This is a genomic window from Streptomyces cinnamoneus, from assembly GCF_014650495.1.
In the GTDB taxonomy this organism is placed as follows: domain Bacteria; phylum Actinomycetota; class Actinomycetes; order Streptomycetales; family Streptomycetaceae; genus Streptomyces; species Streptomyces cinnamoneus.
This window is the reverse complement of record NZ_BMVB01000020.1, coordinates 1-112,396: the sequence shown is the minus strand read 5'-3', so window position 1 is coordinate 112,396 and position 112,396 is coordinate 1. Positions and strand designations below refer to the sequence as shown.

Below are 112,396 nucleotides of genomic sequence, written 5' to 3'. Positions count from 1 at the left end.
CGGGCCCGGCGGGCGGCACGGACTCCTGGGGTCCGCTGGCGGCGCCCGGTACGGGCTACACGCCGCCGGCCTATCCGCCCCCCGCTCACACCGCGCCCGCGGCGGACCCGTGGCAGCAGCACGTGCCCGCCACCGCGCCGGAGCCCGTCGCCGAGCCGGTCCCGGCCCCGGCGGGGGCGAGCCCGTGGGACGCCTACGACACGTCCTACGGCCAGCACCTACCGGGCACCGGCGACGGCACCGTTGCCGACCCGTACGGCACGAACGGCCTGCACGGCATGGACGTGCACGGTACGGACGGGCACGGCATGGACCTGCACGGCATGGATGCTGCCCCGGGTCCGGACGCGCACGGCATGGGCGGCCACGGTACGAACGGCCACGGCCACGGCATGGACGTGCACGGCACGAACGGTCACGGCACGGATCTGCACCACGGAATGGATCCGCATCACGGCACGGATCTGAGCCACGGAACGGATCCGCACGGCGTCGACGCGCAGGGCGTGGGCGGCATGGCCGACACCGCGGAGTGGGCCATGCCCTTCGCCGTGGAGCCCGGCGACGGCGTTGCGGAAGCGGTGCCCGCCGCGGTGCCGGGAGCCGGTCCCACCGGACCGTGGACGGTCCCGGCCGCCGGGGACGACGCGGTGGACGAGTCCGGGGAGTACGCCCTGGGCGGCCCGGACGTGCAGCGCGGCTACGGCCTCGGACCGGTCGACGCCGTCACCGGTACGGGCGAACATCCCGTCGCCGAGTGGACGGGCGAAGCAGAGGCCGGGGACGAGCCCGGCCCGCCGGCCCCGGCCGACGGCGCGGGCGCCGAGGCACCCGCCCTCGACGCGGAGCCGCAGCCGGCACCCGAGCCGGAGCCCGCCCCCCTGTCCGTACCCGTGCCCGAACCCCGCGCGGAGGCGGAGCCGGACGTACGACCGGAAGCCCAGCCGGAACCGGCAGCGGAAGCGGAGTCCGGCGCCCCGGCATACGCCGACGCCGGGCACGGGCCCGACACGTACCTGCCGGTGGACGACCACGGCCACGAACAGGGCCACGAAGAGGGCCACGGCCACGGCCACGGTCTCGACCAGGCCCACGCGCTGCCCCTCGCGCACAACGAGCACCCCTGCGCCTCGTACGTCCTCAGCGTCAACGGCACCGAACGTCCGGTGACCGACGCCTGGATCGGCGAGTCGCTCCTGTACGTCCTGCGCGAGCGCCTCGGCCTCGCCGGGGCCAAGGACGGCTGTTCGCAGGGCGAGTGCGGCGCCTGCTCCGTGCAGGTCGACGGCCGGCTCGTCGCCTCCTGCCTCGTACCCGCCGCGACCACCGCCGGCTCGGAGATCCGCACCGTCGAGGGCCTGGCCACGGGCGGGCAGCCGTCCGACGTGCAGCGGGCGCTCGCCGAGTGCGGCGCCGTGCAGTGCGGCTTCTGCGTGCCCGGCCTCGCCATGACCGTGCACGACCTCCTAGAGGGCAACCACGCGCCCAGCGAGCTGGAGACCCGGCAGGCCATCTGCGGCAACCTCTGCCGCTGCTCCGGCTACCGGGGCGTGCTCGACGCCGTGCGCCAGGTCGCCGACGAACGCGCCGCCGCGGCCGCGGCCCTGGAAGAGGCCCAGGCGGAGCAGCAGCCGGAGACGGAAGCGGCACACATCCCGCACCAGGCGGGTCCCTACGGCGACGGCAGCGGCGGCGACAGCGGCACTGGAAGGGCAATGGCATGACGGGAATGGGCGGGACGGCCGGAATGGGCGGGACGGGGGGCACGACGGGCGCGGGCGACATCCCCGCCTCCGTCCTCACAGCCTCCGCCGTGCCCCCCGCCGCCACCGAGGCGCCGCTGCGCGGCCTCGGCGTGTCCCTCCCGGCCGCCGACGCGGCCGCCAAGACCCAGGGCACCTTCCCCTACGCGGCCGACCTGTGGGCCGAGGGCCTGCTGTGGGCGGCCGTGCTGCGCTCCCCGCACCCGCACGCCCGCATCGTCTCGCTCGACACGTCGGCCGCCGCGTCGATGCCGGGCGTACGGGTCGTGGTGACGCACGCGGACGTGCCCGGCGACGCGGCCCACGGCCGGCGCATCGCCGACCGGCCCGTCTTCGCCTCCGACCTCGTCCGCTACCACGGCGAGCCGATCGCCGCCGTCGCGGCCGACCACCCCGACACCGCCCGGCTCGCGGCCGCCGCCATCGCGGTCAAGTACGACGTGCTGGAGCCGGTCACCGACCCGGAGCAGGCGTTCGCCGCCGAGCCGCTGCACCCCGACGGCAACCTGATCCGCCACATCCCGCTGCGCTTCGGCGACCCGGACGTGGTCGGCGAGGTGATCGTCGAGGGCCTGTACCGCATCGGCCGTCAGGACCCGGCACCCATCGGCGCCGAGGCCGGCCTGGCCGTACCCCGCCCCGACGGCGGCGTCGAGATCTACACCGCGTCCACCGACCCGCACGCCGACCGCGACCTGGCCGCCGCCTGCTTCGGCCTGGAGCCCGAGCGCGTCAAGGTCGTCGTCACCGGCGTGCCCGGCGCGATGGGCGACCGCGAGGACGCCGGCATCCAGCTGGCGCTGGGCCTGCTGGCGCTGCGCACGGGCCACCCCGTGAAGCTGGCGGCGACCCGCGAGGAGTCCTTCCTCAGCCACGCCCACCGCCACCCGACGCTGCTGCGCTACCGCCACCACGCCGACGCGGACGGCAAGCTGCTGAAGGTCGAGGCGCAGATCCTGCTCGACGCCGGCGCCTACGCCGACTCCTCGTCGGAGGCGCTGGCCGCGGCCGTCGCCTTCGCCTGCGGCCCGTACGTCGTTCCGCACGCCTTCGTCGAGGGCTGGGCCGTCCGCACGAACAACCCGCCCTCCGGCCACGTGCGCGGCGAGGGCGCGATGCAGGTGTGCGCCGCGTACGAGGGCCAGATGGACAAGCTTGCGGCGAAGCTCGGCCTGGACCCGGCCGAACTGCGCATGCGCAACATCATGGCGACGGGCGACCTGCTGCCGACGGGCCAGACGGTGACCTGCCCGGCCCCCGTCGCGGAACTCCTGCGCGCGGTGCGCGACTACCCGCTGCCGCCGCTGCCGGTGGACGACCCCGAGGACGACTGGCTGCTGCCCGGCGGCCCCGACGGCGCGGGCGAGCCCGGCGCGGTGCGGCGCGGCGTCGGCTACGGCGTGGGCATGGTGCACATGCTGGGCGCGGAGGGCACGGACGAGGTCTCGACGGCCACGGTCAAGGTCAGCGGTTCGGTGGCCACGGTCATCTGCGCCGCCGTGGAGACGGGCCAGGGCTTCGCGACCCTCGCCCGGCAGATCGTCCAGGAGGTCCTGGGCATCGACGAGGTGTACGTCGCCCCCGTCGACACCGACCAGCCCCCGTGCGGCCCGGCGGCCCACAGCCGCCACACCTGGGTCTCGGGCGGCGCGGTCGAGCGGGCGGCGAGGATGGTCCGTACGCAACTCCTGCAGCCGCTCGCCCACCAGTTCGGCATGTCGACGGAGCTGCTGACGATCGCCGACGGCAGGATCACCTCCTACGACGGCGTGCTGAGCACGACGGTCGCCGAGGCCCTCGACGGCAAGGAACTGTGGGCCACGGCCCAGTGCCGCCCGCACCCGACGGAGCCGCTCGACGACACGGGCCAGGGCGACGCGTTCGTGGGCATCGCCTTCTGCGCGGTGCGCGCGGTGGTGGACGTCGACGTCGAGCTGGGCTCGGTGCGCGTGGTGGAGATGGCGGTGGCTCAGGACGTGGGCCGCGTCCTCAACCCGGCGCAGGCCAGGGCGCGCATCGAAGCCGGCATCACCCAGGGCATCGGCGCGGCGCTGACGGAGAACCTCCGCACCAACGCCGGCCAGGTCCGCCGCCCCGACCTCACCTCGTACGCCCTCCCGACGGCGCTGGACGTACCGGACATCCACATCGTCAAGCTGGTCGAGGAACGGGACGTGGTCGCCCCCTTCGGCGCGAAGGCCATCAGCGCGGTGCCGGTCGTCACGTCCCCGGCGGCGGTGGCGGGCGCGGTCCGCGCGGCGACGGGCCGCCCGGTCAACCGCCTGCCGATCCGCCCGCAGACGGCGGCGGCCGCGCCGGAGGCATGAGTACCCATACTCAGGTGAGTGTCACCGCCCGTCAGTAGTCTTGTCCGCGACCAAGATTCGTACGGACAGGGGAATGGGGCGGACGTGGGCTCGGGCTCGGGTGGGGACGCGAGACTGCTGAAGACGGAGCTGGACTCGCTCAAGGGCTTCAAGGCCCAGGTGGACGAACTCCTGACGTTCCTCCAGGGGTCCTGGGCGGCCCCGCAGCGCATAGCCGAGGGCCACCTGGTCCCGGCCCAACTGGGCAGCGGATTCGCCGAGGTCGACTCCCTCTCCAGCGCCTACAGCGAGGTCCACGGCCAGCTGAAGACCCTCTCCCAGCTCCTGAACGACCAGATCGAGGCCCTGGGCACGGCAGTCCACGCGGCCCGCGTCGGCTACGCCAACGTGGACGCCGACCTGCGCAGCCGCATGTGGGCCATCCAGGCCCGCACGAAGGAGCTGTACGAGCCGGGGCTGGACCCGAACGCGCGGGCGGCGAAGTCACGCGCGGCCTCGCACGCCCCGACCCCGCCCCCGGCAGCGCACAGCAGCAGCGAAGGCGGAATCTGATGACGACTCCTCCGCCCCCGTCCGGCGGCGTCAGCCCCCTCATCCACCGCCCGAGCAGCGGCCTGTTCACGACGTCGGACTTCGAGTCGATGACGCACGAGCAGCTGCGCGCGATGGTGGAGCACGCCCGCCCGGCCGAGACGGCCCAGCTGGGCGCCAAGCTGACGGTGGCCGCCGTGGCCATCACGAAGCTCGGCGAGCAGCTCAAGGAGCACATGGCGGCGGTGAAGTGGGAGAGCCTAGGTGGCGACGCCTTCCGCGAGTGGGGCGCCGACATGGCCAACGCGACGCTGCGCCTGGGCGAGTTCAGCCAGAACGCGGGCACGTGGATGACGCACGCGGCGGAGACGCTGTCGAGCGTCAAGTCCTCGATGCCGGCGGTATCGGCAGCGTCCAAGACCACGCTCGACTCGTACCGCAGCAACAACCCCGGCCAGGTGGGCGCGGTCCCGCCCCCGTCGGTGACGGACCAGAGCGGGGGCCTGCAGAAGGCGGGCCCGTCGCAGAAGGAGGCGTACGCGGCCCAGCAGCGGCTGGACGCGGACCGCGCGGAGGCGGCCCAGCTGATGCGGAAGCTGGCGGAGTCTTATGCGTGGTCGGCGCGGAACATGGCGGGGGCGGAGCGGCCTACGTTTCCGCCGATGCCGTTGGGGGATCCAGGGAACGTCGACGGCTGGGCGTACATGGGACCAACAGGTGGCGGTGGTTCACAGGGCGTTCCTGCCCATGGAGCTGGGGACAGGCCAGCTGGCTCTCAAATTGGCGGAGGCGGGAGCGCGGGATATCTGCCGGTGACGGCAACTGATCCCTCCGGTGTGGGTGCACGCGACGGTAGTCGCCTGTCAGCAGGCCACTACCCGAGAACGGTACCGGCATCTATGGAAGTCGACGGTGGCGTCGCAGTGCCTCATATCCCGGTCCGGCCCGCCACTGAGCCAGCGGCGCCCTCGCCCACTAACAGCGTGCCGGGCAACAGCCTTCCCCTGCCACTGGCCCCGGGCGCATCCCCCGCGGAGGCAATCGGTCGCGTGACGGCAGGGCTGGGCGGAACACCGAGCAAGGTCGGACCGTACCGAACGGGTGTCCCGGGTGCCCCGGGTCGCGGCCTCGTTGGTGGAGGCATCCCAGCCGTCCCGGGAGTGCCTACGGACGGCGTGGTTGGTGGCCGGCCGACACCTCGCATGCCAGGAGCAGTAGCCCCGACTCAGGTACCGCGGGGAACGGTCATCGGATCTGAGCCAGGTCAAGGCCGGGCTCAGATGGGCTACGGCGGAGCACATGCAGTGCCTCCTGCCGGCGCCGCCGGTAGCGGCAGGGGAAGCGGCGTCTATGGGCGGCGGCTAGCGACTGAGCCCGGAGGGGTCGTTGGAGGTCGTGGGCGACAGCCGGCTGGGACGTCGGGAGAGCGCGTGTTTACGCAAGGCGGCTCCGGCCTGGTAAGGGCTCCCGGCGGGAGCAGCCCCAGCCAGGAGCGTAGCGCCTCTCGCCAAGGACAACGCCCCGACTACCTGACTGAGGACGAGGAGACGTGGTCGCAAGTGAACCGTCGCGTCGTTCCTCCCGTTGTTGACTGAGGCCGGAACGGATATGCATCGAAACTTCCCCGTAGGTGGGCGTAGTTGGAGAAATGCGCTGTGCGCTGGGGCTGCGTTTCTCATGCTCGTCATCTGTATCGAACCGGCCCAGGCAGACACTGTCCGCTCTCAGCAGTGGCATCTGGATGCGATGCATGCTGAGGAGATGTGGAACAGAACAACTGGCGCTGGCGTGACAGTGGCTGTTGTTGACAGTGGCGTTGACTCGAAACTTCCGGACCTCGAAGGGCAAGTCCTTCCCGGAAAGGACTTCTCGGGCATGGAAGGCGATGCTCAATCGGACTACGACGGTCACGGATCGGCGATGGCTACTCTCATCGCAGGAACAGGGAAGGGCAATGGCGGCGATGGTTCATTCGGACTCGCCCCGGGCGTCAAGATCCTTCCTTTGCGAGTGGCAACCGATAAGGCCGTCGGGCTGGAGGTGCTAGCCGGTACATCCGTGACTTCGGCGATCCGCTACGCGGCAGATTCCGATGCCAAGGTCATCAACATTTCACTGGCAGGCCGGGTGGAGAGCGCAGAGGAAGCCAAGGCCGTTGAATATGCCATCTCAAAGGGCAAGCTGATTTTTGCTGGTGTCGGCAACTCGGGCGAGAAGGGCAACCCAGTTGTCTACCCAGCAGGGCACCCAGGGGTGGTGGGCGTAGCCGCAGTTGATCAGGACATCCGGGCCACAGCGGAGTCCGAACATGGTCCGCAGGTAGACCTTGCCGCCCCCGGCGAAAACATCATCGCCACCTGCAGGGGTGGCACCGGCCTCTGCCGAAGGCACGGCACCAGCGACGCTACCGCCCTGGCCTCCGCCTCCGCCGCTCTCATCTGGTCCGCCCACCCCGACTGGACCGCCAACCAAGTTCTCCGCGTGCTCATCAACACCGCCGGCGGCCCCAAAAGCGGCGAGAAGCGCAGTGACTTCATCGGCTACGGCGTCGTCCGCCCCCGCATCGCCCTGAAAGACCCCGGCGACCCGGGGCCCGCGAACGTGAGCCCGCTCCCGGAACTGGCTACCGCCTCACCGACCCCGGCCCCCACCACCGGAGGCACCGGCGCTCCCCAAGCCGCCGCCGGCAAGAGCGACGGCAGCACCAAGCGCAACGTCCTGATTGCTGGCATCGCCCTGGCCGCCGTGGCGGTGATCGGCGTTCCTCTGCTCATCTTCGCCACACGCCGCCGCACACACCCATCCCGGTAGACGTCACCGAGACTCTGCCAGCCACTGCCCCCACCTACCCATCACCGAGGCCACGATGACGGATGCCCAAATCCCCCAGCAGAGCAAGGAGGCCCACATACTCCTGGCCTCCGCCGGCTCCGGAGGCGGTGGAGGTGGGGACGTTCACAAGGCGAGTGTTTGGCCCTGGACCACCGCCGGCGGCGTCGCCGGTGAGCTGAACCAAGGCATGGACACGGCCCTCAGGGACCTGAGCCATGCCCACGACGGGATCAAGTCGGGAACCGCGGGCTTCGCGAGTGCGGCCGCTCTGAGCGCCATTCTCGGGGGCTGGGAAGCCCGCCTCAGCGCTGTTCGCGACGAGTGCAAGCGTCTCGACGGCGACCTGAAAAAGGCAGGTACGGCTTTCGGTGAGAACGAAGTGCAGGTCAAGGCGTCGTTCCAAGCGACTGGTTCCAGGATCAACGACTACAACAAGCCCTGGACGCCCAGCGTGTCGAAGGCGGGGAAGTGACGCCGATGGTCACCATCGAAGAGCTCGCTAACCTCGATACCGTCAAGTTCACGAAGGCGGCCGCCGGTTGGAGTGCGGTGAGCCATCGTGCCCAAGCATATCGGGAGCGCGTAGACCACGACATGCTCAGCAAGCTGCGCGCCACACAGCAAGGCTCTGCTGCGTCCGCGGTCTTGCGTGATCTTGACAGGTTGAGCAAGAACTACCAGTACATCCATGCTGAGGGCGGATTGATCCGTACGGCTCTCAGCGGACTTGCCGAGGAACTGGCAGGTCCGCAGCGAAAGCTCAAGCAGGCACTTGAAGAAGCGCAGGGACTGAAGTTCACGGTCAGGCCTGACGGTTCAGTCGAATACCCGAAACCCCAGGGGACTCCGTCTCCGCTTCTCCCGACACCGGCTGCCTCCGGTGCCATGCCCTCGCTGATGAAGCCGGACAGTGCCCCGGACCCCAACCAGGCCAAGGCTCAGGATATCGCCAACCGAATCGGCGATGCGCTCAAGGAAGCGAACGAGATTGACGGTCGCTTCGCCAGAGCCCTGGCCAAGCTGAGGACGGACGCCGACCTCAAAAACACCGACTGGGCGGATGTCGCGCGGGACCTGAGTGATGTCCAAGCGGCTACGGCCAGGCATCCATCCGATCTGAAGAGTCGAAAGGGGAAGTCCCCCAAAGAGAACGCTGAGTGGTGGAGCAAGCAGTCGGGGGAAAGAAAAGAAGAGCTTATTACGCTATTCCCTGACCAGGTCGGCAATCTTGATGGGATCCCCTCCGCAGTACGTGACAGGGCGAATCGAGAATACCTGCCCATTCTGATGGGGAAGTTGGAAGGGCGGTCGGATGGCAAGTCCACTGAGCAACTTGAAGGCCTCAAGGTAATTGATGAGAAGCTGAGATCCGGGTCCCAGCCTCCCATGTTCCTCTTGGGTATCAGCGATCAGGGGAATGGTCGCGCAATTATTTCTTATGGCGACCCTGACACGTCAAAGAACGTCTCTGCCTATGTGCCAGGCCTAGGTACGAAGCTGGATAAAGACTTCGCTGACGGGTGCGTGGAGCGTGCGCAGCAGACTGCCCTTGAGGCCCAAAAGTACAACAAGTCGAGTGCGTCCATTGTGTGGCTCGGATACGACGCGCCACTCATGGGTACCGATAGAGGATTCTCTAATGCCGACGTTGCCATGGACGGGAAGGCAAAGGACGGGGCGCGGGATTATGACCGGTTCCTCGACGGTGTTCACGCTACGAGTCAGAACAGAGACTTGCACGTGACAGCTATCGGGCACTCTTACGGTTCCCTTACTGTCGGGATGGCCTCTCAGCGTCCGGGTGGCATTCCGGCAGATGACGTTATTATTCTCGGTAGTCCAGGCACTGGTGTTGACAAGGCATCGGACCTCGGCGTCGGCAAGGATCATGTCTTTGTGGGCGCTGCGGAAAATGATCCAGTGTCCAAGGCTCCTTCCTGGAAGGATGTAACTGCTACTGGCGTCGCTACGTATCTCTTTGGCCCGTGGGGAGGTCGCCTTGCCCACGAGGCGGCGGGGGCGGCGGGCGAGGACGACGAGAACTGGTTCGGCAAGGATCCGGCGAGCAAGGCATTTGGCGCCCGTAGATTCAAAGTGGACGACGGTCCCGTGCCGGTGATGGGAGGTCATGGATTTATGCCCGGCCATTCCCAGTACTTCGATCCAGGGAGGGATCCGCAATCAGCGCGCAATATCGGCGTCATAGTTGCTGGTCGCTCAGACCTCATTACCCCGGAGAAGCCGCGATGAAGTTCCGCACGGCTGTTATGCTGATCACTGCTTTGGCGTTGTCCGGTTGCGGGGCTGATGGCTCCGGAAGCGAGCGTGAAGGGAAAGCTGGCATGGATATGCGGCAGGGTGCTGACCGGGCCGACAGGATCCTCGACGAGACGCTGACTGCCATCGATCCTTCGATTAAATGGACGCATGGTGAATCGACGCAGGGAGGCTGCGGCGGCTCAACCAGTGGCTCTGTCACCCGTCGGCGCGCGGTCATGACCATAATCTCCGAAGAGCGGCGTGGCAGTTTCCTCGGGGTCGTCGAGCGTCACTGGCGCAAGAGCGGCTACAGCATTACCGGGGCGAGCGCCCACAAGGAGAACCCGGCGATATTCGCTTCGACTCCGGACGATTTTCGGATGAGCCTGGAGTTCGGCGACAAGGGGCAAGCATTTTTCGACCTCGTGACGCCCTGCCTCGAAAAGAGTGATGTGTCCCCGCCCAAGACAGAGCCAAACGGTCCAAATTATGCAGGTTCCGACATTCCGTATCCGGACCAGCGGTCGGACTTCTGGTCGGCGAAGGCTCCGGTGGCACCTCCTGCCGGGTAGCAGGCATCGACTCATGCCTTGAGTGGGGCTGCGACGCCTAGCGCTTCGCGTAGTCGGCGAAGCCTTACCGGTCGACGAAGAGGTACGGGTCGTCGCCGAAGCCCCAGGCGTCGTGGCCGGGCGGGCAGATATGGAACCAGAGGGCTGTGGGGGGGCAAGGATGTCGGCTTCTAGGGTCAGTTCAGCCACGGGAAGAGAGAGAGTGGCACTGGAAGACCGGCGTGGACTTCGTCGTGCCGTCGGACCGATGATTCGGTGCCCATTAAACGGTCGAAATGGCGTGAGGTCGTTTTCCATGCGTACGCGAACCATTGCTGCTTTGCTGCTGACTCTTACCTGTGTGACGGGGTGCAGTTCTATGGGTGTCGAGCCGGATAAGTCTGAATCGAGCTCACGCTCACGTGACCTGAAAACGGTTCACCCCAAGGAGGCCATGAAAGTAGTGGGCAGCCTGTCGAGTGGGGTGTTGGACAGCACGGGCCTGCAGGGTGAGGCCACAGCCGGCGGTCCGGCGATACAGACCGTCGACAAGCGGGAGGGCGACTACTCGGTCCAGCACGACTGGTCGATCTGGAAGATGTCGCCAGATGCCTTGACGAGCGGCTTCGAGCGGCTTCGTCAGGAACTTCCTAAGCGCGGCTGGAAGATCACACACTACGGGCCTGCAAACTCCAGAGCGCAGCAGCTTCAGATCAAGGCGCGCCATGAGAAGGACGGCTCCTTCCTCGCCGCCGAGCTTCTGATCAGGAGCACGAGGCAGGGCGCCGACGCCACATCATCCAAGACGGATCTCATTAACTTCACAGTCTCTTCCCCCACCTATAGGGCGCCCGAGGGCGTCGACCCCAATGGCTACTGACGCCTTCACGACAACAGCCCACCGCACCCCCAGGCTCCCCACGATGACCGACTCGCCGCCCAGCCACTCGCCCCTTACGCATCAGATAGCCGCCGTCCACGCCCACCAAGGCCACCCCGCCGCCCTCGTCGGTGAGTTCCGGCGTGCCGCCGTGCTCGTGCCGTTCGACGAGGCGGGCGGGCTCTGGTCGGTGGAGTTCGGCGGCATCCGCTGGGTCTGCGCGTTCACGGACGAAGCGGCTCTGGCCCGGTTCGCGGTGGTGCGCGGTCTGGCCGAGGACGGGGAGTGGCGGTATCGGTCCGTGCTCGGGGCGCGGTTGTTGGATGTTGTCGTCCCGCAGGTCGGTGGGCCTGCCGGAGTGGCCCTGGACGTCGGGAGTGAGCGGCCGATGATGTTCCCGCCGGTGCGGGGGATCGTGCCGGACGAGGTCGCGTTGGACGTCCCGGAGAATCGTTTCGTCAACAGCGTCAACAGCGTCAACAGCGTCAACAGCGTCAACAGCGTCAACAGCGTCAACAGCGTCAACAGCATCAACAACGTCGAGGGGGCGGGAGCACAGTGAGCGGTGGCGGTGGCGGCGACGGCATAGAGGCGAGCAAGGCCGCCCTCAGGGACGTGGCCAAAAGCATCAACGCCGCGATCGGCGAGATGAAGACGGTGTCGGGGCCGGGCGCGGCCGCCGTGGGGCGCGGCTTCGACGAGCTCGCCCTGTCCGGCCTGGTGGCGGGGCACGAGGGCCTGGCGGCCTCGCTCAAGACCTTCTGCAACCGGTGGGACTGGGGAGTCCGTGCCCTGGTCCAGGACGCGAGCGAGTTCGCGCACCGCGTGGGGCTGGCGGCGGGCTACTACCAGGAGGTCGACCAGTACTTGAAGGACACCTTCAAGGTCACCGTCAACGCCGCCATGGGCAACCCGCACCTGACGGAGGACCAGGTAGAGGCCATGTCCGTCAAGGACGTGCTCGCCGACAACCCCGTCACGGCCATCCGTGACGCCGACTACAGCGACGAGTCCTTCGCCACGGCGGGCAAGAACGCCAAGGAATCGTGGTCGAGGACGGTGGACGACCTCAAGAGCAGCACCGTCGTGCCCGGCAGCCCGCAGTCCGGCTACAAGCTGGCCCGGGACGTGGCGAGCAAGATCGAGGACTACCGGTGAGCGGCCCCTGGGACCTGGCCGAGCAGGGCTTCAACAAGGCCGGAGAGCTCGTCGAGAAGGGTTTCGACAACACCAAGAAGGCGGCCGGCAAGGTCGTCGACAAGGGCACCGACTTCGTCGCCGACGGCCTGGACATGGTCGGTGCGCACGGGACGGCGGACAAGGTCGAGCGCTGGGGCGACGAGACCGCCTCGGACCTCGGTGCCGTCGTCGGTGAGCATCAGCTCGGCCAGAGCGAGGACCCCAAGGAGCTGCTGCACGGCGACGTCGGGCAGATCGAGGCCACCGTCACCCACCTGCGTAACTTCCACTCTTCCTTCAATGGCACCCACGACGCCTTGCAGCAGGTCCGTGCGACGGGCTGGAAGGGCGAGGGCGCCGATGCCTTCACCACCGCCTTCGTCGAGCAGCCGAAGAGGTGGGCTCAGGCCGCCGACGCCTTCGAGGCGGCAGCCCGGGCCCTGGAGTCGTACGCCCACACCGTCACCTGGGCGCAGACCCAGGCGAGGGAGGCGGTACAGCTGTGGAAGAGGGGCCAGGAAGCCAACAAGAAGGTGGTAGACGACTACAACGCCAAGGCGATCGCCTACAACCTGAAGCTCAGCCACGCCCAGGACCCCGGCCCCCGGCCCGAGAAGCCCGGCCAGCCCGGTAAGGCCGACATGGAGGAAGCCCAGCGGCTGCTGGCCGATGCCCGCAGGCAGCGTGACGCGGCCGCGGACACCGCGAAGTCGACGATCGAAGGCGCGGTCGCGAACGCGCCCCGGACCCCGAAGTTCTCCGACCGGATGAAGGCCGACGCCCTCGACCTGCGCGACGGCGGCATGGTGGAGGGGATGCACTACGCCGGCGGCGCATTGCGCGCGGGTACGGACATGGTGCGGACCGCCCGCAGCGTGAACCCGTTCGACATACACAACCTCACTCACCCCGCGGAGTACGCCACCGGCCTTTCCAACACCGCGACGGGCATTCTGTCCATCGCATCGCACCCCGAACGGCTGCCCGGCGCGTTGCTCGGCGACGGCTGGGGCACGGACCCCCGCGAGGCGGAGGGCCGGCTCGGCGGCAACATCGCGTTGGCCCTGGCCACGGGCGGCGGCAGCGCCGGTGCGCGGGCAGGGGTGGCGGCGGGGACGAGGAGGGCGACACAGCAGGCAGCCGAGGCCGCGGCCACCAGGAGTGAGCAGGCGGCGGCCGGGAGCGGAGCACGCGCGGCCGGACGGGGCGCGGCCGAGAGCGGCACCCGCACGGCTGGGCGGGAGGCCACCGAGGGCGAAGCGCGCGCAGCGACGCAAGAGGCGGCCGAGAGCACCACCCGTATCGCCGGACAGGATGCTGCCGAGAGCGAGGCCCGTGTGGCGGGTGCGACGCAGGAGGCAGCCGAGTCCGGCGCGTCGAAGGCCGGCCCGCACGACGGAGCGGGAGCGGGGCCGGGAGCGGAAACCGGCGCCGAGAAGGGCGCGGCACGGGCGCACGCCGACGAGAACCCGGAGGCCACGGGGCAGGCGGACGGACAGAAGGCCGTCGGCAATACGGACCCGGTCGACCTCGCCACGGGGTACATGTTCCTGCCCCAGACCGATGTCTCCTTGCCGTCGGCCCTGCCGCTCCTCTTCACCCGCCGCGTGCATTCGCACTACCGGGCGGGCCGCTGGCTGGGACGTTCGTGGGCGAGCACGGCGGACCAGCGCCTGGAGATCGACTCCCCGGGCGTGGTGTTCGTCTGCGAGGACGGCAAGCTGCTCAGCTACCCGCATCCGGCGCCGGGCGTTCCGACACTGCCGACGAACGGCCCGCGCTGGCCGCTGAGCTGCGCCGAGGACGGCCGCGGCTACGTCGTCACCGACCCGGGGAGCGGGCGCACGTCGCATTTCGCACCGTACGGCGGCGAAGAGATGTGCCTGCTGGAGCAGGTGACGGACCGGAACGGCCACTGGATCACCTTCGAGTACGAGGCCGACGGCACCCCGATCGCGATCGCCCACAGCGCCGGCTACCGCATCCGCATCACCACCGAAGCCGGCCGCATCACCGCGCTCCACCTCGCGGGCGGCGGTCCCGACGGCTCCGACGCGGAGCTGATCCGCTACGGCTACACCGACGGCAACCTCACCGACGTCGTCAACTCCACCGGCCGCCCGCTGCGCTTCGGCTACGACGACCGGCGCCGGGTCACGTCGTGGACCGACCGTAATGGCAGCCATTACACGTACGAGTACGACGAGCGCGACCGCTGCGTCTTCGAGACCGGGGCCGAGGGCCACATGGCGGCCCGCATCGAGTACGGCGAACCGGATCCGCGGACGGGTCTGCGGACGACGACGCTCGTCGACGCGACGGGGCAAACCCACCAGCACGTCTTCAACGACGCGATGCAGCTCGTCGCCGAGGTCGACCCCAACGGCGCGGTCACGCGCATGCAGTGGGACCGCCGCGACCGGCTGCTGTCGCACACCGATCCGCTGGGCCGCACCACCGCGTACCGCTACGACGCCGACGGCCGCCTGACGGCCGTCGTACGTCCGGACGGGCGCGAGGCCACGGCGACGTACACCGAGTACGGCCGACCGGAGACGGTGACCGGCGCGGACGGGACCGTCTGGCGCCACACCTACGACGCGGCGGGCAACCGCACGTCGACGACCGGCCCGACGGGTGCGGTCACGCGCTTTGGCTACGACGAGGCGGGCCATCCGGCGTCGGTCACCGACGCCCAGGGCAACACGACGCACCTGCGGTGCGACCGCGCCGGCCTGCCGGTCGAGGTGACCGACCCGCTGGGCGGGGTGACCACGTACCGGCGTGATGCCTTCGGCCGGGTGACGGCCGTCATCGACCCGCTCGGTGCCATGACGCGCATGCAGTGGTCCGTGGAGGGCCATCTCGTCCGCCGTGTCGAACCGGACGGGGCGTCGCAGTCGTGGACGTACGACGGTGAAGGCAACTGCATCACGCACACGGATGCGGTGGGCGGCGTCACGACGTACGAGTACACGCACTTCGACAAGATGTGCGCCCGGACCGGGCCGGACGGCGTGCGGTACGAGTTCGAGCATGACGCGCTGCTGCAGCTGACGCAGGTCAGGAACCCGCAGGGCCTGACGTGGTCGTACGCCTACGACCCGGCCGGACGGCTCGTGTCCGAGACGGACTTCGACGGCCGGACCCTGACGTACGCCCATGACGCGGCCGGGCAGCTCATCGCCCGTACGAACGGGCTGGGGCAGGAGATCACGTACGAGCATGATGTGCTCGGCCGGACGGTGGCGAAGAACGCGGACGGTGCGGTCACGACGTACGCGCATGATGCGGCAGGGCGGCTGCTGGAGGCGGCGGGGCCGGACGCGACGCTGGTCTACGGCCGGGACCGGTTGGGCCGCGTCAAGTCGGAGACGACGAACGGGCGGACGCTGACGTTCGGGTACGACGAGCTGGGCCGGCGGACCCGTCGCGTCACCCCGGGCGGGGCGGTCAGCACGTGGACGTACGACGCGGGCGGGCGCCGGGCGTCGCTGACGGCGTCGGGGCGTACGTTCGACATCGAGCACGACGCGGTGGGGCGGGAGATCGCCCGGCACTTCGGCGAGGACGTCACGCTGGCCCGGGAGTGGGATGCGGCGGGCCGGCTGCGGTCGCAGGCGGTGACGGCGGGCGGGACGTCGGTGCAGCGGCGGAACTACCGGTACCGCCGGGACGGCTACCTCGCGGGCATCGACGACCGCACCTTCGACCTGGACGCGGCGGGCCGCGTGACGGCGGTGACCGCGCCGGACTGGCAGGAACGGTACGCCTACGACGAGGCCGGCAATCAGACGGCCGCGTCGTGGCCGGCGGACCATCCGGGCGCGGAGGCACAGGGCACGCGCGAGTACGCGGGCACGCGCATCGTGCGGGCGGGGCGCATCCGCTACGAGCACGACGCGCAGGGCCGGGTGGTCCTGCGGCAGAAGACCCGCCTGTCGCGGAAGCCGGACACGTGGCGCTACGAGTGGGACGCGGAGGACCGCCTGACGGCGGTGGTGACGCCGGACGGTACGCGGTGGCGGTACCTGTACGACCCGCTGGGGCGCCGCGTGGCGAAGGAGCGGCTTTCGGAGTCGGGCGAGGTCACGGAACGGGTGGACTTCACCTGGGACGGCCCGACGCTGGCCGAGCAGACGACGACGTCGAGGGAGCTTCCGAACCCCGTCACCCTGACGTGGGACCACGACGGCCTGCGCCCGGTGTCCCAGACGGAACGAATATCGGCGGCGGATGCGCCGCAGCACGAGATCGACAGCCGCTTCTTCGCGATCGTCACGGACCTGGTCGGCACGCCGACTGAGCTGGTGGACGAGTCGGGCACGGTGGCGTGGCGCACGCGCGCGACGCTGTGGGGCACGACGACGTGGCCGCGTGACAGTGCGACGTACACGCCGCTGCGTTTCCCGGGCCAGTACTTCGACCCGGAGACGGGGCTCCACTACAACTTCCATCGGCACTACGACCCGGAGACGGGGCGGTATGTGTCGGTGGATCCGTTGGGGCTGGCGCCGGCGCCGAATGCGGCGACTTATATCCACAACCCTCATGTGTGGGCGGATCCTCTCGGGCTTGCACCGTACGCTGAAGACGAAGTGCCCATTTTCAAGGCTCCAGCCAGAGGGAAGGGGGAGTATCACAATCAAAATGGCTATCTGGAGGAGGACTTCCCCGGAGGGCCTCATGATCCTTATCAGAACGGGATGGCCTACTTTGCTCAAAAGCGAGAACTTGCCGAGAAGTATGCTGCTCACTACGGGGAGGGAGTGATCGAAGTGCGAATCCCGGCGGGCGAATATGAAGAGCACTTCCGGAAGTTCGAGCACCCTTACGAGGGTGGGCCCTTGGTCGAGCTCGAAATCCCGAACACGCATGTGGAAAGACTTAATCAGTACCCGAGGGAGTGGCATCGATGATCGATGAAGAAATTTGGATTGCAGCCAAGGAGTGCTTTCCGGTCGGGGCGAATGTCCACGGAACGGTGGAGAAATGCCTGCCATTCGGCTTCTTCGTCAAGCTTCCTGGGTTTCCGGGTGGCATGGCGGTCGTGGATGCAATTGCCTATCTTCCGCACGGGGTCGTCGTCGATCCGTCGCTTTGGCCGTCACCTGGTCAAAGCATTGATGTCGAGGTTGTTTACCATGTGGATCGCCACCGCCAGATCAAACTACGTGTAGGTGGCGAAGAAGTCGATTAATGCGACCGTGGTCACAGTGAGTGGACTGTGGAATCGCGGGTGAGGGCGGGTGGTGCTCCCGAGGGAGTCAGGGCAGCCTTGAGTGAGACGGACGCGCTCGACGGCGATGTGAGCTGATCTTTCAGGAACATCTAGCGCTTCGCGTAGTCGGCGAAGCCCTGCCAGTCGATGAAGACGCACGGGTCGTCGCCGACGACCCAGGCGTCGTGGCCGGGTGGGCAGATCATGTAGTCGCCCGGGCCGAACTCCGCCTCTTCGCCGTCGTTCATCACGACCTTCATGCGGCCCGCGATGACATAGCCCGTGTGCGAAGCCTCGCAGCTGTCCGTTCCCGCGATGGGCTTGACGTGCTTCGACCACTTCCAGCCCGGCTCGAACGTCGCCCGGCCCACCGGGACTGTGCCCACATTCACCAGTTCCAGGCGTCCCTTCCCTTCCTCGAAGGGGCGGACCTCCTCCGGCGAGTCGAAGCTCTTGCGTACGAGACCGGCCACGGCGACTCCTTCTTGAGCAGCGGGCAGCAGTTACCTGTGGCTGCTGGGCGACTCTGTCGAAGCTAGTCGTGGGTGTGGCCGGCTGCGAGGTGTGAGGGCCGGGCGAGTGACGGGGCGGTCAGAGCAGGTGGTCCAGTTCGCCGCGTTTCGCCGCCTCTATCAGGTTGCGGAGGCCCTGCGGGGTGGTGCGGATCAGTTCGTCCGGGTGCGTTGTCTCGCGGAGTATCGGGGTGCCGTCTGCTGTGTGGCCGATCTGGAGGCAGGCATTGCCTCCGCCTGCGCAGAACGGCTCCTGCCACTTGATCTCGGACATCATCTTCCCTTCGGGTTCAAAGTTCTTTGGCGATGCTGTGGATCAGGTCCCGGGTCTTCTCGGGGGAGAGGCACTTGGCCTCGGTGCGTTCCAGCAGGCCGCGGTAGTTCTCCAGCTGGAGGTCCGCGCTGAGGAAGACTGTCGTGTGTGCGGCGTCGAGCTGCACCGTGTCGAGTTGCGGTACCGGCCCGTGGGCGTAGAACACCGTCTGTCCGGCGCCCGGGAAACTGCCGGCGGCGAAGGGGACGGACCGCACCTCGATGTGCTCGCGTTCGCTGACCGCCAGGAGATGTTGCAGCTGGGCGCGTGCGACCTCGCGGCCACCGAACTGCATGCGCAGCGCGGCTTCGTGGATGATTGCAGTGAACTGCGCGGGATGCTTCCTGTCGAGCACTGACTGTCTGCGCATCCGGTGTTCGATGCGGATGTCCAGCTCGTGGGCGGGCAGCGGCGAAACGGCCTCTTCGAAGATGACGCGTGCGTGGTCCGCTGTCTGCAATAGCCCGGGAATGTGCACGCTGGAACAGGTTCGCATCGTCCGGGAGTTGTGCTCCAGTTCGGCGATGTCGAGGTAGCCGGGTGGCAGCGAGCCCCGGTATTCCTCCCACCAGTTCTTGTCGCGTTCGTCCGCCATCGCGACCAGTGCTTCTACGAGCCCTTCGTCCGCGCAGCCGTAGTTACAGGCCAGAGTGCGGAGGCGGTTGGGGGTGATGCCGACCCGACCCGCTTCCAGGTGGCTGACCTGGTACGCCTTGATGTCGACCACCGCGCCGGCCTCTTCCGCGGTCATGCCAGCGGCTTCGCGCAGCTTCCGCAGCTCGGCACCCAGGCGGCGCTGACGCTGGGTCGGATGGCTCCTCGACGGCATGTGCCCTCCTCGCGATCTACGTGCAGCATGCCGTGTGGGCCGCCGTTGGTCCACCGACAGGGTTGTCTAGTCGGACAAGGTTGTCTGGCTCTGCTGTTGGCGCTACCTTCGGTACCGCTTCGCTCACACGCCGTGGCGCCGGAAGTGCACCGCGTGGGCATGCCCTCCTTCCCTGGGTGGGGTGTGCCCGCGCCCAGGGAGGCAGGCCACCGGTCCGCTGTCCGCGTGCGAGAACTCCCTTCTGTCCTCTGGAGTCCGCGCATGAGCAACAACGAAACCTGCCCCGCCGCCAGTTCGCCCCGTATCGAAGCACCACCCTCAGGCCCCACCCGCAGCAACCTCAACTACTCCCTCGGGCTGCCCGGCGGCGCCTACACGCTCGGCATGGCCCGCAGCGTCGTCGCCCGGTTGCTGGGCGAGCACGGGCTGGGCGACATGGCCGAGCTCGGGGTGCTCGCCGCGTCCGAGTTGCTGGGGAACGCCTTCGTCTTCACGCCCGGGCGGGACGTCAGCCTCGCCGTGCGCTGGCGGTTCGGGGTGCTGCGGGTGACCGTTTTCGACGAGCATCCCGAGCATGCCGAGAGCAGCGGGGCCGGGCGGGCCTGTCGGGCGTACCGGCGCGAGGCGCTCGGGCCGTTGGAGGCCGTCGTCGACGAGTGCGGGGGCGTTCTCGGGCTGGCGGCGGCCGACAAGCCCGTCGGGGGCAGCAAGCTGTGGGTCGTCGTGCCCCGTGAGGCGGGGGCGCGCTATGCCGCGTTGTGAGCCGTGCGCGCACCGGGCCGGCTGGGGCGAAGGCGCCCGGCCCGGGGAAGTGCGGTGTCTCGCGTGCGGGGTGCGGCGGTTCCGGGACTACGGGGCCGTACGGCCGCCGGGGCTGGCGCACGTCCTCGTACCGTCCGCACGAGCGAGGGGCGTCGCCGATCGGGCCGCCGCCCGGAGCATCGCCCTCGCCATGGGCCGCCCGGTACGGCGGTCCGCCCTCAGTGCCCCGCGTAGAGGTACAGCGCCAGCGCCACCGGCCCCGGGCAGGCCAGGGCCCCCGTGACGGCCGAGCGGGCGGCGGGGGAGAGGCCCGCGCGCTTCAGGGCGTACCAGACCCCCGTCAGGACCGCTGCCGCCGCTGCCAGGATCCCCAGCACCTGGAGGAGGAATCCGCCCGCCTCCGCGGGGTGTTCCGCCGCGGCGCCCCACACGGCGATCATCAGCACCACTACCAGGCAGAGGCCCACGGCGTGGAGCGTGATCACCCACAGGGTCGCTGCCAGGACGGTCAGGAAGCGGTTGTTCTTGGTCTGCACGGCAGGCGTCCTTCCGGCTGCTAGCGGAGCGACAGCACCCAGTGGGCGTCGTCGCGGTAGTCCGTCGGGGAGCAGGTGAAGTCGAGGTCGGTCGAGCCCGGGGGGACGTTGACGTGCAACTTCACCGTCACCTTCTGGTGGGGTGCGAGGTCGTCCGGGAACCAGGGGTTCTTGCGGTCGAACGTCGGGCTCATCGGGCCGGCCGGCGTGAGGTTGCCCGGCAGGACCTTCTGTTCCATGTCGATCCCGTTCGAGGCCAGCCGGACGGACTTCTTCTGGTCGTTGACGTACGTCACCGCGAACTCGTACGTCAGCTCGTCCTTCCCCAGGGCGACGTCCCCGGGGAGGTTCGGTACGCGGCGGGCCTTGCCCACCGTCACCCTCAGGCCGTCCCGGTAGCGGGCCGTCTGACCCGCCGCCAGCGGGGTGCCCCCGTACTTCGCGCCCTTCGAGACCAGGTCCTCGGGCCTGTCGTGGAGGTGGGAGAGGCCGTTGACGAACCACGCCGTCAGGCCGAGGCAGACCACCGCCACTGTCGTGCCCACGATCAGCCCGGCGAGCGCCGGCCCGCCCTCGTCCGTCTCGCCGCGCTTGACCCTCCCCCGCCCGATCAGACCGCAGATCGCGGCGGCCAGACCGATGAGGATGGCGAAGGGGATGCCGATGACCGTCAGGGAGGCCAGGACCGCCATGACGGCCAGCCCCAGCGCCGCCATGCCCACGCCGTTCGGCTGCTTCGGCGTGAGATCGGGGAGGCGGTCCGGCCGCGGCTTCGTCGTCATGCAGTGATCACACACGCCGGCGGGTGCTTCCCGGCAGCGGTCGCCCACTCAAACCGGACTGAGTAGCCGTACCCATGCCGGCCCTCCGTAAGGTACGCAGGCACGGGGGCACGCCCCGTGGCACGGGTGGATCGAGATGAGTGGGTTGAGCAAGAACACGGCGGTCGACGCCGAGCAGATGATCGCCGAGGCGCGGAAGGCGTTCTTCGTGATGTTCGGCTTCCTGGCCGTCGTCTGGGCGCTGCAGCTGGCCAACTGGGGGAGCGACTACGATCTCGCCCGCCGCTACGCCGTGGTCGCCGGCGATGCCGAGCGGCTCCCCGGCATGCTCACCGCACCCTTCCTCCACCTGAGCTGGGCGCACATCGAGAGCAACTCCGGGCCGCTCTTCGTCTTCGGCTTCCTGGCCGCCTACCGCGGGGTGGCGCGCTTCTTCGGGCTCACGGCGCTGGTCGCGGTCGCCAGCGGGCTCGCGATCTGGTTCTTCGAGCACGACGGCGTCGGCACGGTCGGCGCCAGCGGGCTGGTCTTCGGGTACTTCGGGTACGTGGTCGTGCGCGGGTTCTTCGACCGGCACCTCATCGACAGCCTCGTCGGGATCGTCATGGGCGCCTCGTACGCCTACACCCTCACCCTCACGGTGCCCGGCACCCCCGGCATCAGCTGGCTCGCCCACCTCGGCGGGCTCGTCGGGGGCGTCATCGGGGCGTGGGTCTTCCGCGACCGGGGGACGACGCGGACGGCCACCCCGCGGGCCACCGCCCCGGCCGTCACCGGTGGGTCCGCGGAGAACCCCCGCGCCGACCTGCACAAGGAACTGCGCGACCTCGGGCTGCTCTGAGCGGGGGCGGGCGAGCCCGGGGCGGGTGAGCCGGGACGGGCATGGAGGCCGTGGCGGGAATCGAACCCACGTAACTCGCTTTGCAGGTTTGTCCGTGCTGATCAGGACGGTATTCAGGGGCGTTCGACGGCGTTCATCGCTGTGCCCGTGCCGTGAATCTCAAGGGTGGACGGACGGTTCTGGACGGTCGCGTACGGCGATGAATGAGACGGAAACTGAGACGGGCCGCACCCCCGGTAGGATCACGGCCCGCCATCGTCCGTGCTGGTCAGGAATGACGCGACGATACGGCTGCTGACCATTCGCAGAAGGCCACGGCAGCGTCGTCGCCCGACTTGTAGCGAGGCCACCGAACCCCCGTGGGGTCCGTTGCCTCGACCTTGCGTACCGTCTCAATGAGCTCCGTCGGTCCGCCTGAACGGAGCGACGCGAAGACCTCGTCCCAGGTAGCCATCTGGTACTCGGTCACGAGCCGGGACGCCCCGTCCGACATTACTGCCGCCGCCTGTACCCCCGTGAGCGGGGTAGCCCCAGTCAGGGCGTGGACGGCTGCCTCCGGGGTTGCCGCGGCGACCCAGTACCCCTCTGCGGTGTTCCGCACCTTCCGCTGTTCGGTCACGAGGTGTCGTAGCGCGTCCTTGTGCTCCGGCGTGTGGGTTTCGTACTGCTCGACAGCCGTCCGCAGCTCCGGAAGCACGTCATCAACCCGCAGGTCAGTGATCGCCGAGTACCCCTCGCGAGTCTCGAAAATAACTGGTGAGTCTGCGAGAACAAGGTGGTCAAGCACATCGTCTCGTTCTCGCAGGATTGCGACGGTGGCGGACGGTGTGCCTGGATTGGCAAGGTCGCATTGGGGGTGCATGGCTGCGACCTGTTCAAGGGCTGAGCCCAATGCGTCCGTGAGTGAGCGGGTGGGATCGGCAAGAGCGGTGATGAGTGCGCCGCCCAAGTGGCTGACGTACCACGGGACGCCGTGGCGGCAGCCGGTGTCCAGCCCGGCCGTGCTCAAGCCGTCCAGCACGATAGCCATCGTCGGCGTGCCGGCTACCCAGTCCTCATTGGGGCCGGACCCGCCCGGACGGGTGTCGATGGATACGCGCATGATCAGCCCTCGTGTCGGTACAGCGGAGTAACGCGGCGGCTTTCCTGCACCTCAAGCGTCTTCGGGTCGTAGCGACATGAGATGAGCGTGGAGAAGCGCTTGGTGCGCACCTCGCGGTACAGCTCTGCAAGATTGTTCTCAAGGTAGTGAACAACCCCGTTCGCTCCGATGGCGTGGATCCCGGCGATGTACAGGAAGGTGCCCTTGCCGTCCAACCTGGGCAGTCTGCCCAGGTAGCCGACGTCTCCGGCGGAACCGTCTTCATCCGACGGTGACCGGTACTCCTTCCCGGCTCTCTGGTCTATCAGGTGCCAAGCGCGATCCTTGGCAAACCGTAGGTTGTCGTCCCCTTCAAGGACCTGGGCGATGATCGGCGACAGTCGCGGACCGCAGATGACCACGTGGTTGTCACGGTTCAGGTTGACAATGCCGGTTGGCGGGATGACCTCGTAATCGGCATCCAGCTTCATGCCACCGAGCAGCTTTCGCAGGTTCTCGAAGTTGTTCAGGTCCTCGCGAGTGATGACCTCGCTGGGGCTCTGGTCTGCTCCCTTGCCTGCCTCGTACTTGCCACCGAGGGATACCGTCACTCGATCCGTGCCGAAGAATGCCCGTTCTGGCGGCGGGCCGGCGGATGCCAGCTGCCCGACTCGTCCGCGACTCACCCCGAGACGGGACGCAATCTCGGCCTGCGTCATGCCGGAAGCCTGAGCTTCCTCGATGGCCTCGCGGCGGACCCGGGAGAGCTCCAGGACCCATCCCTGATACGTCGCCATCAGGTCGATTGCTGCTTTGGCTCGGTCGACGGGGTCCGGGGTCTCGGTGACCCGCTTCATGTCGTCGTGCACGGTTCTCCAATCGCCGCCTAGGGGGGCTAGCGAACCATATCGCGAGAGGGGGTTGCGCGCACGCCTCGGGTTGCCTACCGTACCTATCAAGCAAGGCCGCAACCCCCCCTAAGCAACGAGGGGATGCGTCGTTGCAGCTGTTTGACCTGCACAAATAGCGTCCGGAGGAGAGCCCGCAGGGGTGCGTACGAAGGAAGCGCTCGTGCCTTGAGAACTCAACAGTGTGCTGAGGGAAGCCCGTCCCACCTCCGCGAGCAAGAGGACGGGCGCGCGCGGTTCTGCCCCGTGCGTGGCACAGAGCAATCCCTTCTGAGCAACCGCCTCGATGGTCGTAGGCCGGGTTCGACTCCCGGCCGGGGCGTTGGCCCTCATCTCCGGATGCGGCGGCACTCCCGGACAGGACAGCCTGCCGCTTCCGGTCTTCCACCCGACAAAGTCAAGGAGTTCATCCATGACCGAGCGCGTCTTCGACTCCGCCACCTCCGGCCCGATCGTGCTGGGCATCTCGCTGCCGGTCGGCAGCATTCGCGTCCGGGTCATCGACAACCTGACGACCGCCCGCCTCGTGCTGCGCACAGACGATCCCACGGGACCGGCTGCCGACGCTGTGAACCGCGCCCGCAGCACGCAGGACGGCCAGGCGTTCGGCATCGAGGTTCCGGAGATGCCCGGCAACGTGATGGTGCAGAGCCATCGCGGCAACCGCATCGTGCAGACCTTCGGCACCGTCTACGGCTCGATGACCGGCGTGACCATCATCAACGGCCGCGTCGTCTCCGGAGGCACGAACGCCATGCAGCCCGTCAGCCCGATCGAGGCCACGGTGTTCCTGCCCCCGAACTCCTCGATCGCGATCGTCTCGCAGTCCGCCGATGCGGCGGTCTTCGGCTACGTCGATCGAATGGAGTTCCGTTCGATCTCCGGCGGCTTGGACGCCAAGGGCGCCCGGGAGCTGCGGTCCAACACCACCTCTGGCGACATCCGCGTCGGCCGCGTGACCGAGCAGATCGCCGCACAGTCGGTCTCCGGTGACATCGAGGTGGTCTTGTACGACGGTCGCGGCGCCACCCTGAGCACCACTTCCGGTGACATCACGGTGCAGGCCACCAACGATGCCGACGGGCACGTCAGCGCGAACAGCGTCTCCGGCGACGTCCGCATCTCCGGTGCCCGGCACCTGAACGTGTCTGCCAACACCGTCTCCGGCCGCGTTCGCAACCGCTGACCAGCACCACAACCCCTCGATTCCCGCACGTCGCGGGGCGGTCGCACTCCCGGACAAGGACAGCCGACCGCCCCGCGCCCTTCCCGACGTAGCAAGAGGAGAGATCCATCATGCGTATGCGCAACTTCGTCGCCGGCCAGGAAGCGCACGGCGACATGGAGTTCGCGGAACTGGCGCTCGGTATCGACACCGACCTCTTCCGGGGCCCGCTGGAGGGCGAGACGGACGAGGAACGCGCGGCTCGCCGGGACGCGGCCGGTGACATCCTCGCCGACCTGCGGCGTGAGGCGGTGGCCGGTGACGAGATCGCCGCCTGGGATGCGCTCTACGCCGACGCGCTGACCCGGACGCTGCCGTTCCTGCGCGGTGCCCGGGGTCGCCAGCAGGGGACGGGGGCCGCGGCGTGAGCGAGACGCGGGCGTCCCTAACGAAGGTGCAGGGCGCTGTTCTGTCGGCCGCGTTCGTGCCCATGCTCGCGACGGGAGTGGTCGGCGCGATCGGCACGTACAGCAACATCGGGCACGCCTACGGCAAGGGCACCGCGCTCGGTGCGCTCGGTGCCGGCGAGGGCGCCACGGCCGTTCTCGCCCTGGTGCTGCTGGGGCTGACCATGCTGGGCCAGTCCTCGCCGCACGTCGTGCGTCTGGGTCTGTGGGTGCTGCCGGCCGCAGCCGCCGTCATGGGGGCTATGGCCGCGCCGGACCCGGGCCGGACCGTCGTCTACGCACTGACCCCGATGGGCATGTCCGTCTCGGCGGAAGGCATGGCGTTCCTCGCCCGCCGGATCGTCGTCCACACCGACGGGCGCGACGCGGAGAACGAGCGGCGCACGGCGGACATCGTGCAGGCCCTGGCCTATCACCGGGCCCGCGCCGCCCATCACCCGGCCAAGTGGGTGAGGAAGCGATCCGATCGAGCATCGTGGCGTCTCGCCCGCAAGGTGGGAGTCGGGGACGCGGCGTTGGGATCGAGGTTGCTGGGCGTCCAGCGCGACCGGATCACCACTGGTGCGGATGCCGCACTCGCGTCGATGTTCGGCACCACCACCCCGATTCCTGCCGCACTCACGAATGCGAAGAAATCTACCGAGACCGAGAGGAATCGGTCTACGGCTGGCCTGCACGAATCGACCCCGCCGCCCCGGGTCACGCTGACCCGATTGAGCGTGCCGGAACCGGTCGCGGTCGACCTGGGTAAGTCGACTTTTCCGCTCAAGTCGGTGGGGACGATCCCCGCACCGGTCCCGATCCCGGCACCGGTCGCGCGGGTGGTCCCGGCGGTGTCGAGTCGGCCGCGGCGGGCGACGGGACGGGTTCCGCAGGTCGCTCGATCGAGTCGCCCCAAGCGCACTCCGGATCAGTTGCTTGCCGAAGCGCGGTCGGCCACGGCCGGCTGGGCGGACGCGCAGATCACCGCTGAGGGAATCCGCCGCGAGGTGCACACCTCGCCGGAGAACGCCCGCAAGCTGCGTGACGCTCTGCGTGCCGAGCGCGCCACCGGGGTGGTGACGTCGTGAATACCCTGGCCGCGCTCTTACCCGCCGTTCCGCCAGTCATCGGGTGGGCGGTACATGCCCGGTGGTTGTACGGACGGCTGACCACCGCCCGCCGCGACCCGCTCACCGGGCTGTGGACGCGGGACGCGTTCGCCCATCGGGCCCGCCACCTGGTGCGCGACCCCCGCGCCACGGTCGTGCTGGCGGACATCGACCACTTCAAGCAGATCAACGACACCCACGGCCACGCGGCCGGTGACGCACTCCTTGCCACGGTCGCCGCCCGACTCGCCCACGGCACCACACCCGGCGGTGTCGCGGGACGGCTTGGCGGGGACGAGTTCGCCGCCGTCGTCATCGACCGCGACGGCACCGTCGCCGACCAGCTGGACACCCTCACCCGCGTCCTGGCCCGACCGGTGGACACCGCCCCCGAGGTGCACACCACGGTGTCGCTGGGGTGGGTACGGGCCGCTGACCACCCGGGCGAGGACCTGTCCGCGCTGCTGCGCCGCGCCGATGAGGCTATGTACGTGGCCAAGCGGTCCGGCCGGTCCGGTCCTCGCCGGGCCCGCCTCGGGCGCCTGCTCGGGTCGGTGGCCGGTCGCCGTCCGGGACGGCGCGGCGCGGCATGAGCACGCTGCCTGTCTTCCGGTGGCGTCTGGCCCCGGACGGCTACGCCACCCGCCGTCAGCTCAGGGCGGCTGGTCTGCGCCCGGGTGGGCAGGGCGTGGCCGCTCAGCTCGAACGGCCACGCCGCCGTCGGCCGCCGTTGGTGGCCTACCTCTACCGCATCGAGCACGCCAGGCCGGTGCGCCCCATGACGCCCGCGAAATGGGCGGCCCTAGCCAAGGCCAACGCCGCCCGCCGCACCTGCCCGCACTGCCGCCACGACGCCGGATACGTGATCCCGGCCACGCTCGGCATGTGCGTGGCCTGCGCCTTCCCCGAGCCCGCCGAATCCTTGAGGAGTGCCTGATGGGCAAGCCTGACACTCGCGGTATCGACCGCGAGATCCAGAAGACGATGCGCAAGCTGGAAGCGGTCCGGCGGGGCGAGATGTGGCCCCTGAACACGGCGGAGCGTCGCGCCATGCTGGGCGCGCTCGCCGGAGGCTCGTACCGGGTTCTGCGCGGCAGGAGTACCACCCGTGCGGACAACCGGCTGGAATCCGTGTCGGACGCCGCGATCACCCGGCTGACGGCTGAGATCACCGCGCTGCACATCGAACGTCAGCGGATCGTGCGCGAGGCCGCCGCCGACAAGGCTGCCAAGAAGTCCTCCCGGTGGTGGTAACGCCCCCGGCGCGCACTGCATGAGCCACCTGCCGGGACGGCCCCCGCCCGTCCCGGCCCCCCTTCCCGTATGCCCTTTTCTGCCTCCGGTCGTGGGGCGTTGAGGAGACGTCGCGCATGTCCGAGAACGTCATTCACCTGCATAAAGACACCACCCCCAGCGAACCGACGGTGCTTACCGTCGTCCCGGACCCTGCGCCAGCCCCACCTGTGCCGCTGTGGGTCCGCTCCGGCCGCGCGGTGAAGACCGCCGTCACACACGAGAGCACGCGCACTGCCGCCCGCGCGGTTGTCCGGCACAGCCTGTATGTGGCGGGCGGCGCGCGGATCGTGGCCCGCCGCACCTGGGACGGCCGTACCGCTGCCCGCTACGAGCGCAACCTCCGGGCGGCGGAAGCCGCGGGGAACTACGAGGCGGCGATGGAGTGGGAGGAGCGCGGTCAGCGCTTCCGGGAGGCGCGTCACCGCCGCCGTATGGACCTGCTGCACTCGCCCGTGGACGCCGCGAGGGGTGCCCTGGTCGGCACTGGCATGGGCATCGGCTCCCTGGTCGCTCTTGGGGTCGTCCTGGCCATCGCGAACAAGGACGTCACCGATGTCGTCACCCCCATCATGGCGGTCATCGAGTTCATCCGCCTGATGATCGTGATCGTTCAGATGGTGTGGGGCCCGCTGGTCACCCTGGGGCCGTTCCTGGTCTTGTTGGGGCTGTGGGCAGTCGGGAGCAAGCAGCAGGCTGCCCCGCAGTGGGCTCTTCCGGCGCACGTCCGCAACGGCGAAGGGGAGCCGATCACCCCGTCCATCGTGGTCAAGGCCCTGCGTGACCTAGGCGTACCCGCACTGCGTAACGCGATCAAGGAAATGGGAGACGCCGGTGCCTCGATGCTGTCCCCGATCGTGATTGCCGGATGCGGCGTTGAAGTCGACGTCACCTTGCCTTCGGGCGTGTCGACGAACGAGGTTCAGCAGCGGCGCAGGAAGCTTGCCGAGAACCTGAGCAGGCACGAGCACGAAGTGTTCATCACTATCCCGACTGCAGCGCGCACGGTGCGGCTGTGGGTGGCTGACTCCGGCGCACTGGACGAACCGATCGGCCCGTCCCCGCTGACCACGGACGAGACACTGACCGCCGACTACGCCAAGGGTCGCGCCCCGTGGGGTCAGGACCTGCGCGGCGACGCGGCATCGCTGAGCCTGTACCAGCGGCACCTTCTGATCACGGGGTTGTCCAACCAGGGCAAGACCGCCGCGCTGCGCGCGCTCGCCTTGTGGCTGGCCCTCGATCGGTCGGTTCAGTTCTTCCTTGGGGATCTCAAGGGCGCGGGCGACTGGGCCATGTTCGACGGGCTCGCCCGGGTGCTCATTCAGGGCCCGACGGATGAGCACGTGATCGAGGTGACCGAGATGGTTGAAGGCGCGGTGGACGAGATGAATCGCCGCCTGCAGGCGCCTCCCGGGACGCAGTTCCCGCCGCTGATCGTGCTGGTCGAGGAGGCGCAGGTGGCGTTCATGTGCCCGGCCGTCGACGAGGAGAAGCGCCCTTACGGCGGTTCGAAGGCCAAGTCTCGGTACTTCACCGCCGTCCGCAAGATCCACAACCAGGGCCGTGCCGTGAACGTCCTGATGTGGCAAGGCACGCAGGACCCCACCGACCAGAACCTGCCCAAGCTGGTCCGCGAGGGGGCACACACCCGAGCTTCCCTCGCGCTTGGTACGGAATCGCAGGCGCGGATGGCGCTCGGAGACAAAGCCGTCGACGGCGGCGCGGCGCCGAACCTGCTGCGGCCTGGTCTGGACAAGGGCACGGTCGTCGTCGCCTCCGACGGGATCGAGATCCCGGCCGGCCAAGCGTCCATCACCGTTCGCACCCACTACATCGACACCGAGCAGGCGCACGGGATCGCTGACCGGGCGAAGGCGCTGCGAGACGGAGTCGCCACCCTGCACGCGATCGAGCGGGGCGAGGAACGTGACCCGCTCGCCGACATCGCAGCCGCCCTTGGCGACGCGGCCCGGGTGCCGACCACGGACGTTCTCAAGCGGCTCGCCTCCCTGAACGAGGACGCCTACGGCACGTGGACGAATGGTGACCTTAAGCGCGTCCTGGAGGCCCACGGGGCGGAGCCGTACAAGTCCGACGGTCGCATGGTCGTCGCCCGCGAACGCGTCCTGCGCGCCCTCGCCAACCGCGGCGACGACGGTTCCGTTTCCGCCTCCGGGTAGAGGGAGGCGCACCCCCGCGGGTCAGGGAGACAGGGAGAACTCCCTGAACCTCTCCCTGCCCCGCTTCCCTGGCCCTGACCTGCGCGAATGATCACTCAGGGAGGCAGGGAGGCGCGCAGGCCAGCACCCTCGAAACCCCCTCCACACGCCCCCGGTTAGGGGGTGGTTCCGCCTCCCTGCCCGTCCACCGGAAGGGATTCCGCATGTACCCCGACCACACCGACCGGACGCCCGCCGTACGGGCCCCGGAGGTACACCAGCCCACCCCCATCACCCCAGCCGCGGCCCCGTACGCGGCACCCCTCGCCGCGGTTCAGCCGCACGGCGTGCCGACGGTCGCGAGCGTCGTGCTTCCGGACGGCCGTGTCGTCACCGGCTACGCCATCGAGCCCGTCAAGCCGGAACCGGTCGCGGTCAAGCCGGTCGTCTCCCGCGCGGCGGTGAACGTCGCCCTCGGGGGTGTCGGCTTCCTCGCCGTCGCCGGCGGGCTGCTCCTGCTGACCACGTTCATCACCGCCCTGACCGCGCTCATCACTCAACTGGTCATCCTCGCTGCCGTCATCTTCGGCGGATGGATCGCCGTGCAGCTCTTCGGTGGCCGCGGCCACGGCGAGGGCGGGGCGACGGTCAACATCCGCAAGGCCGTCTTCAAGCGCAACCACTTCCACAGCTGACGCCTGAAGGAGACCCCTCGTGATCCCTGACCCCACCAGCTTCGACGACTACTTCGACGCCTTCGACTGCGAGGTGTGCTACCCCTCCGACGGCTCCGACCCGTTCGACTACCCGCACTGCTGTCTGTGCGGCGCGGACGGCAGCAGTGAACGCCCCGACTGCGTCTGCGACCGGTAGCAACGCCCGAGGGCGGCGGCACTCCCGGACAAGGACAGCCCGCCGCCCCCGGTCTCCCCATCCCGACGTAGCAGAACAGGAGACATCCAGCATGACACCTGACTGCAAGGCCCGGTGCCCCCGCACCGAGAATCGCCCGGACGAGAATCACCTGCATACGGCCCTGGAGCTCGCGGCGGCCGGTGTCCCGACGCTGCCTCTGAGGAAGGGCAAGGTGCCGTTCGGGAACTGCCGTGCATGCAAGGGGAACGCGTGCGGCGGACGGCCGAACATGAAAAATTCCGGTCCCTGCGAGTGCGCCAGCGTCTGCCACGCCTGGGCCGCAGCCACCACCAACCCCCGCGTCCTCACCTCGCCGGCGTGGGCGTCCGCGTGGCGCGAGGCGGCGGCCGTCGCCTATCACCCTGGCGGGGCGGGGCTGACGGTGGTCGACCTGGACGACGCGGCAGCCGTCACATGGGCCTGCGAGACCCTGCCCGCCACCCGGACCGTGCAGACGACCCGCGGCGAGCACTGGATCTACCGGGGCACCATGCAGTCGTCCAACGCGGTTCGGCCGGGCGTCGACATCAAGTCGCTCATGTCCTATGTGCGGTGGCTCGGCCCCAGCACCGGCACTGTCACCGATCTGCCCGGCACCGTGTGCGCGCTGGCCGTGAAGAAGCCCCCCACGGCCCGGCCTGTAGTCACCGTGCCCGTCCTCGCCGACGGCGGGGCGTGCCGTCACCGCACGCCCGCCTATCTGGACCGGGGCATCGCCATGGCCGAACAGAGCATCACCGAAGCTCGCAGCGCCGTCCACACCACCGTCTACCGCACGTTTCTCGCCGTACTGTCCGCCCATGGTCGGTGCGGCTGCCTGACCGACGCCCACATCACACGGCTGTTCACTGCCGCGCAGGCCAAGGGTGAATCCCTGTGGCACTGCATCGCCGCGTGGAACAACGCCCGCACCAGGCTCGGACTGTGACCATGGTCGACGACGACAAGAGTCCGGCACGCGAGGTCATCACCGACTACGCGCAAGCGCACTTCCGGTACTTCCGCACCGCCGACGGGACCGTGTACGCGCAGAAGAATGGCCACCCTGTGGCTCGCCCGATTCGCTCGCAGGGCACGACGGGAAGCCACCGGCAGGAACTCATGGTCGGTCTCTTCCGCGACGGGCACGGCGTGTTCAACGGGACTGCGCTCAAGGAGGCGTTGGACTTGATCGAAGCACTCGCGCTGACCGAAGACGTTCAGCCCGTCCACATCCGGGTCGCCCCCGGATTCGACGGCGCGACGTGGCTGGACCTGGGCCGTAACGACGGGCAGTCCGTGCGCATCCACCCCTCTGGCTGGGACCTCGCCGTCCCTGACCCGCGCGAGGTGTGCTGGCGGCGCACCCAGCTCACCGGGGAACTTCCCCTGCCGGTCAAGGACACCGACGGCAAGGGCATTGATCTGCTGCTGAGGCTGTGCAACTTCGCCACTGCGCAGACCGAGTGCCTGGCCGTCGCCTGGCTCATCGGCTGTCTCGGCCCGTCGGTGCCCGTCCCCGCCCCCTTCCTCACCGGCCCCCAGGGAGCGGGCAAGTCCACCGGCGGGCGGATGCTCGTGCGGATCATCGAGGGCATGAGCGGAGACCTGCGCCGGGCTCCGAAGGATGAGGAGAACCTGATCGCGGCGGTGGCTGCCGGATGGGTCACCGCCCTGGACAACCTCTCCCACATGACGCCGGACCTGTCGGATGCGATGTGCTGCATCGTCACCGGCGCCGAGAACGTCAAGCGCGCCCTGTACACCGACGGGGACGTGGTCCGTGCCCGCTACCGCCGCCCGATGCTGCTGACTGGCATCGACGTGGGCGTCATCCGGCCCGACCTCGCCGAACGCCTCTTGCCCCTGCGCTTGGAACGCCCGCGCGTGCGGCGCACCGAGGCGGAGCTGTGGGCGGAGTACGCCGAGGCTCTGCCGGTCGTTCTCGGCTCCTTGCTCGATCTGGCGGTCAAGGTCCGCGCGGCACAGGCGGAGACCCCTACCGACCTGCGGATGGCGGACTTCGCGCACCTGTGCGCGCAGCTCGACGCGGCAACCGGCTGGGGAACGCTCGCCGCCTATCGGGCGAGCCTGGACGACCTTAACGACGACGTGATCGAGGGCGACTTACTCGCGCAGACCGTCCTGCGTCACGCCGACACGATCGAAGCGGGCGCAGCGCAGCGGATGACCTCTACCGAGTGGCTGCACTGCCTCAGTCGCCTCTACAGCGGCGACGATCTGCGTCCCCTGCCCAAAGGCTGGCCGACCACGGGAAAGGTCCTTTCCGACCGTCTCAAGCGCCTCCAGCCGACCCTTGCCGCTCGGGGCGTGCTCATCGACTCGGGCCGCACCAGCGAGGGCCGCTACCTCGAAATGACCCGCGCGCAAGCCCCGCCGCCACACGAGGCGAAGCGGATGTTCTGACCGCGTCGCACGATCGTGGAGACAAGCAAGAAGAGCACCACGCGCCACGACCAGGCTGCTCTTCTTGCTGTTCGGCGGCAGCGCCGCCGCTCGATGGTCGTGCCGCGAAGCGGCTCCTTCTTCACGCTTGAAGCGGCACCGCACCACAACAGATACCACCCCTCTTTGTCCGAAGGGGAAAGACGCTGCGTCATCTGCGTCATGCGCTCGGAGAGAACGGCCCCTGACCTGCGGCTGGAGGGATGACGTAGACGCCGGGTGTCTGCGTCATGCTGCGTCATCCGCGTCACTGGATGACGCAGCCCACGACGCGCCAGTGACGCACGCCCAAACCGCTGTGTCACGCAAAGGTGCAGGTCAGAAGCCCGAATGACGCTGATGACGCAATGACGCGGGAATCCGCACTTCGGACAGCGCGCCCCAGTCGAAGGGAATCTCCGCATGGACACGGCCGACATCGCCGCTGTTGATTCCACCCTCGTCCTACTCACTGTCGAAGAGGCCGCCCGCCGACTCCGCATCGGCCGGACCACGTGCTACGGGCTCATCCGCTCCGGAGAGCTGGAGTCCGTACCCGTCGGCCGTCTCCGCCGCGTGCCGGCCGACGCGCCGGCTGCGTACGTCGCCCGCCTCCGCACCGCACACCGAGCCGCCTGACGACGCCCGGGGCGGCGGCACTCCCGGACAGGACAGCCCGCCGCCCCGGTTCCATCCCGACACGCACGAAACAGGAGCCTGCCAGTGGCAGAGGAAAAGAAGAAGCGCACTCGACAGCCGAACGGCCGTAGCACGATCTACTTCGGCAAGGACGGCAAATGGCACGGCCGCGTCACTGTCGGCGTCCGCGACGATGGCACGCCGGACCGCCGCCATGTCGAACGCAAGACGAAGACCGAGGTAGCAGAGGCTGTCCGAGAGCTGGAGAAGCAGCGTGACGCCAAGGCCGTGCGGAAGCCCGGCAAGGCGTTGACGGTCAAGGCGTGGTTGACCCACTGGATTGAGAACGTCGCGCCCCTCGCCGTGAACGACAACACGATGGTCGGGTACGGCGTGGCCGTCCGCAAGCACCTCATTCCCGGCTTGGGGGCTCACCGTCTCGACAGGCTCAAGCCAGAGCACATCGAGGTGTTCTACGCCAAGATGCAGGCCAACGGCAGCAAGCCCGCGACCGCTCACCAGGTGCACCGGACCTTTCGCACCGCGCTCAATGAGGCTGTACGGCGCGGCCACCTCGGGAAGAACCCCGTTCAGTTGGCCAAGGCCCCGAAGGTGGGCGAGTACGAGGTGGAGCCTTACACCGTCCAAGAGGTACAGCGTCTACTGAAAGCCGCTGACCAGCACCGTAGCTCCGCACGTTGGGCCGTGGCCCTCGCACTCGGACTACGACAGGGCGAGGTGCTGGGCCTGAAATGGGAGGATATAGACCTCGACAGTGGATTTCTGGTGGTCCGCCGTAGTCGCCACCGGCCGCAGTACGCGCACGGGTGCGACGAACCCTGCGGACGCAAGGCCGCGGGGTACTGTCCGCAGAAGAGGCGCACCAACCCGGAGACGTCCACCACTAAGTCGCGCGCTGGCCGTCGCGCGGTCGGTCTGCCGGAACAGCTCGTTGATCTGCTGCGAGCGCACCGTTCGGCGCAGGATGCGGAGCGGCAGGCGGCCGGGGAGCGTTGGACGGAAGGCGGTTGGGTGTTCCCCGATGCTCACGGCCGCATCCCTTCCCACCGCGAGGACTGGACTCAGTGGAAGGCTCTACTGGTTGCGGCGAAGGTTCGGAACGGGCGTCTGCACGATGCCCGCCACACGGCCGCCACGGTTCTGCTCATCCTCGGTGTACCCGAGCGTGCCGTGATGGGTCTCATGGGGTGGTCGACGACCGCCATGGCGGCTCGGTATCAGCACATGGTGGACGCGGTGCGGGCTGACGTGGCGAGGCAGGTGGACGGTCTGATCTGGAAGTCCGTGACGGACGGCCCGGACAATGACGGGGTAGCGGCCGACTAACTGATGCCATAGGTAAAGCGAGCGGGTGGGCGCGACGGTCTTCCACCCGGAGGATCGTCCTGCCCGCAGCTGAGTCCACGGCGGCCAGACACTGTGTGAGCGAAGCCCGGGCCGGAGTAAGAGCCCCGCGCACGGGAGTCGCCCGAGCCCGAGCGAAGGTCGGCTTGTGTGAAGGAATCGTCCCTGAGAACTGCTGCGAATGGCCTTGCCGGACGTTTCTACGCGCATCCACCTGGGGCTTTCAATGTCCATGCCTGACTGCAAGCCAACTTCCGTTCGAATTGCAGTTATTAGTGCGATTATTGGGTCGATGCTTGCCGCCGTGAGTAACGCCACAAAAGCCCATCCGGATTGGGACTTTCGGTGAGACCTGAGTCAATATCCATTCCACGACAAGCCCTCGCCACAGGCGACGGGGCGGTCCGGTCGTAAGCCGAGTCCTGCCGGCGTCCGGATGACACCGTCGTGTCCATGGAGCGGTAGGAGTGGAGGATCCAAGCATGGCGGGTCGCCGGAATGGTCAAGTCCTGGCCGGACCGAGTAGCCCTTGGGGTGAAGCCGCAGCAGCGGCCGGACAACTTCGCAGGTCCGAACCCGACAGGTCACCCTTCATAGGCGGCTGACGAAGGCAGAGCCAGCCATGACGGCAATGCAGAACGGCCCGGAGGTCTCGGGGCCTGATTCCGGTAGCGGAAGCGGCAGCAACGAGGCCAAGAAGATCCGGAAGTTCGAAGCCGTGATCATCATCCTGGTGGGGATCATCGGTGGAGGCTTTGCGGGCGTCGTCCGGCGGACGATGGATCATGCTTCGTACTACGAGGCGATCAGTACGGGGGTTGTGGCAGCGATCGTGCTGCCCGGCTTCATCTTTGGGGTTATGCGGTACATCAGGGGACAGTCCTGACCTAGCGGTAGGTGTGTAACTTCACCTGGCCTCCCACCACCATCCGGGTCGGCTGGGCAATCATGCGGTGATCCCGTATGCGAAATATCGGCGGACACGCGAGAGGCTCTGGCTTACAAGCCAGAGCCGCTTTTTGTGGTTGTTCTCCGCTGTGGTCGCCAGCGTCGTCGGCCAACTGAGACGGGAACTGAGACGGATGGGCCGAGAGGTATCCACTTGTGGGGGGCGCTACTCTCGGTCTCGCCTGGTCAAAGCACTGGAGGCCGTGGCGGGAATCGAACCCACGTAACTCGCTTTGCAGGCGAGCCCCTAAGCCACTCGGGCACACGGCCATACCGAATACATCGAAAACGCCGAACGTCATCGAACGTCTCGGCGACGACTTCGACCATACGGCCCTCCCCGCCCCGCATCAATGGCGCCTCCGGCCCCGTCACATGACCGACATGTCCCGTTCACGAGGCTTCACGAGGCGGCTTCACGAGGCCCCGCCTCACACCGCCAGGAACGACTCCACCAGCGGGCGGAACATGTCCGGCTCGTCGATCCACGGGTAGTGGCCCACCTCGTGCAGCGGGCGCAGGACGGCGCGCGGGAAGGACGCCGCCACCGCCTCGCCCGCGCGCAGGCCGGTGACGGCGTCGCGGTCGCCCGTCACCACGAGGACGGGGCAGTGGACGTCGCGCAGGCGGCGCAGCAGGTTCAGGCGGGCGGTCTCGTCGACGCCCTGCCAGAAGCCGGCGCGGGGGACGGGGTTGAGCTGGTCGGGTTCGCGGGCGGCGTGGGCGCGTTGGGTGCGGGTCCAGCGGGCGTAGGCCATGGGGGCCGCGCGGAGGAGGAGGGAGCGGACCTCGGCGAGGTCCGTGGCGCCGGGCAGGGAGTGCACGGCCACGTAGGCGTCGACCCACCACTCCTCCGTCGCGCGGGACTCGAAGATGTCCTCGGCGTCCGTGGGCAGTTCGCCCTGGAGGCGGGAGCCGGGGGCGACCAGGACCAGGTGGGTCAGGTGGTCGCCGTGCGCGGCCGCGTACGCCTGGGCCGTCGCGCAGGCCGCGTCGTGGGCCAGCAGGGCGAAGCGGTCCAGCTCCAGGTGGTCGCGGAGCGACTCCAGGTCGTCGGCCAGGGCCGGGAAGGCGTAGGCCGCGGGGTTCGCGGGTGAGGGAGAGGCGCCCGTGCCGCGGCTGTCGGGGACGATCAGGGGGCGGCGGGCGTCGAGGCCGGCGAGGTTCTCCAGGTACGCGGCGTCCCGGCCGGGGCCTCCGGCGAGGCAGACCAGCGGCGGGCCGCCCTCGCCGTTGTCCTCTCCCAGCACCCGGTAGTGCAGTTCGGCCGCGTCGTACGAGACGTAGTGTGGCATAAGTCCACCATGGCGGATATGTCCCTTGATCCAGAAGTAAGCCACCCGCACCCGCCCCCGGATCCCAAATTCCGCTTATGATTCCGGCGTGTTCGACTCCCGGCACATCAAGACGTTCCACGCGGTCGTCACCGCGGGGTCCTATTCGGCTGCCGCCCGCGCGCTCGGCTACACCCAGCCCGCGATCACCCAGCAGATGAAGGCCCTGGAACGGGTCGTGGGCACCCCGCTGTTCACCCGGGTCGGACGGCGCATGCGGCTGACCGAGGCCGGCGAGGCGCTCGCCCGGCACGCGGAGGTCATCCTCGACAGCCTCACCGCTGCGCAACGGCAAATGAGCTCGCTGACCCGGCTGCGCGCGGGCCGGGTGCGGGTGTGCGCGTTCCCCAGCGCGGGGGCCACGCTCATACCCGAGGCGCTGGCCCGGCTCGCCGCGGACCACCCGGGCGTGCGCGTCGAGCTGCAGGAGGGCGAACCGCCCGACTCGCTGCGCCGGCTCGTGCGCGGCGAGTGCGACATCACCCTGGCCTTCACCTATCCCGGCCTGCACGAACAGGTCCCCGAGGAGCTCGTCGAGATACCGCTCTTCGAGGATCAGCTGACCGTCCTGCTGCCCATAGGGCACCCGCTGGCCCGCCGCCGCGCCGTCAAGCTCGCGGACCTGGCCGAGGAGCGCTGGATCGCCGGGTGCCTGCGCTGCCGCACCAATTTCCTGCACGAATGCGCCGAGCAGGGCTTCGCACCCGACATCGCGTTCACAACGGACGACAACCTCGTCGTGCAGTCCCTCGTCGCCGAGGGGCTGGGAGTGGCGATGATGCCGGGGCTGGTGTTGTCCTTCCTCCGGCACGACAAGATCACCGGACGGGCCCTCGACCCGGCCTGCCGCCGCCAGGTATCGGCCTACGTCCTGCGCGAGCACCTCCGGATCCCGGCCACGGCCCTCGTCCTTGACGAACTGAAGGCCGTCGCCGCCCGCCGGGTCGGTTGCTGAGAGTGCCGACGCGTCCATAAGCCCACGTTGGGAACCCGGCAAAAGACTGTCGTTGGACGTGATGGATCAGTGGCCCGACGCTGCGGGTATGACCACACCTACCGCAGCCCCGACGACCGCGCGCCTCGACCAGCTCGTCGGTGACGTCCGGGAGGCCGTAGGCCGCGGCCTGCCGCCCGACACGACGGCGTACCTCGTCGGTGAGCGGCTCGCGGCCCACCTCGGCGCCCCCGACCTGCTCACCCCCGAACAGCGCGAGGGCGACCCCGAGCGCTACCGGCAGCACATCCTGCACGCCGAGACCGACGGCAGTTTCTCCCTCGTCGCGCTCGTGTGGATGCCCGGCCAGCAGACCTCCGTCCACGACCACGTCTCCTGGTGCGTGACCGGCGTCCACGAGGGCACCGAGAGCGAGCGCCGCTACCGGCTCGTGCCCGACGGCACGACCGCCCGCCTCGTCGCGACCGAGGACGTGGTCAACCACCAGGGCGACGTCTGCGGCTTCGCGCCGCCCGGTGACATCCACCGGGTGCGCAACGCCTGCTCGTCCGTCGCCATCTCGATCCACGTCTACGGTGCCGACGTCGCCCGCCTGGGCTCCAGCGTCCGGCGCGTCTACGACCTGCCCGCCGACGAGCTCTGATGGCACTCCTCAGCTCGCACAAACCCACCGGCAAGCCGGCCGGAGCCCCCGCCGCCTCCGCCCTCGGGGCGAAGGCGGCGCCCGGCAAGCTCCCCGGCCTCGCCATGGCCGCCGCCGGCGTGGGCCTGGCATGGTCGGTGCACCGGCTCGTCCCCGCCGTGCCCATGCTCACCGCGGCCGTCGTCCTCGGCATCGCCGCCGCGCACCTGCCGGTCGTGAGGCCCCGGGTGCGCGGCATCGGCAAGCCCGGGCTCACGCTGGCCGGCAAGCGGCTCATGCGGATCGGCATCGTGCTGCTCGGGCTCAAGCTCAGCCTGGACGACGTGCTCGGGCTGGGCTGGGCCACCGTGGCGATGGTGTTCGCGGTGGTCGCCGCGACCTTCTTCGGAACGCTCTGGCTCGGCCGCAGGCTCGGGCTGCGCGGTGACCAGCCGCTGCTGATCGCCACCGGCTACTCCATATGCGGCGCCTCCGCGATCGGCGCCGTCAGCGAGGTGTCGGGCAGCGACGAGGAGGACGTGGCCACGTCGGTGGCGCTGGTGACGCTCTGCGGCACCCTCGCCATCGCGGTCCTGCCGCTGCTGCACCACCCGCTCGGCCTCGACGACGCGCAGTTCGGCCGCTGGGTGGGGGCCGGCGTGCACGACGTGGGACAGGTGGTGGCCACCGCGCAGACCGCAGGTCCCGCCGCCCTCGGCGACGCGGTGCTCGTCAAGCTCATGCGCGTGGCCCTGCTCGCGCCGCTCGTCGCGGCGGTGGCCGTCTCCGTGCGCAACCGCCGCCGGGCCGCCGACGCCGTCGAGGCCGCCGGTGCCGGTGCGGCCGGCGGGGGCGTCCCCGCTCGGACGGCCGGCAAGCGGCCGCCGCTCGTGCCGCTCTTCGTGCTCGGGTTCCTCGCCATGGTGGCCGTACGGACCACCGGCCTGGTGCCGGGCAGCGCGCTCGACGTCGCCCAGCACGCCCAGGAACTGCTGCTCGCCGCCGCCCTGTTCGGCCTCGGCAGCGCGGTGCACCTGCCGACCCTCACCCGCACCGGCGGACGGGTCGCGGCGCTCGGGCTGTGCTCGTGGGTGGTCATCGCCGGGGCGTCGTACGGGGGCGTGCTGCTCACCACCTGAGCTCTGCGACCCAGAGCTCCGCAGGACGTGGGGGGAACCCAGGAGGGGACGGGGCCCGGCCGTGTGCCGGGCCCCGCCGGGTTCACTGCGCGTAGACCTCGGTCATCTCAGTGATCTTGTTGCCGGAGCCGACGGTGACGTCGTAGAAGTTCGCTCCCCAGCAGAACTCGTCGCCCTTCGTCTTCTGCGCCTGCCCGCCGTCGTACTGCTTGCTGTCCGGGTCGGCGCACGTCTTCACGTGCGCGATGCCGGTCTTCGGGCCTTCCTTGTCGGTGCGGGCCTGCTGGCCCTGGTCCTTCGTGATCACCGTGACCTTGGCGTCGGGGGAGAACGAGTAGGTCTTCAGTGCCCCCTCCGGACGGTAGGCGGCCCCGCTCGCCGTCGGGTTGCACTTGGCGTCCTTGGCGACGACGTTGTTCATCGCGCCTTCGACGTTGCTGACCCAGACGACCTTGTGGCCCTGGGCGAGGGTCGGGCAGTTGCCCCTGCTGCCGTTGCCGCCCCGGTCGTTCCGGCGGCCGCCGGGACGCGCGCCCTGGTCGGGCTGCTGGGGTGCCTCGGCGACCTGCGAGGGCTCGGAACCGGACTCGGCGCTTTTGTCGTCCTCGGGTCCGCAGGCGGTCAGCCCCAGTGCGGCCGAGACGAACAGAGCGGTGGCGAAAACGTGCCGGATGGAAATGATGTTCCCCAAATAATCATGCTGCACGGCCCGATGGGCGTGCGACGTGCGTAAGTTGACCGGCCGTCAGCGCAGAGCACGCCGCCGGAAAGTGGTCTAGTCCAGTCTAAGTCATGGGCATGGCAAGGTTGTCCAGCGTGGTCTCCGGCACAGGGCCTTTGACCTAGGGCCTACGGACGACAAGAGTCCGTTCCCGGGCCAGGCGCGCACCGCCTCCCGGCTCCCTACGCTGACTCCATGACCGCCCCCGACGCAGACGCCGCCCCGTCCGTCCCCGTCCCCGGCCTCGGCGCAGCCGCCGAACACACCGACTCCACCGACACCACCGGCGGGGTCCTCGGCCGCCGCCACCGGGCCCTGACCCTCGGCATCATCTCCGTCGTCTCCCTCATCGCCTTCGAAGCCAGCGCGGTCAACACCGCGATGCCGGTCGCCGCCCGCGCCCTCGACGGCATCGGGCTGTACGCCTTCTCCTTCTCCGCGTTCTTCACCGCGAGCCTGTTCGCGATGGCCCTGTCCGGGGAGTGGTGCGACCGCTCCGGACCGCTCGCACCGCTCTTCACCGGCATCGCCGCCTTCGGGGCCGGCCTGGTGGGCGCGGGCACGGCGCAGCAGATGTGGACGTTCGTGGGCGCCCGCGGCCTGCAGGGCACAGGCGCCGGGCTCGTGGTCGTCGCGCTGTACGTCGTCGTCGGCCGGGCCTATCCGGAGCGGCTGCGGCCCGCGGTCATGGCCTGCTTCTCCGCCGCCTGGGTCCTGCCCGTCATCGTCGGGCCGCTGGTGGCCGGGACCGTGACCGAGCGGATCGGGTGGCGGTGGGTGTTCCTGGCCATCCCCGTCCTGGTCCTGCCGCCCGTCGCCGTGATGCTGCCCGCCCTGCGCGCGCTGCCGGCCGACGACCGCCCCGGCTCGATGGACCGGCGCCGGATCCTGCTGGCGCTCGGCGTGGCCGCCGGGGCCGGGCTGCTGCAGTACGCCGGGCAGGACCTGCACCCCCTCGCGGCCCTGCCCGCCGCGGCCGGGCTCGCCCTGCTCGCCCCGTGCGCCCTGCGGCTGCTGCCGACCCGGACGTTCCGGGCCGGGCGGGGACTGCCCTCGGTCGTGCTGCTGCGCGGCATCGCCCAGGGGGCGTTCCTGGCCGCCGAGACCTTCGTACCGCTGATGCTGGTGACCGAGCGCGGGCTGTCGGCCACCCTCGCCGGGCTCTCGCTCACCGGCGGCGGCCTGACGTGGGCCCTCGGCTCGTACACCCAGAGCCGGCCCCGCATGGAGCCCCACCGCGAGCGGCTGATGAGCCTGGGCATGCTGCTGATGGCGCTCGCCGTCGCGCTGGCGCCCCTCGTCCTGATCGGAGCGGTCCCGGTGTGGGTGGTGGCCCTCGCGTGGATCATCGGCGGCTACGGGATGGGCGTGACGCTCTCCAGCGGCACGGTGCTCACGCTGCGGCTGTCGCGCCCGGGCGAGGAGGGTACGAACTCGGCGTCGCTGCAGGTGTCGGACGCCCTGGGAAGCATCGTCATGGTGGGGCTCGCGGGTGTGCTCTTCGTCTCGTGCGGGGGCGGCGCGGTCACCGCCGCGGAGGGCGCGCAGGCCGCTCCCCGGGGTGCGTTCGTCGCCGTGTTCGCGCTCGCGGCGGCCTGCGCGGTGGCCGGCGCGTACGTCGCGACGAGGGTGCGCCCGCGGGCCTGGAGCGGGTCCGACGGGCCCTCCGGGGCCCGCCCGCGGCCGCCCGCCCGGGACGGCCGGGCGGCCGGGGAAGCGGGTGTGTGAGCTCCGTCCCACACCCGGGTGAGGGCGGGTCGTCCCACCCGGGTGCCGGCGCGGACGCGGGTAGGCTTGCGCGCTGTTGCCGATCGCCGACCCTCCCCCAGCCACCGCCGGGGGTACCCACAGACGGAGACCGTGACTACCACCACAGCGAACCACCACCTCTCGCCCGCCTTCCCCGGCAGGGCCCCTTGGGGTACCGCCAACAAGCTGCGCGCCTGGCAGCAGGGCGCCATGGAGAAGTACATCCAGGCGCAGCCCCGCGACTTCCTCGCCGTGGCCACCCCGGGCGCCGGAAAGACCACCTTCGCGCTCACGCTCGCCTCCTGGCTGCTGCACCACCACGTCGTCCAGCAGGTGACCGTGGTCGCGCCCACCGAGCACCTGAAGAAGCAGTGGGCGGAGGCCGCCGCCCGCATAGGCATCAAGCTCGACCCCGAGTACAGCGCCGGTCCGCTGGGCCGCGAGTACCACGGCGTCGCCGTCACCTACGCCGGCGTGGGCGTGCGGCCCATGCTGCACCGCAACCGCTGCGAGCAGCGCAAGACGCTCGTCATCCTCGACGAGATCCACCACGCCGGTGACTCCCGCTCCTGGGGCGAGGCGTGCCTGGAGGCGTTCGAGCCGGCCACCCGCCGCCTCTGCCTGACCGGAACGCCCTTCCGCTCCGACACCAACCCCATCCCCTTCGTCACCTACGAAGAGGGCAACGACGGCATCCGCCGCTCGTCCGCCGACTACACCTACGGCTACGGCAACGCCCTGGCCGACAACGTCGTGCGGCCGGTCATCTTCCTCTCCTACAGCGGCAACATGCGCTGGCGCACCAAGGCCGGCGACGAGCTGGAGGCCCGGCTCGGCGAGCCCATGACCAAGGACGCCGTCTCGCAGGCGTGGCGCACGGCCCTGGACCCGCGCGGCGACTGGATGCCGAACGTCCTGCGCGCCGCCGACCGGCGGTTGACCGAGGTCCGCAAGTCGATCCCCGACGCCGGCGCGCTCGTGATCGCCTCCGACCAGGAGTCGGCCCGCGCCTACGCCAAGCTGATCCGGGAGATCACCGGCGAGGGCGCCACGCTCGTCCTCTCCGACGACAACGGCGCCTCGCAGCGCATCGACGACTTCTCGCAGTCCGACTCGCGATGGATGGTCGCCGTCCGCATGGTGTCCGAGGGCGTGGACGTGCCCCGCCTCGCGGTCGGCGTGTACGCGACGACGATCTCCACGCCGCTGTTCTTCGCCCAGGCCGTCGGCCGCTTCGTGCGCTCCCGTCGGCGCGGCGAGACCGCGTCCGTGTTCCTGCCCACCATCCCCATGCTGCTCGGCTTCGCCAACGAGATGGAGGTCGAGCGCGACCACGTCCTCGACAAGCCGAAGAAGGAGGGCGAGGAGGATCCTTACGCCGAGTCCGAGAAGGAGATGGACGAGGCGAACAAGCAGCAGGACGAGGACACCGGCGAGCAGGACATGCTGCCCTTCGAGGCGCTGGAGTCCGACGCGGTCTTCGACCGGGTGATGTACAACGGCACCGAGTTCGGCATGCAGGCCCACCCGGGCAGCGAGGAGGAGCAGGACTACCTCGGCATCCCCGGCCTGCTGGAGCCCGACCAGGTGCAGCTGCTGCTGCAGAAGCGCCAGGCCCGGCAGATCGCGCACAGCCGCCGGCGCCCGGACGAGCAGGCCGACCTCCTCGAAATCCCCGCCGAGCGACGCCCGGTGGTCACGCACAAGGAGCTCCTGGAGCTGCGCAAGCAGCTCAACACGCTCGTCGGTGCCTACGTGCACCAGAGCGGCAAGCCGCACGGCGTGATCCACACCGAGCTGCGCCGCGTGTGCGGCGGGCCGCCGAGCGCCGAGGCCACGGCGGGGCAGCTGACCGAGCGCATCAACAAGGTGCGCGAGTGGGCCACGCGGATGAAGTGACCCGAGCACATGACGACGGCGGGGCCCGGACGGTGAGTCCGGGCCCCGCCGCGCGTTCGGACGGGTTTTTCGGACCCCGGCGTGATCAGCCCTGCTCGCCCGCGCGGCGGCGCGTGGCGACGACGAGGCCGGCGCCCGCGATGATCGCGGCCGCGCCGCCCGCGGCGATCCACGGGGTGGCCGGGTCGGAGCCGGTGGAGGCCAGCTGGGTCGTGGCGCCGCCGGTCGTGCCGCCGGAGGTGCCGCCGGTCGTGCCGCCCGTGGTGGTGCCGGCGGCCGACTGGGTGGAGCTCGGCGTCGCCGAGGCGGACGCGGAAGCGGAGGCCGAAGCGGAGGCGCTCGCGCTGGCCTTGGGGCTGGGGGACGTCTTTCCGGTGGCGGTGGGAGCCGGGCCGGTGCTCCGGGACGGGTCGGGCTTGACGTCGGCCCGGACCGAGAACGCCTGTTCGGCCGTGGAGGTCACCTTCTGCTCGTCGACCACCCGGAAGATCGCCTTGTGTCCCGGGGTCTTCTTGCCGATGCGCAGGCGCAGGTCGAACGCCGCCTTCTCACCCTTCTTCAGCTGGTGCTCGCCGAGTGAGCCCTGGACGGTGAAGGAACGTCCCTCCTCCCGGCTCTCGGTGTAGCCCACGAACAGGTCCGCCTTCACCCAGTGGCCGTCGGGGCCCGTGCGGTAGTACAGCTCGGGGATGTAGTCCGCCGCCTTGGTGGCGTCGGGCTTGGCGGGGAGGTAGATGGCGTGCGGCCTGAAGGTCGCGTCCTTGTCCCCCTTGGTGTTGTCGAAGGTCATCTCGAACTGCGACCAGTCGCCGCCCGCCTTGACGGTCTTGGGCAGGCCCTGCACCGTCACCGGGATCTGGAACGCGGTGGTGGTGTCGTCCTTGCCGGTCGTGCCCTTGCCGCCCTTGTCGGTCGTCTCGGCCGGGTTCGTGTCCGCCGGCCCACCCGCCCCGCCCTGCCCGGACGTCTGTCCCGTCGTGGCCGGCAGCTCGTCGGCGACGGCGGGCGCGGCCAGGAAGAGGGCCGGGGCGATGACGCCGGCGGCCGCGATCGTGGCTATTCGGGAAATCTGCATGGCGATCACACTAAAGCCCGGCAATGCCGGGGGGCGCCCCGGATTGCCGTGCGCATAAAGCGGATTCAGCAATTCCCCGGGGGCGGTGCCCGGATTGTGGGCAGACTCTTCCGCTGAGCGGACCGGCGGCGCTACGGTGCCGGTCACGCACACGCCCCGTGGCAGCGCCGCCGCGGAGCGCAGCCGGATCATGCGTCAACGGCCGGCGGCCTCTCCTCGCGCGCTGCCGGACGGGACCGGCGGCGCACCCCCACCGCGGCGAGGGCCGCCACTCATCGGAGGAGGGGCGTCGTGACCGCGGAGACTTCGCAGACGCTCGACAGAGGACTGCGCGTCCTCAAACTGCTCGCCGACACCGATCACGGTCTGACCGTCACCGAGCTGTCCACCAAGCTCGGCGTCAATCGCACGGTCGTCTACCGTCTCCTGGCCACCCTGGAACAGCACGCGCTCGTACGCCGCGACATCGGCGGCCGGGCCAGGGTGGGCCTCGGGGTGCTGCGGCTCGGACGGCAGGTGCACCCGCTCGTGCGGGAAGCCGCCCTGCCCGCCCTGCGGTCGCTGGCCGAGGACATAGGGGCCACCGCCCACCTCACGCTCGTCGACGGTGCCGAGGCGCTTGCGGTCGCCGTCGTCGAGCCCACCTGGACCGACTACCACGTGGCCTACCGCACCGGGTTCCGACACCCCCTGGACCGTGGTGCGGCCGGCCGGGCCATCCTCGCCGCCCGGAGGGGCGAGACCGGCAACCCCGGATACGCCCTCACCCACGGCGAACTGGAGGCCGGGGCCAGCGGCGCCGCGGCCCCGCTGCTCGGAGTGTCCGGCATAGAGGGGAGCGTGGGAGTGGTCATGCTCGCCGACTCGGTGCCCCAGCGGGTCGGGGACCGGGTGGTGGAAGCCGCGAAGGAGGTGGCCGAAGCCCTGCGGTAGAAGCACGGACGAGTGCCGTGAACCGCCCGCGCGGCGCGGGGCCCGGGCCGCGTGCCCGGCCTCGCGCTGCACGGGTGCGTCCTGCCTGTCCGGCCTCGCGCCGCGCGGGTGCGTCCTGTGTGCCCGGCTCCGCGCTGCACGGGTGCGTCCTGCGTGTCCGGCCCCGCGCTGCACGGGTGCGTCCTGTGTGCCCGGCTCCGCGCTGCACGGGTGCGTCCTGCGTGTCCGGCCCCGCGCCGCGCGGGCGTGCCCCGCGTGCCCGCCCCCGCGTCGCACGCGTGTGACCCGGCGCCCCACCGCCCCGCGCGCTACCGCGCCCCGGCGCGCCGCCCCTTGCTGCCCGCGTGTCACAGTCGTCCCCCGCGTGAATTAGATTCGCAGCATGCCAGCTGCCGCCACCTCGTCCGCGCCGTCCTCGACGCCCGCAAAGGCGTCGCGTACCCGGGTCCTCGCCGTCTGTGCCGCACCCGTCGTCGCCCTGCTCGCGGTCGCCGCCTTCGTACCGCTGCCGTTCGTCATCGCCCAGCCGGGGTCGACGACCTCCAACGTCCTCGGCGAGCACAAGAACAAGCCGGTGATCACGATCACCGGTGCGGACACCCGCCGGACCAGCGGGCAGCTGCGCATGACCACCATCGAGGCCACCGGCCCCGACACGGAGATCAGCCTGCAGGACGTCGTCAGCAGCTGGTTCCGCACCGACCGTGCCGTCATGCCGTACGACTCCGTCTACCCGCCCGGCAAGAGCGATCAGGAGATCGAGGAGCACAACGTCGCCGACATGAAGAAGTCGCAGGACTCCGCCGCCGCGGCCGCCCTGCGTCACCTCCACCGCTCGCCCAAGGACGTCAAGGTCGAGCTCAGCCTCGCCGACGTCGGCGGACCCAGCGCCGGGCTCCTCTTCGCGCTCGGCATCGTCGACAAGCTCGACGGCGACGGCCGCGGCGGCGACCTGACCGGCGGCCGCACGATCGCCGGGACCGGCACCATCGAGCCCGACGGCAAGGTCGGCGCCGTCGGCGGCGTCTCCCTCAAGACGCAGGCGGCCCGGCGCGACGGCGCCACCGTCTTCCTCGTACCCAAGGGCGAGTGCTCGGAGGCGCAGGCCGAGCTGCCCAAGGGGCTGCAGCTGATCCCCGTCACCGACCTCGCCGGCGCAGTGGACGCCCTCAAGGCCCTGGCGGCCGGGCAGCGCGTCCCCAGCTGCTCCTGACCCGCCGGGCCCGGCGGGGGCTTTGCCGGGGCCGCCTCAGTCCTCCGACGCCTGCTTCACCAGCGGGATGATCCGCAGCGGCACCGGGTTCTCCATGACGATCGCCGTGGAGGCCCGGACGATCCCGTCGAAGCCCACCACCTTGTCGATCACCCGCTGGAGGTCCGCGTTGGAGCGGGCCACCAGCCGGCACAGCATGTCGCCGTGGCCCGTCGTGGTGTGCAGCTCCAGCACCTCCGGGACCGTCGCCAGGTGGCTGCGCACGTCCGCCCCCTGGCCCTGCTTGATCTCCAGCGTCGCGAAGGCCGTCACCGGATAGCCCAGCGCCGCCGGGTCCACGTCCGGCCCGAAACCCCTGATCACCCCCTGCGCCTGCAGCCGGTCCAGCCGCGCCTGCACCGTGCCGCGCGCCACGCCGAGGCGCCGCGACGCCTCCAGCACCCCGATCCGCGGCTCCTCCGCGAGCAGCTCCAGCAGCCTGCCGTCCAAACGATCGATCACCGTGAGCCGCCTCTCATAGTCATCCTGCACAGAACGCCCGGTAACACTGGGCTGCCGCTATGCAGAATGCCCAGCGAATACGCCAACTATTGCGCACCTTGTGGATCGGCGAGACCCTGCGGCCATGACTCAGACCACGGATCACACCCCTCACACCGCACGGCAGGCGGACCCCTTCCCGGTCAAGGGGATGGACGCGGTCGTCTTCGCCGTCGGCAACGCCAAGCAGGCCGCCCACTACTACTCCACCGCCTTCGGCATGAAGCGCGTCGCCTACTCCGGGCCGGAGAACGGCAGCCGCGAGACGGCCAGTTACGTCCTGGAGTCCGGCAGCGCCCGCTTCGTCTTCACGACCGTGATCAAGCCGGTCACCGACCGCGGCCGCTTTCTCGCCGAGCACGTGGCCGAGCACGGCGACGGGGTCGTGGACCTCGCCATCGAGGTGCCGGACGTGCGCGCCGCGTACGCCTACGCCGTCGAGCACGGCGCCACCGGCCTGGAGGAGCCCCACGAGGTGAGCGACGAGCACGGCACCGTCGTGCTGGCCGCCATCGCCACGTACGGCAGCACCCGCCACACGCTCGTCGAGCGCTCCGGCTACACCGGCCCCTACCTGCCCGGCTACGTCGCCGCCGCGCCGATCGTCGAGCCCGGCCCGCGCCGCTTCCAGGCCATCGACCACTGCGTGGGCAACGTCGAGCTCGGCAAGATGGACGCGTGGGTGTCCTTCTACAACAACGTCATGGGCTTCACCAACATGAAGGAGTTCGTGGGCGACGACATCGCCACCGAGTACTCCGCGCTCATGTCGAAGGTCGTCGCGGACGGCACCCGCAAGGTGAAGTTCCCGCTCAACGAGCCGGCCATCGCCAAGAAGAAGTCGCAGATCGACGAGTACCTGGAGTTCTACAACGGCCCCGGCGTCCAGCACATCGCGCTCGCCACGAACGACATCGTCGCCACCGTGCGGGCCATGCGCGCCGCGGGCGTCCAGTTCCTGGACACCCCCGACTCGTACTACGACACGCTCGGCGAGTGGGTCGGCGAGACCCGGGTGCCCGTCGACACCCTGCGCGAGCTGAAGATCCTCGCCGACCGCGACGAGGACGGCTACCTGCTGCAGATCTTCACCAAGCCGGTCCAGGACCGCCCGACCGTCTTCTTCGAGATGATCGAGCGGCACGGCTCCATGGGCTTCGGCAAGGGCAACTTCAAGGCGCTCTTCGAGGCGATCGAGCGCGAGCAGGAGAAGCGCGGCAACCTCTGACCCCGGCGGACCCCGGTCCGGCACGTGAGGACCGGGGTCCGGGGCGGGGCCCCGGTTACGGGAAGGGGCGGGCAGGGGAAGGAACTCCCCATGGACGAACTGATCGACTTACTGCGCGAGGGGCTCCCCGACGAGGTCCTCGTCACCGACCCCGACGTCACCGCCTCCTACGCCCACGACATGGCGAGCTTCTGCCGGGCCGGCGTTCCCGCCGTGGTCGTCCTGCCGCGCACCGTCGAGCAGGTCCAGCACGTCATGCGCACGGCCACCGCGCTGCGCGTGCCCGTCGTCCCGCAAGGGGCCCGCACCGGCCTGTCCGGCGCGGCCAACGCCACCGACGGCTGCATCGTGCTCTCGCTCGTCAGGATGGACCGGATCGTCGAGATCGACCCGGTCGAACGGATCGCCGTCGTCGAGCCGGGCGTCGTCAACGCCGCCCTCTCCCGCGCCGTCGCCGAACACGGCCTGTGCTACCCGCCCGACCCCTCCAGCTGGGAACAGTGCACCATCGGCGGCAACATCGGCACCGCCTCCGGCGGCCTGTGCTGTGTGAAGTACGGCGTGACCGCCGAGTACGTCCTCGGCCTGGACGTGGTCCTCGCCGACGGACGGCTGCTCACCACCGGCCGCCGCACGGCCAAGGGCGTGGCCGGCTACGACCTCACCCGCCTCTTCGTCGGCTCCGAGGGCAGCCTGGGCGTGGTCGTACGGGCCGTCCTCGCGCTGCGGCCCGCGCCACCCGAACAGCTCGTGCTGGCGGCCGAGTTCCCCTCCGTCGGGCAGGCGTGCGAGGCCGTTCGGCAGATCATGCAGCAGGGACACGCGCCGTCGCTGCTGGAGTTGATGGACGGCACGACCGTGCGCGCGGTCAACTCCATGGCCCGCATGGGCCTGCCGGAGTCCACGCAGGCCCTCCTCCTCGTCGCCTTCGACGCGCCCGACCCGGCACCCTCCCTCGCCGCCGTCGGCGAGCTGTGCACCGCGGCCGGCGCCACCGGGGTGGTGCCCGCCGAGGACGCCGCCGAGTCCGCCCTGCTGCTGCAGGCACGGCGGATGTCCCTGCCCGCCCTGGAGCGGCTGCGGCCCGCCACGATGATCGACGACGTCTGCGTCCCGCGCGGCAGCCTCGCCGCCATGCTGGAGGGCACCGCCGCCATCGGCCACAAGTACGGCCTGACCATCGGCGTCTGCGCGCACGCCGGCGACGGCAACACCCACCCCGTGGTCTGCTTCGACCCCGCGGACCCCGACGAGGCCCGCCGCGCCCGGGAGTCCTTCGACGAGATCATGGCCCTCGGCCTGGAGCTCGGCGGCACCATCACCGGAGAGCACGGGGTGGGCGTGCTGAAGAGGGAGTGGCTCGCCAGGGAGGCCGGGCCGGTGGCCATGGAAGTGCAGCGCGGCATCAAGGCCGTCTTCGACCCGCTCGGCCTGCTCAACCCCGGCAAGGTCCTCTAGAGCGGACGCGCCCCGGCGGGCGGGCGCCCGGCGCGGGGGCGTACCCCCGCGCCGGGACTACGCCCCGGACGCCAGCAGCTCCCGCAGGCCCTCGTCGAGGGCGAGCCACCCCCGCTCCTCGCCCGGCGCCACGACCTGCAGCGTCCGGTCCAGCCAGGCCGTCACCGCCCGGGCCGGGGCCTCCAGCAGCGCCTGCCCCTCCGGCGAGGACAGCGCGACGCACAGCACCGCCTGCTTCCGGTCCGTGCCGGGAAAGACCTGCACGTCGCCCACGCCGCTCGCCCGGAAGATGCCGGCCATCAGCAGCTCACGGGCGAACGTCCACGTCACCGGCTTCTCCGAGGCGATGTGGAAGGTGAAGTGGACGGCGTAGGGATCGACTGTCCGGTAGGACAGCCGGGCCGCGACCGGAATGCTGCGCTCCGGCGACAGGACCATGTCGACCTTCAGGTCTCGTTCCACCACGGTGTGCATGAGTGCGCCCTCTCTCCTCGGGGACCGGCACCGGAAGAGAGGCCGCGAACGGCGTTTCATGACGCGACTTCGCATGATTTCCTGCGGCCCGACGCGCACGGGACCGTGCCGAGGGCGCGCGCCCGGCGAGTGCTCCCCCCGCTGCGCCGAAGCTTCTCCTCGTCCGGGCTGACGGAAGGGAAAACGCCGGGATAATGGATCGCTCTCGCAGCGGCCGATGTCTCGAAGAAGGTGTAATGGCGGACAACAACAAACAATCGAAATGGAGCGATTTCTTCTTCTATGCGCTCCCTGTTGTCTCCCCCGGCCTGACCGTTCTCTGTACCACGCAAATCGGCGGCACCGAGGGCGCCGGAAAGATTCTGCTCATTGTCTGTGCGGCGATCAGCGCGATGCTGGCACCGTTGCTCTCGCTGGTGGCCCAGCGGCGTTATCGCCAGGTCGAGGGCATCAAATTCGAAGCGGCGATGTCCGCGGTCATCGACCACATGGGGACGCTGACGTCCGGGCCGGATGATTCCCTGGCCATCCTGCGGCAGATCCATGACCGGCTCATCACCACGCTCGCGAAGGATGTCAGCTCCAGGGCGCGGGCGGCCTTCTACTCCTTGGACGAGGAGGGCCGCCTGAAGAGGGAGGTGGTGTACGGCGGTGCCAACCCTCCGGAGCGGTTCGACGAGAAGGACGAACAGGCCCTGCTCAACGCGATAATGCAGGGCGAGCCGGTCTATATTGATGACAACCGGGACACCAAGGGTAATTTGAAAATCAACCTGGGTGACGACTATCAGTCGGCCCTCGTCGCCCCGGCGTACGCCGGGAGCGTCGCCCAGGGGGTTTTGATTATTGACGCGCCGAAGGCGAAGGAGCTCTCCAAGGTGCGCAAGTCCTATGTGCTGGTATTCGCACACATGATCGGAACTGCCACGGCTCTGGGGCGCAGGGCTGCGGCGGAATGAATGATTCGCCTGGGGGATTACGGTAATTGGCCAGGTGAGACTACCTCAATGGTGGGGTAGAAGGTGTGAAGGTGCGGCGAAACGGGCGTCGCGGATCGCGGGGTCCTATGGTCGACACAGGTCTAGCAGGGCAGGGGGTCCTCATGATCACGCGGGATGGCGAGATGGTCGAGTCGGGGAGGCGCTGGATGGCCGGCGAGCTCACCAGCGACGAGTATTTCTCCAGGGTGAGGAAATCGACGGCCATAGCGCCCGGGTGGGAATTGCTGCGGAGCGTTCTCTGCGGCGTCCTGACGTTTCTGCGCTCCCGGCGGAGCACCTAGCGCGGGTGCGGCCGGCCCGGAGGGGGTTCCGGGCCGGCCGGGATGTTCGTACAACCTTGCGGGCGGCTCTCGTTCGAGTGTCCTGTTTCCGGCCGTGAAACCTCTCCGCTGTCGCCCGAAGGCAGTCTTTCTGGCGGTCACCTTCTTCCGGCGGCGCCGCTCTTCGTTAGTGTCGTGCAGGGGCGGACGGAGGTGTCCGCCCGGACGCTGTGGTGGCCGGAGACGGCGGATAGGTCAAGTGTGGTGTGCATGATCGGAGTTGGGGGCATTGGTGACCTCTCCTGACGGCGCCGGGGACACTCCCCGCGCGGGCTATTACCCCGACCCGTCCATCCCCGGCTACATCCGCTACTGGAGCGGCACGGCCTGGGTGCCCGGCACCAGCCGGCCCGCCCCCGCCAAGGGCGAGCCGATGCCCTCGCCCCCCGCCTCGGTGGCCGCCGCGCCGCTGCCCGCGCTCGCCGCCCCCGTGCCGCCGACGCCGCGTCAGGAGCGGCGGCCCGCGGTCCAGCTGCCGGACGAGACCGGTCCGGTGTTCCTCGACGAGGAGCCGGAGCTGCCCGAGGCCCGCACCGAGCCGCGGTCCGGGGCCTGGCAGGCGGACACCGCGCAGCAGGACGGCTTCGGCCGGGAGAAGGACCGCGTCTCCTGGGGCGGCAGCCAGAGCGAGGACCGCAGCGGGAGCCGGAGCGAGGACCGGAGCGGCGGCGGCGCGGGCACCGGCCCGGCGCTGCCCAGGGCCCGTGACCCGCGCCTGCCCGAGCCGGCCGCCGCGGAGCCCTCCGTCCAGGAGGCCCGCCCGGCAGCGGCCGCGACCCCGGCGCCGGAGGCCCCCGCCCCGGGCCAGGGCACGCTCACCCTCCGGCCCAAGCCGCACGGCTCGGCCCCCGGAGGGCCGCCCGCTCCGCTGCCGGCCGGGCCGCGCACCGCCCCGGCCGCCCGGCCCGCGCCGCAGGTGTGGCCCGAGCCGCAGGCCGCCGAGGCGCCACAGCCCGAGGCGGCCTCCCTCCCGGCCCGGCGCCCGGCGTCCGCGCCCGTGCCCGCCGACCGGCCGCAGCTTCGGGCGCAGTCCCAGCCGCAGCCGGTGGGCTGGGCCCAGCAGGTGCAGCAGCTCGCCCAGCAGCCTCAGCCCGGTGCCGGTGAGGCGGTCGCGCCCTGGAAGCCGCCCAAGGACGACCCGTTCCTGCTGGCGGCGCAGGCCCAGGGCCGTCCCGCGGGGCTGGGCCGGCGCCTGGCCGCCCGGCTGCTGGACACCGTCGTGCTCGGCGGTGCGGTGGGCGCCGTCGCCGCGCCGCTGTGGGGCAAGTCGGTCGAGCACATCGACGCGAAGGTGGAGGAGGCCCGGCAGTCCGGCGAGACCGTGACGGTCTGGCTGCTCGACGGCACGACGGGCACCTACCTGGCGATCGTGCTCGCCGTGCTGCTCGTCGGCGGCCTGCTCTACGAAGCCCTGCCGACCGCCAAGTGGGGACGGACCCTGGGCAAGAAGGTGTTCGGCCTGCGCGTCCTGGACATCGAGTCGCACGACACGGCCTCCTTCGGTGCCGCGCTGCGCAGGTGGCTGGTCTACGGCCTGCTGGGGGCGGCGGCCGTCGGCGTGCTGAACGTGCTGTGGTGCCTGTTCGACCGGCCGTGGCGCCAGTGCTGGCACGACAAGGCGGCCCGTACGTTCGTCGCCGCGGCCAAGGGCTGACCCCCTCCCCGGACGGCACGACTCGAACGGCACACAGCCGGATGCGGAAGCCGGAAGGCTGGGTTCCACTGGGTCCATGAGCCACGACCAGCCGCGGGGCGGCGACGCCGACGACCCCTTCCAGAAGCGGCCCTCCGAGCCGGAGTCCCCGCAGCCCCCGCCCTACCCGGGCGCCGGGGCCGGCGGCCCGGCCGGGGGTGGTCCGCAGGGCGGAGGTCAGGGCGGCGGCCCGTACGGCGGGACGGGTGCCGGGGGCCCGCAGGGCGGCGGTCCGTACGGTGGGACGGGCGCCGGGGGCCCGTACGCCGGTGGCCCGTACGGGGGCGACCCGCAGAATCCCTACGGCGGCCAGTACGGCGCGACCGATCCGCTCGCGGGCATGCCGCCGCTGGCGAACCGCTTCCGCCGGCTGATCGCGCGCATCGTCGACGGGCTCATCGTGAGCATCCCGGTGAGCGCACTCTTCTGGGGGATCGCCTGGCGGTCCGACCCCTGGGACGACCAGAGCAAGTCGACCGGCCTGTCGATCATCGTCTCCCTCGTCTACTTCGTCTACGAGGGCCTGATGCTGACGACCCGTGGGCAGACGCTGGGCAAGATGCTGATGAAGATCCGGGTCGCGATGCTGGACAACGGCGCGATCCCGGAGGGCAGGCCGGGCTGGACGCGCGCCGCCGTCTACTCCCTGCCCCAGATCGTGCCGTGCTGCGGCTTCGTCTTCTGGCTCGTCAACGTGCTGTGGTGCACCTGGGACCAGCCCTACCACCAGTGCATCCACGACAAGGCGGCCAAGACCGTGGTGGTCTCAACCGTGGAGTGAGTGCTCCCCCGCGACCGCGCCCGCGGCGGCCCGGCCCGCGTGCGCGGGCGTGCGCGCCTGGGACGGCGGGGTGGCGGCGGCCGCGCGTCCGCGCGGCGTCCGCAGGCCCACGGCGGCGGCGACGGCCAGGCCGAGCGCGAGGGCGGTCAGGGCGATGACGGCGACGCCGAGGCCCGACCCGGCCTGCGACAGCAGGAGCATGGCGAGGGTCGAGAAGACGACGGTGGCCGATCCGTAGGCGATCTGTGCAGGAGTCGGACGCGGCATGGCGGTATCCGTCCTCAAGGCAAAGGGCGTCGGTATGGGGGGAGTGCGGAGTCGGCTGGTACGTACCGTTGGTACATACCGCTATCGACTCTACGGTGCTCTTTGCCCGAGGGGAACTGGCGGTAAGCGTGACCTAACCCACGGTACTGGGAGCATTGGGGGCGCACGGGCGCGCCGCGGCGGCAGCAAGGGGAACCGGCGCGCCCGTTGTCGCCCGATATCCGCAAGTTAAAGGCCGGATAACGTACTTGCTCTGATCGCCGCAGTCAAGGTCTGTCTTTTCATGCGTCACTCCGGTCAAATACCTCCACAGTTGTTACTGGGGAGGACATTCACAAGTGAAGATCAGCCAACGGAGGGTCGTCCGATCCGCCGCGGTGGCCGCCGTGGTCGCGGCCCTCGGCACGGGCACCCTGACGGCGGGGATCGCGCAGGCGGCGGGCGTGACCGGCTCGCCGACCGCCGACCCCACGAACGTTCAGCGCCAGGACCCGGCGCAGGTCAAGCGCGGTGCCGAGCACGACCTCAAGGGCCCGTTCAGCAAGAAGCAGGAGGCCCAGCGCAAGGCGGCGCTGGAGCAGGTGATCTCCGGTGACGCCAAGGCCGAGCAGCGCGGCGCGTCGAAGGTCGTCCAGCTCGGCAAGGGCAAGTACGTCGAGATGGCCCGCGAGAAGACCGACAAGATCTTTACGATCCTGGTCGACTTCGGCGACAAGGTCGACGACACCACCATGTACGACCCGGACGGCCCCGACGGCCCCAAGCCGCCCGTCAAGAAGTACGGCGGCAAGGCCGGCCCCGCGCACAACCTGATAGCCCAGCCGGACCGTGCGAAGGACAACAGCACGGCCTGGCAGAAGGATTACAACCGCCAGTACTTCCAGGACCTCTACTTCTCGCACGACGAGAACAAGGAGTCCCTCGCCAAGTACTACGAGAAGCAGTCCTCGGGCCGCTACTCCGTCGAGGGCAGCGTCACCGACTGGGTCAAGGTCCAGTGGAACGAGGCCCGTTACGGCTCCAACTACTGCGGCTCCACCAACTGCCCCAGCGCCTGGGACCTCGTGCGCGACGGCGTCAACCAGTGGGTCGCCGACCAGAAGGCCGCCGGCCGCCCGGACGCGGACATCAAGGCGGAGCTGGCCAAGTACGACCAGTGGGACCGCAACGACTTCGACGGCGACGGCAACTTCAACGAGCCGGACGGGTACATCGACCACTTCCAGATCGTGCACGCCGGTGAGGACGAGTCCGCGGGCGGCGGCGCCCAGGGCAAGGACGCCATCTGGGCCCACCGTTGGTACGCCTACGGCTCCGACGCCGGGAAGACCGGCCCCGCGAACAACAAGGCGGGCGGCACGCAGATCGGCGACACCGGCATCTGGGTCGGCGACTACACCATGCAGCCCGAGAACGGCGGCCTCGGCGTCTTCGCCCACGAGTACGGCCACGACCTGGGCCTCCCCGACGAGTACGACACCACCGGGACCGGTGAGTCCTCCGTCGACTTCTGGTCCCTGATGTCCTCCGGTTCCTGGCTCGGCCGGGGCAAGGACACCATCGGCGACCTGCCCGGCGACATGAGCGCCTGGGACAAGCTCCAGCTCGGCTGGCTCAGCTACGACAAGGCCAAGGCCGCGACCCGCTCGACCCACAGGCTGGGCGTCGCCGAGTACAACACCAAGGACAAGCAGGCGCTCGTCGTCGACCTCCCCGCCAAGAAGGTCACCACCGACGTCGTCAAGCCCGCCGAGGGCTCGAAGCAGTGGTGGAGCGGCGCCGGCGACGACCTGAAGAACACGCTCACGCGCTCCGTCGACCTCACCGGCAAGGCCAAGGCGTCCCTGGACCTCTCGGGCTGGTGGGACATCGAGGAGAACTACGACTTCCTCTACACCGAGGTCTCCACGGACGGCGGCGCCAACTGGACGCCCCTCGACGGCACCGCCGACGGCAAGTCCATCACGCGTGACGGCGGCGACAAGCCCGCCCTGACCGGTGTCTCGGGCGCGTACAAGAAGCTGGCGTTCCCGCTCGACGCCTACGCCGGCAAGAAGATCGACCTGCGCTTCCGCTACGCCACCGACGGCGGCGCCGGCGGCAAGGGCTTCACGGCCGACGCCCTGACCCTCACCGCCGACGGCACGGCGCTCGTCACCGACGGTGCCGAGGGCGACGACAACGGCTGGACGGCCAAGGGCTTCTCGCGCATCGGCGCCTCCTTCACCAAGGAGTACCCGCAGTACTACATCGCCGAGAACCGCCAGTACGTCTCGTACGACAAGACCCTCAAGGTCGGCCCGTACAACTTCGGCTGGAAGACGGCCAAGCCGGCCTGGGTGGAGCACTTCCCGTACCAGAACGGCCTGCTCATCTGGCTGTGGGACACCTCGCAGGCGGACAACAACGTCGGCGTCCACCCGGGCTCGGGCCGCATCCTGCCCGTCGACGCGCACCCCAAGGCCGAGAAGTGGTCGGACGGCTCGCTCATGCGCAACCGCTTCCAGGCGTACGACTCGACCTTCAGCTGGTACCCGACCCAGGGCTACACCGTCCACAAGGACGGCGTCGCCACCCGGGTCAAGCCCAAGCTGGGCGTCCCGGTCTTCGACGACCACAAGAACACCTACTACGACGAGGCCAACCCGACCGGCGCGGTGAAGCTCACCGACACCAACACCCGGATCCGGATCCTCACCGAGGCCCTCGGCGGCTCGACGATGACGATCCAGGTGGGCCCGTCCACCAAGTAACCCCGCAGTAGCCTGCGTCTTTGCAGGTCAGGCGTGCATCGGCCGTCGCCCCCTAGCGGGCGGCGGCCGATCGTGCCGAGAATGCCCACCATGATGGTCTTATGGTCGCCCTCAGTCCCAGGGGAGCAGTGAGGCAGATGGCAGGTGGTGGGTTCGCCAAGCTCCCCGACGGCAGCGTCGTCGTCGCCCTGTCCCTGGCGGGCCCGCCGGGCGGTGCCGTGCGGCCAGGAGCGCGCGTGCGGGTGCTCGTGCACGCCGTCAACCGCCAGCGCGCCCTCACCCGGCTCCGCAACCTCGGTCTGCGCGCCGTCTACCTGCGCGGCAACACCGAGCCGCCCACGCCGGACGAGATCACGGCGGTGCTGCACCACCCCGACGGGGTCGTGTGGCGGTCCGTGCCGGACGACGACACCGAGTCCTGGCACCCGATCGCCAGCCTGCTGCGGGCCCCGGACGCCGCGCGCCCCTCCTAGGGGGTGTCCGACGGGTCAGCACAGACCCCACGCCCCAGGGCCCCCGGTCGCCCTCAGCCGCCCTGGACGACCGGCTTCCCGCTCAGCTCCACGCCCGCCTCCCGCAGCTCCTCCAGGGTCCGCTCGGTGGTCTCCTGGGCCACTCCCGCGGTGAGGTCGAGCAGCACGCGGGTGCCGAAGCCGGCCCGGCGGGCGTCCAGCGCGGTGGCCCGTACGCAGTAGTCGGTGGCGATGCCGACCACGTCCACGTCGGTCACCTCGCGCGCCCGCAGCCAGTCCGCGAGCTCCGTGCCGTTCTCGTCGGTGCCCTGGAACGCGCTGTAGCCGGCCGCGTAGGCGCCCTTGTCGAAGACGGCCTGGACCGCCCCGGAGGCGATGGCGGGGGAGAGGTTGGGGTGGAAGCCGCTGCCCTCCGTGCCCGCCACGCAGTGCCGCGGCCAGGAGTGCTCGTAGTCCGGGCGGTCGGAGAAGTGGTCGCCCGGGTCGATGTGCATGTCGCGCGAGGCGACGACGTGTGCGTACCCGGCGGGCGCCTCGCCCACCAGGTCGGTTATCGCTGCCGCGACGTCGGCGCCGCCGGCCACCGCGAGGCTGCCGCCCTCGCAGAAGTCGTTCTGCACGTCGACGATGATCAACGCACGGTTCATGGTGCAGATCCTTAGGTGAGGGGCTCTCGGCCGACGGTGCGGATCAACCCTGTGTGACCGAGGGTAGTGACTCCGGTGGGGTTAGGGGAGGGGCACTCGGGCGCCCTCAGAGGTATTCCGTGGGCAGCACCGGCTCGCCGCGCGAGAGCTGGGTCGCCGACATCGGCAGCGCCGCACGCGCCGCGACGTGCCGCTCGCGCGCCGCCGCCAGGGGCTCGCGGCCGACGACCTCGCCGCCCCGCACGAGCTCGACGAGCAGCTGCCGGTCCGCCAGCTCCGCGGGGACCTCGCCGGTGCCCACGACCTCGGCCTCGGCCACCCCGCACGCGTCCGGGCGGCGGGCGGCCCACTTGCGGCCGCCGTGGGAGGTCTTGCCGCCCATCGACTTCTTGGCCACCGGCCGCAGCGGCGCGTCGGGCCCGGTGCCCTCGGCGCGCGCCACCAGCTTGTAGACCATCGAGCAGGTCGGGTGCCCACTGCCGGTCACCAGCTGGGTGCCCACGCCGTAGGCGTCCACGGGCGCGGCGGCCAGCGAGGCGATGGCGTACTCGTCGAGGTCGCTGGTGACCACGATCCTGGTGTCCTTGGCGCCCAGGTCGTCCAGCTGGCGGCGCACCCGGTGGGCGAGCAGCAGTAGGTCGCCGGAGTCGATCCGTACGGCCCCCAGGCCCGGTCCCGCCACCTCGACGGCCATCGCGACCGCCTCGGCGACGTCGAAGGTGTCCACCAGCAGCGTCGTGCCCCCGCCGAGCGAGTCCACCTGTGCCGTGAAGGCGTCGCGCTCGCTGTCGTGCAGCAGCGTGAAGGCATGCGCACTGGTGCCGACGGTCGGGATGTTGTAGCGGAAGCCGGCCGCCAGGTCGGAGGTGGAGCCGAAGCCGCCCACGAAGGCGGCGCGGGCCGCGGCGACGGCCGCCAGCTCGTGGGTGCGGCGCGCCCCCATCTCGATCAGCGGCCGCTCGCCGGCCGCCACCGCCATCCGGGAGGCCGCGGCGGCGACGGCGGAGTCGTGGTTGAGGATCGAGAGGATCACGGTCTCCAGCAGGACCGCCTCGGCGAAGGTGCCCTCGACGCGCAGGACGGGCGAGCCGGGGAAGTACACCTCGCCCTCGGGGTAGCCCCAGATGTCACCGCGGAAGCGGTAGTCGGCCAGCCAGGCCAGGGTCGGCTCGTCCACGATCCGCTGCTGGGCGAGGAAGTCCAGCACGCCGCCGTCGAAGCGGAAGTTCTCCACGGCGTCCAGGACCCGGCCGGTGCCCGCGACGACGCCGTAGCGGCGCCCCTCGGGCAGCCGGCGGGTGAAGACCTCGAAGACGGAGCGGCGTCCGGCGGTGCCGGACCGCAGCGCACCCTGCAGCATCGTGAGTTCGTACCGGTCGGTGAAGAGGGCCGTCGATGGAACGTCGACCGGGAGCCTCAGGTCCGCAGCGTTCATGGCGCAGATGCTACCCCCGTACTCGTCAGAGTGACGATTTCTGGAGTCCGTTGTTCCGGCCCCGGATACGGCCCCCCGTTTGTGCACCGGGAGTCGCCGAGTGGCAGCATGGGAAGCGTGAGTGTTGCACCGGTCGAGATCGAACGGCCTGAAACGGGCGAATCGCCCTTCGCGGTGGCCGAACCCGACGTCCCATGGGTAACGCTGGTTCATAACGACCCCGTCAACCTCATGAGTTATGTGACGTATGTCTTCCAGGCGTACTTCGGCTACCCCAAGGACAAGGCGCACCGGCTGATGCTCGACGTCCACCACAAGGGCCGTGCGACGGTCTCCAGCGGCAGTCGCGAGGAGATGGAGCGCGACGTGCAGGCGATGCACGGCTACGGGCTCTGGGCGACCCTGTCGCAGGACCGTTGATGGCCGGGCACTTCGAGCCGCTTCCCGGCGGCGGGGCCGCCGTTGCCCTGGACGAGGTCGAGATCTCCATCCTGCGCAGCCTGGCCGTGCAGCTCCTGGAGCTGATCGGGCCGGGCGAGGCGCAGGGCGCCGACGCCGCCGACCCGCTGGCCCGGCTGTTCGCCGAGGGCCCCAGCGAGCCTCCTGCCGATCCCGCCCTGGCCCGGCTCTTCCCCGATGCCTACGGCACCCCCGGCGCCGAGCAGGACCGGCAGGAGCGTGCGCACGCCGCCGAATTCCGCCGCTACACCGAGAACGACCTGCGCGAGCGCAAGCGGGAGGACGCGCTCGGCATGGTCCGCTCGCTCGACGCCCTCTCCGCCGGCGACAGCGGTGCGGCCGGGGGCGACGCCGTGCTGCGGCTGGCCCCCGACGGCTGCCGGCAGTGGCTCGGCGCGCTCAACGACCTCCGGCTGACCATCGGGGCCCGGCTGGAGATCACCGACGAGGACGACGGCGAGACGCTCTTCCGGCTGCCGGACGAGGACCCCCGCAAGCCGATGGTGATGGCCTACCTCTGGCTCGGCGGACTGCAGGAGACCCTCGTCGAAGCACTGATGGCCTGACCGGTCCGGCCTGCCCCCCGACCTGCGGCGGAAGAATGCATTCCGGGGGCATTTTGACCGTGTCCGCTCAACGGGCACTCAAATCCGCATAACGATCACGTCACCGAAGCGATGACTATTGGTGGCCCCGGTCACTTGTGTCCGGATTTTTTTGTGCCGTGCGCCACAACCGCGTCGATGATCTCATCTTTACACGTGATACTTCTTGCCGACCTGCCTCTGCGACGCCACCCCTGTCGCAGCGGAAGCGCTAGCCGACCGACCGTCGGCGCTGAGCAGGACTCCATCCGGGGGGATCGGAACCCGATCCGGAGCAACCGGATCGGTATGGAGAAAGGCGCACCACCATGACCTCTGAGCAGGTCGCCGACCGCACCGCAGTGCGGGACGGAGAGGGAAGCGGCAAGGAAGCTTCCGAGGGTTACGAGCGGGGACTCGGTAACCGACAGATTCAGATGATCGCCATTGGTGGCGCCATCGGCACCGGCCTGTTCCTGGGCGCGGGCAAGGCGATATCGAAGGCCGGACCCAGCTTGATCCTGGCCTACGCCATTGCCGGCCTGGTCATCTTCTTCATCATGCGAGCGCTCGGTGAGCTGCTCATGTACCGCCCGGTGTCGGGTTCCTTCTCGGACTACGCCCGAGAGTTCCTCGGTCCCTTCTGGGGCTATGTGACCGGATGGACGTACTGGCTCTTCTGGGTCGTCACCGGCATCGTCGAGGTGACCGCCGCGGCCTCCTATGTGCAGTACTGGAACCATTCCATTCCGCAATGGGTTTCCGCGCTGGTCTTCACCGTCATCCTGTACTTCGCCAACCTGATCTCCGTGAAGCTCTTCGGTGAGCTGGAGTTCTGGTTCTCGATGGTCAAGGTCACCGCCATCATCGGCATGATCCTCATCGGCATCGGCGTGCTCACCATCGGCTTCTCCGACGCCGGTGACACCGCCACCGTCACCAACCTCTGGAACGACGGCGGCTTCTTCCCGCACGGCATCGGCAACACCCTGATGACCCTGCAGATCGTGATGTTCGCCTTCCTCGCCGTCGAGCTGGTCGGCGTCACCGCGGGCGAGGCCAAGGACCCGGAGAAGACGCTCCCCAAGGCGATCAACACCGTGCCGTGGCGCATCGCGGTCTTCTACATCGGCGCGCTGATCATCATCCTGGCCGTGGTCCCGTGGGGCGAGTTCATGCCGGGCGTCAGCCCCTTCGTGGCCGCCTTCCAGAAGATCGGCCTGCCGGCCGGCGCCGGCATCGTCAACTTCGTCGTCCTCACCGCGGCGCTGTCGTCCTGCAACTCCGGCATGTACTCCACCGGCCGCATGCTGCGCGACCTCTCGCTCAACGGCCAGGGGCCGAAGTTCTTCGGTCAGCTGACCAAGAAGGGCCTGCCGCTGCGCGGCACCACCTTCTCCGCCGCGCTGATGCTCGTCGGTGTCGTGATCAACTACGAGTGGCCGGGCAAGGCGTTCGACTACGTCGTCTCCTTCGCGACCATCTCCGGCATGTGGGCGTGGATCGTGATCCTCGTCGCCCAGCTGCGCTACCGCCGCAAGGCCGACCGCGGCGAGCTCCCGCAGTCCGCGTTCCGCGCCCCCGGTGCGCCGTGGACCAGCCTCTTCGCCCTCGCCTTCATCTTCATGGTCATCGTGATGATGGGCATCGACAAGGACGCGCGGATCTCGCTGTACTGCGCCCCCGTCTGGGCCGCGATCATGTGGGTCTCCTACCTGGTCATGAAGAAGCGCAACCCGCAGGCGTTCGAGCGCAAGGACTACTCGCTCACCAAGTAGTCACCGCACGGCACCAGGGCCCGCCCGTACCGCTCCCGGTACGGGCGGGCCCTGTGCTTATCCTGGCGCGCATGCTGACCATCGCACAGGACCTCCACGACCGGATCGTCGCGCACGCCCGGGCCGACCACCCCGACGAGGCGTGCGGCGTGATCGCCGGCCCCGTCGGCAGCGGCCGCCCCGAGCGGTTCGTCCCGATGCTGAACGCGGCCCGCTCGCCCACGTTCTACGAGTTCGACTCCACCGACCTGCTGAAGCTCTACCGCGAGATGGACGACCGCGACGAGGAGCCGGTGGTCATCTACCACTCGCACACCGCCACCGAGGCGTACCCTTCCCGCACCGACGTCAGCTACGCGGGCGAGCCGGGCGCCCACTACGTCCTCGTCTCCACCGCCGACACCGACGGCGCGGGCCCCTTCCAGTTCCGCTCCTTCCGGATCGTCGACGGCGAGATCACCGAGGAGGAGGTCGAGATCGTCGACGCCTACCCGGGACGTACCGAAGGCTGAGACCTGCCGTTCCGCATGCCGGGACGAACGTACGGCTGGCGCACGGGGAATCGATACGATGCGCCCACGGTTGTCCCGGAAGCACGCCCCGGCGCACGCAGGCACCTCCCCGCACTCCGACAGGAGCACATCCATGGCCATCGAGGTCCGCATCCCGACCATCCTCCGCACCTACACCGGCGGCCAGAAGGCCGTCGAGGGCAGCGGCGCCACGATCGACGAGCTCTTCAAGGACCTGGAGACCCGGCACGCCGGCATCCGCGAGCGCCTGGTCGACGAGTCCGCCGGCGGCGAGCTGCGCCGCTTCGTGAACGTCTACCTCAACGACGAGGACGTCCGCTTCCTCGGCGGCATCGCCACCGAGCTGGCGGACGGCGACAGCGTCACCATCCTTCCGGCGGTCGCCGGCGGCATGGCCTGACCGGGCCGCTCCCCATGCGCTACGACAGCCCCCTGGCCGCGGTGGGCAACACCCCGCTCGTCCGTCTGCCGCGCCTGTCCCCCTCGCCGTCCGTGCGGGTCTGGGCCAAGCTGGAGGACCGCAACCCCACCGGCTCGGTCAAGGACCGCCCCGCGCTGCACATGATCGAGCAGGCCGAGAAGGCCGGCCGGCTGACGCCGGGCTGCACGATCCTGGAGCCCACCTCCGGCAACACCGGCATCTCCCTCGCCATGGCCGCCAAGCTCAAGGGCTACCGCATGGTGTGCGTGATGCCGGAGAACACCAGCGAGGAGCGGCGGCAGCTGCTGGCCATGTGGGGCGCCGAGATCATCCCCTCGCCCGCCGCCGGCGGCTCGAACACCGCCGTGCGGGTCGCCAAGGAGCTGTCCGGGCAGCACCCGGACTGGGTGATGCTCTACCAGTACGGCAACCCCGACAACGCCGGCGCTCACTACGCCACGACCGGCCCCGAGATCCTCGCCGACCTCCCCGAGATCACCCACTTCGTGGCCGGCCTCGGCACCACCGGCACCCTCATGGGCGTCGGCCGCTACCTGCGCGAGCACAAGCCCGGCGTGCACATCGTCGCCGCCGAGCCCCGTTACGACGACGTGGTCTACGGCCTGCGCAACCTCGACGAGGGCTTCGTCCCGGAGCTCTACGACGCCTCCGTGCTCACCACCCGCTACTCCGTGGGCTCCGAGGACGCGGTGCGCCGCACCCGCGAACTCCTCGCCGAGGAGGGCATCTTCGCGGGGGTGTCCACGGGCGCCGTGCTGCACGCCGCGCTGGGCGTCGCCCGCAAGGCCGTACGGGCGGAGGAGAGCGCCGACATCGCCTTCATCGTCGCCGACGGGGGCTGGAAGTACCTCTCCACCGGCGTCTACACCGCCGCCACCACCGACGAGGCGGTGGAGGCGCTGCACGGCCAGCTCTGGGCATAGCGCGCCGCACCACCCGTCCACCACCTGTCCGCGCCGGTCCGTAACAACCAGAACTGTGCACGGGTGAACTGCTACTACCGATGTTGGCAAGCGGCTGACATCATCCCGTAGGAGACGCACATGAACTGTCCCGCATGTGGATCTTCGGACATGAGGCAACTCAACAATGGAAACTGGCAGTGCGGAAACTGTGGCGCAGTCACGGCTGGATAGAGCGGCATGGGATGCGCTCGCACCCGAGACGCGTGAGCGGCTGGCGGCCTTCATGTCGCCCGAGGTGTTCACGGTGACGGCCGGCAGCAAGGAGTCGGCCGAGCGCTTCCAGCGCTTCATGGACACCCTGGACCGTGCCGAGCGGCACCGGCCGCTGTAGGCCGCCGAGGCGACCGCCCGGCCCCGCCCTTTCGGGCGCTTCTTCGCACCGTTGCAGCTTCCGGTTCGCAGGGCCCCGGCCCGCGCCCGTTCCCCGGGCGCGGGCCGGGGCCCTTGTGCTGTGCGCGGCACCGGGCAGGGGGGTGTTGCCCCTGTGCCGTGAGGGGCGTGGAGGCCGTCGCCGGGCCCAGGTCCGTCCTGGTGATTCCGCCCACACGCCCCCCTTCCGGAGGAGTCACCGTCGCGTTCTCGCCTTACTCTCGACTGCACCGCATGGCCCCCCGTCACCAGCCCACGGAGGTTCAGGCCCGCATGAAGCTCACCGTCGTCGGATGCTCGGGCTCGTTCCCGTCCACGGAATCGGCCTGTTCGAGCTATCTGGTGGAGGCCGACGGCTACCGGATCGTCCTCGACATGGGCAACGGTGCCCTGGGCGAGCTCCAGCGCCACATTGGCCTCTACGACCTCGACGCCGTGCTCCTGTCGCACCTGCACCCCGATCACTTCATCGACATGTGCGGCTACTTCGTCGCCCGCTACTACCGTCACGAGGGCGGCAGGGCCGACGCCGTGCCCGTCTACGGGCCCGCGGGCACCGAGCAGCGGCTGCTGACGGCGTACGGCGACGTACCCGACGAGGCGTGCATGAGCGAGGTCTTCGACTTCCGCACACTCTCGCCCGGCACCGTCACCCTCGGCCCCCTGACGGTCCGTACGGCCCGGGTGAGCCACCCGGTCGAGGCGTACGCCTTCCGCGTCGAGCACGACGGCAGGTCGCTGGTGTACTCGGGCGACACCGGCCCCTGCGAGGCCCTGGACGAGCTGGCGCGGGGTGCGGACCTGCTGCTGTGCGAGGCGTCGTTCACGCACGGCAAGGAGGACATCCCCGACCTCCACCTCAACGGCCTGGAGGCGGGCGCCGTCGCGGCGGCCGCCGGGGCCGGCCGTCTCGTCCTCACCCACATCCCCCCGTGGACGGACCCCCTGACCAACCTCCGCGACGCCCGCTCGGTCTACGACGGCCCGGCGGAACTGGCGCACGCGGGAGCGGTGTACGAGCTGTAGGGCGCCCCGGCGGCCCGCGTCCGGACGACCGTTGCCGTCGGCCCATGCGAGAGGCCCCCCGGAACCGCACGGTTCCGGGGGGCCTCTCGCGTCGGGCGGAGGGGCTTACTTGCCCGCGTCCTCCAGCTGGCCCTCGGGCTCGCGGCCCGGGGTCGGGAGGTTGAACTTGGTGATCGCGAAGCGGAACACCACGTAGTAGAGCGCACCGAAGCACAGGCCCACCGCGGCCAGCAGCCACGGCTTGGAGGCGATGCCCAGGTTGAGCAGGAAGTCGATGGCGCCGGCGGAGAAGCCGAAGCCGTCCTTCATGCCGAGCGCCCAGGTCAGGGCCAGCGAGACACCGGTGAGCACCGCGTGGATCGCGTACAGCACCGGGGCGATGAACATGAACGTGAACTCGATGGGCTCGGTCACGCCGGTGACGAACGCGGTGAGGGCCAGCGAGCCCATCATGCCGCCGACGACCTTGCGGTTCTCCGGGCGGGCGCAGTGCACGATCGCCAGGCAGGCGGCGGGCAGCGCGAACATCATGATCGGGAAGAAGCCGGTCATGAACTGGCCGGCGGCCGGGTCGCCCTCCAGGAAGCGGGCGATGTCGCCGTGCTTGCCGTGATAGTCACCGGCCTGCAGCCACGGGAAGGAGTTGAGCAGGTGGTGCATGCCGACCGGGATCAGCGCGCGGTTGGCGACGCCGAAGATGCCCGCGCCCACGGCACCGGAACCGACGAGCCACTCGCCGAAGTTGTGCAGACCCGTGCCCAGCACCGGCCAGATGAGGCCGAAGAGGATGCCGATGAGGAGACCGGCGAAGGCCGAGAGGATCGGGACCAGGCGGCGGCCGCCGAAGAAGCCCAGCCAGTCGGGGAGCTTCTTGCGGCTGTAGCGCTGGTAGAGGAGCGCCACGACCAGGCCCATGACCACACCGCCGAGGACACCGGCGTTGACCGGCGCCTCGTTCATGACGATCTTGCCGTCGACGACCGCGGCGACCTTCGGCAGGTTCTTGTCGGTGAAGGTGGCGAGCACCTCCTTGAAGACGAGGTAGCCCGTCACGGCGGCCAGGGCGGTCGAGCCGTCGGACTTCTTCGCGAAGCCGATGGCCACGCCGACGGCGAAGAGCAGCGCCATGTTGCCGAGCAGCGCGTTGCCGCCCGCCGCCATATAGCCGGCGATCTTGGTGATGAACTCGGGGAACGAGTCACGGCCGAGCATGTCGTTGTTGCCGAGCCGGACGAGCAGCGCGGCGGCGGGCAGGACCGCGACGGGCAGCATGAGGCTGCGGCCGATGCGCTGCGCTATCGCCATGGCTCCGGCGCCGCGCTTCTTCTTGTCCTTTTCCGGTGCCGCCTTTTCAGGCGCCGCCTTTGCCGCCTTGGCTGCCGTACTCATCGGATTCCTCCAGGTGAGGCGGGCGCTCAAGGGGAAGGGGGACGGCCCGCGATTTGGTCTACACCACTAGTGGTTTAGACCTGTTGTAGCACGTGAGTCCGGCATAAAGGAATCCATCGTTCCCAGTGCCGTGGACCACACGCGCAAGGGCGGCGTGAGCGCTCTGCGCTGCGTCACGCCGCCCTTACGGCACGTTGATTTCCCACTGCCGCCCGGAAGGCCGGACCCCCTGCCGCGACTACTCGACGTTGCCCTTCTCGATCTCCTCCGCCACCGCCTCCGGCTCCCGGCCCGGCGTCGGGATGTCGAAGAACGTGATGGCGAAGCGGAAGACCGCGTAATAGACGACACCGAAAGCCAGCCCGATCGGAATGATCAGCGCCGGCTTCGTCGCAAGCCCCCAGTTGATCACATAGTCGATCAGTCCCGCAGAGAAACTGAAGCCGTCGTGCACCCCCAGTCCCCAGGTCACCGCCATCGACACGCCCGTCAGCAGCGCGTGCACCACGTAGAGCAGGGGGGCGATGAAGAGGAACGAGTACTCGATCGGCTCGGTGATACCCGTGACCAGCGACGTCAGCCCCACCGAGAGCATCATGCCGCTCACCGCCTTGCGGTGCTCCGGCTTCGCGCAGTGGGCGATGGCCAGGGCGGCCGCGGGCAGCGCGAACATCATGATCGGGAAGAAGCCCGAGGTGAACTGCCCCGCCGTCGGGTCGCCCGCCAGGAAACGATTGATGTCACCGTGCACGACCTGGCCGTCCGGCTTGGTGAAGTCCCCGAACTGGAACCACACGAAGACGTTCAGGAACTGGTGCAGCCCCACCACCAGCAGCGCCCGGTTGGCCACGCCGAAGATCCCGGAGCCCAGCCAGCTCAGGTCGACCAGCCACTCGCTGAAGTCCGTCAGCCGCGCACCCACCCACGGCCAGACCCCCAGGCACAGGACGGCGAAGCCGATCGCCACGAACGCCATGATGATCGGCACCAGCCGGCGGCCGTTGAAGAAACCCAGCCAGTCCACCAGCCGCACCCGGTGATACCGCTGCCAGAACCACGCCGACAGCAGGCCCATCACGATGCCGCCGAACACCCCCGGATTCTGGTACGCCGCCGCCGACGGCTCCCCGGCCGCCGTCACGCACACCCCGCCCAGCAGACCGACCGCCGTGTGCTTGGCACCGGCCGGGCAGTCCTCGGGGAACTGGTGCAGCACCGCGAAATAGACGAGGAAGCCCGCCACCGCCGCCAGCGCCGTCGAACCGTCCGACTTCTTCGCCATGCCGATCGCCACGCCCACCGCGAACAGCAGCGGCAGGCCCAGGGACGAGTCCAGCAGCGCCCCGCCGGCGCCCGCCATCACCTTGGCGACGTCCGTCCACCCCAGGCCGTCCTTGCCGAAGACGTCCGGCTGGCCGAGCCGGTTGAGGATGCCCGCCGCCGGCAGCACCGCGATCGGCAGCTGAAGGCTGCGCCCCATCTTCTGCAGCCCCTGGAAGAGGCCGTGCAGCCGCTTCCTCTTCCGCGGCTCCGCCGCGGCCGTCGAACTCATCGCGCCCTCCCGGCTGCTGGCATACTGGTGTAGACCACTTGCGGTGCGGTGGGGATCTCCCGGTAACGGCGCGGAAGGACAGGATCCGTGGCCGGAACCGGGTGCTCGCCATCCTTCGTCAGATGGCGGACAAACGCCCGCATAGTTGGGCTATACGTGGGATACCGTGTGAAAGCCGGTCGGTGGAACCGCCGAAGGGCTGAGACAACCAGGAGTGCACATGGCCAGCAAGGCTGAGAAGATCGTCGCCGGCCTCGGCGGGATCGACAACATCGAAGAGGTCGAGGGCTGCATCACCCGCCTCCGCTGCGAGGTGGCCGACCCCTCCCTCGTCGACGACGCCGCCCTCAAGGCCGCCGGCGCCCACGGCGTCGTGAAGATGGGCACCGCCATCCAGGTCGTCATCGGCACCGACGCCGACCCGATCGCCGGCGAGATCGAGGACATGCTGTGAGCTGAGCCACCGCGCTCCGCACACCCAGGGGCCCCGTTTTTCGGCCACGCGTCCAGCACGCCAACCGGAACGGGGCCCTCTGCCGTGCCGATAGGCTCATCACCATGTCTCGCATCGACGGCCGCACCCCCGACCAGCTCCGCCCCGTGACCATCCAGCGCGGTTGGAGCAAGCACGCCGAAGGCTCCGTCCTCATCTCCTTCGGGGACACCAAGGTCTTCTGCACCGCCAGCTTCACCGAAGGCGTCCCCCGCTGGCGCAAGGGCTCCGGCGAGGGCTGGGTCACCGCCGAGTACTCGATGCTGCCCCGCTCCACCAACACCCGCGGCGACCGCGAAGCCGTCCGCGGCAAGATCGGCGGCCGCACCCACGAGATCTCCCGCCTCATCGGCCGCTCCCTGCGCGCCGTCATCGACTTCAAGGCCCTCGGCGAGAACACCGTCGTCCTCGACTGCGACGTCCTCCAGGCCGACGGCGGCACCCGCACCGCCGCCATCACCGGCGCCTACGTCGCCCTCGCCGACGCCATCACCTGGGCCCAGGGCAAGAAGCTCATCAAGCACGGCCGCAAGCCGCTGACCGGCACCGTCTCCGCCGTCAGCGTCGGCATCGTCGACGGCACCCCCCTCCTCGACCTCTGCTACGAGGAGGACGTCCGCGCCGAGACCGACATGAACGTCGTCTGCACCGGCGACGGCCGCTTCGTCGAGGTCCAGGGCACCGCCGAGGCCGAGCCCTTCGCCCGCGACGAGCTCAACAGCCTCCTCGACCTCGCCGTCGCCGGCTGCTCCTCCCTCGACGCGGCCCAGCGCGAGGCCCTCGCCCGCACGCTGTGACCTCCTGACCGCCGGCGGACCCCGCGGGAGCCGCAACCATGCGGTGCGGCGCAAGCGTTCATAGAGGCGTACGGTCCGGCCCACCCGGCCCGGACCGTACCCCCGCCCGCCCCACCGGAAGGCCACCGATGCCCGCACGCCGCCACCCCCACGCCCTCGCGGCCCTGGCCCTGCTGGTCCTGCCGCCGGCGGTGGGCTGCTCCGCCGCCCAGAAGGCCGTCGACTGCGCCCGTCTGGGCGTCGAGATCACCGACGACGTCAACGACCTCCAGCAGACCGTGACGGACTCGGCGAACGGCTCGGGCCGGACGGGCGCGGTCCTGGACGCGCTCGACCAGGACACCAAGAAGCTCAAGGACAAGACGAACAACACCGACGTCGCCAAGGCCCTGGACCACCTCCAGCAGGCGATCACCAACGTCCGCGACGCGGTCGGCCGGAACGCGACGCCGGACCTGACGCCCCTGAAGGACGCGGCGGGCGAGCTGACGAAGGTCTGCACGTCGAAGTAGCCGGGGCGGCCGAACGACGCCCGGGTGAGTGGCCCCCGGGAGACCGGGGGCGAGCGGGGCCCCGGGGATAATCGGGACCATGAAGCGCCTGATCCTCGCCACCCGCAACGCCAACAAGGTCACCGAGCTCCACGCGATCCTCGCCGCCGCCGGCCTGGACGTCGAGCTCGTGGGCGCCGACGCCTACCCCGAGATCCCCGACGTCAAGGAGACCGGCGTCACCTTCGCCGAGAACGCCCTCCTCAAGGCCCACGCGCTGGCGCAGGCCACCGGCCACCCCGCCATCGCCGACGACTCCGGCCTCTGCGTCGACGTCCTGAACGGCGCCCCCGGCATCTTCTCCGCCCGCTGGGCCGGCACCCACGGCGACGACAAGGCCAACCTCGACCTGCTCCTGGCCCAGCTCTCCGACATCGCCGAGGAACACCGCGGCGCCCACTTCGCCTGCGCCGCGGCCCTGGCCCTGCCGGACGGCACGGAGCGCGTGGTCGAGGGCCGCCTGGAGGGCACCCTGCGCCACGAGCCCGCGGGCTCGGGCGGCTTCGGCTACGACCCGGTCCTCCAGCCCCTGGGCGAGACCCGCACGTGTGCCGAGATGGCGCCGGAGGAGAAGAACGCCATCAGCCACCGCGGCAAGGCGTTCCGGGGCCTGGTGCCGGTGGTCCGGGAGCTCGTGGGCTGAACGGACGCCGAAGGGGGCCGCCTCTTATTCAGAGGCGGCCCCCTTCGATTCCAAGAGCAAGGCCCAGTGCGGCCGGTGGGATTCGAACCCACACGGGATTTCTCCCACAGCATCCTAAGTGCTGCGTGACTGCCATTCCACCACGGCCGCAAGCTCTGCCATGCTACCGGTCGCATGTGGGCAGCTACAGCGCTACCTGGGCTCTCGTTTGCGTCGGTCGCCTCGGCACCAGGTATCCGTGATGGCATGGCAGTTGGGGCAGAGCAGGCGGAGATTCTCGATCCTGTGGTTGCGCCGGTTTCCGTCGGCGTGATCCACCTCAAGTGGCAGCGGGCGGCCCTGCCGCTCGGGCGCGATGCCGCAGAGTGAGCAACGCTCGGCGACGCCGAGCTTCAGCATCGCCGTAGGCCCGGACTCGTCGACTGATGAGCTCTTCGGATCGACCCCCAGCTTCCCCAGCGCCTCCGACAGCGTCCGCGAGACTCCGCCGCCGCGGCGAGCCGCTCCCGCGCGTACGGACTGACCGGCATGGTTCCCCTCCCGCCCCGTGCCCCCTCCCCAGAGGGCCTCGTACGGAGTAACCGCCCGCATCCCTGATCGGTTACGCCACACATGTACGTATCTCTGCAAGGGAACGCGGCGGGCGTTTTCACCGTCCCTCTGAGCGGGGATGGGACAGGACCGAACGTGCAACATCCGCCCGTGATCGAGGAAGAGAGCCGATGACCGACCGTGCCGTGGCCCGTGGTGCCGGTCTGCGCACCGTGGTGGCGATCTTCCTGGGTGTGTCCGTGCTCGTGTTCGGCGGCGTGTGGCTGGGGGATGCCACGGACCGGGCGAGCGTGGTGAACAAGGCGCCGAAGACGGCGGCGGCGCAGAAGTCGGGTGCCGGTCAGGAGTCGCAGGTGGTGCTGGAGGGCTCGAACGCCCGGGAGCTGCCGGGGGTGCGGGACTGCGGGATGGGTGAGCCGGTGCGGGAGCCGACCATCATCACGCTGGACTGCAACACCTCCGGGCGGGTCGCGAGCGGCATCCGGTGGGAGGCGTACACCTCGGACGGTGCGGACGGCAACGGCGTCGTGCAGGTGTCGAGCGGCGTGGCCGGCGCGGCGGCGGGGAAGTCCTTCCCGGCGCGGCTGCGGCTGTTCCAGCCGCGCGAGGTGGACGGGGCCGTGGCCTTCACGGCGCTGGAGGTCCGGTACGTGGGGGCCACCCCTGCGGGCGAGTCCCGAGAGGTCCTTCCGATCGCGTGATGGGTATCCGTGGCCGGATCGCGTTCGCGATCTCCTTCGTCACCGCCCTTGCCGTCGTGGTCCTGGGCGTGGCCGTGCATCACATCTCAGGCCTGGAGCGGGACCGCCAGGCCATGGCGTACCAGGACGGCCTGCTGAGCTCGGCGCTGCAGATCTACCAGCGGGACGGGACCCTGGCGCTGGGTGCCCAGCTGGACGACTCGACGCTGCCGTTCGCGCTGTCGCAGGCCGTGGCGAAGGGCGAGTCGGGTACGTACATCAGCGGCGGGGAGGACCCGCGGGTGTGGGCGGCCACGGGGGTCGGGGACGACAAGGTGCTGTCGATCTCGGCGTCGTACCCGGACCGTGACCCCCTGCAGACGGCGCTGGACAAGGCGCTGGTGGTGGCCGGTGGGGCGACCGTGGCGCTGATGGCGGTGGTGGCGTGGTTCGTGGCGCAGAGCCTGTCGCGGCGGCTGCGGCTGTCCGCGGCGGCGGCGCGACGGATCGCGGCGGGCGAGGCGCCGGACGCGGACGCGCTGGACATCGCCGGCCGGGACGAGGTCGCGGAGCTGGGCCGGTCGGTGCACCACATGGCGACGTCGCTGGCGGGCCGGGTGTCGGCGGAGCGGCAGTTCACCGCGGACGTGGCGCACGAGCTGAGGACGCCGGTGGCGGGGCTGGTGGCCTCGGCCGAGCTGCTGCCGCATCCGCGGGCGGTGGAGATGGTGCAGGAGCGGGCGCAGACGATGCGGGCCCTGGTGGAGGATCTGCTGGAGGTGTCCCGGCTGGACGCCGGGGTGGAGAGCGCGCAGCTGGACGAGGTGGAGCTGCCGTCGCTGGTGCGGGGCATCGTCAAGCGGGCGCGCGGTCAGCGCGGGGTGGACGACGTGGCGGTGGAGGTGATCGGCGAGGGCCGGATCGTGGCCACCGACGCCCGTCGTGTGGAGCGGATCCTGGTGAACATCCTGGCCAATGCGGCCAAGCACGGCCGGCCGCCGATCGAGGTGACGGTCGAGGGCACGCGGATCGTCATCCGGGATCACGGGGACGGCTTCCCGCCGGGCCTGGTGGACCAGGGGCCGCGCCGTTTCCGTACGGCGGCGCCCGAGCGCGGTACGGGTCATGGCCTGGGGCTGACGATCGCGGTGGGGCAGGCGGCGGTGCTGGGGGCGCGGCTGTCGTTCGGCAGGGCGGAGGGCGGGGGTGCCCGGGCGGTCCTCGACCTGCCGGAGGCCGAGGACGTGCCCGAGGAGGCGTCGGTCGCGCGGCGCGTTACAGCCCCAGGTCCTTGATGATCTTTGCCACGTGGCCGGTGGCCTTGACGTTGTAGAGGGCGCGCTCGACCTTGCCGTCCTCGTCGACGATGACCGTGGAGCGGATGACGCCGGTGACGGTCTTGCCGTAGAGCTTCTTCTCGCCGAAGGCGCCGTACGCCTCCAGGACCTTCTTCTCGGGGTCGCCGACGAGGGTGACCTTCAGGGTCTCCTTCTCGCGGAACTTCGCGAGCTTCTCCGGCTTGTCGGGGGAGACGCCGATGACGTCGTAGCCGTGGCCGGCGAGGAAGTCGAGGTTGTCGGTGAAGTCGCACGCCTGCTTGGTGCAGCCGGGGGTGAGGGCGGCGGGGTAGAAGTAGACGATGACCTTGCGGCCCTTGTGGTCGGCGAGCGAGACCTGCTTGCCGTCCGCGTCGGGCAGGGTGAAGGCGGGGGCGGTGTCGCCGGGCTGCAGTCGCTCGCTCATGGCTCTCCTCGGTGGGGACGTCGGTTACGTCCCGAGCGTAGCCAGGTCGCGGATCGGGGGTGCCGCGGGGCGCTTCGCCGGGGGAGCTGACAGACTGTAGTCATCACTCTTCATCATTCTTATCGACGAGACGGAGGCAGCGCGGTGGCGGAAGCCAGGACACCTGCGCAGATCGAGGCGGACATCGCCCGCCGGCGGCAGGAGCTCGCCGTAGTGCTCGACGAGATCGGCGTGCGGATGCACCCGTCGACGATCATCGGGGATGCCAAGGCCAAGGTGGCGTCGAAGGTGGACCAGACCGCGGGGCGCGCGTACGTGGCGGCCAACCGCGTCGTGTCGGAGGTGCGCTCGCGATTCGTGGGCCCCGACGGTGAGCCGCGGCTGGAGCGGATCGTTCCGGTGGCGATGGTGGCGGTGGGCGTCGTGGGGCTGCTGATCGCCTCCGGCAAGTCCTCGAAGGGCTCGCGCCGCCGGAAGTCTTAGCGGCCCTGTGGCCTCGGCCCCGCGCGCGGGCAGGTACGGTCGTGACGTGAGTACGAACACCACCCACGACAAGTTGCCCATCCGGATGCTCCACGACCGCGTTCTGGTGCGGACGGACATCCCCGAGGGCGAGCGCCGGTCCACCGGCGGCATCGTCATTCCGGCGACGGCGGCGGTGGGCCGCCGGCTGGCCTGGGCCGAGGTCGTCGCGGTCGGTCAGAGCGTGCGGACGGTCGAGCCGGGTGACCGGGTGCTGTACGACCCGGAGGACCGGGCCGAGGTGGAGGTGCGCGGGGTCGCGTACGTCCTGATGCGCGAGCGTGACCTGCACGCGGTGGCGGCGGAGCGGCTGGAAGGGTCGGAGGACTCCACGGGCCTGTACCTCTGACGCGCCCTGGACGTCCCGCACACCCTCACGCCTTATACGCCTGTTACACCCTTTTTGCTACGGTCGTCCCCATCCCGACGAGACGCGCCGTACCGGGTCAGGACAAGACGACGCACCCCCCTGGAGTCGTTTCCGTCGGAGGTACCGTCATGGCATGGGTCCTGCTCGCTGTCGCCGGTCTGCTGGAGGTCGGCTGGTCGGTCGGCATGAAGTTCACCGAGGGTTTCACGCGGCTGTGGCCCAGCGTGGCCACGGTCGCGGGCATCGTGGCCAGCATGCTGCTGCTGGCGCAGGCGGCGCGGACGCTGCCCATCGGCACCGCGTACGGGGTGTGGGTGGGCATCGGCGCGGCCGGTGCGGCGGTGCTCGGCATGACGCTGCTGGGCGAGCCGGTGACCGCCGCGCGGATCTTCTTCATCGCGTTGCTGCTGGTGGCCGTCGTCGGCCTCAAGGCGACGTCCGGCCACTGACGTCCGGACACTGACCTCCGGCCACCGATGCGGCCGGGGCGCCTCAGTACTCGTATCCCAGCAGGTCCCCGCCTCCGTGGCGGTCGGCGGAGTGCCGTTCCTTGTCCTCGCCCGGTCCTCCCGGCCCGAAGGTGGGCAGGCGGGGCGTGGGGAAGCCCGGCGGTGTGACCGGCGGTTCCGGGATCGTCGGCGGCTCGGGCGGGCCGAAGCTCGTCGGCGGGGCGGTCGGCGGGGTGGCCGGGAGCGACGGCGAGCCGGTGGGGGACGGGGGCGCCGTGGCGGTCGGGGTGGGTTCCAGCATCGGGGTCCCCGCGCCGCTCTGCAGCTCCAGGTCGAAGTCCGTGGCCTCGGTGCCTTCGAGCGCGTCGGCGGTGTAGGCGCCCCAGATCTGCGCCGGGTAGCCGCCGCCGTTGATGCGGGGCTCCCCGGCGGCCCCGTACAGCGGCTTCTGGACGCCGGTGTCGGGGTCCTGGCCCATGACGGCGACGACGGTGGCCAGGTCGGGGGTGTAACCCGCGAACCAGGCGGCCTTGTCCTCCTCCGCCGTGCCGGTCTTGCCGGCCGCCGGCCGGCCCGCGGACTGGGCCCGGCGGCCGGTGCCGCTGTCGACGACGCTCTGCAGGATCGAGGTGGTCGTGTCGGCGGCGACGCGCGAGACGACCTGCTTCTTCTCGCCGGCGTCCGGCAGTTGCACGTCCTCGGTGGCCTTGGAGACCTTCTCGACGAGTGTGTACGGGCCGCGCCGGCCGTGGTTGGCGAGGGTCGCGTACGCCTGGGTCATGTCCAGGACGCTGGCGGTGGCCGGGCCCAGGGCGATGGAGGGCGTGGCGGTCAGGTCGGGGGTGTCCGCGGGGATGCCGAGTGCGACGGCGGTCTTCTTGACCTTGGCGGGGCCGACGTCCTGGGCCATCTGTGCGTAGACGGAGTTGACGGACAGGTCGGTGGCCTTGGTGACGGTGATGCGGGGGTTGGAGTAGCCGTCCTCGTTCTCGGGGGCGTAGCCCACGGGTCCGTCCGGGCCCTGTACCGGGCGTCTGTTGGTGCCGTCGTAGAGGGTGTTGGGCGTGATGGTGCGGCCGTCCTGGGTGGTGGAGTCGTTGTCGACGGCCGAGGTGAAGACGAACGGCTTGAAGGTGGAGCCGACTTGGTAGTCGCGGCGGGTGGCGTTGTTGACGTACTGCCTGGTGTAGTCGATGCCGCCGTACATGGCGACGACCTTGCCGGACTTGGGATCGATGGAGGCGCCCCCGGCGCGTACGTACCGGTCGGCCTTGCGGTCCTCGCTGAGATCGTCCATCAGCTGGTGCTGCACGGCGTTGACGAACGCGTCCTGTTTCTTGCGGTCGATGGTGGTGACGATGCGGTAGCCGCCGGTGGCCAGCGTCGTCTCGTCGACGATCTTGTTGCTGGTGAGGTAGTCCTTGACGGCCTCGACGAGGTAGCCGCGCTGCCCGGACATGCTCAGGCGCGCCTTGGCCTTGCCGGGGGCGGGGAACTGCATCTCGGCGCGTTCGGTGGTGCCGAGCCACTTCTTCTTCACCATGCCGTCGAGGACGTAGTTCCAGCGGGCCAGGGCGCGCTGCTTGTTCTCGGGGTGGGCGCCGACGTCGTAGGCGCTGGGGGCGTTGAGGAGGGTGGCGAGGTAGGCGCCCTCGGCGGCGGTGAGCTTGTCGGAGTCCTTGCCGTAGTACGCCTGGGAGGCCGCCTGGATGCCGTAGGCGTTGCGGCCGAAGTAGCTGGTGTTGAGGTAGCCCTCCAGGATGTCGTTCTTGCTCTCCTCGCGGTCCAGCTTGATGGCGATGAAGAATTCCTTCACCTTGCGGCTGATGGTCTGTTCCTGGCCCAGGTAGTAGTTCTTGACGTACTGCTGGGTGATGGTGGAGCCGGACTGCTTGCCCTTGCCGGTGGCGGTGTTCCAGGCGGCGCGCAGCATCGCCTCGGGGTTCACGGCGGACTCGGAGTAGAAGTCGCGGTCCTCGGCGGCCAGGACGGCGTGCTGGACGTCCCGGGGGACCTTGCTCAGGGGCACGCTCTCGCGGTTGACCTCGCCGTCGCGGGCGAGGATGGTGCCGTCGGCGTAGAGGAAGACGTTGCTCTCGGCGGTGGCGGCCTTGTTGGCCGGGGGGATGTCGACCAGCATGTAGCCGGCCACCAGGGCGCCGACGACGACCAGGACCGCCAGCAGGAAGCCGCCGAGGATCATGCGCCAGGTGGGCACGAGCCGGCGCCAGCCCGTGCGCCGTGGGCGGCCGGGCCGGCCGGGGCCGGCCGCGGAGCGGGCGCCAGGAGCCCGGCGCGTGCCGGCGGACGCGCCGGTGGACCTCGGCGCCCAGCCCGGCGGCGCGTGGCCGCCACCAGCGGGACGCCGCTGCTGTGACTGCTCGTCGCTCATGTCTCCTGGGACTCCTCGGCCGCCGCCGGGGTTGTGCGGCCGCGGCGGAGCGGTGTCGTGTCGGGCGGTTCCGACCTGCGTCGTGACCCCGGAAGACACTGTCGCATCATGCGTTCCGGCAGAAGGGCGTAGCGCACCTTTGAACAGCTCCGTAAGGACCGTTCGGGCCAGGCGGACCACTCCAAGGGGTGAAAATCCGTGGTTCCCGGCCGAGGCGTGCGGCTAGGCTCCCCTGCGCTTCGGGGCCCGGTGGGGACGGCGGTGCGCGGGCGGTGGTCAAAGCGGTTCAACGGGACGGGGGGTGGGGCTGGTGCGGCTGTACGCGGCTGTCGCGGTGAGCGGCTTCCGGCGGTACGCGACCTACCGGATGGCCACCGCGGCGGGCCTCTTCACCAATACGGTGTTCGGCTTCATCGTCGCGTACACCTTCATTGCCCTGTGGAACGAACGTCCCCATCTGGGCGGCTACGACCAGGCGCAGGCGCTGACGTTCGTGTGGGTCACCCAGGCGCTGCTGGGAGCGGCGTGCCTGATCGGCGGGGGGTTCCAGGAGGAGCTGCAGGAGCGGATCCGCTCCGGGGACATCGCCGTTGACCTCTACCGGCCGGCCGACCTGCAGCTGTGGTGGCTGGCGAACGACCTGGGCCGGGCCGTGTTCCAGCTGCTGGGCCGGGGGGTGGTGCCGCTGCTGGTGGGCGCCCTGTGCTTCGAACTGGCGCTGCCGCGCGACCCGTTGACGTGGCTGGTGTTCCTGCTGTCGGTGCTGCTGGGCGTCGTCGTGGGCTTCGGGCTGCGCTATCTGGTGGCGCTGTGCGCCTTCTGGCTGCTGGACGGCTCGGGCGTCAACACGCTGAACGGCCTGCTGTCCATCTTCTTCTCGGGGACGCTGCTGCCGCTCGCCGTCTTCCCGGGGGCCTTCGGCGAGATCGTGCGGATGCTGCCGTGGGCGGCGATGCTGCAGGTCCCCGCGGACGTGCTGCTGGGCCGCCACGGCGGCGCGGGGGGCGTGGCGGCGGCGCTGGGGTTCCAGACGATGTGGGCGGTGCTGCTGCTGGCGGCCGGGCGGTCGGTGCAGGCGGTGGCCACACGGAAGGTGGTGGTCCAGGGTGGCTGACGCCCCGGCCGGTGTGCTCCGTCGTGCGGGCGAGGGCGTGCACGCCTATGGCCTGATCGTCGGAATGTGGGTGCGGTCGACGATGGCCTACCGCACGTCCTTCGTCATGATGGCCCTCGGCAACTTCGCCGCGACCGCGCTGGACTTCGTCGGCATCGCCATCATGTTCACGCACACCGACACCCTCGGTGGCTTCACCCTGCCCGAAGTCGCCCTGCTCTACGGCACCACGAGCACCTCCTTCGGCCTGGCGGACCTCGCGCTCGGCACCATGGACCGCGTCGGCCGCCGCGTGCGCGACGGCACGATGGACACCCTGCTCGTGCGGCCCGTGCCCGTCCTCGCGCAGGTCGCGGCCGACCGCTTCGCGCTGCGCCGGCTGGGCCGCGTCAGCCAGGGCGTGCTGCTGCTGGCCTGGACGCTGTACCGGCTGGACGTGCACTGGACGCCGGTGACGCTGCTGCTCCTGCCCCTGATGCTGATCAGCGGAGCGGTGATCTTCGGTGCGGTGTTCGTGGCGGGCGCGGCGTTCCAGTTCCGGGCCCAGGACGCCTCCGAGGTGCAGAACGCCTTCACCTACGGCGGCACGACCATGCTGCAGTACCCCCCGACGGTGTTCGCCACGGAGCTCGTGCGGGGCGTCACGTTCGTCGTGCCGCTGGCCTTCGTCAACTGGCTGCCCGCGCTGCGGATCCTCGGCCGGGACGATCCGCTGGGGCTGCCGGGCTGGGTGGACTTCGCCTCGCCGCTCGTGGCGCTGGTGTGCTGCGCGCTGGCCGGCGCGGCGTGGCGGGCGGGGCTGCGGGGCTACCGGAGCACGGGGAGTTGACGGCCGTGGCGGACGGAGAGGGGCAGGGCACGGTGGACGGCTTCATCGAGCTGGACGGCGTCGAGAAGGTCTTCGACGTGCGCCGCAAGGCGGGGTTCCTGCGCCGCGAACGGCATCGGGTACGAGCGGTGGACGGCATCAGCTTCCGTGTCCCCCGCGGCGAGATGGTCGGCTACATCGGGCCCAACGGCGCGGGCAAGTCGACGACCATCAAGATGCTGACCGGGATCCTGGTGCCCAGCGGTGGCCGGCTGCGGGTCGCGGGCATCGACCCGGCCCGCGACCGCACGCGGCTGGCACGCCGCATCGGCGTGGTCTTCGGCCAGCGCACCACCCTGTGGTGGGACCTGCCGCTGCGCGACTCCTACGGGCTGGTGCGCCGCATGTACCGCATCCCGGACGCCCGTTACCGCGCCAACCTCGAACGCTGCGTCGAGCTGCTCGACCTCGGCGACCTGCTGGACGTGCCCGTGCGGCAGCTGTCGCTGGGGCAGCGCATGCGCGGGGACATCGCGGCGGCCCTGCTGCACGATCCCGAGGTGCTCTACCTCGACGAGCCGACGATCGGCCTGGACGTCGTCAGCAAGGCGAAGGTGCGGGAGTTCCTGCGGGACGTCAACGCCGAGCGGGGGACGACGGTCCTGCTCACCACGCACGACCTGACCGACATCGAGCAGCTGTGCAAGCGCGTGATGGTCATCGACCACGGGCGGCTCGTCTACGACGGCGGGCTGGACGGGCTGCACGCGGTGGGCGGGAGCGAGCGCGTGCTCGTCATCGACCTGGAGCGTGAGCTCCCGCCCATCACGGACGTGCCCGGCGCGCGCCCCGTGAAGGTCGAAGGGCCCCGCCAGTGGCTGGCGTTCGCCGCCACGCAGAGCGCGGCCCCCATCGTGGCGGCCGTGGCCGCCCGCCATCCGCTGGTCGACCTGTCCGTGCGCGAGCCGGACATCGAGGAGGTCATCGCGAAGATGTACGCGGACCGGAAGGCGTTGTAGCGGCGGGGGGCGGGCCGTGGGCCTGGTGGCCGGGGCGCTCTAGGCTGTCCGGCATGACGAGCGAACTTCCTGAGATGCGGGCCTCCGACGCGGAGCGCGAGCGGGTCGCCGAGGCGCTGCGCGAGGCGGTCGCCGAGGGCCGGCTGGACATGGAGGAGTTCGAGGAGCGCCTGGAAGCCGCGTACAAGGCCCGTACGCACGCCGAACTGGAGCCGCTCGTCCGGGACCTGCCGGTGCCGTCGGGAGCGGCGGCCTCCGCGCCGGTCGCGGCCGGCGGCGACGAGTGGGCGGGACGGATCGGCGGCCGGCCCACGTCCAAGGGTGCCGTCGGCATCATGGGCGGCTTCCAGCGGCGCGGCGGGTGGACGGTGCCCCGCGTGTTCACGGCCTTCGTCTTCTGGGGCGGCGGGGAGATCGACCTGCGCGAGGCGCGCTTCGAGGACCGCGAGGTCGTCGTGCGCTGCATCGCCGTCATGGGCGGGATGCAGGTCACCGTTCCGCCGGAACTGGACGTGCAGGTCGGCGGCGTCGGCATCATGGGCGGCTTCGACGACAAGGCCACCGGCCCCGGCACCCCCGGCTCGCCCACCGTGCACGTGACCGGCTTCGCGTTCTGGGGCGGCGTCGGCGTGACCCGCAAGGTGACCCGGGCCGAGCGCAAGCGGCTGCGGGAGGAGCGGCGCGAGCAGCGCAGGCTCGACCGCGAGGAGCGCCGGGGCGGCCGCGACTACGGGGGCAACGGGACCGACGGCACCGACGCAGGCGGCGGCAAAGAGCTGCGCTGAGCGCGCGACGGGCAGCGGCGGACGGCGGTGGGCAGGGGGGGCCGGTGGTGGGTGGCTCAGAGCTGCTGCGCCGCCGGCCGGTCGCCCTTGAGCAGGCCGAGGTCGAGGGCCTGCGCCATCGCCCGGAAGCCGGCGTCGCTGGGGTGGAGGTGGTCGCCGCAGTCGTACGCCGGCAGGAGCCGCTGCGGGGCGGCCGGGTCGCGCAGCGCCACGTCGAAGTCCACGACGCCGTCGAAGACGTCCCCGGCGCGTATCCGGGCGTTGACGCCCTGCCGCACGCGCTCCTGCTCCGGCCCGAGGCCCACGCGCCCGCCGAAGGGCGCCAGCGTCGCCCCGATCACCCGCAGCCCGCGCGCGTGCGCCCGCGCCACCAGCTCGCGCAACCCCGCCGTGATCCGTGCAGGGTCGGTCTGCCGGGGGCGGCGCATGATGTCGTTGACGCCGAGCTCGACGACGACGGCCCGCACGCCCGTGCGGGAGAGCACGTCGCGGTCGAAGCGCTCCAGACCGCTGGGGTTGTTGCGGGGAGAGGCGCCCACCCCGCCGAGCAGGACGCGGTTGCCGCTGATGCCCTGGTTCAGCACGCCGTAGCGGGGCGCGCCGGGCTCGGTGCGCAGGCGGCGGGCCAGGAAGTCGGTCCAGCGGCGGTTGGCGCCCACGGTCGAGGAGACGCCGTCGGTGATGGAGTCGCCCAGCACCACGACCGCGCCCTGGGCGTCGCTGCTCCACACGTCGACGGCGCTCACGTAACGCCAGTAGGGGGTGCGCGCGGTGTACGGGGCGCCGCCGGTGTCCTCGGTGCGGTCGCCCTGGGCGAGGTAGGAGACCTGGCGGGCGTGCGGGTGGTAGGTCACCGGGCCGGAGGGCGTGGGGGAGTAGGTGGTGACCAGCAGGTCCGCGCCGTACCCGACGGCCAGGTGGACCGGATCGCTGACCGCCGTCCGGCCGGCCGGGATCGTCACCATGGGGCGCCCGCCGAACAGCAGCACCCGCATGCTGCCGGGCACGGCGGCCGGGCCGCCCGCGGCGGCGACGGCGAGCGAGGCGTGGCCGATGGTGAGCGGCCGGTCGCCGAAGAGGTTGGAGAGCGTGATGCGGGCCCTGCTGCCGGCGAGGGTGGTGTGCACGACGTTGCGGAGGGACCGGCCCGCGAAACCGCGCCCGCTGTTCGGCTCGGCCGCGGCCGGCGACGTGGACCAGGCGCCCGCCCAGCTGCCGGACGCCGCCGGGGCGGCCGAGCGCGGCAGCTCGTGCGGCCCGGCGGTGCTCCCGCCGCCCCGGCCGCCCGTCCCGTTGCTCATGACCACCGCCACGGCCGTCACCACGGCCGCCAGCGCGGCGAGCACGGCGAACGCCGCGCGCGGCAGGGAGGGCCTCTTCATCGGCGGATGTCTCCTGAGGGATGGCGGAGCGTGACGCTCCGGGGTGACCGGACGGCTGCGGGGGCAGGAGCCTCGCAGCACGTGCTCGTGACATGTCATGGGCGACTTGTCAGACGCGGGGAACTCTTCGGGCGTTCCCCGAGTCGGTCGGGTAGGGACAATGCACGTGAGGACAGCCGGAACGGGTGGTGGTGTGGATGAAACGCTCCCATGGACAGGAGCCGCCTGCCGCTGCTGGCGGTCCGGGCACCGCCGAGGGGGTGATGCCCGCCCGGCCCGGCGGATTCACCTACAGCGCGGCGGACGAGGACAAGCGCCGCGGAGTGCGCCGGATGAAGGCCACCGCGACCGGACTGCTGCTCGCCGTCGCCGCCGTCTACGCACTCGCCACCTGGGCACGGACCGCCGGTGCCGGCGGCTGGGCCGGCTACGTGGCGGCCGCCGCCGAGGCGGGCATGGTGGGCGCCCTCGCCGACTGGTTCGCCGTCACCGCGCTCTTCCGGCGCCCGATGGGCCTGCCCATCCCGCACACGGCCATCATCCCGACCAAGAAGGACCAGCTCGGGCAGAGCCTCGGCGACTTCGTCGGCGAGAACTTCCTCTCCGGGGACGTGGTGCGCGTCCGGCTCCGGGCCGTCGGCATCGGCTCCCGGCTCGCCGCCTGGCTCGCCCAGCCGGCCCACGCCGACCGGGTGACCGCCGAGCTGGCCACCGCCCTGCGCGGCGCGCTGCGCGTCCTGCGCGACTCCGACGTGCAGGCCGTCGTGGGCGAGGCCATCACGCGCCGCGCCGACGCCGCCGAGGTCGCGCCCGGCATCGGCGCGATGCTGGAGAAGGTCGTCGCCGACGGCGGCCACCGCAAGGTCGTCGACCTGGTGTGCGTACGCGCCCACGACTGGCTCGTGCTGCACAGCGACTCCGTCATGGCCGCCGTCGCGGGCGGTGCACCGGGCTGGACGCCGCGCTTCGTGGACCGCAAGGTCGGCGAGCGCGTCTACAAGGAGCTGCTGCGCTTCGCCACCGAGATGCGCGACATGCCCGAGCACCCGGCGCGCGCGGCGGTCGACCGTTTCCTCGCCGACTTCGCGCACGACCTGCAGACCGACGAGGACACGCGGGCGCGCGTCGAACGGCTGAAGGCCGAGGTCCTCGGCCGCGGCGAGGTGCAGGACATCATCGCCTCGGCGTGGTCCTCGGTCCGCGCGATGATCGTGGCCGCGGCGGAGGACGAGCGCAGCGAGCTGCGGCTGCGCACCCGTACCTCGATCCTCTCGCTGGGCGCCCGGATGACGGCCGACGAGCGGCTGCGGGCGAAGGTGGACGGCTGGCTGGAGGACGCGGCCGTGTACGTCGTGACGACCTACCGCGACGAGATCACGTCCCTGATCACGGACACGGTGGCGAGCTGGGACGCGGAGCAGACCTCGCGCAAGATCGAGGCGCACATCGGCAGGGACCTGCAGTTCATCCGCATCAACGGCACGGTGGTGGGCGCGCTGGCGGGGCTGCTGATCTACACGGCGTCGGGGCTGCTGGGGGCGTGAGGGGACGTGAGGGGGCGTGAGGGGGCCGGGGCGCACGGGTGAGGGCGGACGCCACCCTTGCGGCCTAGGGTCGACGCTGTGCTGAAGAAACGTCCCAACCTGTTGTGGCTCCTGGCCCCGTACGGGCTCTACCTGGCCGCCCTGCCGCTGGCGGACCGGGTGCACCCCACGGTCCTCGGCCTCCCCTTCCTCTTCTTCTGGCTCCTGCTGGCGACGCTGCTGACACCGGCCGCCGTCTTCCTCGCCTGGCGGGGCGACCGCAAGCGGGGCCGCGCGTGAGCACGAACGCCACCGTCGCGACGGCCGTCTTCGGCGGCTTCATGGTGCTGACCGTCGTGCTCGGCCTCCTGGCCGTCCGCGGCCACGGCCGCACCGGCGGGCTCGCCGAGTGGTCCGTGGGCGGCCGCAGCCTCGGCACGGTCTTCATCTGGGTCCTGATGGCCGGCGAGGGCTACACCAGCTTCAGCTACCTCGGCGCCGCGGGCTGGGGCTACAACCACGGCGCCCCGGTCCTGTACGTCATCGCGTACCTGTCCTGCGGCTACGCCATCGGCTACGTCGTCGGCCCGATGCTGTGGGCGTACGCCCGCCGCCACGGACTCGTGAACATCACGGACATGGTGGCGCACCGCTACGACAGGCCCTGGCTCGGCACCCTGGTCGCGGTCCTGGCGACGGTCTGCCTCCTGCCCTACATCCAACTCCAGATCACCGGAATGGGCGTGGTCGTCTCGACCATCTCCTACGGGGCGATCAGCCTGAACTGGGCCTACTTCATCGCCTTCGCGGTGACCACGGGCTTCGTCGTGGTGAGCGGCCTGCGCGGCAGCGCATGGGTGTCGGTGCTGAAGGACGTGCTGGTCATCGCCACGCTCGGCTTCCTCGCCCTCTACGTCCCCGTGCACTACTTCGACGGCTACGGGCCCTTCCTGGACCGTCTCGTGGCCGAGAAACCGGACTGGCTGACCTTCACCGGGCACGGCGGCAGCGGCCTCGGCGCCGGCTGGTTCGTCACCACCAGCTTCCTCAACTCCCTGACGGTCGTCATCTTCCCGACGACCGTGGCGGGCTACCTGAGCGCCCGCAACGCGGATGCGCTGCGGCGCAACGCGATGCTGCTGCCCTTCTACAACGTGCTGCTGTTCGTGCCGATGCTGCTCGGCCTGGCGGCGGCCTTCGTGGTGCCGGGGCTGACCGGGGCCGGGTCCAACCTGGCCCTCTTCAAGCTGGTCGTCGATTCGTTGCCGGCCTGGGCGGTCGGCGTGATCGGGGTGGCGGCGGCGCTGTCGTCGATCGTGCCGATGGCGGTGTTCATGCTGGTCATCGGAACGATGTGGGGCAAGAGCGTCCTGGGGGCCGTGCCGGCGCTGGCCGGGCGGCCGGACCGGCAGAAGCCGGCGGCGCAGGTCGTCGTGGTGGTCTCCGGCGCGCTGGCGCTGGTGCTGACGTACACCGAACCGAACACGCTCGTGCGGCTCTCGCTCATTTCGTACGAGGGCATGGCGCAGCTCGTCCCCATGATCCTGCTGGGCCTGGCGTGGCGGAGGCTGACCCTGTGGGGTGCGCTGAGCGGCCTGGCGGCAGGCGGTGCGCTGGTCTGCGGGCTGGTGTTCACCGACCACGACCCGGTGTGGGGGGTGAACGCGGGCGCACTGGCACTGGCGGTGAACGTCGCCGTGGCGCTGGCCGTGTCGTGGTGGGGCCCGCAGCCGGTCGACGCGCGGCCGGACGACGAGGTCCTGGCGGCGGATCCCGGGCCGGAGGCGGCCCCGGGGAAGACCGCTGTCAGTGGTTCGGTCTAACATCGGTACGAACGATTGAACGGACAGATTTAACGGGCAGAGGGGAGGGGCATGATGCGGCACATCGTCCGTACGTACATGAGCGTGCTCCTTCTCCTGCTCTGCGAACTGCTGCTCGCGCAGAACAGCTTGCTGAGCGCCGTCGCCTTCGCCGCGACCGCCGCCGTCGCGGCCACGGCCGCCCTGCTGCTGTGCGCGGTCGCCGCCGCGCGTACGGCCGGCCCTCTGACGCCGACCCGCATACGCACCGCGATACGGGACCGGGAGCTGCGCACGGCGTTCCTCGCCCAGCGCGACCCCGATGCGCAGGGCCGCCGACGGCCCCGGGCGCCCGGTCGTCTCCTCCCGACGACCGCGTAGGCGCATCCCGCACCCGCTCCCGTTTTCCGGGGCCTCCCCTTTGTTCTCCGGGGATCTCCCCCTTTCCGGGCTGCGCCACCGCGCGGCTCGTCACGCCGATTCCTTTGCTTCCTTCGGCACGACGAGACCCGTGGAGGGCTCACTCTCATGTCCGTCTTCTCTCCTCTCTTCACTTCGCTCGGCTCGCTCCTCACCCACCTCGCCGATGCGCTCGACCCCGTGCTGGGCGCCTCGGCGACGGCGGGGGCGATCGTGGTGTTCACCTGCGCGGTGCGGCTGGCGCTGCACCCCCTGACCCGGTCGGCGGTCAGGGGCGGCCGGCGGCGCGCCGAGCTCGCCCCGCGCCTCGCGGAGCTGAAGCGCAAGCACGGGAAGAACCCCGAGCGGCTGCAGCAGGAAATCGCCGAGCTGTACCGGAAGGAGGACACGTCACCGCTGGCGGGCTGTCTGCCGATGCTCGTTCAGCTGCCGGTGTTCTACGTGATGTACCACCTGTTCTCGACCGGCGACGGGGGCGGCGACCTGCTGAAGCACACCCTGCTGGGTGCGCCCCTGGGCGGCCGGTGGGCGGACGCGCTGGGCGACGGCGGCCTCGTGGGGGCGCAGGGGCTGGTGTACCTGGGCCTGTTCGCACTGGTGGGCGCGGTGGCGACGTGGACGTTCCTGCGCAATCGCAAGGCGGCCGGGGACCTGCCGGTGCCGGGTGCGGAGGACGTGCAGGTGCCGGGAATGGCGGCGATGGCCAAGGTGTTGCCGCTGCTGTCGTTCGGCACGCTGGTCACGGCCGCCGTGGTGCCGCTGGCCGCCGGCCTGTACCTGGTGACGACCACGACGTGGTCGGCGGTGGAGCGGGCGTACCTGCAGCCGCTGGGCAAGGCGGAGAAGCAGGCGGAGCCGGAGGGCGAGCGGCAGGCGGCGGGGAAGGCGCAGGCAGTGGGCAAGCGCCGGAGTTCCGCCGCCTGAGGGTCCACAGGCCGAAACGGCCCTTGCGGAGAGACCCTCCGTTCTTGGACGATCGGCTGGGGCCGGCGCGACGGATGACACGGATGACTACGGGAGTTGGAGCGATGAGGCTGCTGCGTGTCGGACCCGCGGGAGCGGAACGCCCTGCGCTGCTCGACGAGGACGGAATCCTGCGCGACCTGTCGGCCCTGGTGCCGGACGTGGACGGGGCGCTGCTCGCCGACGCGTCCGCGCTGTCGCGCATCCGGGCGGCCGTGGGCGCGCGCATCCTGCCCGCGCTGGACGAGCCGGGGCTGCGGACCGGCCCGCCCGTCGCCCGGATCGGCAAGATCGTGGGTATCGGGGTGAACTACCGCGACCTCGTGGCCACGACCGGGGTGCGGCCGCCGGCCGAGCCGCTGGTGTTCCTGAAGGCGCCGGACACGGTCGTCGGCCCGGACGACACGGTGCTCGTGCCGCGCGGCAGCACGAAGACCGACTGGGAGGTCGAGCTGGCCGTCGTCATCGGCCGGACCGCGCGCTACCTGCGGACGGACGAGGAGGCGATGGCGGCCGTGGCGGGCTACGCCGTGGCCCACGACGTCTCCGAGCGCGAGTTCCAGAACGAACGCGGCGGCCAATGGGACAAGGGCAAGAACTGTGAGACGTTCAACCCGCTCGGGCCCTGGCTGGTGACCGCGGACGAGATACCCGACCCGCAGGCGCTGGGCCTGCGGCTGTGGGTCAACGGCGAGCTGATGCAGGATTCGAGCACGGCGCAGCAGATCTTCCCCGTGGCGCACCTCGTGCGGTACGTCAGCCACTTCATGACGCTGTACCCGGGCGACGTGATCAACACCGGAAGCCCCGCGGGCGTGGCGCTCGGCCGCCCGGATCCGAAGCCGTACCTGCGGGCCGGGGACGTGGTGGAGCTGGAGATCGACGGGCTGGGACGGCAGCGGCAGGTGCTGAAGGACGCGTGACGGGGGCGCCGCCCGGTGCGGCCGTTGCTCCGTCCGGGGGCGGGAGCGCGTGTGCTGCGGAGCTCTGCCCACAGGCTTAGGCATATTTTCATATATGTCTCAGAACGGGTGCGCACGCCGCCGGGTGTCCCGTCCCGTGGCCACGGTCCTGGCCACGCTGGCCGCCATCGGAGGCACGCTGCTGGCCGGCGCGTTCACAGCGCCGGAGGCGGGCCGGGCCGAACCGGTGGCGACCGGGCCGGGCCCCTGTGTGCCGGGTGCGTGCCCGGGCGCGTACCCCGAGCCGCACAACGGTCCGGTCAAGGGCCGGGACAACGGCGTCAACGTCTTCGTCGGCGGCGACTACGCCGTGCGCCGGGCGGCGGCCGCGGCCGAGGGCCGGGTCGTCGTCCTCGGCGACTTCGACCTGGCCAAGGGCGCCGGGCTGCCGCCCGCCTACCACGTGGGCGTCGTCGGCCTCGGCTCGCGGGTGCCCCCGGACAACGGCTCGGCGTTCCTGCGCGTCGGCGGTGACCTCAAGCTCGCGGCCGGCCAGCGGCTGGTGGCGGAGGAGGGCGCGGTCACCGGGACCGTGACGTACGCCGGCAACGCGACGGGACCGGGCACGGTGAGCCCGAAGGCGGCGCACGACGTCGCGGCGGTCGCGGCCGTCCAGGGCCTGCGCGAGGAACTGACCGCCACGAGCACCTGCTACGCCTACGACAAGGGGGTCGCCCGCAAGGCCACCGGCACGGCCGTCAACCACGGTGCCGCCACGGCCTTCACCGGCGACGGCATCTCCGCCCTCCAGGTCTTCACCGTCCCCTTCGACCTCACCGCCCCCGGCGGCGGCCCGCAGAACCTGACCTTCGCGCGCATCCCCGCCCGCGCGACCGTCCTCGTCAACCTCACCCGCCCCGGCAGCGAGGCGCAGACCATCAGCACCTCCGCCGCCAAGGTGGCGGGCGTCCAGCGGGAACGGCTCCTGTGGAACGTCCCCGACGCGCGGGAGGTCCGGCTCGCCGGTACCGGCCAGCTCGACGGCTCCCTCCTCGTGGGCCGCCGCTCGAGCCTCACGCACCTGAGCCTGCCGGGAGTCAACGGCCGGCTCTTCACGGCCGGTTCGCTGAGCCACGAGTCCGCGGGCGCGGCGGGCCCGTCCATCCACGCCTACCCCTTCACCGGCCGCCTCCCCGACTGCGGCACGGCCCCCACCCCCGAGGCCGGGAACCACCTCCCCGTCCCGGTCCCCGCCGGCCCGCACCCCGGCGCCCCGCCGCCCAACGCCCCGGTGGCCGGCGACGGCCACGAACTCGCCCACGGCGGCCCGCCGATGAGCACGGACATGGTCCTCGGCGCCGCCCTGATGACGACCGGCGCCGGCATGGCCCTCATCGTCCTCCACCGCCAGCGGCCCCACCCCCGCTGGGACTGACGGCCGGCCGGCGCGCCGGCGTACAACAGGAGGAAGACGTCCCTCCGTCGACCGTCGGCGAGCTGCGGCACAGCATCCGCACGACCGAAGGCATCCGCAGGCGCGGTGAACTGACGAAGATCACCGCCCTGCTGCCCACCTTGCTCACCGACGCCCGCGCCGCGGTCCGCCAGCACACGGGAGGCGAACGCGCCGCCTCGTACGCCGTGCTCGCGGAGGCGTACCAGGTAGCGGCTACGACGCTGACGGCCTTCGGCAAGGAGGACGCCGCGTACAGAGGACGCCACCGTCGCCGTGCGTCGTCACTTCCGGGACGAGCACCTGCTGCCCGGCGTGATTCGGAACAGCCCGAATGGCGGCGACGCCGTACGGGGCCCCCGCCCATGCTGATGACAGCGCACCGGGAGGGTCCCGGAGGCGCTGATCCAGGGGGAGGAACCGTATGACACGCGTACGGAAGTTCGCCGTGGCCGCCGCCGCGGTGGGTGTGGTCGTCGCGCCGATGGCGGCCGCGGGCACCGCCCACGCCGGCAGCAACGGACAGCACGTCGCCGTGTCCACGTACTACTCGGACAGAGCGCAGATCTGCGGCACCAACCAGAACGGCGACTCCGCGTGCACGAGCTGGTTCAAGACGCCCGGGAACGGCTACACGAAGGTCTCCGGGTACTGGTGGAAGGGCAAGGTCTACATCTACGGGGTCAACGACAACACCGGTAAGCAGCGCATCATGGAGTGCATCGTCCCGAAGAAGCAGTCGAGCGACTGGTACTACTGCGACGGCCGCAGCCACAAGGAGCTGTAACCCGGGGGTCCCGTGCCCGCTCACCCACCGGGGCTCCGGGTGAGCGGGCACGCGCCCGGCGGCCCTCAGACCGGCACGGCTGCCGCCTGCAGCCCCAGGAACCGCTCCAGCGCCTCCACCACCAGCGCATGGTCCTCCGCCTGGGACAGCCCCGACACCGCCACCGTGCCCACCACGCCCGTGCCCCGCACGCGCAGGGGGAAGGCGCCGCCGTGCGCGGCGTAGCGGTCCGGGTCCAGGCGGGAGGACTCCTCGAACGTGCGGCCCTTGGCGCGGAAGCGGGCGCCGACCAGGAAGGACGAGGCGGCGTAGCGGCTGACGACGCGGCACTTGCGGTCGAGCCAGGCGTCGTTGTCGGCCGAGGTGCCGGGCAGCGCGCAGTGGAAGAGGCGCTGCGGGCCGTGGTGGATGGCGACCGCGACCGCCGCTCCGCGCTCGCGGGCCAGGTCGGTCAGCAGCACGCCCAGGCGCCAGGCGTCGTCGTGGCCGAAGCGGTCGAGGACCAGGCGCCGTTCGTCGTCCTCCAGGCGGCCGACCTCGTCGTGCACGGCCGGGCCGGTCCTGCTCATCGTCCGGCCTCCGCCAGCGCGATCGTGCGGCCCCCGGCCGCCGACGCCCTGGCCGCCTCCAGCACGCGCAGCGCCTCTGCCGCCTCCCCGGCCGTGACCGGCGGGCGCCCGCCGGTGCGCAGCGCCTCCGTGATCGCGGCGTAGTACGCGGGGTAGTCGCCCGGAAGCGTCGGTACCGGCTCGCCGCCGCCGGTCAGCGGCGACTCGCCCGCACCCAGGCGGCCCCACGACGTCTCGGACTCCACGCCCCACGGCGCCCCGGCGCCCGGCCGCAGGCCCTCGCGGAGCGCGGCCTCCTGGGGGTCGAGCCCGTACTTGACGTACCCGGCCCTGTCGCCGAGGACCCGGAAGCGCGGGCCGAGCTGGGCGGTGGTGGCGCTCATCCACAGGTGGGAGCGGACGCCGCCGCGGTGGGTGAGGGCGATGAAGGCGTCGTCGTCGGCCTCCGTGCCGGCCCGGCGCACGTCGGCCTCGGCGTAGACGGTGGTGACCGGGCCGAAGAGGACGAGGGCCTGGTCGACGAGGTGGCTGCCCAGGTCGTAGAGGATGCCGCCGATCTCGGCCGGGTCGCCGGACTCGCGCCAGCCGCCCTTGGGGAGGGGGCGCCAGCGCTCGAAGCGGGACTCGAAGCGCTGCACCTGCCCGAGAGCGCCGTCGGCGACCAACCGGGAGACGGTGCGGAAGTCGTTGTCCCAGCGGCGGTTCTGGAAGGCGCTGAGCAGCAGCCCCCGGCTGTCCGCCAGCGCGGCCAGCGACTGCGCCTCGGCGGCGGTCGCGGCCAGCGGCTTGTCGACGACGACGGGCAGACCGGCTTCGAGGGCCGCGCGGGCGAGCGGCACGTGGGTGCGGTTGGGGGAGGCGATGACGATCAGGTCGAGCTCCCCGGCGCGGGCCAGGAGCGCGTCCGCCGTCTCGACCGTACGCACCTGCGGGTGCTCGGCGCGCGCCTGCTCCTGCCGCTCGGGGTTGGCCGTGACGACCGTGTCGAGGACGAGGCCGTCCGTTGCGGCGACGAGCGGGGCGTGGAAGACGGAGCCCGCCAGCCCGTAGCCGATCAGGCCGACGCGGAGGGGGGCGTGCGGGGTGCCGGTGGTGTCATCGTCCATGCCCTTCACTTTGGCAACAGTGTTGCGTAAGTGCAAGTGCAGGGGAGAATGTGGCCCGTGAGCACTCTCCGTACCGGCCGTCCCGGCGCCAACCTCGCTGCCCTGCGTGACCACAATGCCGCCGTCGTGCTCGGCCTGCTGCGCGACGCGGGCGAGCGGGGCGCCAGCCGGGGGGAGCTGGCCGCGGGCACCGGCCTGACCCCGCAGGCCGTCAGCAAGATCACCGCCCGGCTGCGGGACGCCGGCCTCGCGACCGCCGCGGGCCGCCGCTCGTCCACGGGCGGCAAGCCGGCGACCGCGCTGCGGCTGGTGCCCGGTGCGGCGTACGCGGTCGGCCTCCACCTCGACCGCGATGCGGTCACGGCCACCCTGGTCGACCTGGCGGGCACCGCCGTTGCGACCCGCACCGCCCCTCTCGCCTTCGGCGCGGGCGCGGAGGCGGTCCTCACCACGGTGACGGCCGAGGTCCACGCCCTCTGGGGCGGGGAGACGGCCGGGCGGGCCGCCGACGCGACGGCCACGACCCCGGGGCCGGCACCGGCCGCCCGTGGGGGAGCGGCGCCGGCCGGCGGCACGTCACCCGCCTCTGGCGCGGGGCCTGCTTCGGCTGCCGACATGGTGCCGCCCGCTTCGGCCGCCGGCGCGGGTCCGGGACCGGCCGCCCCTGCGGGAGCGGCACTGACCGGCGGTACGTCCCCTGCCCCTGGCGCTGGGCTCGCTTCGGTCGCCGGCCCGGGCCCGGCACCGGCCGCCCCTGCGGGAGCAGTGCCGGCCGGCGGTACGGCACCCGCCCCCCATCCCCCCGCCGACCTCCTGGGCGTCGGTGTCGCCGCCCCCGGGCCGCTCGATCACCGGCGGGGGGTGCTGCACCGCGTCACCGGCTTCCCGCAGTGGGACGGGTTCCCCCTCAGGGACGCCCTCGCCGGGCGGCTCGGGCTGCCCGTCGTTCTCGACAAGGACACCAACGCCGCCGCCCTCGGCCTCCTGCACGGTGCGCGCGGGGCCGGCCGCGGTGCCGCCTCCTTCGCCTACCTGCACCTCGGCACCGGACTCGGCGCCGGCCTCGTCCTCGGGGGCGCGGTCCACCGGGGGGCCCGGACCGGGGCGGGGGAGTTCGGGCACCAGGTGCTGCAGCTCGACGGGCCGCCGTGCCCCTGCGGCAGGCGCGGCTGCGTCGAGGTCCTGTGCCTGCGCGCCGCGGCCGACGGGGACGCCCCCCGCGCCGCCCGCCTCCTCGGCGTCGCCGCCGCCAACCTCGTCCAGCTGCTGGACATCGACCTCGTGCTGCTCGGCGGCCGGACGGTCCTGGCCGACCCCGAGCCGTACCTGCGGGGCGTGCGCTCCGAACTCCCGCCCACCGTCCCCGTCGCCGTCGCCCCCAGCGGCGACCGCACCGTGGCCGAGGGTGCGGCCGAGCTCGTCCTCGCCCCGTTGTTCGGCCGCGCCGGCCCGGCCCTCGACGCCGACGAGGACGCCCGGCCGGATGAAACGACAATCGGCCTACCGGGTGGGATGTGACGCCCGGTCGGGGGCACGTCCCCGCGCCGCGCGGCGGCCGGGCGGCGCGGACGGGATGGGATGGGGCGCGTACGACGACCGGAGTCCCCACCCGCAAAGGTCCGCGATGGCTGCGATGTGCGCGTTGTCCCCGCCCCGCCTCCCCGGGCCCGTCCGGCGCGCCCTCCTCGTCGGCGCGGCCCTGCTGACCCTCGGTGCGGCCGGCGGCGCGGCACGTTCCGCCATCGATCCCCCGCAGTCGCACTGCGGCGACCCCCGCAGCGCGCAGTTCCCCCTCGGCTCGCGGCTGAGCGGCGGGCCGCGCACGTACGAACGCGGGGGCTCCCCGCAGACCTGGCGGCTGGAGCTGCGCAACACCACCGACGCCGCATGCCGGGACGTCCACCCCGTCGCCGTCCTCTCCGACAAGGGCCGCGCGCTCGAACCCGGCCACATCCACCTCGACTTCTACGACGCGGACGGCGCGCGCTGGCTGCCCGTCGCCTTCGAGCGGACGGACGAGGCCGAGAACGTGGGTGTGCTGGGCGGCGGTTCCCCACAGGACGCGTCCGGCTTCCCCGGGTTCGTCGTGCCCCCGCACGGCACGGTCACCGTGCCCCTGCGCCTGGCCTTCGCGGGCAACACCCCCGCCGGACCGGTCACCGCCAACGTCACCGCGGTGCAGAAGCGCGGCGACGACGGAGCGTGGGTCGGGGAGTCGGACGACTACACCTTCGCCGTGGAGCCCGGGCGGCCCGGCGTCCACCCCGAGCGGCCCGGCGTCCACCCCGGGCGCACGCACCGGGCCGCAGCGCCCGGCGGCAACAGGGGCAACGACGACGCCCCGCCCGCACTGGCCGACACCGGCGACGCGCTTCCGCTGTACGGCATCGGCGCCACCGCCTGCGCCCTGCTGGCCGGCGGCACGGCCCTCGTGCTCGGCATGCGGGCCGTGCGCCGCCGCACGGCGGCCGTTCAGGAGGAGGTCCGGGCGGCGGCGGGGGTGCGGCGGCCGCCCGGGGCGGATCACTGAAGCCGGTCAGCAGTCCGCGTTCTCGTGCGCGGCCAGGATGAACGGCGCGCTGTGCCGGAAGGACGCGATGGTGCCGCGCTTGTCACACAAGGTGACGATGTAGTGGAAGACGTGGCACCCGGGGAGCTTGGGCGGCACCTCGATGGGGAAGCACACCCACTTGACGTACGTTCCCTTGCAGCCGTTGGGCTTCCAGCCGTCGTTCTTGGAGAAGTGCTGCGCCTTGCCCAGGACGCTCATCTCCTTGTTGGGCTCCGCCAGACACTCGTCGATGCAGTGCAGGCTGAGCGTGTACGGAAGGCACGAGTTGCCGATGTAGCTGCCGGCGATGATCTCCACGCAGACCTTGAACTTGTTCACCGGTCCGTGACAGCAGACGTTCGGCCTGCAGGTGGCGACGTCACCGTCGTGCGGCGTCGTGATCACCCGCGTGATCATCGCGTCGTTGGGTGCGAGCAAGGGGGTGCCCCCTCTCTCCTTCGATGGGGTGCGCCCTGCTGCCGCAGGGCGGGCATCACACACCGTACGGAGCGGGGTACTCGGGGCACATGCGCCGATATCCGGGCGTGCGTGGCACTCCCACGGCGTGGCGGGGCGGGGCGTTCCGGGTCCTCGTCGCCGCTCCACCGTCGCTGCGCCGACCCTCATCCCCCGTGTGGGGGGATAGTCGCAGGATGAACCTTCGCAGGGGTGCCTTCGGCCGACTGATTAGGCTGGGGGTGTCGGAGCGGCGCACGAGAGGTGCCGCTCCGGCGTCCCCGGGTCCCAGCGATGGGCACAGCACGGCAGGAGTCGCACAGTGGCAGAGCGCAAGCCGATCCAGTCCTGGCTCACCGACATGGACGGTGTCCTGATGCACGAGGGCATCCCGGTGCCCGGGGCCGACGCCTTCATCAAGGGCCTGCGCGAGTCCGGCAAGCCCTTCCTCGTGCTGACGAACAATTCGATGTACACGCCCCGCGACCTGCACGCCCGCCTGCAGCGGATCGGCCTGGACGTGCCGGTGCCCAACATCTGGACCTCCGCCCTGGCCACCGCCCAGTTCCTGGACGACCAGCGCCCCGGCGGCACCGCCTACGTCATCGGCGAGGCCGGGCTGACCACCGCCCTGCACGACATCGGCTACGTCCTCACCGACGCGGACCCCGACTACGTCGTGCTGGGAGAAACACGGACCTACAGCTTCGAGGCGCTCACCAAGGCGATCCGGCTCATCAACAACGGTGCCCGCTTCATCGCCACCAACCCCGACGAGACCGGCCCCTCCGCCGAGGGCGCCCTGCCCGCCACGGGCTCCGTCGCCGCACTGATCACCAAGGCGACCGGCCGCGAGCCCTACTTCGTCGGCAAGCCGAACCCCCTGATGATGCGGGCCGGCCTCAACGCCATCGGCGCGCACTCCGAGAGCAGCGCCATGATCGGCGACCGGATGGACACGGACATCCTGGCCGGGCTGGAGGCCGGGATGGAGACCTTCCTGGTGCTGACGGGCCTGACCCGCGCCGAAGAGGTCGACACCTTCCCCTTCCGCCCGTCGCGGGTGGTCGACTCGATCGCGGACCTGGTCGCCCTGATCTGAGGCGAGGCCCGCCTGAGGCGGGCGCCGGTGTGAGCCGGTTGCCCTGCGGCAGCCACCCGCCGGGCTTACGCGCTCGCCGAATGGAGCAATACCGCTACGGAGCGGATGCGGGCCGGTGCGGCACGGGGTGAACCTCGGGATACCAGGAGGTTCACCATGGCTACAGTCCGCTTCGCCCTCAGTGGCGCCCTGACGGCCGCGCTCGCCGTCTGCGCGGCCCCCGCTCATGCCCATGACGGCCCCGTCACCATGTCCGGAACCATTGAGCTCACCTCTGTCACCAGCAGACCCGGCGCCGAGGTGCAGCTGCGCATCTCCGGCTGTGCCAGCGAACGGGCGACCGCCAGCTCGGAGGCGTTCGTCCACGACGCCCGGCTCACCAGGGACTCCGCCGGGATGTTCGCCGAGGCGACGGTCCGCCAGACCGCGTCGGCCGGCACGTACCCGGTCCGCGTGCGGTGCGACGGCTACGACGCCGCCGCCGTCGGCAAGCTGACGGTCGTCACCGACGGCAGCGACCTGTCCGACACGCGCTCCTCCTCCGACCGCGACGGCGGCCACGACCGCTCCGACGCCCGCTCCGACCGCCCCGGCCGCGGTGAACACGGCGACCGCGGTGAGCGGGGTGAGCGGGGTGAGCACGGCGACCGCGGCGAGCACGGCGACCGCGGCGGCCGGGAACCCCACGGCCTGTACTCCTCGCCCGTCGCACCCGTGCCCGCCGGCGCCGGCGGCACCGCGGCCACCGCCGAGGCCCCCGACACCCCGGGGCTCGTGCTGGCCGGCACGACCGCGGCCATCGCCGGCGGCCTGATCTGGTACCGGCGGCGCACCAACGCGCAGCAGTGAGCCGCGGGCCATGTCCGAGGACCGCCCGAGCGGAGCGGGCCGCCTCCTGACCGGGGCGGCCTGGGCCGCGCTGCTGGTCGCGTTGTGGATGTGGGGCCGGGACATCACCGAGGTGCCGATGGCCTCCGCCCCCACGACCGGGGACGTCGCCGCCGTGGGCCGTCCGGCCGGCGCCGCCCTGCCCCCGCCCCACCGGCCGCTGCCCGGCGCCCTCCCCCAGGGCCTGACCATTCCCGCGATGAACGTGCGGGCCGCGGTCGAGGGCCACGGACTGAACCGGGCCGGCGCCGTCGAGCCGCCCCCGTACGACCGGCCCAACACCGTCGCCTGGTACCGCGACGGCCCCGAGCCGGGCACCCGGGGCGCCGCCGTCCTCGTCGGGCACCTGGACACCGACCGGGCGCCGGGCGTCTTCTACGGACTCGGGTCCCTCAAACGCGGCCAGACGATCGCCGTCGACCGCGCGGACGGCTCCACGGCCGAGTTCACCGTCGAGGACGTCAGGGTCTTCACCAAGAACCGCTTCGACGCCGCGAAGGTCTACGGCCCGCGCCGGGCGGGCCGCGCCGAACTGCGCCTGATCACCTGCGGCGGCGACTACGACCGCGCCCGCCGCGCGTACAGCGCCAACCTCGTCGTCTCCGCCTATCTGACGGGCACGGTCCCGGACGTGTGACCGTCGCCCAAGAGGGCGACCGAGGACCGTGTCGTGACATGACTGCCCTCGGCCGGGGGCACGTCTGTGCCAGCATGGGAACGGCACCTCCAACGGCACCTCCAGAGGCAGGAAACCCAAGGGGGAGTGGATGTACGGCAGCAACACCGGTCACACCCGCCGCAGCCGCAGGGCCGCGGCGCGGGCCGGAGCGGTGGGGGTGCTCCTCCTTCTCGCGGTCCCCGGCTGCTCCTCCTCGGACGAGGCGCCGAAGAAGGAGGCCGCCCCCGCCTCGCAGCAGCCCGCCCAGCAGCAGCCCAAAGCGCGGTCTCCCTTCTGGGTGAACCCGGACGGGACCGCGGCGAAGGAGTCTGCGCGGCTGCGCCGGTCGGGCAAGGAGGCCGACGCCGAGCTGCTCCAGAAGATCGCCAGCCAGCCGGTCGCGGAATGGGTGGGCATCGACGACCCCGAGGGGCAGACGCGCGGCTTCACGGAGGCCGCGGTCAAGGCCGACCGGGACGCCCTGCTGGTGCTCTACAACATCCCGCACCGCGACTGCGGCCAGTACTCCCAGGGCGGCGCCTCCGACGGCGACGCCTACCGGGCCTGGCTGGACCGGGCGGTCAGGGGCATCGGTGACCGCCCGGCGACCGTGATCCTGGAGCCGGACGCCCTGCCGCACATGGAGGACGGCTGCACGCCGCAGGAGTATCACGAGGAGCGGTTCGCGCTGATCAAGGAGGCCGTCGGTAAGCTCAAGGCGCTGCCGAGGACCAAGGTGTACCTGGACGCCGGCAACCCGAGCTGGGTCACGCCCGTCGACCGGATGGCCGAGCCGCTGCGCAGGGCCGGCATCGAGCAGGCCGACGGCTTCGCGCTCAACGTCTCCAACTTCCAGACCACCGAGGACAGCAAGGACTACGGCCACCGCCTCTCCCGGCTGGTGGGCGGCAAGCACTTCGTCATCGACACCAGCCGCAACGGCAACGGGCCGCTGTCCGGCGGCGATCACGAGAAGGCGTGGTGCAACCCCTCCGGCCGGGCCCTCGGCGAGCCGCCGACCACCCGCACCGGGGACCGGCAGGTCGACGCCTACCTGTGGGTCAAGCGGCCGGGGGAGTCGGACGGCGCCTGCAAGGGCGGCCCGGACGCCGGCCAGTGGTGGGAGACCTACGCCCTCGAACTGGCCCGCAACTCCCGCTGACCGGCCCCGCCGGACCCGTCGCCCCCACCGCCTCCGGGCCGGCCCTCAGGAGGACGGCTCCTCGGCCACCGGGACCTTCACCCACACCGCCTCCGACGGGGTGCCCTTCCCGTCGACCACCGTGAGCATGTACCAGCCGGGCGGCACCAGGGCAGGGTCCTGCGGGACGGTGAGGGTGACACCGTCCGCGGTCTTCGTCATGTCCAGGGCGATCGAGCGCTGTTCGATGTTGGTGACGTGGGTGAACGATCCCGGCCGGATGAGCCGGGCCCGGGCGATGTCCTTCGGGTCGCTCGTGCGGTACGTGGTCTGCTCGCCGAGCCTGACGGTGCGGGGCCCGGTCTCCTTGATCTCGGGGCGTCCCTCGCGGAAGCGGTAGGGCGGGGTGTAGAGGTCGATCTGCTGCTGGAAGGTGGCCGCCTTGGTGTTGGCCGCGTCACCGAACAGCGAGTCGGAGCCGAACGTCATCACGCGCCCGTCCGGCAGCAGCAGCGCGCCGGAGTGGTAGTTGCGGCCCACGAGCGGGTCCGCGACGGGGCGGGTGGAGTTGGACCCGGGGTCGTAGAGCTCGGCCTGCAGGACGTTGGAGTTACTGCGGCCCCGGTAGTCGCCCGAGCCGTTCGTGGTGAGCACGGTGTCGTCGGGCAGGATGACGCTGCTGGGGTAGCGGACCTTGGCGTAGAGGTCGGGCCCGTCGTGGAAGCGGGGCTTCTCCTCGCGCAGGTCGACGATGCGCGTCCTGGCGGTGGACTTGCGGTCCTCTCCGACCCCGCCGCCGCCCAGCACCATGTAGCGCTGTTTCTGGGCGGGCGGGAGGAGGACGGACATCGACGTCTCCAGGACGTCCGGGTCGCTGATGCCGGGCACCTCGGTGAACTCGTTGCTCTCCACGTTCCACAGGCCGGGGACGCGGCCCTTGTCGGCCGGTCCGTAGCCGGCGTTGGAGCCGGTGTAGAAGACCTTGTTCCGGCCGGCGAGGAAGAGGGCCGGATAGGTGGGGAAGAAGCGCTCCTTGGGCAGGTAGGACCACTTCTTGGTGGCCGGGTCGTAGATCTCGTTCTTCCCGGGGACGACCTGGCCGATCTCGTCGAGGCCGGAGACCGAGAGCACCTTTCCGTCCTGAAGGGTGGTCAGCGTCGGGTACCAGCGGGCCTCTGCCATGGGGTCGACCGTGACGTAGCGCTCGGCGACCGGGTCGAATTCGAAGCTGTCCCTGATGCCCTGGAAGTCCTTCTTGTCGAAGGAGAGCTTGTTGGCGATGCCGTACGCGTTCTGGGCGTCGGCGCCGCCGAGTCCCTCGATGCGGAAATTGTCGGTGGTCCCCGTCTCGTACTCGTGACCCTTCTCCAGCGCCTCCACATAGACGCGGGCGGTGCTGGCGGTGACCTTGACCTGGTCGCCCTCGCCCTCCTTCTTGGCGCGCGGCACGAGCACCGCGTCCTTCGACTCGAAGGTCTTGTGGCTCTCCTTGCCGGTGAAGCGGGTGCCGGCCGGGAACGTCATCGGCTTGTCGGGGTTCTCGTTGTGGACGAGCATCAGGCCGCCGGCCTTGGTGACGTCGCCCTCCAGCTTTTCGTAGCGCTGGGTGCCGCCGGCCACCAGGAGCTTGCCGTCGGCCAGCTGGGTGTGGCCGGCACAGAACAGGTCCTTGGGCGTGGGGATGTTCTCGAAGGCGTTCGTGCGCGGGTCCCACAGGACCGTGCGGAAGGACTTGGCCTTGAAATTCGCCGCGTTGTTCCCGGAGCCCGCCACCAGCAGCACCTTGCCGGTGTGCAGCAGGGCGGCGTGAATCGTATTGATGCGGTATTCCCTGGGCACGTCCACGACGTCCCAGTGGCCGTTCTTCGCCTTGTACTTCGGCTGATTGATCTTGTAATCGTGGTACTGGTCGGCGGCGTAGCCCCAGAGCGCCGGCCCGTTCATCCCCGCCAGGACGACCACGACCGCCGCACCGACCGCGGTGCGGCGGGTGCGGCGGCTCGGTTGGAATCTCATTGCTGACGGGCTCCCTCGGGGTGCTCGGCGCGGTACACGGTCCACCACCAGGCCAGGATCGGGGCCACGGTGACCGCCAGGGCGAGCACCGCCCAGGTGCGCATCGCCACGTGGGTGTGGCCGAGGACGAAGGACGCCACCAGCGACCCGCCGAAGACGAGCAGGAAGAAGAGGTGGATGCGGAACGTGCCGAAGAGGGTGTCGGGGCTGGACGAGTCGCCCTTCGGCGTCACCACGAACCTGCTCTTGCGGCGCAGGACCGCGTCGGTGAGGGAACGGGCATAGACGGGGGCGGAGAGCGCGGACATCACCATGCCGGCGAGCCCGCCGGAGCCCTCGGGCTCGTGCGGGGAGACGTTGTGCCGGCGGTTCCAGATGTAGAGGCCGATCTGGAGGGCGGCCGCGTCGCTGTAGAGCATCATCCAGACCTGGGAATTGATGGAGATCCCGGATGCGCCGAGCCCCAGGAAGAGGGCGCAACTGAGGGCGCCGAGCATCCAGTTGAGCGCTGTCATGGGGTAGTAGATGACCATCAGCGTGTAATTGAGGAACTTCCCCGGCGAGAGGGTGAAGGGACCCTTCCAGTACTGCTTGATGATGGTCTCGTACGTCCCCCGGGACCAGCGCAGCTGCTGGGTGAAGAAGTCCGTCCAGGCGTTCGGGCCCTCGCCGACGGCGAGCACGTCCGGGGTGTAGACCGAACGCCATTTCTTGCCCGTGGCCGGATTGCGGTGCCGGTGCAGCTCGAATCCGGTGGCCATGTCCTCGGTGATCGAGTCGTACAGGCCGCCGATGCCCTTGAGGGCGCTGATGCGCACCGCATTGTTGGTGCCGACGAACATGGGGGCGCCGTAGCGGTTGCCGGCGCGCTGAATGAGGGCGTGGAAGAGGAACTGCTGGCTTTCGGCCGCTTTGGTGACCGCCGCGTCGTAGTTCCCGTACACCTGAGGTCCAACGACAAAGGCGACATCCGGGTCACGGAAGTAACCGAGCATCCGCTCCAGGAAGTTGGGAAGCGGCACGTGATCGGTGTCGACGGAGGCGAAGAAGTCGTAGTCGTCGCCGTGCGCGTCGAGCCAGGCGTTGTAATTGCCGTGCTTGGTTCTCGCCCGGTGCGGGCCCTTGGGGCGATTCCATTTCTCGACCCCCTTGCGGGAGAAGTGGCGCACCCCCAGGCGGGCGCAGACGGCCTTGACCTCCGGGTCGTCGCCCTCGTCGAGCAGCCATACGTGCACGGGGCCGCGGTGGCGGACCCGGACCGCCGCTTCGAGCGTTCTGGTGACCATGCCGATCGGTTCCTTGCCCGGCACGAAGGAGGTCAGGAAGGCGACTCTGGTGCCGGTCTCGGGAACGACCGGTATCGGGTCGCGGGCGACGAGGGTGGCGTGGGCGTTGGAGGTGACGTTGAGCGTACGGAACAGCTCGATCAGGCCGATCGACACCAGCATCACGGTGTCGAGGACGCGCATCAGCAGGGTGCCGTTCTCCCGCTGGGTCCAGTGCGAGGGCTGCATCAGCCAGATCAGCAGGCCCAGCGAGACCACGGGGGCCGCCCCCAGCAGCAGCGCCGCCTGGATGCGGTGCGGCTCGTCGGCCAGGAGGCTGCGGTAGCGGACGCGGTAGGGGCCCGGGCCCGGGGCGGGGTCGGTCAGCGGCCCGGCCAGGCGGCTGTAGTGCTCGTAGTCGAAGCGGGGCCGCTCGGGGCGTTGGTGCGGCGGGGGGAGCCTGGGCGGATCCGGGGGCTGCGGCCGGCTCCCGGCGGTGTCCGCCGGGGTGGCCGGGGCGGGGACGCGCAGGCGCGTCGTCACCGACGGATCGTAAGTCTGCTGCCGGGCGTCGGCAGGCGTGGACGTCATCAGTCATTCCCCCCGCACGCATGGTGACTGCGTGTGTGCCTGTCCAAGAGCCCGCCGACCCCCCTTGACCGTGCGGGCGCGCGCCGGTGCCGGCTCCCCCCGGCACCGCCCAACTCACTGGCCCCAAGTCACTGGTCAGAAAGTGACATTGGGTGTAGCTGTGCGTTTCAGGATCTCGGACCGTTCATCATGATCGCAAGGGTGAAACAAGGTGTTTACCGGGCAAAGCGGTACGTCGAACGAAGATGCGTGCGAACGTTGCCTAAGTGGTCACGGCTGACGCGCTTGTGTGTTCGTATCGCTCAAGGAACGACTTAGGGCCCCTCACCAGTGGTGAGGAGCCCTAAGTCTCGCGTGCGCCGCCAGGGACTCGAACCCCGGACCCGCTGATTAAGAGTCAGCTGCTCTAACCAACTGAGCTAGCGGCGCCTGCTGACAGAGAAAACTCTACCTGACGTTCGGGGGTGCTTCCGACCACCTCTGCCGGGGCGGCCGGTTCCGGCGGTGCCCCGGTGGTGGCCCGGTGGTGGCCCGGTGGTGGCCGTGGGGCCGCATCGGCGTCCGCTGTACCCCGTAATGACCGGATCATTCTTACGTAGGGTGATCGGGGCGCGACGTGCGGTCTTTTTCCGTCGCTGAGAAGCTGTGCCGTGCGAAACGGGAGGGGTGAACCGAAGGAAAGGCGGTAGGGAGATGTCCGAGGACATAGGGGATATACCCGCCGAGAACGCCCGACGGCGGCCGCGCGCCGCCCTGATGACGGCCGTGGGGGCCGCGCTGATCGTCGGCGCGGGAACGGCCTCGGCGGCCGCCGCCGATCCCCCCGACCCGGCCCCCAGCCTCGAACCCGGCGACCCCGGAGCCCCGCCCGCCCCTGAGGCCCTGCCCGGGCACGGGGAGTCGCCGCCTGCGCCTGAGGTCCCGCATGCGCCCGGGGTGCCGCCTGAGCCTGATGCCGGGGGTGTGCGGGGGGCGCCGCCTGAGCGCGGGGCGCCGGCCGCGCCCGAGGTGGCGTCCGCCTCCGGGCGTCTGGGTGTGCCTGCGGTACCGTCCGCTTCCGTGCGTCCGGGCGTGCCTGCGGTACCGTCCGCTTCCGTGCGTCCGGCCGCGCTTGCGGCGCCATCCGCTTCCGGGCGTCTGGGCGTGCCCGCGGCGCCACCTGCCCCCGGGCGTCCGGCCGCCCCCAGGATGTCGACGGTCGGCAAGGCTGCAGCGGCCGCCAAGGCGTCGGCCGGCGCCCCCAGGGCGTCGGCTGTGCCCAAGCGCCCGGCCGTCCCGAAGGGGTCGGCCGTCCCGAAGACGCCGCGCGCTCCCAAGGCGCCCGCCCCTCTCGATGCCCCAGCTCCCCTTGACGCCCCTATCGCGCCCACGGCGCCGGGCGCGCGCAAGCCCCCCGCCCCCCTCGCCGCCTCCGCCGGCCCCAAGGCCCCCGCTGGCCCCAAGGCGCCCGGCCCCCTCAGCGGGCCCGCTGGCCCCAAGGCCCCCGCTGCCTCCGAGGCGCCCGCCCCCCTCAACGCCCCCGCCCCCCTCAACGCCCCCGCCGCGCCCAAGCCTCCCGCTGTCGGCCCGCGTGCTCCCGTCGGCCCGCAGGGGGTGGCTGTGCGGAAAGGCCGGGCGCTGCGTGTCGTGCGGGCGCCGCGGCCGGATGTGGAGCGGGCTGTTTCCTATGCGCTGCGCCATGTGGGCGACCCTTACCTCCGCGGGGGTTCCGGGCCGAGGAGGTGGGACTGTTCCGGGCTCGTTCAGCAGGCGTACCGCCGGGCCGGCGTCACGCTGCCGCGGGTGGCCGCCGACCAGTACCGCGCCACCCGGCGCATCCCGCGCAGCGCACTGCGCCGCGGCGACCTGGTCTTCTGGTCCACCAACGGCCACGCCTCCGGCGTGCACCACGTCGCGATCTACCTGGGCGGCGGACGCTACGTCGAGGCCGCCCGCCCGGGCACCAAGGTCCGCCTCTCCGGCTTCGCCCTCTACGACCCCCACCTGTACGGCCGACCGTCACCCGTACGGAGCAAGCGGACGAAGAAGCGGCCCGCCGGACCGGCTGCGTAACGATCCGCACCCAGGTCACGATTTTGGCCTGGACATGACTATTGGCCGGTACTAGCGTCTGCCCTGGTCTAGACCGCAATCCACTCGACTCACAGAACCCCCCACGTTCTACGAGGAGTGCGCCATGCGCAAAAAGATCAGTGCGGCGATCATCGGCTCAGGCGCCGCGTGTCTCTCGCTCGTCCCCACCGGAAGCGCCGGCAGCCACGGCTACACGGACGCGCCCACCAGTCGTCAGGTGCTCTGTGCCAAGGGCACCGTGCAGGACTGCGGGGAGATCCAGTGGGAGCCCCAGTCCGTCGAGGGACCCAAGGGCTTCCCGTCCCGCGGCCCCGCCGACGGCACCCTCTGCGCGGGCGGCAACAGCCGCTTCGCCGGACTCGACGACCCCCGCGGCGGGAACTGGCCGGCCACCACGGTCACCGGCGGCCAGAGCTACTCCTTCCGCTGGAGGCTCACCGCCCGCCACGCCACCACCGACTTCCGCTACTACCTCACCAACGGCCACTACGACCCCACCAGACCGCTCACCCGGTCCGACCTCGAACCGCAGCCGTTCCTGACGGTCCCCTACAACGGCCGGGTCCCGGACGCCACCGTCACCCACCAGGGCAAGCTCCCCGGCGACCGGACGGGCAGGCAGCTGATCCTCGCGGTGTGGACGATCGCCGACACGGGCAATGCGTTCTACGCCTGTTCCGACGTCCGGTTCTGAACCGGACGGGCTGACGGGCGGACGGACGGCCGTGGGGCGGCCGGCGCCCGGCCCGCCCCACGGCACCCGCCCGTCCGCTCATTCCTCCGGGTCGCGCCGGAACGCGTACCGGGCCAGCACCCCCGCGATCACCAGCGCGACCACGGCCAGCAGGGCGTAGTCGGGCACGGCGTTGCCCACTCGGGTGGCGAGCTCCTCCAGCCGGAACTCCTGGTCGGCGTCCACCGGCGACGGCAGCCCGGTCGTCCCGCCGTAGCCGAGGAAGAGCACCCCGATCCCGATGAAGAACAGCCCCGACAGCAGGGAGGTGGTGTGCAGCCGCAGCCGGCCGAGGCGCAGCTCCCGGCCGCGCAGCCAGCGCCGGCTGCCCAGCCGGAACCGGTCCCAGAACAGCGCCAGGACGAACAGCGGCAGCGCCATGCCCAGCGCGTAGACGGCGAGCATCGACGCCCCGTACACCGGATTGCCGTTGACGGCGGTCACCGTGAGGACCGCGCCGAGGATCGGCCCGGCGCAGAAGCCGGCCAGCCCGTACACGCAGCCCAGCAGGAAGGTGGAGGCCGCCGAGCGGGGCGTGATGCGCCCGGCTGCCGCCTGGGCCCTCTTCGAGGCGAAGCCCAGCCCGCATATCTGCGCGAGGCCCATCATCACGACCACCCAGCCGCCGATGGTGATCAGCAGCTCCCGGTGGCCGTTGAAGAGCCGGCTGGCGGCGGTGGAGGCCGCACCGAGCGGCACGAGGGTGGTCGCGAGCCCGAGGTAGAAGACGCCGGTGCGGGCCAGCAGCCTGCCCGGGGTCGCGAGCGAGTACGCGAAGAAGGCCGGCAGCAGCAGTGCGCTGCACGGGCTGACCAGGGCGAGGACGCCGCCGAGGAAGGCGGCGAGGTAGCCGATGTCGTTCACTTGCCGGACTTCTGCGCCGCGGAGTCGCCGGCCTCGGCCGCCCGGACGGCCTTGGCCCGGGCGATGGCGGCCTCGAACTCCTTCAGCGGCTGGGCGCCGGCGAGGGGCCGGCCGCCGACGATGAAGGTCGGGGTGGACTGCACACCGAGGGAGTAGCCCTCCTCCTGGTCCTTCTTGACCGCGGCCGCGGCGTCGGAGCCGTTCATGTCGGTGCGGAACCGGTCGAGGTCCTTCACGCCGGCCTTCTCCGCCAGCTCGGCCAGCTTGTCCTCGGCCAGTGCGTCGCCCTTGCGGAGCTTGGCGAAGACCTCGTCGTGGAACTGCCAGAAGCGGCCCTGCCGCCCGGCGGCCCAGGAGGCGCGGGCGGCCCGCTCGGAGTCCTTGCCGAAGATCGGGAAGTTGCGGAACTCGACCCGCAGGGTCCCCTCGTCCACGTACTTCCTGATCAGCTCGGGCTGGGTCTCGCGGGTGAAGCGGCCGCAGTACGAGCACTGGTAGTCGGCGTACTCGACGAGGACGACGGGCGCGTCGGTCCTGCCGATCGCCAGCGGGTCGCCGTCCGTGCGGCGGCTGGTGGTCTTCTCCAGCTGGTCGTAGGTGGGCTGCTGCGGGTCGTAGGTGAGGGCGGCGTCGTCGCCGGACGCCTTCGGCTTGCCGGAGCCGCCGCCCGCGCTCTTGCCGATGGCGATGCCGGCGGCGACGAGCGCCACGACGAGGGCGAGGACGGCGCCGATGGCCGCGAGGCGGCGGGAGGGCGTGGAGATGCGTGCGGACATGAGGGTGGAGCTCCATGGGTCGTACGGAATCTGGGCATGCCGGAGCACGGCCCGCGCGGGGCCGTGGCGGACCGGTCTAGATCCGTAGGACGGGGAGCAGCTCGGCGCAGCCGGCGACCGGCGCGGGCGGGGCCCTGGCCGGACCGGCCTGCGGGGCGTGCGTCTGCGGCAGTGCCGTGCGCGGGGCGCCGGGGCCGGTGAGCGGGTCGCCGTGGCCGTGCGCGACGGCCGCCTCGGCGCCCTTGAGGGGGACGTCCTGCTGGCGGCAGGTGCCGCCGGTGGTCCCGGAGTCCGCGCGGGGAGCGGCCTCGGGCCTGCTGCCGGCACTCGGGCCGGCAGCGGGAGCGGGAGCAGGAGCGTGCGCTGCCGCGAAGGCGGCGAAGGCCGAGGGGCCCGCGGGGGCGGCGGCGGAGGGGCCCGCGCCGCTGAGGGCGGGGGCGAAGACCACGGCGAGGAGGAGCAGGAGCACGGCGGCAGCCGTCGGGCGGCGACGCTGTGACACGTGCGCTCCTCCCCTCCGGTCTGCTGTGCGGCGCGCCCCGCCGGGCGCGGCCTCCCATGCTACGGGCCGTACGACGAAGGCCCTCACCGATCGGTGAGGGCCTTCGTCTGTCTGTGCGCCGCCAGGGACTCGAACCCCGGACCCGCTGATTAAGAGTCAGCTGCTCTAACCAACTGAGCTAGCGGCGCCTGCTGACAGAGAAAACTCTACCTGATGTCGAGGGGTGCTCCGAACCACCTGTCACACGGGCCCCTGCCGGCTCGTTCCGGCGGGGATCTCCGGCGCGGGCCTAGAGCGCCATCGACAGCAGCATCGGGGCGGCGTGCCGGTTCAGGGTGTCGGCCGCCTGCCGCAGCCGGTGGGCGTGGCGCACCGGCAGGGAGAGCGCCAGCGAGCCGACCGTGCGTCCGGCGGTGACCGGCACCGCCGCGCACACCGTGCCCACCGCGTACTCCTGCAGGTCGAGGACGGGCACCGAGACGGGCTGGGCGTCCAGCTTGCTGAAGAGCACCTTTTCGTTGGTGATCGTCTTGGAGGTGAGCCGGGCGGTGCGGTGGCGGGAGAGGTGGTCGCGCCGGTCGTCGTGGTCGAGCTGGGTCAGCAGGCACTTGCCGATCGCCATGGCGTGCGCCGCGGAGCGGAAGTCGACCCATTCGTGCACCCGTGGGGTGCGCGGCCCGTCGGCGTACTGCGTGATGCGGATCTCGCCGTCCACGTAGCTGCTCAGGTAGACGGCGGCGCCGACCGTGTCGCGCAGGGCGGTCAGCGAGCGCTGGAGCTTGCGTTCCAGTGCCTTGGCGCGGTCGCCGCCGGTGCCCAGCAGGACGAGGGCCTCGCCGGTGACGTAGCCGCCGTCGCCGGTCCGCTCCACGTACTCCTCGCGGCGCAGCATCAGCAGGAGGTGGGCGAGCTGGCCGGTGGCCAGTCCGGTCTCGCGGGCGATCTGGGCCTCGCTCACGCCGCCGGTGTACTTGGCGACCGTCTCCAGCACGCGCAGGGCGTGCTGCACCGAGTGGAACGGTGCGGTCGGCTCGGGCCTGAGCGCCACGGTCTCCCCCTTGCGGTTTCCAGTGGGTCTCCGCTGTCCACGATAAGGGCGAAACAGGCGGCGTGGAGAGGGTGTTGAGCAGAATCGGTACGGCGTCCGTACCCCTGTGCTGGCACTTGCGACCTTGGCATATGTCAGTGGCCTGAGCGTCGGGCGGTGCGGGCCCGGTGGCGCACGGCCGGCTCGCCCGGAATAAGCGGAGAGAAGCTCCGGTTATGGCCGGTCGGGGCGCGTCCGCGCTCCGGACCGGACTCACCCAGACCAGGGAGGCGGGCCACCGTGGCCGACGCACAGGACGAACGGGACGACACCATCCGGGCGCATCCGCGGGGCACCGCCCCGGTGCCCCTGTCCGTGCTGGACCTCGCGACCGTCGGCAGCGGCCGCACGGCCCGGCAGGCGTTCGGCACCACCGTCGAGCTCGCGCGCCTCGCCGAGCGGCGCGGCTTCCACCGCTTCTGGGTCGCCGAGCACCACTCCATGCCCGGTGTCGCCAGCTCCTCCCCGGCCGTCCTCCTCGCCCACCTCGCCGCCCGCACCGAGACCATCCGGCTCGGCTCCGGCGGCGTCATGCTGCCCAACCACGCACCGCTGGTGATCGCCGAACAGTTCGGCACGCTGGAGGCGCTCGCGCCGGGGCGTGTGGATCTGGGCCTCGGGCGTGCGCCCGGCACGGACGGCGCGACGGCCGCCGCCCTGCGCCGTCAGGACCGGCTCGCCGAGGGGGCCGACGACTTCCCGCAGCAGCTGTCCGAGCTGACGCGCTTCCTGGACGACGACTTCCCCGACGGTCACCGCTACGCCCGCATCCACGCCGTCCCCGGCCCCGTCCAGGGCCGCGTCGCCGGCGGGGTGCAGCGCGCCGACCGGCCGTCCGTCTGGCTGCTGGGCTCCTCCGGCTTCAGCGCCCGGCTCGCCGGCGAGCTCGGCCTGCCGTTCTCGTTCGCCCACCACTTCTCGGCCGCCAACACCGTCCCCGCGCTGCAGCTCTACCGCGACTCCTTCCGGCCCTCGGCCGTCCTCGACCGGCCGTACGCCGCGATCGGTGTCCAGGCCCTGGCTGCCGACGACGCCAAGGAGGCCCGCCGGCAGGTGCTCACCGGCGCCCTGGCGATGCTGCGGCTGCGCACGGGACGGCCGGGGCTGGTGCCGACGCCGGAGGAGGCGGAGCGGTACGCCTTCGGGCTCGCCGAGCAGGAGTTCGTGGAGGGGTGGCTGCGGAACGTCGTCTTCGGCACGCCGGACGCGGTGCGGGAGGGGCTGAACGCGCTGGTGCGGCGCACCGGCGCGGACGAGCTGATGATCACGACCAATGCGCACGGCCCCGAGGCACGGCTGCGCAGCTACGGGCTGATCGCCGACGCCTACGGCCTGCCGGCCGCGTAGGCGGGCCCGGAAGTCGCGGCCTGGGGCGGGGAGCGCGGGGCGGGGAGCCGGGAGTGGGGACCTAGGCCGTGTCCGCAAAGTAGCGCCGTACGCCCGAAGGGCGTGGCCCGCGGCGTCTGGTGCTGGGGGCACCTCCCA

General features: G+C 71.0%; 111 protein-coding genes, 4 tRNA genes and 2 riboswitches (1 of these 117 cut by a window edge). Of the genes, 81 read left to right on the top strand and 34 right to left on the bottom strand.

Annotated features, from left to right (window positions below; translation table 11 throughout):
* The 12 genes from IE182_RS24345 to IE182_RS24290 form a co-directional block, all read left to right on the top strand.
* Positions 1–1,724 carry the 3' portion of a (2Fe-2S)-binding protein gene (locus IE182_RS24345; RefSeq protein WP_190112050.1) on the top strand. The gene continues 136 nt to the left of window position 1, outside the view, so the window shows 1,724 of its 1,860 coding nt (coding positions 137–1,860); the start codon falls outside the window, past its left edge; the stop codon is at positions 1,722–1,724.
* 23 nt (positions 1,725–1,747) lie between these two features.
* A complete protein-coding gene (locus tag IE182_RS24340; protein ID WP_373303607.1) occupies positions 1,748–4,090 on the top strand; it encodes a xanthine dehydrogenase family protein molybdopterin-binding subunit in 2,343 nt (780 codons plus the stop codon).
* An 84-nt stretch (positions 4,091–4,174) separates the two neighbouring features.
* Positions 4,175–4,642 (top strand): DUF2563 family protein, encoded by a 468-nt coding sequence (locus tag IE182_RS24335; protein WP_190112049.1) that lies wholly within the window; start codon positions 4,175–4,177, stop codon positions 4,640–4,642.
* A gap of 1,656 nt (positions 4,643–6,298) precedes the next feature.
* Positions 6,299–7,432 carry a type VII secretion-associated serine protease mycosin gene (gene mycP / locus IE182_RS24330; RefSeq protein WP_229845067.1) on the top strand — a complete coding sequence of 378 codons (1,134 nt, stop codon included), beginning with the start codon at positions 6,299–6,301 and terminating at the stop codon, positions 7,430–7,432.
* A 55-nt stretch (positions 7,433–7,487) separates the two neighbouring features.
* Entirely contained in the window at positions 7,488–7,925 is a 438-nt protein-coding gene (locus IE182_RS24325; protein WP_190112047.1) for a hypothetical protein, read from the top strand.
* 5 nt (positions 7,926–7,930) lie between these two features.
* Positions 7,931–9,703 carry an alpha/beta hydrolase gene (locus IE182_RS24320; RefSeq protein WP_190112046.1) on the top strand — a complete coding sequence of 591 codons (1,773 nt, stop codon included), beginning with the start codon at positions 7,931–7,933 and terminating at the stop codon, positions 9,701–9,703.
* On the top strand, positions 9,700–10,284 hold the full coding sequence (locus tag IE182_RS24315; protein WP_190112045.1) for a hypothetical protein: 585 nt from the start codon (positions 9,700–9,702) through the stop codon (positions 10,282–10,284). The genes IE182_RS24320 and IE182_RS24315 overlap by 4 nt, the downstream gene beginning before the upstream one ends.
* A gap of 358 nt (positions 10,285–10,642) precedes the next feature.
* Positions 10,643–11,143, top strand: a complete 501-nt coding sequence (locus IE182_RS24310) for a hypothetical protein (RefSeq protein WP_190112044.1) — start codon at positions 10,643–10,645, stop codon at positions 11,141–11,143.
* Between the two features lie 43 nt (positions 11,144–11,186).
* On the top strand, positions 11,187–11,705 hold the full coding sequence (locus tag IE182_RS24305) for an SseB family protein (RefSeq protein WP_229845065.1): 519 nt from the start codon (positions 11,187–11,189) through the stop codon (positions 11,703–11,705).
* A complete protein-coding gene (locus IE182_RS24300) occupies positions 11,702–12,301 on the top strand; it encodes a hypothetical protein (protein WP_190112042.1) in 600 nt (199 codons plus the stop codon). The genes IE182_RS24305 and IE182_RS24300 overlap by 4 nt, the downstream gene beginning before the upstream one ends.
* Positions 12,298–17,241 carry a putative T7SS-secreted protein gene (locus IE182_RS24295; protein WP_229845063.1) on the top strand — a complete coding sequence of 1,648 codons (4,944 nt, stop codon included), beginning with the start codon at positions 12,298–12,300 and terminating at the stop codon, positions 17,239–17,241. Before IE182_RS24300 ends, IE182_RS24295 begins: the two co-directional genes overlap by 4 nt.
* A complete protein-coding gene (locus tag IE182_RS24290) occupies positions 17,238–17,522 on the top strand; it encodes a S1 domain-containing protein (protein WP_190112041.1) in 285 nt (94 codons plus the stop codon). Before IE182_RS24295 ends, IE182_RS24290 begins: the two co-directional genes overlap by 4 nt.
* Before the next feature lie 131 nt (positions 17,523–17,653).
* Here the strand turns inward: IE182_RS24290 and IE182_RS24285 are convergent, their stop codons facing one another.
* The 3 genes from IE182_RS24285 to IE182_RS24275 all read right to left on the bottom strand — a co-directional run bounded on the left by IE182_RS24285 (position 17,654) and on the right by IE182_RS24275 (position 19,197).
* Entirely contained in the window at positions 17,654–18,016 is a 363-nt protein-coding gene (locus IE182_RS24285; protein ID WP_190112040.1) for a cupin domain-containing protein, read from the bottom strand.
* A 118-nt stretch (positions 18,017–18,134) separates the two neighbouring features.
* On the bottom strand, positions 18,135–18,329 hold the full coding sequence (locus IE182_RS24280) for a hypothetical protein (protein WP_190112039.1): 195 nt from the start codon (positions 18,327–18,329) through the stop codon (positions 18,135–18,137).
* A gap of 16 nt (positions 18,330–18,345) precedes the next feature.
* Positions 18,346–19,197 (bottom strand): helix-turn-helix domain-containing protein, encoded by an 852-nt coding sequence (locus tag IE182_RS24275; RefSeq protein ID WP_190112038.1) that lies wholly within the window; start codon positions 19,195–19,197, stop codon positions 18,346–18,348.
* A 261-nt stretch (positions 19,198–19,458) separates the two neighbouring features.
* Here IE182_RS24275 and IE182_RS24270 point away from each other — a divergent pair, with 261 nt between their 5' ends.
* Both IE182_RS24270 and IE182_RS32850 read left to right on the top strand, forming a co-directional pair.
* Entirely contained in the window at positions 19,459–19,959 is a 501-nt protein-coding gene (locus tag IE182_RS24270) for an ATP-binding protein (RefSeq protein WP_190112037.1), read from the top strand.
* Positions 19,946–20,242, top strand: coding sequence for a DUF6255 family natural product biosynthesis protein (locus IE182_RS32850; RefSeq protein ID WP_373303606.1), 297 nt, complete (start codon positions 19,946–19,948; stop codon positions 20,240–20,242). The genes IE182_RS24270 and IE182_RS32850 overlap by 14 nt, the downstream gene beginning before the upstream one ends.
* Here IE182_RS32850 and IE182_RS24265 read toward each other — a convergent pair.
* Positions 20,178–20,495, bottom strand: a complete 318-nt coding sequence (locus IE182_RS24265; RefSeq protein WP_190112036.1) for a hypothetical protein — start codon at positions 20,493–20,495, stop codon at positions 20,178–20,180. The two genes, IE182_RS32850 and IE182_RS24265, sit on opposite strands and share 65 nt — an antisense overlap.
* A gap of 20 nt (positions 20,496–20,515) precedes the next feature.
* Positions 20,516–21,277, bottom strand: coding sequence for a DUF4190 domain-containing protein (locus IE182_RS24260; RefSeq protein WP_190112035.1), 762 nt, complete (start codon positions 21,275–21,277; stop codon positions 20,516–20,518).
* Between the two features lie 145 nt (positions 21,278–21,422).
* On the opposite strand from IE182_RS24260, the gene IE182_RS24255 reads away from it, so the two are divergent.
* A complete protein-coding gene (locus IE182_RS24255; protein WP_229845062.1) occupies positions 21,423–22,118 on the top strand; it encodes a rhomboid family intramembrane serine protease in 696 nt (231 codons plus the stop codon).
* 268 nt (positions 22,119–22,386) lie between these two features.
* Here IE182_RS24255 and IE182_RS24250 read toward each other — a convergent pair whose 3' ends face one another.
* Positions 22,387–23,220: a protein phosphatase 2C domain-containing protein gene (locus tag IE182_RS24250; RefSeq protein ID WP_190112033.1), complete on the bottom strand. Its 834-nt coding sequence runs from the start codon at positions 23,218–23,220 to the stop codon at positions 22,387–22,389.
* Positions 23,221–23,222: 2 nt separating this feature from the next.
* Positions 23,223–24,068 carry a sigma-70 region 4 domain-containing protein gene (locus IE182_RS24245; protein WP_190112032.1) on the bottom strand — a complete coding sequence of 282 codons (846 nt, stop codon included), beginning with the start codon at positions 24,066–24,068 and terminating at the stop codon, positions 23,223–23,225.
* A 451-nt stretch (positions 24,069–24,519) separates the two neighbouring features.
* Between IE182_RS24245 and IE182_RS24240 the strand changes: the two genes are divergently transcribed.
* From IE182_RS24240 to IE182_RS24175, 14 genes are all read left to right on the top strand, one after another.
* Complete coding sequence (locus tag IE182_RS24240) at positions 24,520–25,293, top strand: DUF4097 family beta strand repeat-containing protein (protein WP_190112031.1); 774 nt, start codon at positions 24,520–24,522, stop codon at positions 25,291–25,293.
* Positions 25,294–25,409: 116 nt separating this feature from the next.
* Positions 25,410–25,700: a hypothetical protein gene (locus IE182_RS24235; protein ID WP_190112064.1), complete on the top strand. Its 291-nt coding sequence runs from the start codon at positions 25,410–25,412 to the stop codon at positions 25,698–25,700.
* Complete coding sequence (locus tag IE182_RS24230) at positions 25,697–26,809, top strand: conjugal transfer protein (RefSeq protein ID WP_190112030.1); 1,113 nt, start codon at positions 25,697–25,699, stop codon at positions 26,807–26,809. The genes IE182_RS24235 and IE182_RS24230 overlap by 4 nt, the downstream gene beginning before the upstream one ends.
* Positions 26,806–27,423, top strand: coding sequence for a GGDEF domain-containing protein (locus tag IE182_RS24225; RefSeq protein ID WP_190112029.1), 618 nt, complete (start codon positions 26,806–26,808; stop codon positions 27,421–27,423). Before IE182_RS24230 ends, IE182_RS24225 begins: the two co-directional genes overlap by 4 nt.
* On the top strand, positions 27,420–27,767 hold the full coding sequence (locus IE182_RS24220) for an RRQRL motif-containing zinc-binding protein (RefSeq protein ID WP_190112028.1): 348 nt from the start codon (positions 27,420–27,422) through the stop codon (positions 27,765–27,767). Before IE182_RS24225 ends, IE182_RS24220 begins: the two co-directional genes overlap by 4 nt.
* Positions 27,767–28,084: a hypothetical protein gene (locus IE182_RS24215; protein WP_190112027.1), complete on the top strand. Its 318-nt coding sequence runs from the start codon at positions 27,767–27,769 to the stop codon at positions 28,082–28,084. Before IE182_RS24220 ends, IE182_RS24215 begins: the two co-directional genes overlap by 1 nt.
* A gap of 116 nt (positions 28,085–28,200) precedes the next feature.
* Entirely contained in the window at positions 28,201–30,306 is a 2,106-nt protein-coding gene (locus IE182_RS24210) for an FtsK/SpoIIIE domain-containing protein (protein WP_190112026.1), read from the top strand.
* Positions 30,307–30,509: 203 nt separating this feature from the next.
* On the top strand, positions 30,510–30,980 hold the full coding sequence (locus IE182_RS24205; protein WP_190112025.1) for a hypothetical protein: 471 nt from the start codon (positions 30,510–30,512) through the stop codon (positions 30,978–30,980).
* A 19-nt stretch (positions 30,981–30,999) separates the two neighbouring features.
* Positions 31,000–31,158 (top strand): hypothetical protein, encoded by a 159-nt coding sequence (locus tag IE182_RS24200; protein WP_190112024.1) that lies wholly within the window; start codon positions 31,000–31,002, stop codon positions 31,156–31,158.
* Between the two features lie 91 nt (positions 31,159–31,249).
* A complete protein-coding gene (locus IE182_RS24195) occupies positions 31,250–32,128 on the top strand; it encodes a bifunctional DNA primase/polymerase (RefSeq protein WP_190112023.1) in 879 nt (292 codons plus the stop codon).
* A 2-nt stretch (positions 32,129–32,130) separates the two neighbouring features.
* A complete protein-coding gene (locus IE182_RS24190) occupies positions 32,131–33,606 on the top strand; it encodes an AICE element replication initiation protein (protein ID WP_190112063.1) in 1,476 nt (491 codons plus the stop codon).
* A gap of 441 nt (positions 33,607–34,047) precedes the next feature.
* On the top strand, positions 34,048–34,263 hold the full coding sequence (locus tag IE182_RS24185; protein ID WP_190112022.1) for an excisionase family DNA-binding protein: 216 nt from the start codon (positions 34,048–34,050) through the stop codon (positions 34,261–34,263).
* Positions 34,264–34,347: 84 nt separating this feature from the next.
* Positions 34,348–35,610 (top strand): tyrosine-type recombinase/integrase, encoded by a 1,263-nt coding sequence (locus IE182_RS24180; protein WP_190112021.1) that lies wholly within the window; start codon positions 34,348–34,350, stop codon positions 35,608–35,610.
* Between the two features lie 451 nt (positions 35,611–36,061).
* A riboswitch (cyclic di-AMP (ydaO/yuaA leader) is annotated at positions 36,062–36,243 on the top strand.
* Positions 36,244–36,250: 7 nt separating this feature from the next.
* Positions 36,251–36,514, top strand: a complete 264-nt coding sequence (locus IE182_RS24175) for a hypothetical protein (protein WP_190112020.1) — start codon at positions 36,251–36,253, stop codon at positions 36,512–36,514.
* A 257-nt stretch (positions 36,515–36,771) separates the two neighbouring features.
* On the opposite strand, the gene IE182_RS24170 is transcribed toward IE182_RS24175, so the two are convergent.
* Together IE182_RS24170 and IE182_RS24165 are read right to left on the bottom strand one after the other, a co-directional pair.
* Positions 36,772–36,846, bottom strand: a tRNA-Cys gene (locus IE182_RS24170).
* Positions 36,847–37,007: 161 nt separating this feature from the next.
* A complete protein-coding gene (locus IE182_RS24165; RefSeq protein WP_190112019.1) occupies positions 37,008–37,871 on the bottom strand; it encodes an alpha/beta fold hydrolase in 864 nt (287 codons plus the stop codon).
* A gap of 88 nt (positions 37,872–37,959) precedes the next feature.
* On the opposite strand from IE182_RS24165, the gene IE182_RS24160 reads away from it, so the two are divergent.
* The 3 genes from IE182_RS24160 to IE182_RS24150 all read left to right on the top strand — a co-directional run bounded on the left by IE182_RS24160 (position 37,960) and on the right by IE182_RS24150 (position 40,626).
* Positions 37,960–38,865, top strand: coding sequence for a LysR family transcriptional regulator (locus IE182_RS24160; protein WP_190112018.1), 906 nt, complete (start codon positions 37,960–37,962; stop codon positions 38,863–38,865).
* Between the two features lie 88 nt (positions 38,866–38,953).
* Positions 38,954–39,508 (top strand): cysteine dioxygenase family protein, encoded by a 555-nt coding sequence (locus tag IE182_RS24155; RefSeq protein WP_190112017.1) that lies wholly within the window; start codon positions 38,954–38,956, stop codon positions 39,506–39,508.
* A complete protein-coding gene (locus tag IE182_RS24150) occupies positions 39,508–40,626 on the top strand; it encodes a YeiH family protein (protein WP_190112016.1) in 1,119 nt (372 codons plus the stop codon). The genes IE182_RS24155 and IE182_RS24150 overlap by 1 nt, the downstream gene beginning before the upstream one ends.
* A gap of 82 nt (positions 40,627–40,708) precedes the next feature.
* On the opposite strand, the gene IE182_RS24145 is transcribed toward IE182_RS24150, so the two are convergent.
* A complete protein-coding gene (locus IE182_RS24145) occupies positions 40,709–41,317 on the bottom strand; it encodes a hypothetical protein (RefSeq protein ID WP_190112015.1) in 609 nt (202 codons plus the stop codon).
* A gap of 225 nt (positions 41,318–41,542) precedes the next feature.
* On the opposite strand from IE182_RS24145, the gene IE182_RS24140 reads away from it, so the two are divergent.
* Together IE182_RS24140 and IE182_RS24135 are read left to right on the top strand one after the other, a co-directional pair.
* On the top strand, positions 41,543–43,075 hold the full coding sequence (locus tag IE182_RS24140; protein ID WP_190112014.1) for an MFS transporter: 1,533 nt from the start codon (positions 41,543–41,545) through the stop codon (positions 43,073–43,075).
* A gap of 132 nt (positions 43,076–43,207) precedes the next feature.
* Entirely contained in the window at positions 43,208–44,995 is a 1,788-nt protein-coding gene (locus IE182_RS24135) for a DEAD/DEAH box helicase (protein ID WP_190112013.1), read from the top strand.
* Between the two features lie 85 nt (positions 44,996–45,080).
* On the opposite strand, the gene IE182_RS24130 is transcribed toward IE182_RS24135, so the two are convergent.
* The gene (locus IE182_RS24130; protein ID WP_190112012.1) at positions 45,081–46,070 is read right to left on the bottom strand and encodes an LAETG motif-containing sortase-dependent surface protein; all 990 of its coding nucleotides are present in this window, start codon (positions 46,068–46,070) and stop codon (positions 45,081–45,083) included.
* A 291-nt stretch (positions 46,071–46,361) separates the two neighbouring features.
* On the opposite strand from IE182_RS24130, the gene IE182_RS24125 reads away from it, so the two are divergent.
* The gene (locus IE182_RS24125) at positions 46,362–47,003 is read left to right on the top strand and encodes an IclR family transcriptional regulator (RefSeq protein ID WP_190112011.1); all 642 of its coding nucleotides are present in this window, start codon (positions 46,362–46,364) and stop codon (positions 47,001–47,003) included.
* Between the two features lie 382 nt (positions 47,004–47,385).
* Complete coding sequence (locus IE182_RS24120; protein WP_190112010.1) at positions 47,386–48,216, top strand: S16 family serine protease; 831 nt, start codon at positions 47,386–47,388, stop codon at positions 48,214–48,216.
* A 36-nt stretch (positions 48,217–48,252) separates the two neighbouring features.
* Here the strand turns inward: IE182_RS24120 and IE182_RS24115 are convergent, their stop codons facing one another.
* Positions 48,253–48,717: an Lrp/AsnC family transcriptional regulator gene (locus IE182_RS24115; protein WP_190112009.1), complete on the bottom strand. Its 465-nt coding sequence runs from the start codon at positions 48,715–48,717 to the stop codon at positions 48,253–48,255.
* Between the two features lie 124 nt (positions 48,718–48,841).
* Between IE182_RS24115 and hppD the strand changes: the two genes are divergently transcribed.
* Together hppD and IE182_RS24105 are read left to right on the top strand one after the other, a co-directional pair.
* Entirely contained in the window at positions 48,842–49,984 is a 1,143-nt protein-coding gene (gene hppD, locus IE182_RS24110; protein ID WP_190112008.1) for a 4-hydroxyphenylpyruvate dioxygenase, read from the top strand.
* A 90-nt stretch (positions 49,985–50,074) separates the two neighbouring features.
* Positions 50,075–51,442: an FAD-binding oxidoreductase gene (locus IE182_RS24105; protein ID WP_190112007.1), complete on the top strand. Its 1,368-nt coding sequence runs from the start codon at positions 50,075–50,077 to the stop codon at positions 51,440–51,442.
* A 57-nt stretch (positions 51,443–51,499) separates the two neighbouring features.
* Here the strand turns inward: IE182_RS24105 and IE182_RS24100 are convergent, their stop codons facing one another.
* Positions 51,500–51,916, bottom strand: a complete 417-nt coding sequence (locus IE182_RS24100; protein ID WP_190112006.1) for an SsgA family sporulation/cell division regulator — start codon at positions 51,914–51,916, stop codon at positions 51,500–51,502.
* A 236-nt stretch (positions 51,917–52,152) separates the two neighbouring features.
* Here IE182_RS24100 and IE182_RS24095 point away from each other — a divergent pair, with 236 nt between their 5' ends.
* The 3 genes from IE182_RS24095 (at position 52,153) to IE182_RS24085 (ending at position 55,711) form a co-directional block, all read left to right on the top strand.
* A complete protein-coding gene (locus tag IE182_RS24095) occupies positions 52,153–52,875 on the top strand; it encodes a GAF domain-containing protein (RefSeq protein WP_190112005.1) in 723 nt (240 codons plus the stop codon).
* A 594-nt stretch (positions 52,876–53,469) separates the two neighbouring features.
* Complete coding sequence (locus tag IE182_RS24090; protein ID WP_190112004.1) at positions 53,470–54,891, top strand: RDD family protein; 1,422 nt, start codon at positions 53,470–53,472, stop codon at positions 54,889–54,891.
* A gap of 76 nt (positions 54,892–54,967) precedes the next feature.
* Entirely contained in the window at positions 54,968–55,711 is a 744-nt protein-coding gene (locus tag IE182_RS24085; protein WP_190112003.1) for an RDD family protein, read from the top strand.
* Here the strand turns inward: IE182_RS24085 and IE182_RS24080 are convergent.
* A complete protein-coding gene (locus IE182_RS24080; protein ID WP_190112067.1) occupies positions 55,697–55,978 on the bottom strand; it encodes a hypothetical protein in 282 nt (93 codons plus the stop codon). The genes IE182_RS24085 and IE182_RS24080 overlap by 15 nt on opposite strands.
* Before the next feature lie 338 nt (positions 55,979–56,316).
* Here IE182_RS24080 and IE182_RS24075 point away from each other — a divergent pair, with 338 nt between their 5' ends.
* Positions 56,317–58,731, top strand: a complete 2,415-nt coding sequence (locus IE182_RS24075) for an immune inhibitor A domain-containing protein (protein ID WP_229845061.1) — start codon at positions 56,317–56,319, stop codon at positions 58,729–58,731.
* A 137-nt stretch (positions 58,732–58,868) separates the two neighbouring features.
* A complete protein-coding gene (locus tag IE182_RS24070; RefSeq protein WP_190112002.1) occupies positions 58,869–59,204 on the top strand; it encodes a hypothetical protein in 336 nt (111 codons plus the stop codon).
* Positions 59,205–59,257: 53 nt separating this feature from the next.
* On the opposite strand, the gene IE182_RS24065 is transcribed toward IE182_RS24070, so the two are convergent.
* Positions 59,258–59,851: an isochorismatase family protein gene (locus IE182_RS24065; RefSeq protein ID WP_190112001.1), complete on the bottom strand. Its 594-nt coding sequence runs from the start codon at positions 59,849–59,851 to the stop codon at positions 59,258–59,260.
* Between the two features lie 106 nt (positions 59,852–59,957).
* A complete protein-coding gene (locus IE182_RS24060) occupies positions 59,958–61,286 on the bottom strand; it encodes a nicotinate phosphoribosyltransferase (protein WP_190112000.1) in 1,329 nt (442 codons plus the stop codon).
* A 108-nt stretch (positions 61,287–61,394) separates the two neighbouring features.
* Between IE182_RS24060 and clpS the strand changes: the two genes are divergently transcribed.
* From clpS to IE182_RS24020, 8 genes are all read left to right on the top strand, one after another.
* Entirely contained in the window at positions 61,395–61,706 is a 312-nt protein-coding gene (gene clpS / locus IE182_RS24055; protein WP_190111999.1) for an ATP-dependent Clp protease adapter ClpS, read from the top strand.
* Entirely contained in the window at positions 61,706–62,311 is a 606-nt protein-coding gene (locus IE182_RS24050) for a DUF2017 domain-containing protein (protein WP_190111998.1), read from the top strand. The genes clpS and IE182_RS24050 overlap by 1 nt, the downstream gene beginning before the upstream one ends.
* A gap of 347 nt (positions 62,312–62,658) precedes the next feature.
* The gene (locus tag IE182_RS24045) at positions 62,659–64,107 is read left to right on the top strand and encodes an amino acid permease (RefSeq protein ID WP_190111997.1); all 1,449 of its coding nucleotides are present in this window, start codon (positions 62,659–62,661) and stop codon (positions 64,105–64,107) included.
* A 71-nt stretch (positions 64,108–64,178) separates the two neighbouring features.
* Positions 64,179–64,619 (top strand): M67 family metallopeptidase, encoded by a 441-nt coding sequence (locus IE182_RS24040; protein WP_190111996.1) that lies wholly within the window; start codon positions 64,179–64,181, stop codon positions 64,617–64,619.
* A gap of 133 nt (positions 64,620–64,752) precedes the next feature.
* Positions 64,753–65,040: a MoaD/ThiS family protein gene (locus IE182_RS24035; RefSeq protein ID WP_190111995.1), complete on the top strand. Its 288-nt coding sequence runs from the start codon at positions 64,753–64,755 to the stop codon at positions 65,038–65,040.
* 14 nt (positions 65,041–65,054) lie between these two features.
* Positions 65,055–66,005 carry a PLP-dependent cysteine synthase family protein gene (locus IE182_RS24030; RefSeq protein ID WP_190111994.1) on the top strand — a complete coding sequence of 317 codons (951 nt, stop codon included), beginning with the start codon at positions 65,055–65,057 and terminating at the stop codon, positions 66,003–66,005.
* A 120-nt stretch (positions 66,006–66,125) separates the two neighbouring features.
* Positions 66,126–66,218 (top strand): eL43 family ribosomal protein, encoded by a 93-nt coding sequence (locus IE182_RS32845; protein ID WP_190111993.1) that lies wholly within the window; start codon positions 66,126–66,128, stop codon positions 66,216–66,218.
* A gap of 471 nt (positions 66,219–66,689) precedes the next feature.
* Positions 66,690–67,442 carry an MBL fold metallo-hydrolase gene (locus IE182_RS24020; RefSeq protein ID WP_190112061.1) on the top strand — a complete coding sequence of 251 codons (753 nt, stop codon included), beginning with the start codon at positions 66,690–66,692 and terminating at the stop codon, positions 67,440–67,442.
* A gap of 105 nt (positions 67,443–67,547) precedes the next feature.
* On the opposite strand, the gene IE182_RS24015 is transcribed toward IE182_RS24020, so the two are convergent.
* Together IE182_RS24015 and IE182_RS24010 are read right to left on the bottom strand one after the other, a co-directional pair.
* Positions 67,548–68,831 (bottom strand): PTS transporter subunit EIIC, encoded by a 1,284-nt coding sequence (locus IE182_RS24015; protein ID WP_190111992.1) that lies wholly within the window; start codon positions 68,829–68,831, stop codon positions 67,548–67,550.
* A gap of 238 nt (positions 68,832–69,069) precedes the next feature.
* A complete protein-coding gene (locus tag IE182_RS24010; RefSeq protein WP_190111991.1) occupies positions 69,070–70,383 on the bottom strand; it encodes a PTS transporter subunit EIIC in 1,314 nt (437 codons plus the stop codon).
* Positions 70,384–70,603: 220 nt separating this feature from the next.
* On the opposite strand from IE182_RS24010, the gene IE182_RS24005 reads away from it, so the two are divergent.
* The 4 genes from IE182_RS24005 (at position 70,604) to rdgB (ending at position 72,867) form a co-directional block, all read left to right on the top strand.
* Positions 70,604–70,837 (top strand): PTS sugar transporter subunit IIB, encoded by a 234-nt coding sequence (locus tag IE182_RS24005; RefSeq protein WP_190111990.1) that lies wholly within the window; start codon positions 70,604–70,606, stop codon positions 70,835–70,837.
* Between the two features lie 104 nt (positions 70,838–70,941).
* The gene (gene rph, locus IE182_RS24000) at positions 70,942–71,673 is read left to right on the top strand and encodes a ribonuclease PH (protein ID WP_190111989.1); all 732 of its coding nucleotides are present in this window, start codon (positions 70,942–70,944) and stop codon (positions 71,671–71,673) included.
* A gap of 128 nt (positions 71,674–71,801) precedes the next feature.
* A complete protein-coding gene (locus IE182_RS23995) occupies positions 71,802–72,185 on the top strand; it encodes a hypothetical protein (protein ID WP_190111988.1) in 384 nt (127 codons plus the stop codon).
* 79 nt (positions 72,186–72,264) lie between these two features.
* Positions 72,265–72,867, top strand: a complete 603-nt coding sequence (rdgB, locus tag IE182_RS23990) for an RdgB/HAM1 family non-canonical purine NTP pyrophosphatase (RefSeq protein WP_190111987.1) — start codon at positions 72,265–72,267, stop codon at positions 72,865–72,867.
* 67 nt (positions 72,868–72,934) lie between these two features.
* Here rdgB and IE182_RS23985 read toward each other — a convergent pair.
* Positions 72,935–73,017, bottom strand: a tRNA-Leu gene (locus IE182_RS23985).
* Between the two features lie 42 nt (positions 73,018–73,059).
* Entirely contained in the window at positions 73,060–73,266 is a 207-nt protein-coding gene (locus tag IE182_RS32205; RefSeq protein WP_373303605.1) for an HNH endonuclease, read from the bottom strand.
* 323 nt (positions 73,267–73,589) lie between these two features.
* Here IE182_RS32205 and IE182_RS23975 point away from each other — a divergent pair, with 323 nt between their 5' ends.
* Positions 73,590–74,120 carry a hypothetical protein gene (locus tag IE182_RS23975; protein ID WP_190111985.1) on the top strand — a complete coding sequence of 177 codons (531 nt, stop codon included), beginning with the start codon at positions 73,590–73,592 and terminating at the stop codon, positions 74,118–74,120.
* A complete protein-coding gene (locus tag IE182_RS23970; protein ID WP_190111984.1) occupies positions 74,120–75,394 on the top strand; it encodes a sensor histidine kinase in 1,275 nt (424 codons plus the stop codon). Before IE182_RS23975 ends, IE182_RS23970 begins: the two co-directional genes overlap by 1 nt.
* Here IE182_RS23970 and bcp read toward each other — a convergent pair.
* Entirely contained in the window at positions 75,375–75,842 is a 468-nt protein-coding gene (gene bcp / locus IE182_RS23965) for a thioredoxin-dependent thiol peroxidase (RefSeq protein ID WP_190111983.1), read from the bottom strand. The genes IE182_RS23970 and bcp overlap by 20 nt on opposite strands.
* A gap of 144 nt (positions 75,843–75,986) precedes the next feature.
* Between bcp and IE182_RS23960 the strand changes: the two genes are divergently transcribed.
* From IE182_RS23960 to IE182_RS23950, 3 genes are all read left to right on the top strand, one after another.
* Positions 75,987–76,325, top strand: coding sequence for a DUF3618 domain-containing protein (locus IE182_RS23960; protein WP_190111982.1), 339 nt, complete (start codon positions 75,987–75,989; stop codon positions 76,323–76,325).
* Between the two features lie 85 nt (positions 76,326–76,410).
* The gene (locus tag IE182_RS23955) at positions 76,411–76,713 is read left to right on the top strand and encodes a GroES family chaperonin (protein ID WP_048831771.1); all 303 of its coding nucleotides are present in this window, start codon (positions 76,411–76,413) and stop codon (positions 76,711–76,713) included.
* A 56-nt stretch (positions 76,714–76,769) separates the two neighbouring features.
* Positions 76,770–76,830: riboswitch (guanidine-III (ykkC-III) riboswitch) on the top strand.
* A gap of 32 nt (positions 76,831–76,862) precedes the next feature.
* Positions 76,863–77,183 carry a DMT family transporter gene (locus IE182_RS23950; RefSeq protein ID WP_190111981.1) on the top strand — a complete coding sequence of 107 codons (321 nt, stop codon included), beginning with the start codon at positions 76,863–76,865 and terminating at the stop codon, positions 77,181–77,183.
* A 43-nt stretch (positions 77,184–77,226) separates the two neighbouring features.
* Here the strand turns inward: IE182_RS23950 and IE182_RS23945 are convergent, their stop codons facing one another.
* A complete protein-coding gene (locus tag IE182_RS23945) occupies positions 77,227–79,575 on the bottom strand; it encodes a transglycosylase domain-containing protein (protein ID WP_190111980.1) in 2,349 nt (782 codons plus the stop codon).
* A gap of 310 nt (positions 79,576–79,885) precedes the next feature.
* Between IE182_RS23945 and IE182_RS23940 the strand changes: the two genes are divergently transcribed.
* The 4 genes from IE182_RS23940 (at position 79,886) to IE182_RS23925 (ending at position 83,301) form a co-directional block, all read left to right on the top strand.
* The gene (locus tag IE182_RS23940) at positions 79,886–80,689 is read left to right on the top strand and encodes an ABC transporter permease (RefSeq protein WP_229845059.1); all 804 of its coding nucleotides are present in this window, start codon (positions 79,886–79,888) and stop codon (positions 80,687–80,689) included.
* A gap of 64 nt (positions 80,690–80,753) precedes the next feature.
* Entirely contained in the window at positions 80,754–81,518 is a 765-nt protein-coding gene (locus tag IE182_RS23935; protein WP_190112059.1) for an ABC transporter permease, read from the top strand.
* A 5-nt stretch (positions 81,519–81,523) separates the two neighbouring features.
* Positions 81,524–82,516 carry an ABC transporter ATP-binding protein gene (locus IE182_RS23930; RefSeq protein ID WP_373303603.1) on the top strand — a complete coding sequence of 331 codons (993 nt, stop codon included), beginning with the start codon at positions 81,524–81,526 and terminating at the stop codon, positions 82,514–82,516.
* Between the two features lie 53 nt (positions 82,517–82,569).
* Positions 82,570–83,301 (top strand): DUF1707 SHOCT-like domain-containing protein, encoded by a 732-nt coding sequence (locus tag IE182_RS23925; protein ID WP_229845058.1) that lies wholly within the window; start codon positions 82,570–82,572, stop codon positions 83,299–83,301.
* A gap of 56 nt (positions 83,302–83,357) precedes the next feature.
* On the opposite strand, the gene IE182_RS23920 is transcribed toward IE182_RS23925, so the two are convergent.
* Entirely contained in the window at positions 83,358–84,683 is a 1,326-nt protein-coding gene (locus IE182_RS23920) for an SGNH/GDSL hydrolase family protein (RefSeq protein WP_190111978.1), read from the bottom strand.
* 197 nt (positions 84,684–84,880) lie between these two features.
* Between IE182_RS23920 and IE182_RS23915 the strand changes: the two genes are divergently transcribed.
* The 8 genes from IE182_RS23915 (at position 84,881) to IE182_RS23880 (ending at position 92,533) form a co-directional block, all read left to right on the top strand.
* Positions 84,881–86,227, top strand: a complete 1,347-nt coding sequence (locus tag IE182_RS23915) for a DUF445 domain-containing protein (RefSeq protein WP_190111977.1) — start codon at positions 84,881–84,883, stop codon at positions 86,225–86,227.
* 78 nt (positions 86,228–86,305) lie between these two features.
* A complete protein-coding gene (locus IE182_RS23910; RefSeq protein WP_229845057.1) occupies positions 86,306–86,506 on the top strand; it encodes a DUF3311 domain-containing protein in 201 nt (66 codons plus the stop codon).
* Positions 86,507–86,547: 41 nt separating this feature from the next.
* Positions 86,548–88,029, top strand: coding sequence for a sodium:solute symporter family protein (locus IE182_RS23905; RefSeq protein WP_190112056.1), 1,482 nt, complete (start codon positions 86,548–86,550; stop codon positions 88,027–88,029).
* A gap of 54 nt (positions 88,030–88,083) precedes the next feature.
* Positions 88,084–88,389: a DUF6412 domain-containing protein gene (locus IE182_RS23900; RefSeq protein ID WP_190112055.1), complete on the top strand. Its 306-nt coding sequence runs from the start codon at positions 88,084–88,086 to the stop codon at positions 88,387–88,389.
* A 147-nt stretch (positions 88,390–88,536) separates the two neighbouring features.
* A complete protein-coding gene (locus IE182_RS23895; RefSeq protein ID WP_190111976.1) occupies positions 88,537–89,352 on the top strand; it encodes a YidC/Oxa1 family membrane protein insertase in 816 nt (271 codons plus the stop codon).
* A 104-nt stretch (positions 89,353–89,456) separates the two neighbouring features.
* Positions 89,457–90,314, top strand: a complete 858-nt coding sequence (locus tag IE182_RS23890; protein ID WP_190111975.1) for a fumarylacetoacetate hydrolase family protein — start codon at positions 89,457–89,459, stop codon at positions 90,312–90,314.
* 94 nt (positions 90,315–90,408) lie between these two features.
* Positions 90,409–91,728: a choice-of-anchor A family protein gene (locus IE182_RS23885; protein ID WP_190111974.1), complete on the top strand. Its 1,320-nt coding sequence runs from the start codon at positions 90,409–90,411 to the stop codon at positions 91,726–91,728.
* A 442-nt stretch (positions 91,729–92,170) separates the two neighbouring features.
* Complete coding sequence (locus IE182_RS23880; protein ID WP_190111973.1) at positions 92,171–92,533, top strand: hypothetical protein; 363 nt, start codon at positions 92,171–92,173, stop codon at positions 92,531–92,533.
* 65 nt (positions 92,534–92,598) lie between these two features.
* Here IE182_RS23880 and IE182_RS23875 read toward each other — a convergent pair whose 3' ends face one another.
* Together IE182_RS23875 and IE182_RS23870 are read right to left on the bottom strand one after the other, a co-directional pair.
* Positions 92,599–93,102 (bottom strand): heme-degrading domain-containing protein, encoded by a 504-nt coding sequence (locus tag IE182_RS23875; protein ID WP_190111972.1) that lies wholly within the window; start codon positions 93,100–93,102, stop codon positions 92,599–92,601.
* A complete protein-coding gene (locus IE182_RS23870) occupies positions 93,099–94,208 on the bottom strand; it encodes a Gfo/Idh/MocA family oxidoreductase (protein WP_190111971.1) in 1,110 nt (369 codons plus the stop codon). The genes IE182_RS23875 and IE182_RS23870 overlap by 4 nt, the downstream gene beginning before the upstream one ends.
* 48 nt (positions 94,209–94,256) lie before the next feature.
* Here IE182_RS23870 and IE182_RS23865 point away from each other — a divergent pair, with 48 nt between their 5' ends.
* Together IE182_RS23865 and IE182_RS23860 are read left to right on the top strand one after the other, a co-directional pair.
* Positions 94,257–95,726 carry an ROK family transcriptional regulator gene (locus tag IE182_RS23865; RefSeq protein WP_190111970.1) on the top strand — a complete coding sequence of 490 codons (1,470 nt, stop codon included), beginning with the start codon at positions 94,257–94,259 and terminating at the stop codon, positions 95,724–95,726.
* 106 nt (positions 95,727–95,832) lie between these two features.
* Entirely contained in the window at positions 95,833–96,738 is a 906-nt protein-coding gene (locus tag IE182_RS23860; RefSeq protein ID WP_190111969.1) for a hypothetical protein, read from the top strand.
* 6 nt (positions 96,739–96,744) lie between these two features.
* Here IE182_RS23860 and IE182_RS23855 read toward each other — a convergent pair whose 3' ends face one another.
* Entirely contained in the window at positions 96,745–97,197 is a 453-nt protein-coding gene (locus tag IE182_RS23855) for a hypothetical protein (RefSeq protein WP_190111968.1), read from the bottom strand.
* Between the two features lie 340 nt (positions 97,198–97,537).
* On the opposite strand from IE182_RS23855, the gene IE182_RS23850 reads away from it, so the two are divergent.
* From IE182_RS23850 to IE182_RS23835, 4 genes are all read left to right on the top strand, one after another.
* Positions 97,538–98,317 (top strand): HAD-IIA family hydrolase, encoded by a 780-nt coding sequence (locus IE182_RS23850; protein WP_190111967.1) that lies wholly within the window; start codon positions 97,538–97,540, stop codon positions 98,315–98,317.
* Between the two features lie 156 nt (positions 98,318–98,473).
* Positions 98,474–99,166, top strand: coding sequence for a hypothetical protein (locus tag IE182_RS23845; protein WP_190111966.1), 693 nt, complete (start codon positions 98,474–98,476; stop codon positions 99,164–99,166).
* A gap of 10 nt (positions 99,167–99,176) precedes the next feature.
* On the top strand, positions 99,177–99,842 hold the full coding sequence (locus IE182_RS23840; protein ID WP_190111965.1) for a class F sortase: 666 nt from the start codon (positions 99,177–99,179) through the stop codon (positions 99,840–99,842).
* Between the two features lie 130 nt (positions 99,843–99,972).
* Positions 99,973–101,025, top strand: a complete 1,053-nt coding sequence (locus tag IE182_RS23835) for a glycoside hydrolase family 6 protein (RefSeq protein ID WP_190111964.1) — start codon at positions 99,973–99,975, stop codon at positions 101,023–101,025.
* Positions 101,026–101,070: 45 nt separating this feature from the next.
* Here IE182_RS23835 and glxA read toward each other — a convergent pair whose 3' ends face one another.
* The 3 genes from glxA to IE182_RS23820 form a co-directional block, all read right to left on the bottom strand.
* Positions 101,071–103,020: a radical copper oxidase GlxA gene (glxA, locus tag IE182_RS23830; protein ID WP_190111963.1), complete on the bottom strand. Its 1,950-nt coding sequence runs from the start codon at positions 103,018–103,020 to the stop codon at positions 101,071–101,073.
* A complete protein-coding gene (locus IE182_RS23825) occupies positions 103,017–104,876 on the bottom strand; it encodes a glycosyltransferase family 2 protein (RefSeq protein WP_190111962.1) in 1,860 nt (619 codons plus the stop codon). The genes glxA and IE182_RS23825 overlap by 4 nt, the downstream gene beginning before the upstream one ends.
* A gap of 355 nt (positions 104,877–105,231) precedes the next feature.
* Positions 105,232–105,305: transfer RNA gene (locus IE182_RS23820), tRNA-Lys, on the bottom strand.
* Between the two features lie 264 nt (positions 105,306–105,569).
* Between IE182_RS23820 and IE182_RS32655 the strand changes: the two genes are divergently transcribed.
* Positions 105,570–106,928 carry a C40 family peptidase gene (locus tag IE182_RS32655; protein ID WP_308432153.1) on the top strand — a complete coding sequence of 453 codons (1,359 nt, stop codon included), beginning with the start codon at positions 105,570–105,572 and terminating at the stop codon, positions 106,926–106,928.
* 124 nt (positions 106,929–107,052) lie between these two features.
* The gene (locus tag IE182_RS23810; protein ID WP_190111960.1) at positions 107,053–107,643 is read left to right on the top strand and encodes a lytic polysaccharide monooxygenase auxiliary activity family 9 protein; all 591 of its coding nucleotides are present in this window, start codon (positions 107,053–107,055) and stop codon (positions 107,641–107,643) included.
* A 78-nt stretch (positions 107,644–107,721) separates the two neighbouring features.
* Here IE182_RS23810 and IE182_RS23805 read toward each other — a convergent pair whose 3' ends face one another.
* The 5 genes from IE182_RS23805 to IE182_RS23785 form a co-directional block, all read right to left on the bottom strand.
* Positions 107,722–108,546, bottom strand: a complete 825-nt coding sequence (locus tag IE182_RS23805) for a cytochrome c biogenesis CcdA family protein (protein ID WP_190111959.1) — start codon at positions 108,544–108,546, stop codon at positions 107,722–107,724.
* Positions 108,543–109,322 (bottom strand): DsbA family protein, encoded by a 780-nt coding sequence (locus tag IE182_RS23800; protein WP_190111958.1) that lies wholly within the window; start codon positions 109,320–109,322, stop codon positions 108,543–108,545. Before IE182_RS23800 ends, IE182_RS23805 begins: the two co-directional genes overlap by 4 nt.
* A 76-nt stretch (positions 109,323–109,398) precedes the next feature.
* Entirely contained in the window at positions 109,399–109,824 is a 426-nt protein-coding gene (locus IE182_RS23795) for a hypothetical protein (RefSeq protein WP_190111957.1), read from the bottom strand.
* A 114-nt stretch (positions 109,825–109,938) separates the two neighbouring features.
* A tRNA-Lys gene (locus tag IE182_RS23790) sits at positions 109,939–110,012 on the bottom strand.
* Positions 110,013–110,113: 101 nt separating this feature from the next.
* Positions 110,114–110,872 carry an IclR family transcriptional regulator gene (locus tag IE182_RS23785; RefSeq protein WP_190111956.1) on the bottom strand — a complete coding sequence of 253 codons (759 nt, stop codon included), beginning with the start codon at positions 110,870–110,872 and terminating at the stop codon, positions 110,114–110,116.
* Between the two features lie 279 nt (positions 110,873–111,151).
* On the opposite strand from IE182_RS23785, the gene IE182_RS23780 reads away from it, so the two are divergent.
* The gene (locus tag IE182_RS23780; RefSeq protein WP_190111955.1) at positions 111,152–112,258 is read left to right on the top strand and encodes an LLM class flavin-dependent oxidoreductase; all 1,107 of its coding nucleotides are present in this window, start codon (positions 111,152–111,154) and stop codon (positions 112,256–112,258) included.
* The last annotated feature ends 138 nt before the right edge of the window (positions 112,259–112,396 follow it).

Bases quoted from the DNA above. Each gene is read 5' to 3' on its own strand.
- IE182_RS24340 (WP_373303607.1), top strand. From the start codon at position 1,748: ATGGGCGGGACGGGGGGCACGACGGGCGCGGGCGACATCCCCGCCTCC.
- mycP (WP_229845067.1), top strand. From the start codon at position 6,299: ATGCTCGTCATCTGTATCGAACCGGCCCAGGCAGACACTGTCCGCTCT.
- IE182_RS24325 (WP_190112047.1), top strand. From the start codon at position 7,488: ATGACGGATGCCCAAATCCCCCAGCAGAGCAAGGAGGCCCACATACTC.
- IE182_RS24320 (WP_190112046.1), top strand. From the start codon at position 7,931: ATGGTCACCATCGAAGAGCTCGCTAACCTCGATACCGTCAAGTTCACG.
- IE182_RS24315 (WP_190112045.1), top strand. From the start codon at position 9,700: ATGAAGTTCCGCACGGCTGTTATGCTGATCACTGCTTTGGCGTTGTCC.
- IE182_RS24310 (WP_190112044.1), top strand. From the start codon at position 10,643: ATGGGTGTCGAGCCGGATAAGTCTGAATCGAGCTCACGCTCACGTGAC.
- IE182_RS24305 (WP_229845065.1), top strand. From the start codon at position 11,187: ATGACCGACTCGCCGCCCAGCCACTCGCCCCTTACGCATCAGATAGCC.
- IE182_RS24290 (WP_190112041.1), top strand. From the start codon at position 17,238: ATGATCGATGAAGAAATTTGGATTGCAGCCAAGGAGTGCTTTCCGGTC.
- IE182_RS24280 (WP_190112039.1), bottom strand. From the start codon at position 18,329: ATGTCCGAGATCAAGTGGCAGGAGCCGTTCTGCGCAGGCGGAGGCAAT.
- IE182_RS24275 (WP_190112038.1), bottom strand. From the start codon at position 19,197: ATGCCGTCGAGGAGCCATCCGACCCAGCGTCAGCGCCGCCTGGGTGCC.
- IE182_RS24270 (WP_190112037.1), top strand. From the start codon at position 19,459: ATGAGCAACAACGAAACCTGCCCCGCCGCCAGTTCGCCCCGTATCGAA.
- IE182_RS32850 (WP_373303606.1), top strand. From the start codon at position 19,946: ATGCCGCGTTGTGAGCCGTGCGCGCACCGGGCCGGCTGGGGCGAAGGC.
- IE182_RS24260 (WP_190112035.1), bottom strand. From the start codon at position 21,277: ATGACGACGAAGCCGCGGCCGGACCGCCTCCCCGATCTCACGCCGAAG.
- IE182_RS24250 (WP_190112033.1), bottom strand. From the start codon at position 23,220: ATGCGCGTATCCATCGACACCCGTCCGGGCGGGTCCGGCCCCAATGAG.
- IE182_RS24240 (WP_190112031.1), top strand. From the start codon at position 24,520: ATGACCGAGCGCGTCTTCGACTCCGCCACCTCCGGCCCGATCGTGCTG.
- IE182_RS24235 (WP_190112064.1), top strand. From the start codon at position 25,410: ATGCGCAACTTCGTCGCCGGCCAGGAAGCGCACGGCGACATGGAGTTC.
- IE182_RS24220 (WP_190112028.1), top strand. From the start codon at position 27,420: ATGAGCACGCTGCCTGTCTTCCGGTGGCGTCTGGCCCCGGACGGCTAC.
- IE182_RS24215 (WP_190112027.1), top strand. From the start codon at position 27,767: ATGGGCAAGCCTGACACTCGCGGTATCGACCGCGAGATCCAGAAGACG.
- IE182_RS24210 (WP_190112026.1), top strand. From the start codon at position 28,201: ATGTCCGAGAACGTCATTCACCTGCATAAAGACACCACCCCCAGCGAA.
- IE182_RS24205 (WP_190112025.1), top strand. From the start codon at position 30,510: ATGTACCCCGACCACACCGACCGGACGCCCGCCGTACGGGCCCCGGAG.
- IE182_RS24195 (WP_190112023.1), top strand. From the start codon at position 31,250: ATGACACCTGACTGCAAGGCCCGGTGCCCCCGCACCGAGAATCGCCCG.
- IE182_RS24190 (WP_190112063.1), top strand. From the start codon at position 32,131: ATGGTCGACGACGACAAGAGTCCGGCACGCGAGGTCATCACCGACTAC.
- IE182_RS24185 (WP_190112022.1), top strand. From the start codon at position 34,048: ATGGACACGGCCGACATCGCCGCTGTTGATTCCACCCTCGTCCTACTC.
- IE182_RS24175 (WP_190112020.1), top strand. From the start codon at position 36,251: ATGACGGCAATGCAGAACGGCCCGGAGGTCTCGGGGCCTGATTCCGGT.
- IE182_RS24165 (WP_190112019.1), bottom strand. From the start codon at position 37,871: ATGCCACACTACGTCTCGTACGACGCGGCCGAACTGCACTACCGGGTG.
- IE182_RS24155 (WP_190112017.1), top strand. From the start codon at position 38,954: ATGACCACACCTACCGCAGCCCCGACGACCGCGCGCCTCGACCAGCTC.
- IE182_RS24150 (WP_190112016.1), top strand. From the start codon at position 39,508: ATGGCACTCCTCAGCTCGCACAAACCCACCGGCAAGCCGGCCGGAGCC.
- IE182_RS24140 (WP_190112014.1), top strand. From the start codon at position 41,543: ATGACCGCCCCCGACGCAGACGCCGCCCCGTCCGTCCCCGTCCCCGGC.
- IE182_RS24130 (WP_190112012.1), bottom strand. From the start codon at position 46,070: ATGCAGATTTCCCGAATAGCCACGATCGCGGCCGCCGGCGTCATCGCC.
- IE182_RS24120 (WP_190112010.1), top strand. From the start codon at position 47,386: ATGCCAGCTGCCGCCACCTCGTCCGCGCCGTCCTCGACGCCCGCAAAG.
- hppD (WP_190112008.1), top strand. From the start codon at position 48,842: ATGACTCAGACCACGGATCACACCCCTCACACCGCACGGCAGGCGGAC.
- IE182_RS24105 (WP_190112007.1), top strand. From the start codon at position 50,075: ATGGACGAACTGATCGACTTACTGCGCGAGGGGCTCCCCGACGAGGTC.
- IE182_RS24100 (WP_190112006.1), bottom strand. From the start codon at position 51,916: ATGCACACCGTGGTGGAACGAGACCTGAAGGTCGACATGGTCCTGTCG.
- IE182_RS24095 (WP_190112005.1), top strand. From the start codon at position 52,153: ATGGCGGACAACAACAAACAATCGAAATGGAGCGATTTCTTCTTCTAT.
- IE182_RS24085 (WP_190112003.1), top strand. From the start codon at position 54,968: ATGAGCCACGACCAGCCGCGGGGCGGCGACGCCGACGACCCCTTCCAG.
- IE182_RS24080 (WP_190112067.1), bottom strand. From the start codon at position 55,978: ATGCCGCGTCCGACTCCTGCACAGATCGCCTACGGATCGGCCACCGTC.
- IE182_RS24070 (WP_190112002.1), top strand. From the start codon at position 58,869: ATGGCAGGTGGTGGGTTCGCCAAGCTCCCCGACGGCAGCGTCGTCGTC.
- IE182_RS24065 (WP_190112001.1), bottom strand. From the start codon at position 59,851: ATGAACCGTGCGTTGATCATCGTCGACGTGCAGAACGACTTCTGCGAG.
- IE182_RS24060 (WP_190112000.1), bottom strand. From the start codon at position 61,286: ATGAACGCTGCGGACCTGAGGCTCCCGGTCGACGTTCCATCGACGGCC.
- clpS (WP_190111999.1), top strand. From the start codon at position 61,395: ATGGGAAGCGTGAGTGTTGCACCGGTCGAGATCGAACGGCCTGAAACG.
- IE182_RS24050 (WP_190111998.1), top strand. From the start codon at position 61,706: ATGGCCGGGCACTTCGAGCCGCTTCCCGGCGGCGGGGCCGCCGTTGCC.
- IE182_RS24045 (WP_190111997.1), top strand. From the start codon at position 62,659: ATGACCTCTGAGCAGGTCGCCGACCGCACCGCAGTGCGGGACGGAGAG.
- IE182_RS24040 (WP_190111996.1), top strand. From the start codon at position 64,179: ATGCTGACCATCGCACAGGACCTCCACGACCGGATCGTCGCGCACGCC.
- IE182_RS24035 (WP_190111995.1), top strand. From the start codon at position 64,753: ATGGCCATCGAGGTCCGCATCCCGACCATCCTCCGCACCTACACCGGC.
- IE182_RS24030 (WP_190111994.1), top strand. From the start codon at position 65,055: ATGCGCTACGACAGCCCCCTGGCCGCGGTGGGCAACACCCCGCTCGTC.
- IE182_RS32845 (WP_190111993.1), top strand. From the start codon at position 66,126: ATGAACTGTCCCGCATGTGGATCTTCGGACATGAGGCAACTCAACAAT.
- IE182_RS24020 (WP_190112061.1), top strand. From the start codon at position 66,690: ATGAAGCTCACCGTCGTCGGATGCTCGGGCTCGTTCCCGTCCACGGAA.
- IE182_RS24015 (WP_190111992.1), bottom strand. From the start codon at position 68,831: ATGAGTACGGCAGCCAAGGCGGCAAAGGCGGCGCCTGAAAAGGCGGCA.
- IE182_RS24010 (WP_190111991.1), bottom strand. From the start codon at position 70,383: ATGAGTTCGACGGCCGCGGCGGAGCCGCGGAAGAGGAAGCGGCTGCAC.
- IE182_RS24005 (WP_190111990.1), top strand. From the start codon at position 70,604: ATGGCCAGCAAGGCTGAGAAGATCGTCGCCGGCCTCGGCGGGATCGAC.
- rph (WP_190111989.1), top strand. From the start codon at position 70,942: ATGTCTCGCATCGACGGCCGCACCCCCGACCAGCTCCGCCCCGTGACC.
- IE182_RS23995 (WP_190111988.1), top strand. From the start codon at position 71,802: ATGCCCGCACGCCGCCACCCCCACGCCCTCGCGGCCCTGGCCCTGCTG.
- rdgB (WP_190111987.1), top strand. From the start codon at position 72,265: ATGAAGCGCCTGATCCTCGCCACCCGCAACGCCAACAAGGTCACCGAG.
- IE182_RS32205 (WP_373303605.1), bottom strand. From the start codon at position 73,266: ATGCTGAAGCTCGGCGTCGCCGAGCGTTGCTCACTCTGCGGCATCGCG.
- IE182_RS23975 (WP_190111985.1), top strand. From the start codon at position 73,590: ATGACCGACCGTGCCGTGGCCCGTGGTGCCGGTCTGCGCACCGTGGTG.
- IE182_RS23970 (WP_190111984.1), top strand. From the start codon at position 74,120: ATGGGTATCCGTGGCCGGATCGCGTTCGCGATCTCCTTCGTCACCGCC.
- bcp (WP_190111983.1), bottom strand. From the start codon at position 75,842: ATGAGCGAGCGACTGCAGCCCGGCGACACCGCCCCCGCCTTCACCCTG.
- IE182_RS23955 (WP_048831771.1), top strand. From the start codon at position 76,411: ATGCTCCACGACCGCGTTCTGGTGCGGACGGACATCCCCGAGGGCGAG.
- IE182_RS23950 (WP_190111981.1), top strand. From the start codon at position 76,863: ATGGCATGGGTCCTGCTCGCTGTCGCCGGTCTGCTGGAGGTCGGCTGG.
- IE182_RS23945 (WP_190111980.1), bottom strand. From the start codon at position 79,575: ATGAGCGACGAGCAGTCACAGCAGCGGCGTCCCGCTGGTGGCGGCCAC.
- IE182_RS23935 (WP_190112059.1), top strand. From the start codon at position 80,754: ATGTGGGTGCGGTCGACGATGGCCTACCGCACGTCCTTCGTCATGATG.
- IE182_RS23925 (WP_229845058.1), top strand. From the start codon at position 82,570: ATGACGAGCGAACTTCCTGAGATGCGGGCCTCCGACGCGGAGCGCGAG.
- IE182_RS23920 (WP_190111978.1), bottom strand. From the start codon at position 84,683: ATGAAGAGGCCCTCCCTGCCGCGCGCGGCGTTCGCCGTGCTCGCCGCG.
- IE182_RS23915 (WP_190111977.1), top strand. From the start codon at position 84,881: ATGAAACGCTCCCATGGACAGGAGCCGCCTGCCGCTGCTGGCGGTCCG.
- IE182_RS23905 (WP_190112056.1), top strand. From the start codon at position 86,548: ATGGTGCTGACCGTCGTGCTCGGCCTCCTGGCCGTCCGCGGCCACGGC.
- IE182_RS23900 (WP_190112055.1), top strand. From the start codon at position 88,084: ATGCGGCACATCGTCCGTACGTACATGAGCGTGCTCCTTCTCCTGCTC.
- IE182_RS23895 (WP_190111976.1), top strand. From the start codon at position 88,537: ATGTCCGTCTTCTCTCCTCTCTTCACTTCGCTCGGCTCGCTCCTCACC.
- IE182_RS23890 (WP_190111975.1), top strand. From the start codon at position 89,457: ATGAGGCTGCTGCGTGTCGGACCCGCGGGAGCGGAACGCCCTGCGCTG.
- IE182_RS23885 (WP_190111974.1), top strand. From the start codon at position 90,409: ATGTCTCAGAACGGGTGCGCACGCCGCCGGGTGTCCCGTCCCGTGGCC.
- IE182_RS23880 (WP_190111973.1), top strand. From the start codon at position 92,171: ATGACACGCGTACGGAAGTTCGCCGTGGCCGCCGCCGCGGTGGGTGTG.
- IE182_RS23875 (WP_190111972.1), bottom strand. From the start codon at position 93,102: ATGAGCAGGACCGGCCCGGCCGTGCACGACGAGGTCGGCCGCCTGGAG.
- IE182_RS23870 (WP_190111971.1), bottom strand. From the start codon at position 94,208: ATGGACGATGACACCACCGGCACCCCGCACGCCCCCCTCCGCGTCGGC.
- IE182_RS23865 (WP_190111970.1), top strand. From the start codon at position 94,257: ATGTGGCCCGTGAGCACTCTCCGTACCGGCCGTCCCGGCGCCAACCTC.
- IE182_RS23860 (WP_190111969.1), top strand. From the start codon at position 95,833: ATGGCTGCGATGTGCGCGTTGTCCCCGCCCCGCCTCCCCGGGCCCGTC.
- IE182_RS23845 (WP_190111966.1), top strand. From the start codon at position 98,474: ATGGCTACAGTCCGCTTCGCCCTCAGTGGCGCCCTGACGGCCGCGCTC.
- IE182_RS23840 (WP_190111965.1), top strand. From the start codon at position 99,177: ATGTCCGAGGACCGCCCGAGCGGAGCGGGCCGCCTCCTGACCGGGGCG.
- IE182_RS23835 (WP_190111964.1), top strand. From the start codon at position 99,973: ATGTACGGCAGCAACACCGGTCACACCCGCCGCAGCCGCAGGGCCGCG.
- glxA (WP_190111963.1), bottom strand. From the start codon at position 103,020: ATGAGATTCCAACCGAGCCGCCGCACCCGCCGCACCGCGGTCGGTGCG.
- IE182_RS23825 (WP_190111962.1), bottom strand. From the start codon at position 104,876: ATGACGTCCACGCCTGCCGACGCCCGGCAGCAGACTTACGATCCGTCG.
- IE182_RS32655 (WP_308432153.1), top strand. From the start codon at position 105,570: ATGTCCGAGGACATAGGGGATATACCCGCCGAGAACGCCCGACGGCGG.
- IE182_RS23810 (WP_190111960.1), top strand. From the start codon at position 107,053: ATGCGCAAAAAGATCAGTGCGGCGATCATCGGCTCAGGCGCCGCGTGT.
- IE182_RS23800 (WP_190111958.1), bottom strand. From the start codon at position 109,322: ATGTCCGCACGCATCTCCACGCCCTCCCGCCGCCTCGCGGCCATCGGC.